Consider the following 94,102-nt stretch of genomic DNA (forward strand, 5'->3'; position numbering starts at 1 on the left):
TTGGAGGTGGTGGCGGAGGGGGTGGAGACGACGGGGCAGCTGTCGTTCCTGAGGCTGCACGGGTGCGAGGGGTTCCAGGGGTATCTGTTTGGAAGGCCGGGGCCGGCGGAGGCTATCGATGCATTGCTGTATCCCGCTGGTTGACGGTACGTCTGCGGTGTGGCTGGCCTGCGTGGCAAGGGCGTAGGCATGTGGTTTGACAAGCTTGTGGACCGTAACGCCCCCGGCATCCGTGGCCTGCTGGTGGTGGTGGCCCTGGCATTGATCGGCGCAGTGCTGGTGGTGCAGGGTGCACAGCACTGGCGAGCGGGCGAGCGGGCGACCGAGCGTTCACGCGTGTTGCACCAGACGGCAGATGCCCTGCAAGCCCAGACCACTGGCGGCTCCATGCTCGGGGCGGTATCGCTGATGGGCCTGAGCGAGCCTTTGCTCAAGGACATGGCGCTGGGCCGTTTGCCCCCTGACCACCCCGAGGCACTGTCCCGCCTGGCCGTGGCGCGCGGGCGCTTTCTGGTGCAAGGCGTGTACGTAATGTCTGCCGATGGCACCGTGGTAGCGCACGAGACGCCTGGCGAACGATCCACGGGCCTGAACCTTGCATTCCGCCCGTACTTCCAGCAGGCCATCCAGGGCGCCAACAGTGTGTATGCCGCCATTGGCAGCAATACCCAGGAGCGTGGGCTGTACTACGCAGCGCCACTCTATGAAAGCGACACGCCATCGAGCAACATCATCGGCGTGGTGATGTTCAAGGTGGGTTTTGAGCCGGTGGACCTGCTGCTCAAGCGCGCGGGCCTGCCCATGGTGCTGCTATCGCCGCAGGGCGTGGCGTTTGCCGCCACGCGCCCCGAATGGCAGTTCGCGGTAGCGCCGCCGCTCACGCAGGCGCGTATCGATGCCATCCGCGCCACACGCCAGTTCGGCCGGCATTTCGACAATGGCGTGGCTTCGGCGTTGCCCTTTGCGGCCGATACCGGAGATGTCCAGATCAACGGCGTGACTTACGCTGTCGAACGCCGGGCCATTGACTGGCACGACCCGGGGGGCGAGTGGCAGCTGGTGGCGCTGGACGATATCAGCGCCTTGATGTCGTCGACGCAGCGCGCGCGCATTGGGGTGGTGGCCTTTGTGCTGCTGTGCCTGCTGGGCCTGCTGCTTCTGGACTTGCTGCGCAGCCGTGCCCGGGTGGCCAGTGCGCTGGAGCGGTTCAGGGTGCTGGGTACGGCGCTGGAGAGCAGCCCGGTGTCCGTGGTCATCACCGATGGCGACGGCCGCATCGACTGGGTCAACCCCCAGTACGAGCGCAACACGGGATATTCGCTGGACGAGGTGCGCGGCAAAAAGCCATCGCTGGTGGCCAGCGGACAAACGCCCGCACAGACCTACCAGCTGATGTGGTCCGCGCTGCTGTCGGGCAAGTCCTGGCAGGGCCAGTTCGTCAACCGGCGCAAGGACGGGAGCATCTACCACGACGAGGCCACGCTATCGCCCGTGTTTGATGGGCGGGGCAAGCGCATCGGCATCGTGGGCCTTCACGAGGACGTGTCCGAACGCATCCAGGCGCAAAAGGAGCTGGAGCGTCGCGAACGCCTGCTCAACGAGCTGCTGGAGCAGCAAACTGCCATCTTCGACAACGCACCGCCCATCGTGATGGTGTGCGACGGACAGTTCCGCCAGTTCAACCCGGCGTTTGTGGATCTCATGGGTGGTACCGCATCACAGCTGCTGGGTCTGGGGGTGTCGGTGCTGTTTGGCGGGACGGGCCATGCCGACCTGTTCACTGCCCGCGTCACGCCGGCACTGGCCTCGGGCCAGGCCTTGCGCGAGACCGCTACCCTGTGCAGGCTGGATGGCAGCCAGTTCGAGGCACGCCTGGCGGGCCGCAGCGTCAAGATGGACGACTTTGGCACCGCCTCGATCTGGGTCATTGAAGATGTCAGCGAGCAGCGGCGTGCCGAGCGCGTGATCCAGCAGGCCCAGGAACGCCTGGAGCTGGCGCAGGAAGCGGGCAAGATCGGGGTGTTCGACCTGAACCTGGTCACCGGCGAGATCCTCTGGTCGGACAAGCTGGCTCAGATGATGGGCCTGCCCCCTGGAACCCAGCCTGATGGGCGCGACTTCTGGCTCAACTGCCTGCACCCGGAAGACCGCGACCAGGCAAGCGCTTATTTCGACAGCTGCCTTGCAGGCACCGAGGACTACCTGCGCGACTCCTGGCGCATCGTGCGCCCCGATGGCGAGGTGCGCTGGTTTCTGGAGGCCGCGCGCATCTTCCGCAACGCCCAGGGCCAGCCGGTGCGGGTGGTGGGCGTCAATGTGGACATCCACGACCAGAAGCTCCTGGAGGAGCAGGTGGCCGGGCAGCTCGATTTCCAGCAGGCGTTGATCGACGCCATCCCGGTGCCCCTTTTCTACAAGGGCGCGGACGGGCGCTACATCGGCGTGAACCGCGCTTATGAGCACGCCTTTGGCGTTTCGCGCGAGGCGCTCATCGGCAAGACGGTGATGGATCTGGACTATCTGCCGCAGGAGACCCGCACGCGCTTCGAGCAGGACGCGATACAGGCCATGGAGGGCGAGCGCAAGGTGCACCGCGAGGTCGATTTGCCTTATGCCGACGGCGAGCTACACCACACGCTGTTCTGGCTGCATGGCTTTGCGCGCCACGATGGCACATCCGGCGGCACCATTGGTACGTTCGTGGACATCACCGACCGCCAGCGTGCTGAACAGGAGCTGCGCCGTGCCAAGGAGTTGGCCGAGGAGTCCACCGCGCTCAAGTCCAACTTCCTGGCCAACATGAGCCACGAGATCCGCACGCCCATGAACGCGATCATCGGCATGTCGCACCTGGCACTCAAGTCGGGCCTGAGTCCACGCCAGCACGACTACGTGAGCAAGATCCAGCAGGCGGGCCAGCACCTGCTGGGGGTCATCAATGACATCCTGGACTTCTCCAAGATCGAGGCGGGCAAGCTGGTGGTGGAGCGTCAGCCGTTTCTGCTCGACCGCATGCTGGAGAGCGTGTCCGATGTGGTGGGCTACAAGGCCGGTGCCAAGGGCCTGGAGCTGGTCTGCGACGTGGCCAGCGATGTGCCCCCTAACCTCGTGGGCGATGCGCTGCGCCTGGGCCAGATCCTCATCAACTACGCCAACAACGCCATCAAGTTCACCGAATCCGGAGAGATCAGCATTGCCGTGCGCTTGCTGGAGGAGATGGGCAACCAGGCCCGGCTGCGTTTCGAGGTGCGCGACACCGGCATCGGGCTCACGGACGAGCAGATGGGGCGCCTGTTCCAGAGCTTCCAGCAAGCCGACACCTCGACCACGCGCCGTTATGGGGGCACGGGCCTGGGGCTGGCGATCTGCAAGAGCCTGGCGGAGCTGATGGGCGGAGAGGTGGGCGTGGAGAGCCGTTTCGGCAAGGGCTCCACCTTCTGGGTGTCGGTGCCGCTGGAGCGTGGGGCAGCGGCGCGTGTGCTGCTACCTCCGCCCGACCTGCGGGGCACCCGGGTGCTGGTGGTGGACGACAACCATACCGCTGCCACGGTGCTGTCCGACATGCTGCAGGCGATGGGCTTTGTGGTGGAGCAGGCGCATTCGGGCCTGGAGGCGCTGGACCGGCTGCGCGAGTCCATGGCACAGCACCAGCCGTTTGGCCTGTTGCTGCTGGACTGGCACATGCCAGGCATGGACGGCGTGGAGCTGGCGGGCCACATTCGCAGCCTTGGCATGCCCAAGGTGCCGCAGATGCTGATGGTCACGGCCTACGGGCGCGAGGACGTGATGCGGGCCGCGCGTGCGCAGGGCATCGAAACCGTGCTCATCAAGCCCGTGAATGCCTCGCTGCTGTTCGACACCCTGATGCAGCCGCTGGAGGCATCGGGCACGGAGGGGCGCCGTGCGGCCACTCCCGCCCCCGCTGCTGACGAGCTGCCGCAGGACATCCGGGGCGCCAGCGTGCTGCTGGTCGAGGACAACGAACTCAACCAGATGGTGGCCATGGAGCTGCTGCTGGACGCGGGCTTCGCCGTCGACGTGGCCGAGAACGGGCAGATCGCCATCGACCATATCGAGCGCAAGCACTACGACGCCGTGCTGATGGACATGCAGATGCCCATCATGGATGGCGAGACCGCCACACGACTGCTGCGCGGCAACCCGCGCTACGCGCCGTTGCCCATCATCGCCATGACGGCCAACGCCATGGAGGCGGACCGCCAGCGCTGCTTTGCGGCGGGCATGAACGACCATGTTGCCAAGCCCATCGAACCTGCGGCCCTGTGGGCCGCGCTGGCACGTTGGATCCGCCCCCGCCAGGGTCTCGGTGCGGCTGTTGTGCCCGCTCGCAGCAGTGCGGCTCCAGTGGCCGCGCCGGTAGTGGCCACCAGTGCAGCGGCCGCAGGGTGGCTGTCGGTGGATGTCCCTGATCTGCCGGGGCTGGACACCCAACTGGGCCTGCAGCGCGCGCTGGGCAAGACAGGGTTGTACGCCGAGATGCTGCGCCGCTTTGTGCAAGGGCAGGCTCCGGTGTTGCCGGAGCTGCAGCGTGCGCTGGCGGTGCACGATGTCGCACTGGCCGAGCGCCTGGCCCACACGCTGCGGTCGGTGGCAGCCAACATTGGCGCACAGGCCGTGTCAGACCGCGCACAGGCGCTGGAGCACGCGCTGCGCTTTCGCCATGGCAACGAGGCCATCGTGCCGCTGCTGGCCGAGCTGCGGGCTGCGCTGCAGCCCTTGCTGCACGGGCTACAGGACTGGGTGCTGCAGGCCGTGCAGGCGGGCACGACACCTGAGTCAGGTTTGGCGCCCCCTGCGAGGGCGCCAGGAGCCAGCATGACGCCCGCCGAGGCAGGGCAGCACTTGCGCCACCTGCTGGAGCAGGACGATCCTGCAGCCACTGAATTTTTCCAACACAATGGTGTGGTGCTCAAGGCGGCGCTGGGCAGCGCCTTCCAGGTCGTTGAAAAGCACACCCTGAATTTCGATTTCGAGCAGGCGCTGGAAGCCCTGGCTGCGGTGCCAGGCTCCGAATCCCCGGCCCTCGAAACCCCCTGAACGGCATTCACGCAGGACATTTGCATGGACAACGCGCCTTTTGCCTCCAGCCCGGCGACCTTGGTTGACAAGCCGATTGCCACCGTGCTCGTGGTGGACGACACGCCCGAGAACCTCACGCTCATGGGCAGCCTGCTGCGCGAGCACTATGTGGTGAAGGTGGCCAACCATGGGGAGAAGGCCCTCAAAATTGCCCAGTCGGCCACGCCGCCTGATCTGATCCTGCTGGACATCATGATGCCCGAGGTGGATGGCTATGAGGTCTGTCGTCGCCTCAAGGAGGCGCCTGCCACCCGCGACATCCCGGTGATCTTCCTCACGGCGCGTTCCGACACCGACGACGAGCGCATGGGACTGGCCCTGGGTGCTGTGGACTACATCACCAAACCCATCAGTCCGCCGATCCTGCTCGCGCGCGTCAACACGCACCTGGCGCTCAAGGCCACGGCCGATTTTCTGCGCGACAAAAGCGCCTACCTGGAACGGGAGGTCGCCATGCGCACGCTGGAGGTGCAGGCCATCCAGGACGTGACCATCATGGCCATGACCTCCCTGGCCGAAACGCGCGACAACGAGACCGGCAACCACATCCGCCGCACCCAGCTGTACGTGAAGACCCTGGCCGAACGCCTGCGCCACCACCCGCGTTTTGAGCATGTGCTGAACGACCGCATGATCGAGTTGCTGTACAAGTCGGCCCCGTTGCACGACATCGGCAAGATCGGCATCCCCGACAGCATTCTGCTCAAGCCCGGCAAGCTCACGGTGGAGGAGTTCGAGGTGATGAAGACCCACACCACGCTGGGCCGCAATGCCATTGACGAGGCCGAGCGGCGCCTGGGCATGCGCGTGGCCTTTTTGAGCGTGTCCAAGGAGATCGCCTACAGCCACCAGGAGAAGTGGGACGGCTCTGGCTACCCGCAGGGCCTGGCGGGCGACGCCATCCCGGTGTCGGCGCGCCTGATGGCGGTGGCCGACGTGTACGACGCGCTCATCAGCAAACGCGTGTACAAGCCTGCGTTTTCGCACGACCAGGCCTGTAACACCATCGTGCGGGGCAAGGGCACGCACTTTGACCCCGACATGGTGGACGCGTTTGTGGACATTGCAGAAGACTTCCGCAGCATCGCGCAGAAGTATCCTGACCCGGCGTAGGGAGGCATCCCCCTGAGTCGCTTCGCGCCTTCCCCCTTCTCTCGAATTGCTGCGCAATTCGGGAAGGGGGACGCAGCCAGTGCGGCGGGGCGGCCCTTGCACGGCTGCGCTGGTAACGAGCGCGCCTACTGCGCGGTCCTGCTACCAGATATTTTCAGCGGTCATCGTGTGCTGGCTTGACGGTGAGGCGCGGTAGTTGAGATGTTCAGAACGGCGCGTCTTCACCCTTGGCTGAGTCGGCCTGGGGCGCCGCCGATTCGGCTGCGTCCGCAGCGCCTTCTGTCTCTGGAATGTTGTTGGCTTCGGGCGTGTCGGGAGTCGCCGCCTGGCGCACGGCCGCCTTGTCGCCAGCACTCGCAAACTTGCTGTACTTGCCCAGGATGGGCACCAGCTGGCCGTAGATGCGGGGGTTGCCTGCCAGGCACTCCCGCTGCTCCAGAAATTCAGCCTCACCCGTGAAGTTGCCCACCAGGCCGCCGGCCTCGGTCACCAGCAGCGAGCCCGCTGCCACGTCCCAGATCGACAGGCCCGTTTCAAAGAAGCCGTCGGTGAAGCCCGCAGCCACGTAGGCCAGGTCCAGTGCAGCGGCGCCGGGGCGGCGCAGGCCGGCGGTGCGCTGCATCACGTCGGCCATCATGTTCAGGTAGCTCTTGAAGTTGTCGCCGGGGCGGAAGGGGAAGCCGGTGGAGATCAGGCAGTCCTTGAGCTGGGTGCGCTTGGAGACGCGGATGCGGCGCTCGTTGAGGTAGGCGCCGCGGCCCTTGGTGGCGGTGAACAGGTCGTTGCGGGTGGGGTCGTACACGACAGCCTGCTCGACCTTGCCCTTGACGGCCAGCGCGATGCTCACGCAATACACGGGGAAGCCGTGGATGAAGTTGGTGGTGCCGTCCAGCGGGTCGATGATCCAGACAAATTCTGAATCCTTGGCGCCGTATTCCTTGCCCGACTCTTCAGCCAGGATGCCGTGGCCGGGGTAGGCCGTCAGCAGCGTCTCGATGATGATCTTTTCGGAGGCGTGATCCACCTCAGTCACAAAGTCGTTGATCTGCTTTTGCGAGATCCGCACCGATTCCACGTCCAGGGCCGCGCGGTTGATGATGGCGCCGGCGGCGCGTGCGGCCTTGATGGCCACGTTGAGCATGGGGTGCAGATTGGACGACATAAATTGTGGTGGTTGGCAGCGCGCGGCCAATGTGGCGCGGGCGTCTGCGTACAGGATGAGCGGGGAGGTCTGACCCGTCCCGGCGATGCGGGCGGCGACAATAGAGGGCGGGATTTTACCCGCAGTGCCCTTTTTTGCCTAACCGGCCGCTTTCCCCCTCTCGCTCCGCCTGTCCATGAAGACCCGTTTTGTCCTGATCAACACCAGCCACGCCGGCAATGTGGGCGCCGCCGCCCGTGCCATGAAAACCATGGGGTTTGACGACCTGGTGCTGGTCGCTCCCCGCTGGGCTAACGTGCTGCGGCGTGAGGAAACCATCCAGCGCGCCAGCGGCGCCCTCGATGTGCTGAACAACGCACGCATCGTCGCCACGCTGGACGAGGCGCTCGACGGTATCAGCCACCTGTGCGCCACGGCCATGACGCCACGCGATTTTGGCCCCCCTACAGCAGCGCCGCGTGCGCACTTTGAAGCGCTATTAAAAAGTGAGCTACTCAGGCATGAAACACTAGCGCAAGAGGCCAAAAGCCCTCAAAACGCAGCCGGCGACACCGCTGCAGACCCGAGTGCTGCCTCGCAGGCCGGTGTGGCCTTTCTCTTTGGCTCCGAGCGGTTTGGCATGACCAACGAGGATGTGTACCGCTGCCACGTGGCGCTGTCGATTCCCACCAACCCCGGCTTCGGCTCACTCAACCTGGGTGCGGCCATCCAGGTGATCGCCTACGAGTGGCGCCAAGCGTTGGGCGGCTTCGCGGTGCAGGACGCCACCCCACCGCGTGCGCTGGCCGACGCTGCCCAGGTGGCGGGCATGCTGGGCCATTGGGAGCAGGCGCTCACATCCATCGGTTTCCTGGACCCGGCCGCGCCCAAGAAGCTCATGCCCCGCCTTAACCAGCTTTTCAACCGCGCGCAGCTCAGTCCCGAGGAAATCCACATCTTGAGAGGTGTCGCCAAAGCCATGATCGAGACGGCGCAGGCGAAACGATAGACTGTGCAGCCCATTTACAAATAACCATAACAACCAATGCTCGCCCGCTTGCGCTCCGATATCCAGTGCATCCTCGACCGCGATCCTGCCGCGCGCAGCACGTGGGAGGTGATCACCTGTTATCCGGGCCTGCACGCGATCTGGCTGCACCGCCCCGCGCACTGGTGCTGGCACCACGGCCTGAAGTGGCTGGGGCGCTTCATCTCGCACTTTGCGCGCTGGTTCACCGGCATCGAGATCCATCCCGGCGCCAAGATCGGGGAGCGTGTGTTCTTCGACCACGCCATGGGCGTGGTGGTGGGCGAAACCGCCGAGATCGGCGATGGCTGCACCATCTACCAGGGCGTGACCCTGGGCGGCACCTCGCTCTACAAGGGCACCAAGCGCCACCCCACGCTGGGCAAAGATGTGGTGGTGAGTGCAGGCGCCAAGGTGCTGGGCGGCTTTGAAGTGGGCGACGGCGCCAAGATCGGCTCCAATGCCGTGGTCATCAAACCCGTGCCCGCTGGCGCCACGGCCGTGGGCATCCCGGCACGCATCATCCCGTCCAAGGAAGGCCAGAGCGCCGACGTGACCGAGCCCCAGCCATCGCGCAAATTCACCGCCTACGGCATCACGCAGGAGGATGATCCGCTCTCGCAGGCCATGCGTGGGTTGATCGACAACGCCTCGTCGCAAGAGCACCAGATCGCGCTCTTGTGGCAGGCGATCGAAAAGCTCTCGGCCGCCAACCTGCAGGCCAAGGACTGTGTGCCCTGTGACGCGGCGATCAAGGAGCAGTTCGAGGCGGGCAAGCTCAACGAGCTGGTGGGCAAGTAGGCTTCCTGCCGTTGCGTGGGGGCACTGCGGGCTCAGTGCTTGCCAGGCTTGCTGCTCTTCTTTTCGTAGAAAGCCACGATGGGCGGATCAAACTTTGCGTGGTCCAGTTGCCACAGCCCCAGCGGTCCGTGCATCAGCGGAATGCGGTGTTCGCTGCCATCGGGCCATTGCTCCCAATAGTCCCGCATGCGCGGAAACTTCAGTGGCGGCAGGCCCTGCGCGGTGTCGATGGGCTCCAGCCGATAGGTGCCCGACAGGCGGTATGCGTGGTCTTCTGACACCGAGCCTGCCAGCATTTGGTCTACCCGCTTGAGCGCGGGCAGGGCAGCCCCGGCCGATACGGCGCCCAGCATCAGGGCCAGCGCCATCGATTCGCGCGAGGGGATGCGCCCTGCAGCGAAGAAGCGGTAGCACAGTGCCACCAACGCTGCGATGCCCACCGACGCCACCAGCCAGGTCAGGGGCGAGCGCAGGATGCTGAAGAGTTGCGCATCCGTCAGCTCGTAGCCGGAGAACACAAAGCTGTCGAGCAGCGCAAACAGCATCAGGCCCAGGAACAGCACCGTCGCGCCCAGGCTGCGAGGGTTCTTCTCCAGTGCGAAATCGTGTGTGTTCTCTTCGTCCAGCGGATAGTCGGGGAACGCCGAGCGGAAGATGTCGCACAAGGCCTCGCGCGACGGCCCGGCGCTCCAGCCGGTATCGGCGGTGAACAGCACCTGGCCTTTGGGGGTGTCCAACCGAGCCCAGTGGATGTTGCCCGTCTTGATGGATTGGTTGCCCAGCCACTCGACCTTCATCCCCGATTTGGGCACCAACGACTCGAACGCCTTGCCCGTCTTGGCCCAATGCCCCCGGATGCGGAATGCTTCTCCATCGTCGATCAGCACGCCCTTGGCTTCGAAAGCCATAAGCCGCATCCAGCGTCCAAAAAATGCGGGGCGGGCCAGGTTGATGCGCCAGTAGTGCCGGCCCTTGAGGTCTTTCACCAGCGCATCCTGGCGCTGTTTCATGGCGCGTATGCGCACATACATCCACAAGGCCAGGGCGACTACCAGCAGATGGGGGAGGGCGAAGGCAAGGTACTTCATCGTCTGTGTGATGGGCGATGGGGGGAGCTTTCGCCCGTGGGCCAGCGCTGGCCTGCAGGCGGTTCAGGCGGTCTTGGCCCGGACAGCGTTCTTGGGCCGGAACGCCTTGCAGACCTCATCCCGCGTTTCCAGGTACGGCCCGCCGATCAGGTCCACACAGTAAGGCACGGCGGCGAAGATGCCCGGCACGATCTGCTGGCCGTTGGCGTCCTTCAGCCCCTCCAGCGTCTCGGCAATCGCCTTCGGCTGACCAGGCAGATTAATGATCAGGCTCTGGTCTCGGATCACAGCGACCTGGCGCGAGAGGATGGCGGTGGGCACGAACTTCAAGCTGATCTGGCGCATCTGCTCGCCAAAGCCTGGCATCTCCTTGTGCGCCACGGCCAGCGTGGCCTCGGGCGTTACGTCACGCAGCGCAGGGCCGGTGCCGCCGGTGGTCAGCACCAACGCGCAACCGGCGTTCACCAGCTCGATCAGCGTGGCGCTGATGCCGGCCTGCTCGTCGGGGATCAGGCGCGACTCGAAGGTGATGGGGTTGTACAGCGCGCGCGTCAGCCAGTCCTGCAAGGCAGGCAGGCCCTTGTCTTCATAGACGCCGCTGCTGGCGCGGTCGCTGATCGATACGATGCCGATCTTGACGGCGTCGTGGACGGCTTCACTCATCGTCGTTGTCCTCGTCGGTGTCGCTGGCATCTGCCGTGCCGGTGCCTCCCAGGTGCTCGCGCACCAGTTGGAACAGCTCGCGGTATGCACGGCCCTTGCGGGGCGCCAGGCCTTGCGAGACCTGGACGTTGGCCTCCTTGCCCGCAGGCTGCGCATCTTTGCGGGCCTGGCGGATCAGCGCGCGCAGCTGCTGGGTGTCGGTGTCGGGGTGCTCGGCCATCCACGCGGCCAGCGTGTCGTCGTCGGCAATCAGGCGGTCGCGCCATTGCTCGGCCAGATGCAGTTGCAGCTTTTCGGTGGCAGAGCCTTTGTGCTGTTCTTCCAGCGCCTGGCGGGCGGCCTGTACCAGCTCTGGTTCGAGCTTGCGCATGAGCTTGCCCACATACTGCATCTGGCGGCGCTTGCCTTCAAAGTTGGTGATGCGCTTGGCCTCGGCCAGCGCCTCCACCAGTTTGTCGGGCAGGCCCACGGCGTCGAACAGGTCGGCGCGCAGGTTCAAAAGCTCCTTGCCCAGGTCCTGCAGTTCGTCGCTCTCGCGCTTGAGATCGGTGCGGCTGGCATCGGGCGTGCCTTTGAGTTCGGCCTTGAGCTGAATGTCCAGTTCGCTGCCTTCGGCAACAAACTGGCCTCGCACAAAGTAGCCTTTTTTGGGTTTGCGTGACATGGGGTGGGGGCAAAGAGAGGCGGGCGCAGGGTGCGCCGCAGTGGCAAGTATCATAGCTGCCGCTATGAACAAACCCTCCAACCGCGCCCCGCGCACCCCCGGCGCGCTGGCTGCTGTGCCCGCAGCTGCCACCTCCCGCACCCCTGACAGCGGCTTCAGCTACAGCCGCCCGTTTTTTGAAGACCTGGTGGACCGCGCCCTGGCCCATGCCAAAAAGCTCGGTGCGACCGACGCGGGCGCCGAGGCGTCCGAGGGCTGTGGCCTGTCGGTCAGCGTGCGCAAGGGTGAGCTGGAGAACGTGGAGCGTAACCGTGACAAGTCGCTGGGCGTGACGGTCTACATCGGCCACCGCCGAGGCAACGCCAGCACGTCGGACTTTTCTACCCAGGCCATCGAGCAGACCGTGCAAGCGGCCTATGACATCGCCCGCTTCACGGCCGAAGACCCTGTGGCTGGCCTGCCCGATGCCGACGATATCGCGCCCCAGGAGACGCACCGCGACCTGCAACTCTTCCACCCCTGGGCCATCACCAGCGAAGAAGCCGCAGAGATGGCCAAGGCCTGTGAGGCCGCGGCTTTCAAGACGCATCGCCGCATCACCAACAGCGAAGGTGCTGGCGTGTCGGCCCAGCAAAGCCATTTCTTCAGCGCTCACACACGCGGCTTTCGCGGTGGCTATGCCAGCTCGCGCCACAGTTTCTCGGTGGCCCCCATCGCCTCGTTGCCCGGCAAGAACGCCGAAATGCAGCGCGACGCCTGGTACAGCTCGATGCGCAACGCAGCCGACCTGGCCTCGCCCGAGGCCGTGGGCCGCTACGCCGCGCAGCGTGCGCTGAGCCGCCTGGGCAGCCGCAAGATCCCTACCACGCAATGCCCCGTGCTGTTTGAATCGACCCTGGCCGCTGGCCTGCTGGGCGGTTTTGTGCAGGCCATCAGTGGCGGCTCGCTGTACCGCAAGAGCAGCTTCTTGCTCGACTCGCTGGGCAAGATGGTTTTTCCCAAGCACATCGACATCCTGGAAGACCCCTTCATCCTGGGTGGCAAAGGCAGCTCGCCGTTTGACGAAGAAGGCGTGCGCGTGGCGCCGCGCAAGGTGGTGCAGGGTGGTCGCGTGCAGGGCTACTTCCTGTCGAGCTACTCGGCCCGCAAGCTGGGCATGAAGACCACGGGCAACGCCGGAGGCTCGCACAACCTGGTGATGACATCGCGCCTCACGCAAGCCAGCGACAGCCTGGACGCCATGCTGCAAAAGCTGGGCACGGGCCTGTTTGTGGTGGAGCTGATGGGCCAGGGCGTGAACTACGTCACGGGCGACTATTCGCGCGGCGCGAGCGGCTTCTGGGTCGAGAACGGCCAGATCGCCTACCCAGTGCACGAGATCACCATTGCAGGCAACCTCAAGGACATGCTCAAGGGCATCGAGGCCGTGGGTGCCGATGCCTACAACTATGGTGCCAAGACGGTGGGTTCGATCCTGGTCAACCGCATGAAGGTGGCGGGCAGCTGATCTTCGTGCCCGCAGCAGGCGGATACCGCCAGTTGCTGTTGTGATGAGGGTTTTCTGCAACTCTCCCGCCCCAGGCCCTCGTGACTGCGAGGGCCTTTTTTCATGGAGGGTTTCGTCAGGTGGCACTGCGGGGCTTGGCCGCCCAGGTGTCTTTCTTCCCGCGCATGCCCACGGGCAGCGCGAGCCCGACGCGGTGCCGGGACATCGCATCCCGGGGCTCGAGATGGGCCAGCATCAGAGAGGCTGCGTCGGCATAGGGAACGATCATCTGCGGCACCTTCGATGCGAACAGCAGCAGCATCAATGGGCTGGGTAGCCTGCCCGCAAAGGCTGGCACGGAGACCGGCAGCTGGTCCGCGGCGATGCGCAGCCGGGCGATCCCCAGCGCGGGTTGGTCGACCATCGGTCCCGGGCACAGCAGGCGCCAATCGAGGGATGAGGTGTTCAGGCGCTCAAAGTTCTTCTTGTGCGGCCAATAGGTGTCGCGCACCTTGGGTAGTTCAACACCCCGGCGGCCTGTCTGGCCGATGTCGAGCACCGCAGCGCCCCCTAGAAACCAGCAGGTTGGCCGCTCTGCGGGGGCCAGGGACTCCACGCTGGAAACAATGCGGTCCACGAGGTCGACAAACGCGCGACCTTCGGTGACCAGCCCCGCACAGTTGATCAACGCCTCGTGGCCCCGGATGATGTCTGCCAAGGCGCTGATTGCCACGGACCCCAGGTCCACCTGGTGCACCGTGATGCGTGATCGAAGGTCCTGGGGCAGCCGGGCAGGGTTGCGCACTAGCACTGACACCTGGTGGCCCGCCGCAACAGCTTGCTGCAGTACGTGGCGGCCGAGGGAGCCCGTGGCTCCCAGGATGAGAAGACGCTTCATGATGATTCGCGAGAGGATTGAGGAAAGGTCTGCCGATGGCCGGGTAGTCATCGACGGGCGATGCCGCGATGATTCCATGCCATCGTCTCTGCAGCACTAACGGCGGGTGAGGCCCATCGCGAAGACGGTGACTTTGTTCACAGTGCTTGTCTTTGCCTGCGGGTTCTCGCGGGTCTTGCCTGCCGCCGTACAGGTGGTGCAGGAATGCCGACGGACAGGCGATATGCTGTGCCCACCATGCCTGTCGTCCCCCCGAAGCCCCCAGCCAACGGCCATACCGCTGACCACAATGCGCCGCAAGACCCGGCCCTGTTGCGCCGTCTGCTGCGCGCCAAGGACCGCATGGACGCCGCGTCGCATGAGGCCTGGCCAGTGCAGCGGCTGGCCGAGGTCAGCGGCGTCTCCGACGCGCATTTCGCACGATCCTTCCGGCAGGCGTTTGGCATCCCGCCACACCGCTACCTGCTGACCCGCCGCATCGAACAGGCCACCACGCTGCTGCGCGACACGGACTTGCCCATCACCGAGATTGCGTTTGCCACCGGCTGGGAGAGCCTGGGCACCTTCGGCCGCACCTTTCGCGACATCACGGGGCAGAGCCCCAGTGCGGTGCGCCTTCAGGCCCAGGCCCGCTTGGAGCCACTGGACAAGGTGCCGGCCTGCGTATTGAAAGCCGCACAACGCCCTGACCTCACCACCGCAGTTTCGGAGAAGCGCCGCCGCCTGGCGGAAGGTACAAACCCGTCATCAACAACCGAGGAGATCTGATGACGAAGAACCAAGGCATTGGCGTGGTGGGCGTGTATGTGGACGACCAGGACGAGGCCCTGACGTTTTACGTGGGCAAGCTCGGGTTTCAGGTGCATACGGACGTGCGCAATGGCCCCCACCGCTGGCTGACGGTGCAGCACCCCGACCAGCCGGGCTTTCAGTTGGGGTTGTTCAGGCCCGGCCCGCCCATCCACGACGAGGCCACGGCGCAAGCCCTGCGCGCCATGGTGGCCAAGGGCGCCATGCCGCCGCTGGTGTTGCATGTGTCGGACTGCCGCGGCGCGTATACCCGGCTGCGCGATCTGGGCGTGGAGTTCACACAGGAGCCCGTGGACCGGTACGGCAACGTGGACGCCGGTTTTCGGGACCCAGCGGGCAACGGCTGGAAGATGATCCAGCTCGCCGCTGGAGATGTGCAATGAGCGCCGGTGCGGGAATTCGGCGGTTCCATCGCTGGGTGTCGATGGCGTTCACGCCAGGGCGTGCCACCCTTCAATTCCCCCACGCGCTGGCCGCGCAATGCGGATGGATGCGCGAAGGGGGGCGCAGCCAATAGCTGGCTATTGGCAAGCCACCTGACAAAGCAGACGCCGCAATGCGCAGCCAGCCCGAAGGGAAAGCCATCCAGGCTGCGCATTGCGTCGTTGTCCTTCGCTTGTGTAGCGAGGCTACACGGCACTCAGGGCGCCTAGCACTGCACGGCCTGGATGGCTTTCGCGTGGGGGAATTGGAGGGTGACACGCCCTAGCCGTCATCGCCAATTGTGTCGCTCGCGCCCAGGGTGCAGGCAACCCGCCGGACTGGGTCACGTACGCGCCCCTGCCGCCTCTGGCACTGCTGCTGTTGACGGGGTTGTACCTGTTCGTGCAACCCTACCTGCAGCGGCTTGCTGTCCGGTCTTCTGTTAGGCCTGCCCCGGGCGGCCAGGGCTTGCCGCACGCGTGACGGCGCGCGGTGTGTCCCGCCATCACTCTGCGAAATCTGCAAAGTCCGCCAGCAACTCCAGCACGCCCTCCACTGCGGGCGAGGGCGGTGGCTGGTGGCGGTGCGCCACGGCCATGGGGCGCATGAGCGGCGGTTGCAGCGGGCGGATTTGGACATCGGGCGTGCCCTGCAGGTCCTCCACCTCCTCCATCGGTAGCAGTGCGGCGCATTGGCTGGCCACGGCCAGGCTTTTGAGGGCGCCAGGGTAGCTCAGCGCCAGAAACGGGCGCGGATGGTGCCCCGCCTGACCAAACCAGTTGGCAATCAGCCCATGCATCTGCGTGGCGGGCGCAAACGATGCCCAGCGTCGGCTGGCCAGCCAGTCGGGGCCGACGCGGTCTGGCGCGTCCCACGCGGCGGGCAGCAGGGCCACCATGGGGTCGTTGCGCCAGGGGGTCTGGCGCACCTCTGCCAGCGGCGGCTGGGGGCTGGCGACGATGGCAATGTCCAGCGTACCGGCCTTGAGCCGCTGCATCGACTCGGCCGAGCCCACGGCCTCCAGGCGGATTTCAACCCCGGGGCTGCGTGCCGCCAGCGCCTCCAGCATGCGTGGCAGCAGCCGGGTGCTGACACCCGCCGACACGCCCACCCGCACCATGCCTTCGCGGCCCGATGCGTGGCGCCGCACGCGTTCCACCAGGTCATCGCTGGCCAGCAACAGCTGGCGGCCTTCGCGCACCAGCACCTCGCCAGCGGGGGTGAGGTCGGCCTGCCGCCGCCCGCGCACCACCAGCTCGGCGCCCAGGCGCGATTCCAGTTCCTTGATGTGCATGCTCACCGTGGGCGGCGCGAGGTGCAACGCCTGCGCGGCGGCCGCAAAGGTGCCCAGGTCGGCGATGGTGATCAGGGTTTGCAACTGGTCGAGATTGAGGTTACGCATCAGCTTTTATGAAGTGAATCGTCATTGAATTCAACTTTACAGATGGTAAGCCCGGCGAGAGCATTGCGGGGCCATGAAACACCCGCATCCCCACACCACTGCCCCCAGAGCCGTCTCTGCTTCAAACCTTGTGGGCCGCCAGCGACCTGTGCGAACCGTTGCCATGGTCGTGTTTCTGCATGCGCTGCGTTGGGCCGTGGCGGGCGCGCGCAACGCCAGGGATCGGTGGGCTGCCGCTGCGGCGCGCGCCGAGCGGCGCGTCACCGAGCAGTTCAGGGTGCCCCCAGGCGGAGGGTGAGATCCATATTTGAGTGAAATTGGCGTGTAGCGCAGGTAATTCATGCGCTGGTAGCTATCATTTCAGGAGTGAAGGCTCGTTGCTGGTCAGCCGGCAGTCGCCTTCGCCTCAGTCCGCCCCCGCAGTGTCATGGGCAAAACGGGGCATCCGATGTGTGTGCGGCCTGAGGGCGCTTACTTGCGCTGGTTGAAATGGCTCTCGACTTCGGCGGTATGGCCGGCATAGCTCTTGGAGATGGGCCAGGTGCTGCACAGGCTGGTGCGCAGCCGTTGGCCTGATTGGAAGGCGAACACCATGTGCTCGGACCCCTTGGCGAACCGCACGCCGCAACTTCCCTGGTCGCCCCGAGTGTGCACCGTGATGGCCGCGGCCTGATTGCCTTTGTAGATGGTCGTGGGCCTGAAAAGGGCTCGGTACTCGTTTTTGTTCGCAGGGTCGACGATCTCTTCTGTCACAACCCCTTTGAACACGACCGTGGCCTGTGGAGCATTTGCTTGCGCAGAGGCGAGCTTGCAGCTGCATGCATAGGTGTTGCTGGAGGCCAGCCAGGCCATGGCGGTAGCGCAAAAGATGGTGGTGAAGGGCTTCATATAGGGCCTTGCTCAGAGGATGGAGTGGGGCAGTTATCGAGTCGGCAGTACCGGTGCTGCAGCCGTGCTGGGGCAGTTCAATGCTGGTGACGGGCGCTCGTTGCCAACAGTGATGCGTTCGTGACGCCGGGCACCGATCAGGCTGCAGCAACGTGCTCCGCGATGGCTTGTCCCACTTGCGTTGTACTGGCGCTTCCTCCCAGGTCCGGCGTGCGCGGCCCGCTCTTGATCACCTCTTCGATGGCCGCCACGATGGCATCGTGTGCCAACCTGCCCGCGCCCTGGCCGTGGGTGAGGAAGTCCAGCATCAGCGCGCCCGACCAGATCATCGCAATCGGGTTGGCGATGTTTTGGCCGTAGATGTCGGGCGCGGAGCCGTGCACGGGCTCGAACAGGCTGGGGAACGTGCGCTCGGGGTTCAGGTTGGCCGAGGGCGCCAGGCCGATGGTGCCGGTGGTGGCAGGGCCCAGGTCGCTGAGGATGTCGCCAAACAGGTTGGTGGCGGCCACCACGTCAAAGCGCCCAGGCTGCAGCACAAAGCGGGCGGTGAGGATGTCGATGTGCTGCTTGTCCAGCGTGACCTCGGGGTAGGCCTGGGCCACGTCGTCGGCACGCTGGTCCCACCAGGGCATGCTGATGGCGATGCCGTTGCTTTTGGTAGCCAGGGTGACGTGCTTTTTGGGGCGGCTTTGCGCCAGGTCGAACGCGAACTTCAGCAGGCGGTGGGCGCCGTGGCGGGAGTAGACGGATTCCTGGATCACGATCTCGCGGTCGGTGCCCTCGTACATGATGCCGCCGAGCGACGTGTACTCCCCCTCGGTGTTCTCGCGCACCACGCAGTAGTCGATGTCGCCGGGCTTGCGGCCCGCCAAGGGGCAGGGCACGCCTTCGAACAAGCGCACGGGGCGCAGGTTGATGTACTGGTCGAACTCGCGGCGGAACTTGAGCAGCGAACCCCACAGCGACACGTGGTCCGGCACGGTGGCAGGCCAGCCGACGGCGCCGAAGAAGATCGCGTCCATGCCCGACAGCTGCGCCTTCCAGTCGTCGGGCATCATTTTTCCGTGGGCGGCGTAGTAGTCGCAGCTGGCCCAGTCGATGGCAGTGGTTTCAAGCGCAATGCCAAAACGCGCTGCGGCGGCTTGCACCACGCGCAGGCCTTCTGGCAGCACCTCCTTGCCAATGCCGTCTCCGGCGATGAGGGCGATGCGGTAGGTTTTGGGGGCAGTGGAGGAGGTCATCAAGCGGTCCTTGCAATGGCTTCGAGGGTGCGGCTGAAGGGCGCAGCCAGCGGCATTGCCTGCATTGTTCCCAACGCTTCCGATAACTACAATCCGCTAACTGTGGCCTTATCCTTCACACATCGTGCATAAAAATCCTGCAGCGGAAGACCTGCGCGTGTTCACGGCCGTGGTGCGCAAGGCCAGCTTTGGCGGCGCCGCCACCGAGCTGGGCACTTCGCCCGCCTACGTCAGCAAACGCATCCGCCTGCTGGAGCAGGACCTGCAGGTCAAGCTGCTGCACCGCACCACCCGCCGCGTGGCGGTGACGGAGGAGGGCGAGCGCGTCTTCCACTGGGCGCAGCGCATCCTGGACGACATGGAGCAGCTGATGCAGGAGGTAGCGGTGACGCGCAGCGAGCCGCGCGGGCTGTTGCGGGTGAGCAGCAGCTTTGGTTTTGGCCGGCAGATCGTGGCGCCCGCGCTGTCGCGGTTGGTGGAGCAGCACCCGGGGCTGCAGGTGCGCCTGGAAGTGTTCGACCGGCTGGTGGATGTGGCGGGCGAAGGGTTTGACCTGGACGTGCGCGTGGGCGACGAAATTGCGCCGCACCTGATCGCCCGCCGCCTGGCCGACAACCACCGCGTGTTGTGTGCAGCGCCTGCCTACCTGCAGAGCAAGGGCTCGCCGCGCACGGTGGCGGATCTGGCCGCGCACGACTGCCTGGTGATCAAGGAGCGTGACCATCCATTTGGCGTGTGGCGCCTGCGCAGCGGTGCGCAGGAAGAGTCGGTGAAGGTGCGTGGCCCGCTGTCGGCCAACAACGGCGAGATGGCCGTGCAGTGGGCGGTGGACGGGCGTGGCGTGGTGCTGCGCTCGTTGTGGGATGTGGGCGCGCACCTGCAGACCGGGCGCCTGGTGCAGGTGCTGCCGCAGTGGCAGCAAGAAGCCAATGTGTGGGCCGTCTACCCCACGCGGCTGGAGCGGTCAGCCAAGGTGCGGGTGTGCGTGGAGTTTTTGCAGGCGCACTTTCGCGACGGGTGGGCGTCGGGCAGTGCAAAGACCGGTGTGGGCGCAAACGCCTCGGTTTGAAGCAAAAACAGCTGCCAGCGCACGTCTCACATGCGCTGACAGCTATCAAAAAGATACCGGTCGTACCGTGGGCACGACCGCAGGGGCGATCAGCCTGCCAGTGCCGCTTTCACGGCGGCCGACACCTGGCCCATATCGGCCTTGCCCGCCAGGCGGGTCTTGACCACGCCCATGACCTTGCCCATGTCGCCGGGGCCCGATGCGCCGATTTCGGCCACGATGGCCTTCACGGCAGCCAGCGTTTCTTCGGCCGACATGCGCTCGGGCAGATAGGCCTGCAGCACGGCCATCTCGGCCTTTTCCTTGTCGGCCAGGTCCTGGCGGCCCGCGCCTTCAAAGGCGGTGATCGAGTCCTTGCGCTGCTTGATGAGCTTGTCCACGATGGCGACCACGGCTGCGTCGTCCAGCACGACGCGCTCGTCCACTTCCTTTTGCTTCATCGCGGCCTGCAGCAGGCGGATGGTGCCCAGGCGCTCGCTGTCCTTGGCGCGCATGGCGGTTTTCATGTCTTCGGTGATCTGGTCCTTGAGGCTCATGGCGGCTTCCTTGGTTGGTTTTAGACAAGAACAGGGGTTTGCCAAAAGGCTTTCTGGCTAGGCGTCAACGCCGCAGACAGTAGTGCTGCTACGGCAAGGCGTTGCAACGACGCCAGAAAGCCTTTTGGCAAACCCCAAAAACAAAAACCCGCGCTTGGCGTCCCTAGCGCGGGTTTGTCGGCACTCCGTATCAGGACGGGGCCAAAGCGGTGCTTAGTACAGCTTCTTGGGCAGTTGCATGCTGCGAACGCGCTTGTAGTGACGCTTCACGGCAGCAGCCTTCTTGCGCTTGCGCTCGGCGGTGGGCTTTTCGTAGAACTCACGGGCGCGCAGGTCGGTCAGCAGGCCGAGCTTTTCAATGGTGCGCTTGAAGCGGCGCAGTGCAACGTCAAAGGGTTCGTTTTCTTTTACGCGGATCGTAGTCATTAGCTAATGTTTTCCAAATGGTGCCTGCAGAGGGGCTTGGGGAGATCGGGCCTCAAGTCCGTACAAAGCGGTTTCCCCGTCTGTAACTAGTATTTGGCCGACGGGGCATTGCCAGCAAAGCCGGAGATTATAGCCTTTATCCACGCCCAGAGCGCAAGGATTGCCGGTCTGTCCCCGAACAGGGCGTCCGGTGGGCTTCTGACAGCCGGGCCGCACCGCAATGGCGCGGAAGTTGCTTCACGTTGTAACACTCCTATTCACCGGTGGAGAGCCCTGGCCATCCGCCCGGGCGGCCCCGCCGCAGACACCATGGCATTCATGCACCGCGTATCGGGTTGGCTGGGCCGGCTCAGTGTGGGCCGCAAGCTCATGCTCATCTATCTGCTGGACCTGACGGCGGTGATCTACGTCTCCAGCATCCTGATCCACGAAAAGTACCTGGCGATTGATTTCACGCGCAAGGAAGTGGTGGGCACAACCTATGCGGCCGTGGTGCGCGATGGGCTGATGGGGCAGTTCCTGGATGCTTCGCAGCAGCCTCCGCTGGTGGCCGATGTGCTGACCCGCCTGGACGCCGTGCGGGCCGCCCACGACGAACAACTGCACACGGCCGAGGTGGGGCAGCGGTTTGGCGTGGCGCTGCAGCAGCTGACGGGCCAGCCCCAAGGGGGCGCTCCAGCTGCTGATCCGCAGACGCTCACCCGGCTGCGCAGCCAGCTGCTGCGCGAGGGGCGTGAGCTGCTCACTACGGTGGGCAACCAGTCCAACCTGATCCTGGACCCGGACCTGGACAGCTACTACGTGATGTCGCTGGTGGTGCTGCGGTTTCCCGAGCTGCTGCAGGCGGTGCATGACACCGTCAGCTTTTTGAACGCGGCGCCATCGCGGCGCGGGCCGCAGTGGTCGTCCGAGCTGCTGACGCTGGTGGGGCGGCTGGATGCGGTGATGCTGGGCATCGAGTCGGACTACAACCAGGCCTTCATTGCAGGCTCGCCCGAGATGCGGGCCGCGCTGGTGCGCCAGCGCGAGGCGCTCAAGGCGGCGCAGGAGGGCTTTCAGGCCTTGCTGCAGGGCATTGCGTCGGGCGAGTCACGTCTGACGGTGGCGCAAGTGGGTGTGCAGGAGGCGCAGGTGCTGGGCGCGCTGCGCGATGCATGGTCGGTGGGCATTGTGGACCTGGAGCGTTTGCTGAACCAGCGCGCCGACAGCCTGTTTGCCCGCATGTGGTTGCACCTGGGCACGGCGCTGGTGCTGCTGGGCTGCATCCTTTCGCTTGTCACCCTGGTCGCGCGCCAGATCGCCAAGCCGCTGCAGCAACTGGCCCGCGTGGCCGACGAGGTGCGCAAGAGCGGCGACCACACGCTGCGCGCGCACTGGGCCAGCCGCGACGAGATCGGCCGCCTGGTTACCGCGTTCAATGAGATGCTGTCCCAGCTCGACCGCGACCGCGTGCTGCAGCAAGAGTTGGCCGCCAGCGCCCGTGCGGCCGAGGCCCAGCGCGAGCTGGTGGAGGCCTTCCCCATCCCCATGGTGGTCACGTCGATTCCCGAGCACGAGGTGCTGCACTCCAACGCACCCGCGGCCCACTGGCTGGGTGGCCGCAAGACCGACCCATGGGCCGTGGGGCTGGATCCCGGCGTGCGCGCGCGCTTCTTCCAGCGCCTGGCGGATCAGGGCTCGGTCGATGAGTTCGAGGTGCGCTGGAAGGGCAGCCCCGAGCCTTCGTGGGCCGTGCTGTCGGCGCGGCGCCTGCAGTTCCAGGGGCGCGACTCGGTGCTCACGGCCTTCACGCCCATCAACGTGCTCAAGGTGATGGAGCAGCGCCTGGAGCTCTGGGCCAAGGTGTTCGAGGCCTCGTCCGAGGGCATCATCATCATGAACGCCGAGCAGCAGATCATCAGCGTGAACAAGGCGTTCTGCCGCAGCACGCACTACGACTTCTACGAGGTCATTGGCGAAGACCTGGGCTTTCTGCTGGAAGAGGCGGGCGCCGAGCCGCTGTCGGTGCAGATCCAGCGCACCATGCTCGACAAGGAGTCGTGGCAGGGCGAGGTGCGGTTTCGCCGCCGCTCGGGCGAGACCTACCCAGCCTGGCTCATGGTGTCGGCCGTGCGTGAGGGCAAGGGCGGTGCGGTGGCCAACCACATCGGCATTGCCATCGACATCACCGACCGCAAGCTCAACGAGGAGCGCATCCAGTTCCTGGCGCACCACGATGTGCTCACTGAGCTGCCCAACCGATCGCTGTGTGTGCAGCGCCTGCAGATGGCGCTGGCACAGGCGCCGATCACGGGTGAGAAGGTGGCGGTGCTGTTCATCGACCTGGACCGCTTCAAGGCCATCAACGACACGCTGGGCCACCACATTGGCGATGGCCTGCTGCGCTCGGTGGCCGCACGCCTTACGCAGGCCGTGCGCAGCCGCGACACCGTGAGCCGCCTGGGCGGCGACGAGTTTGTGGTGGTGATGCGCGACGTGGCCGGGCGCGAGGATGTGCAGCAGCTGGTGGAGCGGCGGCTGATCCCGCTCATCCGCCAGAGCCACCCGGTGGAGGGGCATGAACTCAATGTGTCCTGCAGCGTGGGCATCGCCGTGTACCCCGAGGATGGCAGCGACATTGACGAACTCATGCGCCGCGCCGACGCCGCCATGTACGAGGCCAAAACCACCGGCCGTGACATGGCGCTGTTCTATTCCATGGAGACCGACCAGCGTGCGGTGGCCCGCCAGACCATGGAGCAGCAGCTGCGCCGCGCGCTGGAGCGCCACGAGCTGAGCCTGCACTACCAGCCCCGCTTGAGCGCCCAGGGCACCCAGCTGCTGGGCGTGGAGGCGCTGCTGCGCTGGACCAGCCCGGTGCTGGGCTCCATCCCTCCCAGCGAGTTCATCCCCATCGCCGAAGAGACCGGCATGATCCGCGCCATTGGCAGCTGGGTGTTGCAGCAAGCCTGCGAGCAGTGGGTGCGCTGGCAACAGCTGGCGCTGGAGGCGGGCCCTGGCGATGCCTTGATGCCACACCCGCTGGCCCGGGTGTCGATCTCGGTCAACCTCTCGGCCGCGCAGATGTCCGACCCCGCGCTGGTCACCGACATCGAGGCCCTGCTGCTGCGCACCGGCATGCCGGCGCACCGGCTGGAGCTGGAGATCACCGAGTCCCAGCTCATGGACAACGCCCATGCGGCCGAGCAGCAACTGGCGGCGCTCAAGGCGCTGGGTGTGCAACTGTCCATCGACGACTTTGGCACCGGGTATTCCAGCCTGGCCTACCTCAAGCGCTTTGACATCGACCGCCTCAAGGTGGACAAGTCCTTTGTGCGCGACATGCTGGCCAACCCGGCCGACATGGCCATCACCCGCGCCATCATCGCGCTGGGCCACACGCTGGGGCTGCGCATCGTGGCCGAGGGCGTGGAAGACCTGGCCACAGCCCAGGTGCTGAGTGCACTGGATTGCGAGGAGCTGCAGGGCTACCACTTCAGCCGCCCGCTGCCGGTGCCGGAGCTGGAGGCCTGGGCCCGACAGCATTGCGGATTGTTGACGCGAGAGGCGGCGGCAGCGTAGCGGTCAAACGGGCGCCGCGCACGCGCGGGACGCCGGGCAAGGGCCGCCCTGCAGCGAGGGCGTCGTCCCCCTGCCCGCGCAGCGTAGCGTAGCGAGAGCGGGGAGAAGGCCCGTAGGGCCTCAGGGGGGTGTTGCTGCCAGCGCCTGCGCACAGGCATGCGCGCTGGCCCAAGCCCACTGAAAGTTGTAGCCGCCCAGCCAGCCTGTCACGTCCACCACCTCGCCAATGAAGTACAGGCCGGGCTGCGTCTTGCACTCCATGGTCTGCTGCGACAGCACGCGCGTGTCCACGCCGCCCAGCGTTACCTCGGCTTTTTTGTAGCCCTCGGTGCCCGTGGGCGTCAGCTCCCAGCGCGCCAGCTGCTCGGCCAGGCGCGCCAGGGCCTTGTCGCTGGCCTCGTTGATGGGGCGCTGCCAGTCGGCCTCGCGGCTGGCCCAGGCGTCGGCCAGGCGGCTGGGCACCAAGGTGGCCAGCTCGTTGGCAACCAGCTTGCGCGAGCGGGCCTTGCCCTGCGACAACGCGGCGGGCAGGTCCACCGTGGGCGCCAGGTTGATGGCCAGGGGCGTGCCCTCCTGCCAGTAGCTGGAGATCTGCAGCACCGCCGGGCCCGACAGGCCCCGGTGGGTGAACAGCAGGTCTTCGTCAAACGCCATGCGAGTTTTCTTGGCCCCTGTGCTGATCTGCACCGGCAGCGCCAGCCCCGCCAGCTGCGCATACGGCGCCCAGCCCGCGCCGTCAAAGGTCAGCGGCACCAGGCCCGGCTTGCGCTCGATGAGCGGGATGCTGAACTGCTGCGCGAGCCGGTAGCCAAAGTCGGTGGCGCCGATCTTGGGGATGGACAAGCCGCCGGTGGCAATGACCAGCGCACCCGCCGACACCGGCCCACGATCGGTATCAATTTGATAGCTGCCCGGGCATGATTCACTAGCGCTTGATGCCAAAAAGTCTATTTTTTTGACGCTACAGGGCTGCCAGCGGGTCACGCCACCCGCCTCGCACTCGGCCAGCAGCATGGCAATGATGTCCTCGGCCGAGCGGTCGGCAAACAGCTGGCCCTTGTGCTTTTCATGAAACGGGATGCCGTGCTTTTGCACCAGCGCGATGAAGTCGGCGGGCGTGTAGCGCGACAGCGCCGAGCGGCAGAACTGCGGGTTCTGCCCCACAAAGTGTTTGTGCGGTGCGGCCGGGTCCAGGTCGCGGTTGGTGAAGTTGCAGCGCCCGCCGCCCGAGATGCGGATCTTCTCGGCCACCTTGTCGGCATGGTCGATGAGCAAGACCTTCAGGCCCCGCTGGCCCGCCTGGCCCGCGCAGAACAGGCCGGCAGCGCCGGCGCCGATGATGATGGCGTCAAAAAATGGGAGGGACACGGGAAGGCATCAAAAGGGACAAAGGTGTGATTGTCCCCCGGCTGGTCCGGGGCCTGCTCCGCACGGCGGATGCCGCTGCGGTGCAAGCCCCGGTCGCCCCCTCGCTCCCTCTTGTGTTGCGGGTAGGCCGGTCAGAACGCCGCTCGCAGCGTCACGCTCAGGTTGCGCGGGTCGGCGTAGTTGCCGTAGTCCAGGTTGGCCCAGTATTTCTGGTTGGTCACGTTGTTCACGGCCACCGTCGCGCTCACCTTGGGGTTGAACTGCCAGGACGCGCGCAGGTTGAGGATGGCCTTGGGCGACTGCTTCACCGTCACCGTGCCGCTGGGGTGTGGGATGTTGAAGCCCTCGATGGCGCTTTGCCAGGTCAGGTTGCCGCCCACCGACAGCGGCGCAAGCGCGCCCGAGAGCTGGTAGTCCGTGCCCAGTTGCAGCAGGTAGTCGGGCATGTTGGCGTAGATCAGGTCGGTGGGGGCACGCGTGACCTTGGCGCGGGTGAGGCCGGCACTCACGCGCCATTGCCGGGTGGCCATGCCCGCAAACTCCAGCTCGAAGCCGGTGGACTTCGTGCCGTTCACGGCCACGTAGGGCAGGCTGCCGTCGGGCAGCGGTGTGGTGATGGCGCTGTCGCGCACGCCGAAGTTGTCCTGCTTGGTCTGGAACACCGCAAAGTGCGCCTGGATGCGGCGCTCGAACAGCTCGGCCTTGAGGCCGGCCTCGGCATTGCTGCCGACGACTGGCGACAGCGGATTGTTGTTACGGTCCTTGTAATTCTGCGGGTTGAAGATGCGCGCGTAGCTGGCGTAGGCCGACAGGGTGGGCGTGATGTCGTACACCGCGCCGATGAAGGGCGTGACCTTGCGGTTCTCGTCCTGGATGGCCGAGCGGCCTGCATAGCTGCCGGTGGTGCCATAGGTGTCGGAGTGGCGGTGCCAGTCGGTCAGGCGCAGGCCGGTGAGCACCGACAGCGGGTCGGCCACGCGCCAGCGTGCCGAGGCGAACAAGCCCGTCTGCTGCGTGATCTGTGTGCGCCATGCGCCAGTCTTGGAGTACGTGGGCGCAGGCGCGTTGCCGTCCCAGGTGTAGATGTTGGGGATCACATAGCTCCAGCCCGCCACGGACGTGTAGCCATCGGTGCGCGTGGCAGTGCGGGTGGAGCTCATGCCCACCACCAAGTCGTGCTTGCGGCCGCCCAGCTCGAACTTGCCCGACAGGTAGGCGTCTACCGTGTCCTGCTTTTCGCTGCTGCCGCTCACGGCGGCATACAGCGTGGTGCCCGCGCCGGTGGCCGGGTTGATGAATGGGGCCTGGCTGGTGGTGGCGCCATAGCCGTAGGTGCTCAGGCGGAAGGTGTCGCCCTCGGTGTGGTTCAGCGCGGCCTTCAAGCTCCAGTCGTCGTTGATCTGGTGGTCCAGCGTGGCGTAGAGCGTGCCCGAGGTGCGCTCCCAGCGCGTCCACGATGGCGAGAAGCTGGTGGAGATCGGCAGGTCGATGGGCTCGCCCGTGGTCGCAAAGCGCGGGATGGTGCCCCAGATCGGCGCCTTGGGGTCGTTGGACTGGCGCTGGTAGCCCAATGACACCACGGTGGCGGTGCCGATGTCGGCCTCCACTGCGGCGAGCAGGGCGGTCTTGTCCTCGGAGTAGCGGTCGCGGAAGCTGTCTTTCTTCTGCGGGGCCACGACCAGGCGGCTGCGCACGCTGCCGTCGCTGTTGAGCGGTGCGTTGATGTCCAGCTCGCCCCGGTACAGGTTCCAAGAACCCGCCGTGAGTGCCACAGACGCGGCGAACTCGCGCTGTGGGCGCTTGCGGATCATATTGATGGTGGCCGAAGGCACGCCCACACCGGTCTGGATGCCGTTGGCGCCGCGCACGATGTCGATGCGCTCGTACAGCGCGGTGTCGAACTCCTGGTTGGTGCTGCTGCTGTAGCTGGGCAGTCCGTCGGTCTGGAAGTCGGTGATCTGGAAGCCCCGCGCGTAGTACAGCGGGCGCTGCGTGTCGTAGAAGCTCACGGCAATGCCGTTCACGTTGCGCAGCACGCTGTCGATGCTGGTGAGCGACTGGCGCTCGATCTGCGCGCGGGTCACCGTGCTGACGGACTGCGGCGTTTCACGCGGCGTGAGCTGAAGGCGGGTGGATGCGCTCTCGCGCGCGCCCGACACGGTGACGCTGTCCAGCGCCTTGGGCTCCACGACCTGGTCGGTGTTGGTGGCGCCTGCAGGGGAAGTCTCGGTGGCATCTGCGGGTGACCCGGCGGGGGTCTGGGCACCGGCGGTGCCCATCATGTTGGCTGCGAGGAAGGCGGCCACCGTCAGAGGATGGAGGGCACAGACAAGGTGTCTGCGAGGTGCGTGCATGAGAGGGCTCCTGGGGGAAATGCGTTGGCAGGCTGGCTGGCAACGCTCCTCCGACGGGACGCACGGCTGGCTGGGGTTTGTAAAATTTTAAATACAAATGGGAACTATTCGCAAAAATGCATCCACTGTGGTATCCAAGGTGCGGGTTTTTGTTGTTCTGGCGGCACAACTTACCGGGTGGGACGCAGTCCGCTGCACCTGGTAGCCAGGGTGATGCCTTTGCGTGGCGCTGTGGTGGGCACTGCGGCACGCCTACGCGGTGTGCCATGTCCTGCAGGCCCGCTGGCGCCGAAGCCGCCAGCGAATCGTGGCGCGGCATCTACTGCCGATACACCCCGCCCGAGCCCACCACGGCGATGTCCACGTAGTTGGACCCGTGGTGGTTCTGTGCGCTGAACTGGTAGCTGAAGCCGCCCAGGTCCAGATTGCCCAGGCCCTCCATGGCCGTGACCAGGCTGGCGCGCGTGACGCCAGGCCCCGCAGCGCGCAGGCCTTCAATGAGCACGCGCGCGTCCATGTAGCCGGTATAGCGGTCGTAGTCCACGGGCTTGTCGTAGCGCTTCATGGAGGCCTGAAAGTCGCGCGTGAGCGCAATGGTGGGCTTGGTGGGCGAGGGGCCCGTACGCGCCACCGCCAGGCCACGCGCATCGTCGCCCAGCGCCTTGAGCACAGCGGTGCCTGCACCCAGCGACAGGGTGTAGATGGGCACGCCCAGGTGAGCGCGGTTGGCCCGCACATAGGCCACTACCGACGGGCCTGCCGCCACCAGCAGCACGGCCTGCGGCTTTTGGGTGGCCAGGGCCTTGGCGGCTTCGTTCGCGTCTTCACCCGACGAGGCCAGCGCATGCGACCCCGCCAGCGTCGCGCCTTCAGCGGCAACCGTCTTTTCGACCAGGGGCAGCAGCAGTTTGCCGAAGTCATTGTTTTCGTAGGCCACCGCAATGCGCGAGGTCTGCACGGCCACCAGGTTGCGCACGATCTTCACCAGTTCGTCGGCATAGCTGGCGCGGGTGGTGAAAAGGTAGGGGTGCTGCTGCGCGCGGACGGCGGGGCTGCCGGTGTACACGGAGATCAGCGGCAGCTTGGCCTGCGCCAGGTAGGGCAGCAGCGTCATGACCTGCGAGGTGCCGGCCACGCCAAACAGTGCCAGCACGCCGTCTTTTTCGCTCAGCTGCTTGGCGTTGTCCAGCGCACGGCGGGCGTCAAAACCATCGTCCAGCGACACCAGCCGGATCTTGCGGCCACCGATGCCGCCCTTGGCGTTGGCGTCTTCCACGGCGGCTTCCTGCCCCTCGTGAATGGGCGACAAAAACGGCGCCATGCCGCCTGACAGTGCGGTTGAGCGGCCGATGAGGATGTCTCCCTTGCCGCCGCCGGCGGGCTGTGCGCGGGCGGGCAGGCCAGCCAGGGCCGCGCTACCGGCCAGCGCAAGGACCAGGCTGCGGCGGCGCGCCAGGGGCAGCCCGTGGTCGGCGGGCCATGCATTTGCATTCGGGGTCTTCATCACACAGCATCTCCAGCAAAAAACCGATTCAAAGGGCTGCGAGGCCCCGAAGAGCGGCGATGGTAGGAGGGCGCTGTGCCCGGCACGCACCGGGTTTCTACCGGGGGCGCGTCATCTTAGGGACATGTGTCTATCCACACGCGGCTCTGTCGGCACCCGCGCAAGACGGTGCGATTCGCCCCGCCCCATGCGGCGCGGTAGCATGTGGCATGGACCTGCCGAGGACAACACCATGACTTTGATCCGCTACGCCCTCTGTGCCCTGGCGCTGGGCTGCCTGGCCCCCGCCTGGGCCATCAACAAGTGCACGGACGCCAATGGCAAGGTGTCGTTCCAGGACGCGCCTTGTGCGGGCGAGGGCGAGAAGATCGACGTGCGCCCCACCACCCGTGGCGCCACCCCGGTGCAGCCCCCCGTAGCGCCTTTGGCCGAGGGCGCGTTTGGCCCCACCTGGCAGCGCAAGAACTACCTGCAGACCCAGGGCATCCCCCAGGCGCGCGCCGCTATCGAGCGCAACCAGCGTGAATGCACAGCCCAGCCCAATGCCGTGGCCACGGCAGGGCCGCTGCGGCGCGGCAACCTGCCGTCGGGCAACCAGTTTGTGCAGGAGGGCGCGGAAAAGGCCGCCGATGCCAAAGCCGCGTGTGAAGAACGGACCGAGGCCCTGCGCGAGCAACTGCGGGTGCTGGAGCGAGAGCTGGCGGCGATGCCCTAGCCCTGCAGCTGAGGAGTCCTCATCCCTTCCAGGTGAACGGAAACTTGAACTGCTTCACAAAGCCGTTGGGCACGTAGTCGCCCAGCACGCCATAGTGCTCGGGCCAGAGCTTGGTGCTTTTGACGGCGGTGCCAAACAGGTAGTCCAGAAACGCGAAGTGCGCGGCGTAGTTCTTGTCCAGCGCCTCCTGGTCCTGGCTGTGGTGCCAGTGGTGGAAGTTGGGCGTGACCAGCACGTAGCGCAGCGGCCCAAGTCGCACGCTCACATTGGCGTGGTTGAACACGGCCTGGAAGCCCACCACCACGATGTATGCGTCGATCACTTCCTTGCTGAAGCCCAGCACATAGATGGGGGCCAGCACCAGCGTGCGGGTGATCAGCAGCTCCAGGATGTGCTGGCGCGAGCCCGCCATCCAGTCCATGCTTTTGACGCTGTGGTGCACTGCGTGCAGGCGCCACAGCAGGGGCACCTCGTGGTAGGCGCGGTGCGTCCAGTACTGCACCAGGTCGGCCACCAGGATGATGAGGAACAGTGCCACCCAGAAGTTCAGCCCCTGCACCCAGCCGCGAATGCCGTCGCTCGCCGCCCAGCCAAAGAACTTGTGCACGATGAGGTTGGTGGCCAGCAGCACAAAACCCACCACCATGTGGTTGACGATGAAGTGGTGAAAGTCCGTCTGCCACTCGGCGCGGAAGATGGGCTGGTCCTTGCGCAGTGCAAACAGCTTCTCGATGAAGATGAAGATCAGCGAGCTGCCCAGCAGGTCCAGGATGAACCAGTCGAGGCCGATATAGGGGGTGTTGTCGGGGAAGTTCGGGTCCACCTCCACCTTGTGTCCGCCCAGCAGCGCGGCAATCGCCACGATGGCAAACGCGAAGGTGGCCAGCCAGCGGGCACGGTTGAACAGGATGTTGACCAACGAGATGCCGCCCGCAATTGCCATGGCCACCAGCATGATGTTGCGTATCACCGCCACGTCGTAGCTCTTGCGCAGCTGCGGCGTGGTGAGGTACTCGGGAAAGTGAAAGGCCAGCACGCCCAAAAAGCACAGGATGGCCAGCGTGAGCGCAATCACGCCCGACACCAGCCCTTTGCCGGTGCGCAATGCGCCGTGGCTTTCGGTGAATTCGTTGAGTTTTTCTAGTTCGATCATCGGTTCCTCCTCGCACCCGGTCAGAAGGTGCTGCGCGAGTGTAGCGAAGCCGCCACCCGCTGTGCACGGGGCTCAACTTGCACGCGACGCAGCACACGCAGCTTTCTAAAATCGCTGCATGAACATCCCTTCACACCAACTCAGCATGACCGTGCTCATGTCGCCCGACATGGCCAACTTTTCGGGCAACGTGCACGGCGGCGCCATCCTCAAGCTGCTGGACCAGGTGGCGTACTCGTGCGCCAGCCGCTATTCGGGCTGCTACACCGTGACGCTGAGCGTGGACCAGGTGATGTTTTTGCAGCCCATCCATGTGGGCGAGCTGGTGACCTTTCTGGCCAGCGTGAACTACACGGGCAGCTCGTCGATGGAAGTCGGCATCAAGGTGGTGGCCGAAGAGATCCGTTCGCAGGTGGTGCGGCATGTGAACAGCTGCTTTTTCACCATGGTGGCCGTGGACGAGGCGCGCAAGCCCGTGCAGGTGCCGCCACTGTCGCCTTCCACCCCCGACGAACGCCGCCGCTGGGACGCTGCGGTGATCCGCAAGACGCTGCGCAAGGAACTGGCACAGCGGTTTCAGCAAGTGCGAGAAACCGCCGGGCAGTAACCCGTTGAGTGGGCGCCTTGAATGGACGCCTTCCAAGGCCCTGGGCGCATCGCCCCGGGCCTTTTCTCTGCCCCTCACGCTGTGCTGCTCAGGCCGCGTTGCGGCTGCGTCCGGCCAATGACACCGCCTGCAGGGACAGACCGTCAATTTCGTTGGTGATGCCTGACAGCACATTGGCCACCACAGCAAACTCGCGCCCGTGCTGCCCGGCACGCGCGGCCATCACCTGGGCGTTGAAGCTGACCACCTTGGCCTCGCGCGCCACGGTCTGGATCGAGGCCACGATGCCCGCCAGCTCTTTCATCAGGGTTTCGGACTGCGCCTTGCTCACCTGGTCGAACGCCGTGGTGGCCGTGTTGAGGGCGTCTAGCACACCGTCGGTGGTTTCCACCAAGCGGGCCAGCGCATCTTCCACGCGCGGGCTCTGGCGCTCGGCCAGGTCCAGCGCCGTGCCCACCTGCTGGGCAAACGCGTCGATGGTGGCGCCCACGCCCTGGGGGCCGTGGTAGGCCTTGCGGATGATTTCGCCGCTGGCGGCATCGAGGTGGCGGGGCGTGTCCACCAGCCGGGCCTGGCTGTCGGTGAACAGCGTGAGCGAGCTGCGCGCGGCCTTCAGGTGCAGGTCGCTGCCGCGCGCGGCCAGCACGGTTTGCAGCACCATGCGCTGCGACAGCATGCGCTGGCGCGCTGCAATGTTGACGAGCGACATGCCCCCATCGCGCGATGGAGCCTGTGCAGGGGACGACAGCGTGGGCATGCTGGAAGTGCGTGCGGGGAGGGGGAAGGCTGCCATGGTGTTCCTTGTGCGTGTTGCATTCAGATGCATGTCTTCAAGCAATACCCGGGCCAATGTGTGTACAGCTGCATGACCCAATGCGGTGCTGTGGAGCGGGAGGCCAGGCTTGATGAAACACGCGGCTGCGCAGCGCGTGGGCGTGCCCTGAAGCACATTGGTTTGCGCTCGCGCACGGTGCATCCCCGACCTGCGCAGCGCGCAATCGGGCCTGCGGAATTGTGGGGGTCGTTGTGTGTGCTCAGCCCGCGCGCCGGGCCTGCAACGGCACTGCGCCAGCGTCCTGCACGGCCAGTGCGACACCGCGCACCACATCGCCCACCACAATCACCGAGGGGCTGGCCAGCCCTTCGCGGGTGATGGTGGCGTGCAGCGCGCCCAGGGTGGCGATGGCATGCCGCTGGTGGGGCAGGCTGGCGTGCTGGATGACGGCGACCGGTGTGTCTGCAGGCAGGCCGGTGAGCAGTTCTTGCTCGATGGTGGCGGCGCCGCTCACACCCATGTAGATGACCAGCGTGAGCTTGGCGTCGCGCGCCGTGGCGGCCAGTTGGCGCCAATCGGTGCCAGCGTCACCGGGCTTGGCGTGGCCGGTGACAAACACCACGCCGTGGGCATGCTCACGGTGTGTGAGCGGTGCGCCCAGCGAGGTCAGGCCCGCCAGGCCTGCGGTGATGCCGTTGATGACGGTGACCTGCACGCCGGCGGCACGCAGGTGCTCCACTTCTTCGCCACCCCGGCCGAAGATGAAGGGGTCGCCGCCCTTGAGGCGCACCACGTTCTCGCCTTCGTTCACGGCCATCAGCATCAGCTTTTCGATGAAGGCCTGTGGCGTGCTTTTGCAGCCGCCGCGCTTGCCCACGTAGACGATGCGCGCCGTGGGCGATGCGTGCTCCACGATGGCATCGCTCACCAGGTCATCCACCAGCAGCACGGTGGCCGCCTGGATGGCCTTGAGCGCCTTGAGGGTGAGCAGCTCCGGGTCGCCCGGGCCTGCGCCCACCAACGTGCAGCTGCCGCCGGTGCCCAGGTGGGGTGGGGCTGTAGGCGATGTGGTGGAAGGCGTGGGGCGGCTCATGGGGATGTCTCCGAAACGGTTTGATCGACCAGTCGCAAGATATGTTCCACCTGCCGTTCAATGGCGTGTGGAATGGGCAAATCGCCCGCCAGCACCTGGCGCGTGTAGGTGGCTGTGGTGGCCACATCGATCTCGGCGGGCAGGCCGGGCACCTCGCTGGCCGTGCCCGGTTGTTGTGCCTCCAGCACCGTATGCACGCCGTGCACAAAGCCGTCGTAGCGGGGGGTGCGGCGTGGGTCCGTGGCGACCTCGCCCTCCAGCCCGCGCGAGAGCAAGGCGTTCATCCCCAGGGTGCGGAAGGTGCTCTGCAGCATCTCGAAATATTCGGGGTGTGTGTACGCCGTGACCACCACCGACGGCCCCGCGCACGGGCTCATCAGCTTGACCACACTGTGCCCTGGGTTGCGCAGGCCCACCACCTCGCGCACGGCCAGCAGGCGTGCCAGCCCTGCGTGCAGGTGCTGGGTGTGGATATGGCGGACCGTGCCATTTGCTATCTTTTCAGGAGCTATCAGGGCACGTACTTCTAGCGCATTGAGCACATCCGATGCCAAAACACGCCGCGCCTCGGTGCGCATGCCGTGCAGCAGCACGGGCAACCCTTGACGGGCCAGCAGCAGCGCCAGCAGCGGCGTCAGCACCGGCAGCTTGCGCGCGCCGTTGTAGCTGGGCAGCACGATCAGCGGGCGGTCGGTGGCGGGCAGCAGCGCCAGGCGGCTGTGCGTGGCATCCAGAAAGCCGCACATCTCCTCGGACGTCTCGCCCTTGATGCGCATGGCCAGGCAGAAGGCGCCAATCTCCAGGTCGGTCACGGCGCCATCCAGCACCTGGCCGAACAGGTCCGTGGCCTGCTCGCGCGTCAGCGGCTTGGCGCCGCGCGCGCCGCGGCCGATTTCCTTGATGTACTGGCTAATGCCCATGGCTTTTGTTGGCGGGACTTGTGAAACAGGGCGCCAGCGTCGTTGTTTCGGCTTGCCGTACAGGCGTACTGTCTGCGCCGAAAGCGCCTAGCTGGAGCCCTGTTGCACAAGTCCTGGTGGGGTTTGTTGGTTCGAGGGCTATTTTCCTGCAAGCAAGAGAACTTTTGGTTATATGACGGCCTGCGCGAGCGGTTTGGACGCCAGTGGCCCCGTGCTGCGCACCATGCGCTTGAGTTCGGGCACGCACGAGCCGCAGTTGGTGCCGCAGCGCAGTTGGCCTTGCAGTTGCGCCAGGCGGTCGTCGTCGGTGCCATGGCAGTGCGCCAGTTGGGCGGTGATGGCGGCGTCTGTCACGTTGAAGCAGGTGCACACCGGTTTGCCGCGCGACTGCACGGCCACGGGGGCCTTGGCGCCGGGCACCAGCAGCAGGCGGCCGTAGGTCTGTGCAGGAAGCTCTTCCTGCAGCAGGGTCTTGAGCCAGCCTTCGGCGCTGGTGTCGCCAGCGAGCACGATGCCTTCGAGCGTGGTGTTGTCGCCCTGGCGCGCCAGCCGTGCGGCGCGGCGCTGGCCGCGTTTTTTGTCGGCATAGCGCAGCGTGTCGGCGCCTGACATGCCCAGCAGGGCTTCGATCTGTGCGATCAACGCATCGGGCGGTGCCTCGTGGGCGGCGGCGCGCAGCAGCACGCCAGTGCGCTCGCGGCCGGGCTCATCCAGCGGGGTGTTGTTGCTGAAGGGCACGGAACTGGCGAACGCAAACTGCGCCATCAGCGCAGACAAGGCTTCGCGCGCTGCCAGTGCACCTTCGGCAGGCAGCCAGGCCATGGCCAGCAGCGTCCACGGCAGTTCGGCCTTGAGCACCTTGACGGCCGCGTGTTTCAGCTCGGGCTGTTTGGAGGTGGGGCAGAACGCCGAGGTGGTGAGCGCATTCACACCCGCCAGCCGCTCGCCGGTGGAGGACACGCCGCTCAAAAATTCGCTGCCCCAGTGCATCGCCATGAACACCTGCGACAGGCCCAGCGTGGTGTCGGCCTGCACGGGCACCACGATGGAGCCGCGCTTGCTGGTCACATGCACCAGGTCGCCGCTGGCCAGCTTGCGCCGCTCCATGTCCTGCGGGTGCATCTGCAGGCTGGGTTCGGCCACATGGCCAAACAGGCGGCCCAGCGTGCCGGTGCGGGTCATGCCGTGCCACTGGTCGCGCAGGCGGCCCGTGGTCAGGCTGAAGGGGTAGCGCGATTCGCGGGGCTCGGCGGTGGGTTGCCATGCATGCGCAGCAAAACGCGCACGGCCGTCGGCGGTGGGGAAGACGCCATCTTCGTACAGGCGGGCCTTGCCGGCGGTGGTGCCATCTTCCAGCGGCCACTGCTGCGGGCCTTGGGCTTCGAGCATCTCCCAGGACAGCCCCGTGATGTCCAGGTCACGCCCGCGTGTGCTCTCGCGGTGCTCTTTCCACACGGCTTCTGCGCCCATATCGGCAGCGTCTGTGGCGTAGGGGAACAGCGTGGGTGCACCAGGCCGCAGGCGTGCCTCCAGCTGGTGCGCAAACTGCACCGCAATGGCCCAGTCGTGGCGCGCCAGGCCGGGTGCGGGCACGGCAGTGCGCACGCGCGAGATGCGGCGCTCGCTGTTGGTCACCGTGCCGGTCTTTTCACCCCAGGTGGTGGCGGGCAGCAGCAGGTCGGCGTAGTTGCAGGTGGCGGCAGTGGCAAAGGCTTCTTGCACCACCACAAACTCGGCGCGCTGCAGGGCGCGGCGCACGGTGGCCTGGTCGGGCATGCTTTGCGCGGGGTTGGTGCAGGCAATCCACAGGGCCTTGATCTCGCCGTCGGCAGCGGCCTGGAACATCTCCACCGCCGTCTTGCCGGGCTTGGATGGCACATCGGCCACGCCCCACAGCGCGGCGACTTCGGCGCGGTGCTGCGGGTTGGCCAGGTCGCGGTGGGCGCTGAGCAAATTGGCCAGCCCACCCACTTCGCGCCCACCCATGGCGTTGGGCTGGCCGGTCAGGCTGAAGGGGCCCGCGCCGGGTTTGCCGATCTGCGCGGTGGCCAGGTGCAGGTTGATGAGTGTGGCGTTCTTGGCCGTGCCGCTGCTGCTCTGGTTCAGGCCCTGGCAGTAGAGGCTCAGGGTGGCTTTGGAGGTGGCGAACCATTTGGCGGCGGTGGTCAGGTCGGCCACGCTGATGCCGCAGGTCTGCGCCACACGCTCGGGCGTGGCGTCGCGCACCAGGGCCTTGAGGTCGTCAAAGCCCGTGGTGTGGGCGGCGATGTAGGCGGTGTCGACCCAGCCCTCCCACAGCATGATGTGCAGCATGCCGTTGAACAGCATCACGTCGCTGCCGGGCTGGATGGGCAGGAACAGGTCGGCCATGCCCGCCGTGTCAGTGCGGCGGGGGTCGGCCACGATGACCTTCATGCCCGGGTTGGCGGCGCGTGCGTCTTCGATGCGGCGGAACAGGATGGGGTGGGCCCAGGCCGCATTGCTGCCCACGATGAACAGGCACTGCGCGTGGTTCACGTCGTCGTAGCAGGCGGGCGGCGCGTCGGCACCCAGCGTTTGCTTGTAGCCGGCCACAGCGCTGCTCATGCACAGGCGCGAGTTGGTGTCGATGTTGTTGGTGCCGATCAGGCCCTTGGCGAGCTTGTTGAAGACGTAGTAGTCCTCGGTGAGCAACTGGCCGCTGACGTAGAAGCCCACGGCATCAGGGCCGTGCTGGGCGATGGTGTGGGCGAATCGGTCGGCCGCCAGCGTCAGTGCGGCATCCCAGGTCACGGGCAGGACGGCCTCGCTGCGCTGTGCGCGTTGCAGGGGGTGCAGCAGGCGGGTTTGCAGGGTGACCGGGCTGGTGGCTGTGAGGTGCAGGGTCGAGCCCTTGGTGCACAGGCGGCCAAAGTTGGCGGGGTGTGTGGGGTCGCCGCGCACACCGGTGATCTGGGTGCCTGTGCTTTCGATGATCACGCCGCAGCCTACGCCGCAGTAGGGGCAGGTGGATTTGGTTTCTTGCATGGCGTGGTTGGGGTTGTTTTGGCCTCAGGCGCTAGTGCATGTTGCGCTGTCAGCTATTTTTTTGATAGTGTTGTCGTGTCCTCGCCGGGTACGCATGCGGCGCCTGGGGCGCAACACTCTCCACCGCTCACACGCCCACCGTCCTGCGCGCAGGCCCTGCGATGGGGCGCGTCAAATCCGTGGCCACCGTCGCCAGCTCGCTCGCGTCCAGGTACACCGCGCCGTCTTCCACCTTCACGGCAAACTTCGGCGTGCAGCCCTCATCGGGCGCCGAGGCCTGGCCGTCGCACAGGCCAATGGTCCAGTTGTGCAGGGGGCACGCCACATGGGTGCCAAACACGATGCCCTGGCTCAGCGGGCCGCCCTTGTGTGGGCAGCGGTCCAGCAGCGCGAACACGCCACCGGCGTCGTTGCGGAAGATGGCCACGTCCAGGCCCTGGGGGCGCGCCACGCGGCGTGAGCCCAGCACGGGGATGTCGTCCACCCGGCAGATCAGCTTCCATTCAGGGGTTGGGTTGTTGGTGGTCATGGGAATCGTCCTTGGTGTTGTTCGGTGGGGTGTCGGGGGCGCGCGTGGTGCCGTTGCAGGGCAGGCCTTCAGCTGCTGCCCAGCGCTGCATACAGGCCGGTCACGCGGTCCATGCTGGCGAGCAGGTTCTCGCTGCTCACAAACACTTCAGACACCTGGCGGAAGGTGTTGTTGCTGGTGCCCAGGCGTTGCAACGCGGCGTCAAAAAACACCCACTGGCCATCGGCCAGCAGCAGCTCTTGCCGGATGCGATCGGTGGCCTGTGGGGCATTGCGCAGCAGCTCGGTGGCGCTGATGAACTCGTCACGCGCCTTGGCGATCTCGGTGGTGGCGGTGGAGGTGTCCACCCCCAGCATGGCCGACAGGCAGAACTTGGCCATGCGCTGGCTCAGCATGCGCTGGCGGCCTGCCACGTTGACCAGCTTGCCCACGGGCTTGCCCGAGGCGGCTTCGTACTGCACGGTGCCCTGGTGGGCCAGGGCCAGCACCTTGGCGTCGGCCTGCAGCAAGGCGGCCGCGCCGTCGCGCGACGGGGCGGTGCCCAGCAGCGCGGCCTTGTGGTCGGCCCATGCCGATTCCAGCTTGGCGTAGGTGTCGCGGATGGTGGGCGAGGGCGCGTAGGCCTTGAGTTCGCCCTGCTGGCGTTCGAACAGCGCCAGCGATTGGTCCAGCACGGCGCGTGCGGCAGGCGTGTCGGACTTGTGGGCCAGCGCCAGCCAGGCCTTGCCCATGCGCTGACTCAGCATGCGCTGGCGGCCTGCCTTGTTGATGGCGTCGTTCAGGTCTGTGACCTGGGCCTGGGCGGTGCCCAGCGACATGATGCCCAGGGTGCTCCAGGCCGTCGTGTAGCCGGCGGCGGTCAGCAAGGTGCGGCGTTGCATGGTGTGCGGCTCCGGGCGCTTCAGGCGGCGGTCAGCGGGGCAAACTGGCGCGTGTCCACGGCTGCCTTGTCAAACTCGAACCAGGGGTCGGGCTCGCCGTCCAGCGCAAACTGCAGCTGCTCCCACAGCGCCTTGCGGCCTTCGTGGTCTTCCAGAATGCGCTTTTTCACATAGTCCAGGCCCACGCGGCTCACGTAGTGCACGGTGCGCTCCAGGTACCAGCCTTCCTGGCGGTACAGCTCGCAGAACGCGCCGGTGTACTCCAGCACTTCCTCGGCGGTTTTCAGCTTGGTGAAGAAGTGGGCCACCTCGGTCTTGATGCCGCCGTTGCCGGCCACGTACATCTCCCACCCGCTGTCCACGCCGATGATGCCCACGTCCTTGATGCCGGCTTCTGCGCAGTTGCGCGGGCAGCCCGACACGGCGAACTTGACCTTGTGCGGGGCGTACATGCGCCACATGGCGCGCTCCAGGTCCTTGCCCATCTGGGTGCTGTCCTGGGTGCCCATGCGGCACCACTCGCTGCCCACGCAGGTCTTCACGGTGCGCAGTGCCTTGGCATAGGCATGGCCGCTAGGCATGCCGATGTCCTTCCAGACGTTGACCAGGTCTTCCTTCTTCACGCCCAGCAAATCGATGCGCTGGCCCCCCGTGACCTTGATGGTGGGGATGTTGTACTTGTCGGCCGCATCGGCAATGCGGCGCAGCTCGTCGGCCGTGGTTTCGCCGCCCCACATGCGGGGGATGACGCTGTAGGTGCCATCCTTTTGGATGTTGGCGTGGCTGCGCTCGTTGATGGCGCGGCTTTGCGGGTCGTCCTTCGCGTCCTTGGGCCAGGTGCTGATGAGGTAGTAGTTGACGGCGGGGCGGCAGGTGGCGCAGCCGTTGGGCGTCTTCCACTCCATAAATTGGAATACGTTGCCAATACTCAGCAGCTTGTTGGCGCGGATCGCGTCGCGCACCGCCTGGTGGCCGTGGTCGGTGCAGCCGCACATGGCCTTGGTCTTTGGTGTGGCGCTGTAGTCGCCGCCCGCAGTGAACATGATGATCTGCTCGACCAGGCCCGTGCACGATCCGCACGATGCGCTGGCCTTGGTGTGCTTGCGCACTTCATCCAGCGTGAACAGGCCCTTGTCCTTGATGGCCTTGCAGATGGCACCCTTGGTCACGCCGTTGCAGCCGCACACTTCGTCCGTGTCAGCCATGGCCGATGCCTTGCTCTGGCCCTGGTGGCCCACGTCGCCGATGTTGCTCTCGCCAAACATCAGCTTGTCGCGAATGTCGGTCACGCTGCGGCCATCGCGCAGCAGCTTGAAGTACCAGCTGCCGTCCACCGTATCGCCATAGAGGCAGGCGCCCACCAGCTTGTCGTCCTTGATGACCAGCTTTTTGTACACGCCGCCAAAGGGGTCGCTCATCACGATCTCTTCGGTGTTGTCGCCACCCTGGAAGTCGCCCGCGCTGAACAGGTCGATGCCCGTGACCTTGAGCTTGGTGGAGGTGAGCGAGCCCTGGTAGCGGCCGATGCCGAACTCGGCCAGGTGGTTGGCCAGCACTTTGCCCTGCTCGAACAGCGGGGCCACCAGGCCATAGGCAATGCCCCGGTGTGCCGCGCATTCGCCCACGGCATAGATGCGGGCGTCGGTGGTGGTCTGCAGCGTGTCGCTCACGACAATGCCGCGGTTCACGTGCAGGCGCATCTTTTCGGCGAGCTGCGTGTTGGGGCGGATGCCCACGGCCATCACCACCAGGTCGGCAGGCACTTCGGTGCCGTCCTTGAACTTGACGCTGGCCACCCGGCCTTCGGCATTGCCCACCAGCTCCTGGGTCTGCGCACCCATCAAAAAGCGCATGCCACGGTCTTCCAGCGACTTCTGCAGCATCTTGCCCGCCACGTCATCGAGCTGGCGCTCCATCAGCGAGGGCATCACGTGCACCACGCTCACGGTCATGCCTCGCTTCATGAGGCCATTGGCGGCTTCCAGGCCCAGCAGGCCGCCGCCGATGACCACCGCGTGCTTGTACGTGGCGGCTGCGTCGATCATGGCCTGTGTGTCGGCGATGTCGCGGTAGGCCAGCACGCCTTTCAGGTCCTTGCCGGGCACGGGCAGGATGAAGGGGTTGGAGCCCGTGGCCATGATGAGGCGGTCGTACTCGGCGGTGATCACATCGCCGTCTTTGCTGCTTGCGCTCACGACGCGGCGCACGCGGTCCACATCGGTCACGGTGAAACCGGTGTGCAGCGTGATGTGGTTGTCGGCGTACCACTGCCAGTCGTTGAGGATGATCTCGTCGATGGTCTGCTCGCCAGCAAGCACCGGCGACAGCAGAATGCGGTTGTAGTTGGGGTGTGGCTCGGCCCCGAAGACCGTGATGTCATACAGATCGGGGGCAATCTTGAGCAGCTCTTCCAGCGTGCGCACACCGGCCATGCCGTTCCCCACCATCACCAGTTTGAGCTTTTTCATCGTGACTCCGTCGGTTCCATCGCCTGGGCGATGCAAAAAACAAAAAAGGCGTCCACACGATGCAGCTCCGACATTCCATCGAAACCGCATGTGGGGACGCCTTCGTCCATACAACCCCTTGGTGCGCCGTTGCACCGCTGAATTGCGTGGCCCAGCTGGGCCGTTGCTTCGGGTAAGCAATGCCCGTGCCAGAGTTTGTGCACTGATGTGGGGTGATCCGGTGTTGTCCGCCCTGCAGAGGGCGGAGTTTTGGGTGTTGACGGGTGGCTCGGCTGCGCGGCGCGGTGCGTGCATGCACCACCTTGGGCATGGAACCTGCATGGAGGTGGTGCATGAGTTTTGAACTGGACATCGGCCACACCTCGCAGGCCGGGCGCAACGAAGTCAATGAAGACTTTGCCGCCTTGGTGCAGGGGCAGGGGCGCGACCGCGAACGCGGCGCCATCGCTGCCATTGCCGATGGTGTAAGCACCGGAGGCAAGGGCCGCGAAGCCGCACAGACCACGGTGAACACCCTGGTCAACGACTACTTCGCCACGCCCGACACCTGGGACACCACCGTGGCGCTGGACCGCATCCTGAGCGCGCACAACGGCTGGCTGGCGTCGATGAACCGGCGCCGCCAGCCCGCCGTGGGCCTGACCACGCTCACCGCAGTGGTGCTGCGCGGCCAGTCGTACACGTTGGCCCATGTGGGCGATACGCGTGCCTATCTGCTGCGGGGCGGCCGGCTGCAACTGCTGACGACCGACCATGTGATGGCGCAGCGTGACCTGGCGCACCAGCTCACCCGCGCCATGGGCCTGGACGACCATGTGGTGGTGGATTACAGCCAGGGCGAACTGCACAGCGGCGACCTGCTGGTGCTGCTGTCCGATGGTGTGCACGGCAGCCTGCCCGAGCGTGAACTGCGCCAGTTGCTGCTGCAGCCGCAGGATGCCAACACCCCCAGTGCCGTCGGCGCCCAGGCGCTGAGCGAGGAGATCACGCGCGCAGCCCTGCGCCGGGGCAGCACCGACAACGTGACCGCGCTGGTGGTGCGGGTGCAGGGGGCGCTGGAAGCCACCTTGCAGGATGAGTCCCGCCGGGCGCAGCACTTGCCAGTGTTGCCGTTGCTCAAGGTGGGCGAGCCGGTGGATGGCCTGGTGGTGACCGCGCTGGTGGCCGACAGCGGCGTGCACCGCATCTACCAGGTGCGCGACCCGGCCACACAGCGGCTGTACGCGCTCAAGACGCTGGTGCCCGCCCGCGCGCACGATGCGCAGGAGCGCGCCACTCTGGCGCATGAGGCCTGGGTGGCCCGGCGCATGCAGTCCGGCCATGCGGCGGTGCACCTTGCGCGCCTGAACACCTGGCCGCCAGAGCAGGGCGGTGCAAGCCCCGGCGCCAGTGCGTTTTATCTGCTCTATGACTGGCATGCGGGCCAGACCCTGGGCCAGCGCCTGCGCGGCCGCCAGCACCTGGGCGTGCCGCAGGCCGTGTCGGTGGTGATGCAGGCGGCGCAGGTGCTGGGCTGGCTGCATCGGCAAGGGGTGGTGCACCGCGACATCAAGCCCGACAACCTACACCTGGGCGATGACGGTGTGCTGCGGGTGCTGGACCTGGGCGTGGCCCTGTCGGGGCGCGAGCCCGAGGCCACGCGCCGCCTGCACGCAGGCACCCCCAGCTACATGAACCCCGAGCAGTGGCCGGGCTATGAAAAGAACGGGGACCTGGCCGGCCAGTTGCCCGATGCGGGCAGCGACCTGTTCGCCTTGGGCGTCACGCTGTACCAGCTGCTGAGCCATGGGCGCCTGCCCTATGGCGAGGTGGTGCAATACCAGCTGGGCCGCTACCACCGCGACCCCCTGGCCCCCAGCCGCCACAACCCCAGCGTGCCCATCTGGCTCGACCAGATCGCGTTGAAGGCTGTGGCCCGCCAGCGCACACAACGCTTTGAAACCGCCGAGGAACTGCTGCTGGCCCTGGAGCGGGGGGCTTCGCGCCCCTTGTCCGCCCCTGGCCCGCAGCCGCTGATGCAGCGCGATGCCACGGCACTGTGGAAGATCGCGCTGGCGGTGAGTGTGCTGGTGAACCTGTTGCTGGTGTATTGGCTGCTGTTTTTGCCGCGATGAGATCGATGGATTTGCTATTGAAAATATAGCTATCGACGCATATGAGAAATGCGCTTGGTGGGGATTGGGCTTGAAATGTGGGGTGGTCGGCGCGTTGACTGACTACGGACGTTCACGCGCCCCGGGCGCGGCCACCCTTCTGGCGAAAGTGTGGCAAGCGCTGTCGCGCTTACTTTCTCAACGCCGGTCATGCGCTACGCGCACGGCCACCCTTCTGGCGAAAGGGCGGGCAATGCTGCGCCTTGGCTGGCTACGCCAGCTCAGGCACTCCGTGCCCGACCGCCCTTTTCTGCCCACGTACGGGTCCAGCGGATCTGCATGACCCGCAACAGCACCAGCATGGCAGCGGCGCACACCGCAATGCCCACAAAGCCCCACAGGTAGGTGCCGGTGTACTGGCGCGAAAAGCCCATGCCGTTGGGGATGAGGCCGCCACCCAGCGCGCCGATCTCGCCAATCATCGAGCCGGCGACGGCCGTGGACAGCGGCCAGCGCAGCGGCACCAGCTGGAACAGCGCGCCGTTGCCCGCGCCCAGTGCCGCAAAACACACCAGGAACAGCAGCATCGTCACCGGCAAGGAGTTCTCGGCCAAGCCGCACAGCACCATGCTCACGGCGGTGATGGCCAGCACACCCGTGAGCGTGTTGACGCCGCCCCAATGGTCGGACAGCCAGCCGCCCATCACCCGCAGTGCCGCACCCAGAAAGGCGGCCAGCATGGTCAGTTGCCCTGCCTGCACCTTGCTCACGCCAAACTGGTCGTAGAAGTAGCTGGGCAGGAAGGCCGTCAGACCGATGAAGCCGCCAAAGGTCACGGCGTAGATCAGGCTGAACGCCCAGCCATCTTTTTCAAAGAGACAGGCAATGTGTTCGCGAAACGTGGCGTGGGGCGCGAGGTCTGGCGGTTCCTTCGCATACACCGCCATCACCACGGCGGGCACGGCCACGCTCACGGCGGCAAAGCCATACACCGCCTGCCAGCCAAACTTCTGCGCCAGGGCAGGCGCCAGCAGCGCTGCCACGGCAGTGCCCACATTGCCTGCGCCCACGATACCCATGGCCAGGCCCTTGTAACGCGGTGGAAACGAGCCCGAGCCCAGCGACAGCGCCACGCCGAAGCTCGCCCCCGCCACGCCCAGCAGGATGCCCAGCGCCAGCAGGTCGTTGAAGGTGTGCACGAACAGGTAGCCATAGCCCATGGCCAAAAAGATGCCGGCCATCTCGACCAGGGTGGCGCGCTTGCGGCCGATGTACTGCGCCAGGATGCCGAGCGGAAACCGCATCAGCGCTCCCGCAAAAATGGGGATGGACAGCATCATGCCCATCTGGGTGGGGGAGAGCTGGAAACTCTCGCGGATGAACGGCGCCATCGCACCGTTGATGACCCACACCGCGCACGAAAAGCCGAAGTACAGAAACGACGCCCACAGCGTGGGTGCGTGGCCGGATTTGAGGAACTCTCTGAAGTAATGCATGGGTGTGAGTGCAAAGGGCTGAGGGGGTGACCCCTTCGCCCGGCCAGAAAACAAAAAGGCGTCCACACGGACCGCGCGGGCTGACAAACCCCAACGCACTCCATGAAGACGCCAACGTCCTGTTCGCCCAATCCGCCATTGCACCGGGCTGACACGCGGCCAGCGTTGGCCGCGCCTTATGGCAAGCAATGGCTATGCCAGTGCCGATATGGGGGAGGGATTGTGAGGAAAATGCCAGAAAGCGCTTGTGAGTTAAGCACTGCCAGCTATCAAAAATGAAGCGTATTTTCTGCCGGATGCTCACTTTGGTGCATTGCAGCGGAGTGCGACGCACAGTGTTGGTGTTGCGCACTGAGTTGGTGAGTTGGCGATAGAGGCGCTATTTATCTGTTTCAAATCCATTGCCTTCGTCATAGGATGTGTTCGGCTTTTCCACTGCCGTGTTGCCCGGTCAGGGAGCGACAAGGCGTCTACGAAATGGGGTTCCCATGCGCGTCAATCTGCCGGTCAGCCAGCACGAATATGCGTTTCCCAAGGGCCAGACTCTGGTGTCCACCACGGACCTCAAGGGCCGCATCCTGTACTGCAACCCGATGTTCATCGAGGTCAGCGGCTACGAAAAGGAAGAGTTGCTGGGCCAGCCCCACAACATCGTGCGACACCCCGACATGCCCGAGGAGGCCTACCGCGACATGTGGGAGACCATCGCCAAGGGCATTCCCTGGTCGGCCCCGGTCAAGAACCGGCGCAAGGACGGTACGTTTTACTGGGTGATGGCCAATGTCACCCCGCTCATGCAGGGCGACCAGCCCACGGGTTACATGTCGGTGCGCACCGAAGCCACGCGCGAACAGATCCAGGCGGCCGAGTCGCTGTACAAGCAGATGCAGGCCGAAAAGCAGGCGGGAACGCTGGTGCACCGGCTGTCGGCCGGGCAACTGGTCAAAGACACCCTGTGGGGCCGTGTAGCCCGGTCTCTGGCGCTGGGGCCCATGGGCAAGATGATGATGTGTACCTTGCTGCTGGTGGTGGCCTCGTGGTGCGCTGCCTTGCTGGGCGGGCACACGCTGTCGCTGGCGTCAGGGGCCGCGTGGCTGGGGGTGGTGGTGGTGGCGCTGGGCATGGCGGTCTACCTGCACCAGGTCACGGTGGCGCCGTTGTCGCAGATGCTGCTGTGGGCCAACCGCATGGCCGCGGGCGACCTTACCCAGAAGATATCTGCGTCGCGCAGCGACACGGTGGGCCAGCTGCAAAAGGCGCTGGCGCAGCTCAACGTGAACCTGCTGTCCATCGTGCGCGACGCGCGGCAGGAGAGCGAGCACATGCAGGTCTCAACCCGCGAGATTGCCCAGGGCAACCAGGACCTGTCGTCGCGCACCGAGGCGCAGGCCAGCAACCTGCAGCAGACAGCAGCGTCGATGGAGGAAATCACCGGCACCGTCAAGCAAACCGCTGAATCCGCGCGCCAGGCCACGATGCTGGCGACCCAGGCCACCCAGGTCACCGAGCGCAGCAGTGCCGCTGTGGACGGTGTGGCCAGCACCATGAAGCAGATCCAGGCCGCGTCCGGCCGCATCAGCGAGATCACGCAGCTGATCGACTCCATTGCCTTCCAGACCAACATCCTTGCCCTCAACGCCGCAGTGGAGGCTGCGCGCGCCGGGGACCAGGGGCGGGGCTTTGCGGTGGTGGCCTCCGAGGTGCGCAGCCTGTCGCACCGCACGCTCTCGGCCGCCAAGGAGATCCGTCAGCTCATCGACGACTCGGCCACCAAGGTGACCGAGGGCCATGAAAAAACCGACGCTGCGCAGAAAACCATGACCGAGTCGCTGGAGCTGGTGCGCCGGGTCAACACACTGATTGGCGAGATCCACAGCGCCTCGAATGAGCAGCTCAGCGGCATTTCGCAGGTCAACTCTGCTGTGGCACAGCTGGACACCATCACGCAGCAGAACGCCGCGCTGGTCGAGGAGAACGCGGCCTCGGCCATGCAGCTCAACGGCCAGGCGCAGACCATGACCGAGACTGTGCAGGTGTTCCGCATCGACGCGTCGGCACCCACCCAGTCGCGCGATGCGGTGGCGCTGCGCAAGGAGATGAAGGTCTCATCCAGCAGCAGGGCGCTGGCGGCGGCCTGAGCCCACACAGCCGCACGCGCTACAGCGCGCGATGACGGTGTTGTCTCCCCCTATGTTCCGCCCGCTCGCAGTGCCGAGGGCGTTGGCTCCGTCGCGCGACCGCTTTCGGAGGGTTGTGGATTTCGATCAGCAGCAGATCGCCAATGATTGTGTTGCGCACCGGGTGCTTGAATTCATGCAGTCCGAAGGGCAAGAGACAAAGCCGGTGGTTGGGTTGATCGTGATGGTGTGGTGTGGTGCGGGGTGGATGTTGAAGTGAGACAATATGTTGACTTGATTGCCGCGCGGTTGCAGTCTGCATAACCCACTAAGAACTCACGCATGCACCCCCCTGATTCCAAAGCACAGATTGCCCGTATGGAGCTGGCTAACCGGTTGTTTTTTCGGCTGTACCAATGTGCGAACTTGTTGCATAAAACCGGTTCGCGAGCGGTGGAGAGCGAGGGGCTGACCACGCAGCAATGGGCGGTGCTGGGAGCCCTTTCGCGCGAGGAAGCGCAGCAGGGTATGGGGGTGAACGAGCTGGCGCGCTACCTGTTGGTCAGCCGCCAGAACCTCGCGGGGGTGATTGGACGCCTGGAGCGCGATGGCCACATCTGTATGGAGACCGATGAGAAGGACCGCCGCTCCCGCCTGATCAAGATGACCGAGTCCGGACGCATGACGTGGCTGGTCAAGGCCCGGCCCAAGATCGATGCCTATTACGAGCAGGCGCTGGACGAATTCTCGGTGGGAGACATCACCCACACGCTGCACTACCTGCTCAAGCTGCTGGACAACATGCAGCGGCTGGATACTGGCGCGGAGTCCGAGGGCTGAGCCTGCCAAGGACTTCCCGCTGCCGGTTGGGGGCGATCGGGGCCTTCAGCTCAGCGATGTTCGAACGCTGGGGCGCGTTTGTCCAGGAACGCGTGCATGCCTTCGTGGGCGTCGGCACTGGCAAAGCGCTCGTACAGCGCATGGCGCTCAAACAGAATGCCTTCGGTCAGCGGGCTTTCCCAGGCGCGGTTGATCGATGCCTTGATGGCCATGAGTGCGGGCAGCGAGAAGCTGGCAATCTGCGCCGCGAGGGTGAGCGTGCGGTCCAGCAACTCCGCGTCGGGTACAACGCGCGAGACCAGGCCATAGCGGTCGGCCTCTTGCGCATCAAGCATGCGGGCCGACAGACACATGTCCATTGCCTTGGCCTTGCCGATGGCGCGCGGCAGGCGCTGCGTGCCCCCCGCGCCCGGCAGCATGGCGAGCTTGATTTCAGGTAGCGCGAACCGGGCTGATTCAGCGGCAACGATGATGTCGCAGGCCAGGGCCAGCTCACAGCCGCCGCCCATGGCAAAGCCTGCCACGGCCGCCAGCACCGGTTTGCGCACTTGGCGAATGGTCTCCCAGTTGCGGGTGATGAAGGCGCCCCGGTACACATCCATGAACGACCAGTCGGCCATGGCTGCAATGTCGGCACCGGCCGCAAATGCCTTGGTGCTGCCGGTGAGGACGATGGCGCCGACATCGTCTTCCGCATCGAAGGCCAGCAGGGTGGCGCCCAGCTGGTCCATCAGGGCGTCGTTGAGTGCGTTGAGCTGCTGGGGCCTGTGGAGCGTGATCACGCCCACCCGGCCCCGGGTTTCCGTCAGTACCAAAGCATCATTCATGGTGGGTGTGGCGGGTGGCCGGGTCAGTCGATGTTGATCTTGGCTTCCTGGATCAGGCCAGACAGCAGCTTGGTCTCTTCGGTCAGAAGGGTGCGGAACTCGGCGTTGTCCAGGCCCACGGGCTCGGCGCCCAGCGATTCATATCGGTTCTTGGTGCTGGGCAGGGCCAGCACCTTGGCGATCTCCCGGGCCATGCGGGCCGTGACGTCTGCAGGCGTGCCATTGGGGGCCCACATACCAAACCAGATGTCCAGCTCCGCACCCTTGAAGCCCAGCTCTGCCAGCGTGGGTACATCCGGGAAGAACGACGACCGCTTGGCCCCCGCCACGGCCAGCATGCGTACCTTGCCTGCGCGCACGTGCGGGAAGGCAATGCCTGGGTCAAAGACATAGTCCGCCTGGTTGGCCATCACATCCTGCAATGCAGGGGCTGCGCCCCGGTAAGGGATGTGCGTTGCAAACACGCCGGTGACTTTCTTGAACAGCTCGCCCGCCAGGTGCGGTGGCGTGCCGGGGCCTGCGGAGGAGTACGACAGTTTGCCCGGGTTGGCGCGGGCATAGGCCACAAACTCCCTGGCGTCCTTGAAGGTGGACTGGGGCTTGACCACCAGGTACATCTGGCTGCGGCCCACGCCCGCGATGGGCGTGAGGTCCTTGGCCGGGGCAATGCTCTGCTTGAAGAGGAAAGGGTTGGCCGTTTCGAACGAAGTAGGCGCAATCAGGAAGGTGTGGCCGTCTGCAGGTGCGCGAATCACTTCGGCCGCTGCCACGTTGCCGCTGGCGCCAGGTTTGTTGTCCACCACGACGGGCTGGCCCAGCGCTTCGGTGAGCGACTGGGCCATGACGCGTGCCATCACATCGGTGGTGCCGCCTGGGGCAAAGCCGACCACGATCTTGACCGGCTTGGTGGGCCAGGCCTGCGCATGCGCCGTGCCGATAGCGCCCAAGGCACAGAGTGCCAGGGCGGCAGACTGGATGAGGCGTCTGCGGATGGGGGAAGGTTGGCGTGTAAGCATGTCGTTGTCTCCTGCTGGTTTGTTGTGTAGTGATCGACGGGAAAACGGTGGCAACCTTCAGGCAACCTGTTCGCGCAGCATTTCGCGCAGCTTGAACTTCTGGATCTTTCCGGACGGTGTGGCTGGCATCACGTCTCGCACGATCAGGCGCTCGGGGATGTACTGCACGGCAATCTTCTGGTCCTTGAGGAACTGCACCAGGCCTGGCAGGTCGATGGTCTGCCCGGGCTTGGGCACCACCACGGCGCAGGCCCGCTCGCCCAGGCGCTCGTCGGGGTAGGCCACGATGGCCGCCATGGCGATGGCGGGGTGGCGGTAGAGCAGCGACTCGACTTCGACCACCGGAATGTTCTCGCCGCCGCGGATGATCACGTCCTTGCTGCGGCCGGTGATGCGCAGGTAGCCGCGCTCGTCGATGCCGGCCAGGTCGCCGGTGTCGAACCAGTCGTCGGCGTCGGTGGCGTTCAGGTGTGCGCGGTGCAGGTAGCCGCCAAAGTTGGAGCATGAGCGCAGCAGCAGCTTGCCGGGCTCGCCTGGCGGCAAGGCGTTGCCGTCCACATCCACCACCTTGATCTCCACGCCAGGCAGTGGGCAGCCATCGGTGTTGAAAGAGCGTTCATCGTCGTCCTCCAGACGGGTGAGCGTGACAGCGCCGTTCTCGGTCATGCCCCAGGCCGAGACGATCTTGGCGCCCAGCGCCTTGCGCGCCTGTTCCACCAGCGGACCAGGGATGGGCGCGCCAGCGCACAAAAAGGTGCGCAGGCTGGGCACGGCTACGCCGCTGTCGGCCACCGTACGCGCCAGATCGGTGAGGAACGGCGTGGAGGCCATGGTGAAGCTGGCCTTCTCTGCATTGATCAGTGCAATGGCCTTGGTGGGCTCCCACACGTCCTGTAGCACGGCACTGGCCTGTAGGAGGATGGGCATGATCAGGCCGTACATGAAGCCCGTCTGGTGTGCCATGGGCGAGGCCATCAACACCACGTCGTCGGCACCCAGGTGCAAGCGTTCGGCGTACGGGATGATGTTGGCCATCACGGTGTTGGCCGAGTGCATCACGCCCTTGGGCTCGCCCGTGGTGCCCGACGTGTAGATGAGCTGGGTGACTTCGTCGGGGCCGGGGCGGTGGGCGGTCAGAATGGCTCGCGCATCGGGCTGCTGTTCCCATTCGGGACCGCTGAGCAGGGCGTCAAAGCTGTTGGCACCACTGCCACCGACCACCACCACATGCTTGAGGTGCGGCAGGGTGGGCTGGAGGGCGGTGATCATTTGCTCAAAATCAAAGCCCCGAAAGGTTTGGGGCGCAATCACCACCTTGGCCTCGCCATGTTGCAGCATGAACGAGAGTTCGCGCTCGCGAAAGATGTGCATCAGCGGGTTCATTACGGCACCGATGCGCGAGCAGGCCAGGTAGGTCAGCGTGAACTGCCACCAATTGGGCAACTGGCACGCCACGATGTCGCCCCGGCCCACGCCCAGGCGCGCCAGGCCCACGGCAATGCGATCAGCCATGCGTGCCAACTCGCGGTAGGTAAAGCGGGTGGTGGCTCCCGTTTCCACTTGCAGCGCGGTCAGCGCCAGCTTGTCGGGGCAGGTGGCCACGCAGGCGTCCAGCGCATCGTTGATGGTGCGGTCACGCCAGTGGCCTTCGGCCACCCGCTGCGTGCGGCGCGGGGGGAGCAGTACAGCGTCAAATTCCATGGTCTTGTCTCCTGGTGTTGTTGTGGGTGATCCGTGGCCTGCGGTGAGCTGTGGTGACTTAGGGGGGGGCGCTCAGGCCGGCACAAACTTGCGGCCGGCTCGGGCGCGGGCGATGATGGTTTTCATGATCTGCGCCGTGCCGTCTCCGATCTGGAAGCCCAGCACGTCGCGCAGGCGCTGCTCCATCAGTCCGCGGTCGTAGCCGCCGTGGCCAAAGCACAGCAGGCATTGGTGGATCACGTCGTAGGCCAGCTTGGGGCCCCACCACTTGGCCATGCCGGCTTCTGCGGTGTGCGGCAGGCCCTTGTCCTTGAGCCACAGGCCCTGCAGGCACAGCAGGCGAGCGCCTTCGACCTCGGTGTCGTACTGCGCCAGCGGATGCGTCACGCCCTGGAACGCCGACAGCGGCTGGCCGAAGGCCTGGCGCTGGGTGATGTATTCCCAGGTTTCCTCCAGCGCCACGCGCGCCACGGCCAGGCATTGCAGACCGATGAGCGAGCGCGAGAAGTCAAAGCCGTGCATTACCTGCACGAAGCCCTTGTTCTCGTCGCCCAGGCGGTGGCTGATGGGCACGCGCACGTTCTCGAAGAAGATGGAGCCGCGGCCAATGGCGCGTTGGCCATGGCAGTCAAAGCGGTTGGTGGTGATGCCAGGTGTATCCATGGGCACCAGCACGGCGGTCACCCCATGCGCGGCCTGCTCGGGTGTGCCGGTGCGACCAAACACCACGGTGATGTCGGCCTGGTCGGCGGCCGAGATGGAGGTTTTTTCACCGTTGATGACGTAATGGTCGCCATCGCGGTCGATCTTCAGGCGCAGGTTGGCGGCGTCGGAGCCGCCACGCGGCTCGGTCAGGGCGATGGCGCAGATCGCTTCGCCTTGAATAAGTTTCTGCAGCCAGGGGCCGACCACGTCAGGGTTGCCATACTTGGACAGGATCTGCGCGTTGAGCGATGCCAGCAGATTCAGGTACGAGAAGCTCAGGTCGGCGCGGGCAATCTCCTCGTGGATCACGCCCGCAGCCAGACACCCCATGCCCAGTCCGCCGAACTGCTCGGGCAACTCCGGCACGATGAACCCGAGCGAGCCCATTTCACGCAGCAGGGCGCGGTCCAGCACCCGGGTCTTGTCGCGCTCCAAAAAGCCAGGCGCGACCTTCTCCTGCGCAAAGCGGCGCACCGTTTCAGCCAGTGCCTGCAGGTCTTCGTTGATGTACGGGTTCGGGTTCATCGTTCTTCTCCGGCGGTTGCTTACTTCACGTACTTGCGGAATTCGGGCTTGCGCTTCTCTTTCAAAGCGTTCACGCCTTCTCGCGACTCTTCGGTGTCGTAGTACAGCTTGAGCGCATACATGCCCAGGCCCGCAATGCCGGCCTGGTGGGCGGTGTCTGCGTTGAAGCTGCGCTTTGCAATGGCTAGCGCGGTGGGGCTGCGCTCGCACAGCTCTTCACCAATTTTTTGCACTTCTGCATCCAGCTCTTCGTGCGGGAAGCAGAAGTTGGCAAGGCCCATGGCCACGGCCTCGGCGCCGCTGTAGCGGCGGTTGAGGTACCAGATCTCGCGCGCTTTCTTTTCTCCGACGACCCGGGCCAGGAAAGCCGTGCCGTAGCCGGGGTCCACTGAGCCCATCTTGGGACCGACTTGACCGAACTGCGCCTTGTCGGAGCAGATGGTCAGGTCACAGATGGTGGCCAGCACGTTGCCGCCGCCGATCGCAAAACCTTGCACGCGGGCGATCACGGGCTTGGGCACGTCGCGGATGGCGGTGTGCAGCTCTTCCATAGGCAGCCCAATGGTGCCGCGGCCGTCGTAGTTGCCGCTGTGGGCCGATTGGTCGCCGCCAGTGCAGAAAGCGCGATCGCCAGCGCCGGCCAGCACGATGGCACCCACATCACGGTCATAGCCGGCCTTGTTCAGCGCCTTGATGATTTCGTCGCAGGTCTGACCGCGAAAGGCGTTCATCTTGTCGGGCCGGTTGATGGTGATCCAAGCCACGCCGTTGCGCACTTCGTACAGGATGTCTTCGAAATTCATGGTGTTCTCTCGGTAAAGGTAAGGAGGTATCCGGGGATCAACCGTGCATGGTCAGGCCGCCCGACACGCTGATGACCTGGCCGGTGATGAAGGCCGCGTCATCGCTGCCAAAGAAGGCAATGGCGCTGGCCAGGTCATCGGGCTGACCCAGGCGGCCCAGGGGGATAGCGCTGCGAAACGCTTCCAGCAGCTTGGCGGGGTCGCGGGCACCTTCAGCCACACCGGCCAGCAGTGCGGTGTCGGTGGGGCCGGGGCAGACCACGTTGACGGTGATGTTCTGGCGGGCGTGCTCCCGGGCCAGCGTCTTGGACAAGGCCACCAGCCCTCCCTTGCACGCGGAGTACACCGCCTCGCCGGACGAACCACCGCGCGCCGCATCGGACGCGATGTTGACGATGCGGCCGGTCTTGCGCTCTGCCATGCCGGGCAGCACGGCGTGCAGCATGTGCAGTGCACCCGTCAGGTTGATGGCAATGAGCTTGTCCCACTCGGCAGGCACGGTCTTGGTGAAAGGCTTGAACACATCCCAGCCGGCGTTGTTGACCAGCACATCGATGGGTCCCAGGGCAGCTTCGGCCGCTGCCACGGCGGTGTCTACCTGGGTGCGCTGGGTGATATCGCACTGGAAGGCCTGGGCCACGCCCCCTGCAGCCTGGATGCCTTCGGCCACTTTCTGCGCAGCCTCCAGGTTCATGTCGAACACAGCCACCTTGGCGCCTTCTTCGGCAAAGCGGCGGCTGGTGGCCCCACCAATGCCGCCGCCGCCGCCGGTCACGATCACGGTCTTTCCATTCAGATTGCGCATGGTTCTCTCCTGAGTAGTTCGGGGTACACCCCCTGCTACAACAGCAGAAGGCAATTAAGACAACATATTTGCTTATCGTAGTGATGTAAATTGAATGTGTCAAACAGTTGTCGTTTGTGGTGAGGTAGGTGTTAACCCGAATTTTTCCAGGTAATAGACAGATTTATCGGTGGATAAGAACACCTTTGATAAAAACTTCTTGTTGCCTTTGTGAAAATATATTGTCTTAAATTGGGGTGAGAGCTCTGTGCGCTGACTCCGAGTCGCATGCTGGGTAGGAGGTACCGCCGCGGCGGCGTGCGCTGCGTGACTGTCTGGGTCTCGTCCCGTCTGCAGAGCCGGTCGGAGGCGTGAGCTCAAAGGTGGGCAAAGTGGGGGTGCGCACGCGACGGTTGTGGCGTGCGACGGCCCTCACCCTGGCCTGAGCGATAGTGAGGGGATGGGTTGTCTGCGCGAGACGAGCGACCGCGTTGCCGCCGGGTCCTGGCGTAGGTCTGGGCGGCGCTGTGGCTTCCGGTGGGCGCCGCGGAGAGAGGGGTCAGGTGCTCTCGCGCACCGTCAGCTCAAACCCCAGATTCACCGAGTTGTGCTCTGGCACCTCGCCGCGCATCAGCGCCAGCAGCATGCGTGCGCTGGCCTCGCCCACGGCGGAGCGTGGCGTGTGGACCGTGGTCAGCGGCGGCAGCATCTGGTCGCTGCCTGCCAGGTCGTTAAAGCCCGCAATGGCCACTTGGCCGGGCACCGACAGACCCAGGCGCTGCGCTGCCAGCAGGCCGCCCTGGGCCAAGTCGTCATTGCAGAAGAACACGGCATCCACACCGGGGCGGGTGCGCAGCAGCTCTTCCAGCAGTTCCCCACCCAGCCGCATCGATGAGGGCTGCGGGCTCAGCAGCTCCAGCTTGGGGTCGTACAGGCCGGCTTCGCGCAGACAGCGGCGGTAGCCCTCTGCGCGCTGCATGGTGCGGGGGTCCAGCTGGGCGGCTACAAAAGCGATCTTTCGGTAGCCCCGCGCCAGCAGGTGGTCCGTCATGCTGTGGCCTGCATCCTGCTGCGAAAACCCCACGCAGAACACGCCGGGGGCCGAGGTCATCTCCATCAGGTGCACGCAGGGCACGCCGCTGGCGGCAATCAGGTGGCGCGCGGCCTCGGTGCGGTCAAAGCCGGTGACCAGCAGCCCGGCCGGACGGTGCGCGAGGTAGGTGCGCAGCAGCTGCTCCTCCTCTTGCGGGTCGTAATGCGTGACGCCGATCAGCGCCTGGTAGCCCTGCGGGAACAGCGTGCGGTGCACGGCCTCCAGCACGTCCACAAATAGCGCGTTGGACAGCAGCGGCACCAGCACCGGCACCTGCACGCTGCGCTGTGAAGCGAGTGCGCGCGCTGCGGGGTCGGGCACATAGCCCAATTGCTCAGCGGCGACTTTTACGCGCTGCACCAGTTCTTGCGCCACGCCGCGTTCTCCCCGCAGGGCGCGGGAGGCAGTGATGGGGCTGACCTCGGCGGCCTTGGCCACGTCGCTCAGCGTGATGCGGCCGCTGGAGCGGCGTTTTGTCTCGGGTCTGTTCAAGGGTTAACCCTCATGGGGGTTGGGTTTGATCTGGTTAGGATAGCGCTGTCCAAGCTGATGGGCAACGCAACAGGAGCCATTTTGGATCAAGTTGCAGAAGTTGCCACAGATGGTGCGGCATCCAGAGCGGATGCCTTTTTTATGGATTGTTTGGATAGCGCTACCAACATGAGTTTTCAAGCGTCACCGGCTTTTGTGGTCGTCATGGGCGTGGCGGGCTGCGGCAAGTCGAGCCTGGGTTCCGCCCTGGCCCAGGCCGAGGGCCTGCCCCTGATCGAAGGGGACGACCACCACAGCCCCGCCAGCCGCGAAAAGATGCGCCAGGGTATTGCATTGACCGATACGGACCGTGAAGGCTGGCTGGCCACGTTGGGACAGCTGCTGCAGGACCAGCCGCGCGGGGTGGTGCTGACCTGCTCTGCGCTCAAGAGGGCTTACCGGGACCGCTTGCGCAATGCTTGCCCCGGTCTGCGTTTTGTCTTTCTGGAGATCGATCGCGCCAACGCCGGCCAGCGGGTGGCTGCCCGCGCGGGCACCCATTTTTTCTCCAGCGCCTTGGTGGACAGCCAGTTCGCCACGCTGGAATCCCCCGTGGGCGAAACGGGCGTACTGCGCCTGGATGCATTGCTGGACCTGCCCACGCTGCAACAACAGGCCTCGGCCTGGCTGGCAACGAAGGAGACCGCATGAGTTCCCCTGCACAACATGCCGTGCCACAGAGCCGCTTTGCTCGGATCTCCCAGGTGCTCATGGCCAGCTGCCTGGGTGTGATGGCCGTGGCCGTGTTCATCAACGTGGTGCTGCGTTACGGCTTTGGCAGCGGCGTGGCAGCCAGTGAAGAACTGTCGCGCCTGTTGTTCGTCTGGATGGTGTTCATCGGTGCCGCAGCGGCCTATCCGGCAGGCGAACACATGGCCTTTACCAGCTTGGCTGGCCTGCTGGCCAAGCGCCCGGTGGCCTTTGGCCTGCTGACGGCCGTGATCCGGCTGCTGGTGATCATCGCCAGCGCGATGCTGGCCTGGGGGGCCTGGCAGCAGGTGGTGGTGGGCATGGGCAGCCGCTCGGTCGTCATGGCCTACCCGGCGGCGCTGCTGCCGTTGCCAGCCTTTTTGTGCGCGGTGGCCATTGGTGTGATGGCAACCATCGAATTGATTCAACGCAAGCCGCTGGACCTCCGTCACGGCGCTGAGGTGGAGTGACCATGGGACCCGAAGCGCAGGCTTTTCTTGTTTTTTCGCTGGGCATGCTGGTGCTGATGGGCACGGGCATGAACATGGGCTTGGCCCTGGTGCTCACGGGCGCAGGCATGGCCTGGGTGCTCGACTTCTGGGATGCGCAGTTGCTCGCACAGAACCTGGTGGCCGGGGTGGACAGCTTTCCGCTCCTGGCCGTGCCCTTCTTCATCCTGGCGGGTGAGTTGATGAACTCCGGCGGCATCAGCCGCCGCATCATCGACATGGCGCAGGCCTGGGTGGGGCACATCCGGGGTGGGCTGGGCTATGTGGCCATTGGCGCTGCGGTGCTGATGGCGAGCATGAGCGGGTCGGCCCTGGCCGACACCGCCGCGCTGGCCACCATCCTGCTGCCCATGATGCGCCAGCAGGGCTACCCCATGAACACATCCGCCGGGCTGATTGCCTCGGGCGGCATCATCGCGCCCATCATTCCGCCGTCCATGCCCTTTGTGATCTACGGTGTGACGACCAATACCTCGATCTCGGCGCTTTTCGTGTCGGGCATCGTGCCGGGGCTGATGATGGGCGTGGGTCTCATCTTTGCCTGGCGCTGGGTGTTGCGCGGCATGGACCTGCCCCAGGGCGAGCCCTTGCCCGTCAAGGACCGCCTGCGCGCCACCGTGCGCGCCTTCTGGGCGATGCTGATGCCGCTCATCATCATCGGCGGTATGAAGACCGGCGTGTTCACGCCCACCGAGGCCGCCGTGGTGGCTGCGTTCTATGCCCTGGTGGTGGCCTTGTTCATCCACCGCGAGATGAAGCTGGCCGACATCTACGGCGTGCTGGTGCGGGCGGCCAAGACGACCTCCATCGTGATGTTCCTGTGTGCTGGTGCCCAGGTGGCCAGCTACATGATCACGCTGGCCGACTTGCCCAACGTGCTGACCAGCTGGCTGGGCCCGCTGGTGGAGAACCCGCGCCTCTTGATGGCCGTGATGATGATCGTGCTGGTGCTCATCGGCACGGCGCTGGACCTCACGCCCACCATCCTGATCTTCGCGCCTGTGATGCTGCCCATCGCCGTCAAGGCGGGGATCGACCCGGTGTATTTCGGCCTGATGTTCGTGCTCAACGGCGCCATTGGCCTCATCACGCCGCCCGTGGGCACGGTGCTCAACGTGGTGGCAGGGGTGGGGCGCATCTCGATGCACAGCGTCATCAAGGGCGTGAATCCTTTTCTCATCACCTATGTGCTGATTCTGGCGCTGCTGGTGGTCTTCCCGCAGATCGTGACTGCGCCCGTCGTCTGGCTGCGCTAGCCGTTTGCCTGCTCCTCTTCCCCGTTTTTCTTGCCAATGGAGACAACCATGAAAACTTTCCGTCGCACCCTGCTGGCCGCCCTGTCGGTCGCTGCCATCACCTGCTCGTTCCAGGCCGCAGCCCAAGACTTCAAGCCGCGCATCATCCGTTTTGGCTACGGCCTCAACGAGGACTCCAACCAGGGCCGGGCCACCAAGCTGTTTGCGCAGGAAGTGGAAAAGGCCTCGGGCGGAAAGATGAAGATTCGCGCCATCGGTGCCGCCGCACTGGGTTCGGACGTACAGATGCAGCAGGCCCTGATCGGCGGTGCGCAGGAGATGATGGTGGGCTCCACCGCCACCCTGGTGGGCATTACCAAGGAAATGGCGATCTGGGACACGCCGTTCCTGTTCAACAACGCCAAGGAAGCCGATGTGGTGCTGGACGGCCCTGTGGGCCAAAAGGTGATGGACAAGCTGCAGGAAAAGGGATTGGTGGGCCTGGTGTACTGGGAGAACGGGTTCCGCAACCTCACGAACAGCAAGCGCCCGGTGAACAAGCTGGAAGACATGGACGGCATCAAGCTGCGCGTGATGCAGAACAACGTGTTCCTCGACAGCTTCAAGACCCTGGGCGCCAATGCGGTGCCGCTGCCGTTCTCCGAGCTCTTCACCGCCCTCGAAACCAAGACGGTGGACGGCCAGGAGAACCCCTACAACACCATCCTGTCGAGCAAGTTCTATGAGGTGCAGAAGTACCTCACGGTGACCAACCATGTCTACAGCCCCTGGATCGTGCTGGTGAGCAAGAAGTACTGGGATGGCCTGTCGAAGGCCGAGCAGAAGGTGCTGCTCGACGCCGCCAAGAAGAGCCGCGACTTCGAGCGCCAGGACACCCGTGCCGAGGCCGACAAGGCGCTGGCTGACCTCAAGGGCAAAGGCATGCAGGTCAATGATTTGCCCGCAGCTGAAGCCAACCGCATGCGCGACAAGCTCAGTGCCGTGAACGCCAGCATTGCCGCCAACGTGGGCGAAGCGCTGTGGAAGGACGTACAGGCAGCGGTGGCCCAGGCGCGCGCGGGCAAGTAAATCTTGGCGGAGACCCTCGGCGGCCGCCAAGCTGTCGGGGGCGGGCCTCGAGCTTCTCTTTTTAGCGAAGTACCATCAAAAAAGGCCGAGGCCCCTGCAGGGGCCTCGGCCTTTTTGGCATTTGCAACCTTCTACCTGCACCGTGGTGCAGGCCCAGCGAATTACATGGAGCCGATTTCGCCGGACGAGATCTGGCCGGTGCGCAGTGCTTCAGCGGCCTGGGCACGCACGGCAGCGCGGTCAGCCGTGGACTTGTAGGTCACCACACGCGAACCAGCGGGTTCGATGGAGCGGGTCTGGGCCACGGTAGCAGCTTCGGCAGCCACTTCAGCGCGGGTGCGGTTGGTTTCGAACTTGGTGGCGAACTGCGAAGCATCGGCTTCGTCAGCCTGGGCACCAAAAGAAGCGAAAGCAGCAACAGCAGCGATAGAGAGGAAACGGGCAGTCTTGTTCATGATGAAACTCCTGTGAAATTCGAAAAATGGGGACGAGGTATCTGGAATACGCGGTGGGTGAAGCTGTGGATTCAAGAAATTGAATCAACCGCCTTCAGCAGGGCCCACGCGGCCAGTGCGCATGGCTTGTGCGGCAGCTTCGGCACGCACGGCAGCGCGGTCAGCCGTGGACTTGTAGGTCACCACGCGGGAGCCTGCGGGCTCTTGGCTGCGCATTTGCACAGCCGTAGCGGCTTCGGCGATCACTTCGGCGCGGGTGCGGCTGGTTTCGAATTGGGTAGCGAACTGCGAAGCGTCAGCTTCGTCGGCTTGGGCACCGAAAGAAGCGAAAGCAGCGACAGCGGCGATAGACAGGAAACGTGCGGTGTTGTTCATGATGGAAATCCTTGAAGTTAAAAAAGCGTCTCAAAAAACCGGGTGAAGATCAGAAACGACTCGCTTCGCACCGGGTTCGGTGAGTCGCCTTGCGGGTTCGGCTCATCGATGGGATGAACTGTACGCCGGTGCTGTTCAGAGAAAAACCACTGAGTCGCGAACTAACTGTTCCAGTATTGGAAACAATCTCCCGGGCCGTCTGCCGTGTCTGCCTGCCCTCGGAACCCTGGCGGTTTGCCATGGAATCCGCCGGCGCTGGCAGGCAACATATGCCGCAGAGGTGAACGTGGTCGGTGCGTTGAACATGGGCTCCATCGTGCCGGGGCAGGCCGGGGGCGTCGTCTCGCCGCGGTTTCGCTTCTTTTCAGTTTGTTTCGCGCAAGGCGGTATGCAACGGCGCAGAAACATCCATTGCATTCGCCGTGCAACAGATGATCAAAAAGCGCTGCACATGGGGCTTGCGTGGGTTGCGCGCACGGGCCTTATGGGCTGAAATCTCCCTGTGCCCGTTTCCGTTTTCACGAGGGAGGTTTCCATGACCGCAGTCGCCAAGATTCTTCAGTCCAAACCCGACGCCACCGTCCACACCATCAGCCCTGCTGCCTCCGTGCTGGATGCCCTCCAGCTCATGGCCGACAAGGGCATTGGCGCGCTCATCGTGACCGAGGGCTCGTCCATCGTCGGCATCTTCACCGAGCGGGACTACGCCCGCAAAATTGCCCTCATGGGGCGCACTTCAGCCGTCACCCAGGTCAAGGATGTGATGACCTCGGCCGTGATGTTTGTGCGCCCGGACCAGACCAGCGAGCAGTGCATGCAGCTCATGAGCAACAACCGCCTGCGCCACCTGCCCGTGGTGGATGGCGGCAAGCTGGTGGGCATGATTTCCATTGGCGACCTGGTCAAGGACATCATCTCCGAGCAGAAATTCATCATTGAGCAGTTGGAGAACTACATCACCGGCAGCCACTGAGGGCAACTCCCTGAGGCGCTACGCGCCTTCCCCCCTTCTCTCGAAGGTCTGCGCGATGCGGGAAGGGGGACGCACTCAGCGCGGCGGGGCGGCCCTTGCGCGGGTGCGCTGGTCTGGAGCTGCGCGCGTGCGGCAGCTCTGCCATGGGGACACAGCGAAAAAGGGCTCTGACCGATCTGGTCAGAGCCCTTTTGTTTTGGGCGTCCGGGTGCGCTGCTGACCGGCCGCTCAAGCGGCTTTCTCGACGTGCCCCTGGCGCGTGTACAGAAAGTCGATCACCGCCTTGCGGTAGTGCACATACTGCGGGTCCTCGGCCAGCTCCACGCGCTTGCGGGGGCGGGGCAAGTCCACGGTCAGCACCTCGCCAATCGTGGCGGCCGGGCCGTTGGTCATCATCACGATCTTGTCGGACAGCAGCACGGCTTCGTCCACGTCGTGGGTCACCATCACCACGGTGCTTTGGGTGCGCGCCACGATCTCCAGCAGCTCATCCTGCAGCTTGGCGCGGGTCAGGGCGTCGAGCGCGCCGAAGGGCTCGTCCATCAGCAGCACCTGGGGCTCCATGCTCAGGGCCCGGGCGATGCCCACGCGCTGTTTCATGCCGCCCGAGATTTCGCCCGGACGTTTTTGCCCCGCGTGGGTCAGGCCCACCAGCGCCAATGCGGCGTCGGTGCGGGCCTTGAGCTGGGCCTTGGTTTCCTTGGCGCCAAACACGCGCTCCACAGCCAGGTAGATGTTGTCAAAGCAGGTGAGCCAAGGCAGCAGCGAGTGGTTCTGGAACACCACGGCGCGCTCCGGCCCCGGTCCCTTGATCTCCTTGTTGGCGCACAGCAGCGCGCCGTTGGTGGGGGTCGTCAGGCCGGCAATCAGGTTGAGCAGGGTGGACTTGCCGCAGCCCGAGTGGCCGATGAGCGCCACGAACTCGCCCTTGGCAATCGTCAAGTGAATGTCGCGCAGCGCCGGGAACAGGCCCTTGGCCGTCTTGAAGGTCTGCTCGACGCCGTGGATCTCGATGAACTTGGTGCTCATGGAAGGGTGGGGGGATGGAGCTGTCGTGTTCATGCTTTCACCTCTTCAAACGTAAATGCGGTGGCCAGCTTGATGAGTGCAAACTCCAGCAGCAGCCCGACGATGCCGATCACGAAGATCGCGATGATGATGTTCTTGACGTTGAGGTTGTTCCACTCGTCCCACACCCAGAAGCCGATGCCCACGCCGCCGGTCAGCATCTCGGCCGCCACGATCACCAGCCACGCGGTGCCCACGGCCAGGCGCACGCCGGTCAGCATGTAGGGCAGCACGGCGGGGAACAGGATCTTGGTGGCGATCTTCCATTCGCTCAGGTTGAGCACGCGGGCCACGTTCATGTAGTCCTGCGGTACGCGCTGCACACCCACGGCGGTGTTGATGATCATGGGCCAGATGGAGCAGATGAAGATGGTCCAGATGGCCGCCGGGTTGGCGCCTTTGAAGACCAGCAGACCGATCGGCAGCCACGCCAGAGGCGACACGGGGCGCAGCAGGCTGATGAGCGGATTGAACATGCGCGACAGGAAATTGAAGCGTCCGATCACAAACCCCGCGGGGATGCCCACCAGCGCCGCCATGCCGAAGCCGATGGCCACGCGCTGCAGGCTCATCAGCACGTTCCAGCCCACGCCCTGGTCGTTGGGGCCGTTGCGGTAGAAGGGGTTGCTGAACACTTCCAGCGCCTGCAGCCAGGTGTCCTTGGGGCTGGGGATGCTGCCGCCCGTGGTGGTGGAGACCACCGCCCACAGGCCGACGAGCAGGCCCAGGCCACACAGCGGCGGCAGCACGGCCAGCCAGAAGCTGCGCGAGAGGGCGGACCAGTCGCGGCCAGTGGCCACGCTGGTGGGCGCTGCGGGTGACTTGGGGGCAGATGTCGCAGCCTTTTGGCTTCTTGCGCTAGTGGATGTTGTGCTTGCAGCTACAGTATTCATAGCATTCTGTGCGGCCACGGGGGCTGCATCCAACGGGGAATGAAAGACGGCACTGACCATGGTGTTCTCCTGTGCAGGGCTTGCTTGCGGGGTGGCCGGGCGGGCGCTGGGGCAGGGTTGCCGTCAGGCCTTGATCTTGAAGCCGTCGGCGTACTTGGCAGGGTCCTTGCCGTCCCACACCACGCCGTCGATGAGCTTGCTGGTGCGCAGCACATCCTTGGGCACGCTGATCTTCATGGCGCTGGCCACCGACTTGTACAGCTCGACCTGATTGACCTCCTTGGCCACGGCCAGGTAGTCGGGGTGGCTCTTCAGCAAGCCCCAGCGCTTGTGCTGGGTGAGGAACCACATGCCGTCCGACAGGTAGGGGAAGTTCACCGCGCCGTCGTTGAAGAACTTCATGTGGTTGGGGTCGTCCCAGGTCTTGCCCAGACCGTTCTGGTAGCGGCCCAGAATGCGCTGGTTGATGGCATCCACGCCCGTGTTCACATACGCCTTGCCGGCCACGGTCTCGGCCATCTTCATTTTGTTGGACAGGCTGGCGTCGATCCACTGGCTGGCTTCGAGCACGGCCATCATCACGGCGCGCGTGGTGTTGGGGTACTTCTTGACGAACTCGGCCGTGGTGCCCAGCACCTTCTCGGGGTGGTCCTTCCAGATGTCCTGCGTGGTGTTGGCCGTGATACCGATGCCATCCATGATGGCGCGGTGGTTCCAGGGCTCGCCCACACAAAAGCCGTCCATGTTGCCCACGCGCATGTTGGCAACCATCTGCGGCGGGGGCACGGTGATGAGCTTGGCACCCGACAGCGGGTTGATGCCCGCCGCTGCCAGCCAGTAGTGCATCCACATTGCGTGGGTGCCGGTGGGGAAGGTGCCCGCAAATGTGTATTCACGCTTCTCGCTGGCCATGAGCTTGGCCAGGGACGGGCCATCCACCGCACCCTTGTCGGCCAAGGCCTTGGAGAGGGTGATGGCCTGACCGTTGTTGTTCAGATTCATGAGCACGGCCATGTCCTTCTTGGGACCGGCGGTGCCCAGGTGCACTCCATAGACCAGGCCGTAGAGCACATGGGCAAAGTCCAGTTCGCCGTTCACCAGCTTGTCACGCACGCCCGCCCAGCTGGCTTCCTTGTTGGGGACGATGGTCACGCCGTATTTCTTGTCGAAGCCCAGCACTGAAGCCATGACCACGCTCGCGCAGTCGGTCAGCGGGATGAAGCCGATCTTGACTTCCTTCTTCTCGGGGGCGTCGGAGCCCGCTGCGTGGACGAGCGCGCGCAGCGCGGGGCTCACACCCACAGCGCCCACGGTGGCGGCCTGCAGCACGGTGCGGCGGTTGAGGCTGGTTTTCAACAGATCGGTCATGGGGCATCCCTGGTGGCGTGAAAAACAAAAAAGGCGTCCTCACACCGCGCCTGGCTGCATCAAAGCAACGCCGGGAGCGGGTGGGGACGCCTTTGTCCTGGGTGGAGCCTGGAACGGGTCCGGGGCTCCTTGCCAGCACCGGCCCGCCGTTGGGTCAGTGCTGTCAGTGGTCAGACCTGCATTGGTCTTGCACTGTGCAATGCAAAGCGCGTGCCAGCGTGCGCTGCGCCATGTTGGAGCGTTGGTTGCTATGGAATGAATAGCTGTCTGCGCTTGATCAATAAGCGCTACACGTCTGCGGGGCTTGCAGCAGGGATGTTCTTGTTGTGATCAGTGTGGTCGCACTGCCTTTGTGCGGCGCACCATTTGGGAGGGGCCTTGGAGAATTGGGCGCGGCCCTGGCGAGGGATGCCCAGCAAGGGCCGCCCCGCAGCGAGGGCATCGTCCCCCTTCCCGAATGACGCAGTCATTCGAGAGAAGGGGGAAGCGGCGCAGCCGCTCAGGGGGTTGTTCTTTGGTTTTACCCCAGCAGATCCATCACGTCCAGCATGCGCTGAGCCACGTCCACGAGCTTCAGGCCCTTGTCCATGGCGGTCTTGCGCAGCTTTTCGTAGGCGGCCTGTTCGGTCAGGCCCTGGCGCTGCATCAACAGGCCCTTGGCGCGGTCGATGGTCTTGCGGTCTTTGAGCTCGGTCTTGGCGTCGGCCAGCTCGGCGCGCAAGGCCTGTTCGTGCTGGAAGCGGGCCATAGCCACGTCCAGAATGGGGCGGATGCGCTGCGGTGCCAACCCCGCCACGATGTAGGCAGACACACCGGCCGCCACCGCGTCCTTCACGTGCGAGGTGTCTTCATCGTTGGTGAACATCACGATGGGGCGGCGTTCGTCGCGTGTGGCCATCACCACATGCTCCAGCGCGTCGCGGGCCTCGCTCTCGGCGTCCACGATGATCAGGTCGGGCTGCAGCTGGGCAATGCGCTCGCTCAGAAACACGTCGGCGGGCAGCGTGGCCACCAGGTTGAAGTTGTTCTCCAGCAGGCCGATGCGCAGCGCCCGCGACCGCTCCGCCTGCTCCACGGCGTGTTCGTCGTCAGGGTCGGCGACTGCCAGATCCGGGGCAACCACCACGATGCGCAAAGCCTCATTCATACCCGTAAGCATAAGCAATTTTTACGCCACAAATTGGTGCGCCGGGGTGGTGCACGGCCCCAGAGCGCCGTTGCGATGGGCTTTCACCCAGGGCCCATACCAGCCCCAGGCCCGCCAGGCCTGGGCGCCCTGGCCCCCGTTGTGGGGCCTGAAAGTTGCTAATACTGACACCGTGGGAGGGCATACCCGGTAGCTCACCCAGCAGGGCGTCGCATATACATCTGGTCACACAGACACACTGAAATGGAGTTTTTTGCATGAACAAGCACATGAACCGGCGCCGCTTCTCGGCCAGCCTGGCCTTGACCGCAGTGGCGACTGCTGCACTCCTGACCGGATGCGGCAAGGTGCCGGACACCATCAAAATTGGTGTTGCACAGCCTTTGAGCGGCCCGCTGGGCGCCCTGGGGCAGGATCTGCTCAATGGCGTGAAGCTGGCGGTGGAGGAACTCAACAAGTCCGGCTACACCGTGGACGGCAAGCGCGTGACCTTGGAGGTCGTGTCCGTGGATGACAAGGCCGACGCCACCACCGGCAAGGCGGTCGCCCAGCAGCTGGTGGATGCGGGTGTGGTAGCCGTGGTGGGCCACCTCAACTCGGGCGTGAGCATTGAGACCGCCCCCATCTACGCCGCCAAGGACATTCCACAGATCGCCATCTCCACCAACCCCAAGTTCACGCAGCTCGGGTTCCCCACCACGTTCCGCATGGTGGCCAACGACACTTTGCAGGCGCGCGCCATCGGCTCCTTTGCGGCCACGCAGCTGGGCGCCAACCGCTACGCCGCGCTGGACGACGGCACCCCTTACGGCAAGGGCCTGGCCGATGGCGCTGCCGAACAGCTCAAGGCCGAGAAAAAGGAAGTCGTGGTGCGCAAGTCCTTCGACGACAAGACCGTGGCCTTCGACGAGCTGGCCGGTGAGCTCAAGGCCGCCAACGTGGAGGTGATTGTTTCTACCCTCAACGACTTCCAGGCCCTGGCGCTGCTCGAAGCGCTCAAGAAGGTAGACCACACCAAGGTCAGCCTGCTGGGTGGCGACACCATCAAGACCACCGACATGACCAAGGGCGCAGGCATCGTGCAGGCGCTGTACGCCACCTCGCCAGTGCTGGAAGCCAAGGAGTTCACCACCGGCAAGCCCTTCCTTGAAAAGTACATCGCCGCCTTCAAGAAGCCTCCTGCCTATGGCGGCCACTACAGCTACGACAGCACGTATGTGCTTTCGGCGGCCATCCAGAAAGCCAAGTCCGCCGACCCCAAGGAAATCACCAAGGCCCTGCACAGCATCAACGGCTATGCCCCGGTGATTGGCACCATGACCTGGGATGAGAAGGGCGAGCAACGCTACGGTGCCGTGGGTGTGTACGAGCTGCGCAGCGGCAACTGGGAGTTGCGCATGCGGTCGGACCGCTGGTAAACAGCCCTCCGGGACGGATCGGCCCCGGGTTTTACACTCGGGGCATGAGCTTGCTGATCCTCGGTATTGAATCTTCGTGCGACGAAACGGGCGTGGCATTGGTCCGTTCCACGGGCAATGCCGTGCCCACGTTGCTGTCGCACGCGCTGCACAGCCAGATTGAGATGCACCAGGCCTACGGTGGCGTGGTGCCCGAACTGGCCAGCCGTGACCACATCCGACGTGTGCTGCCGCTGGCAACGCAGGTGCTGACCGAGTCTGGCCAGTCGCTGGCCGATGTGGACGTGGTGGCCTACACGCGCGGCCCGGGCCTGGCCGGTGCGCTGCTGGTGGGGGCGGGCGTGGCGTGCGCGTTGGGTGCTGCACTGGACAAGCCGGTGCTGGGCGTGCACCACCTGGAGGGGCACCTGCTGTCGCCCTTCCTCAGCGCCGACCCGCCTGAATTCCCTTTTGTGGCCCTGCTCGTCTCGGGTGGCCACACGCAGCTGATGCGGGTGGATGGCGTGGGCCGCTACGAGATCCTGGGCGAGACCATTGACGATGCTGCTGGCGAGGCGTTCGACAAGTCCGCCAAGCTCATGGGCCTGGGCTACCCGGGTGGGCCAGCGCTCTCGCGCCTGGCTGAGCAGGGCGATGCCGCAGCCTTCAAGCTGCCGCGCCCGCTGCTGCACAGTGGTAACCTCGATTTCTCTTTTGCCGGGCTCAAGACGGCGGTGCTCACGCAGGCCAAGAAGCTGGGCGATGAGCTGGAGGCACGCAAGGCCGACTTGGCGGCGAGCACCGAGGCTGCGATTGTCGAAGTGCTGGTGAAGAAGACGCTGGCTGCGCTCAAGCAGACCGGTCTGAAGCGCGTGGTGGTCGCCGGTGGCGTAGGGGCCAACCGGCACCTGCGCGCGCAGCTCAACACGTCCTGTGCCGCCGCCAAGGTGCGGGTGCACTACCCTGAGCTGCACCTGTGCACCGACAACGGCGCCATGATTGCCATGGCGGCGGCCATGCGGCTGCAGGCTGGGCAGCAGCAGGCCAACACCGACTACGCCTTTGACGTGAAGCCGCGCTGGCCGCTGGATGCCATCACCGTGTGATTTTGAAGAAAAGTGGCACCTAGCGCAGGTAAATCATGCGCTAGGCGCTATCTTTTTTGATGTTCAGAACGGATAGTGGCGCGGCGTGGTCTGCACCGTGATCCAGCGCAGTTCGGTGAATTCACGCACCCCAGCCATGCCGCCAAAGCGGCCATAGCCCGAACTTTTCACGCCGCCAAAAGGCATCTGGCCTTCGTCATGCACCGTGGGGCCGTTGACGTGGCAGATGCCCGACTCGATGCGTGCGGCCACATTCCACGCCTTGGCCACATCGCGGCTGAACACGGCGGAGGACAGGCCGAACTCGTTGTCGTTGGCGCAGGCAATGGCTTCCTCGACGCCGTTCACGCGCACCACGGGCTTGACGGGGCCGAACGATTCTTCGCGGTAGATGTCCATCTCGGCCGTCACATGGTCGAGCACCGTGGCCTGCATCAGCGTGCTGTCGCTCTTGCCGCCGCAGGCCAGCGTGGCGCCCTTGGCCAGCGCGTCGTCGATCAGGGCGTTGCAGCGCTGCACCGTGGTCATGTCCACCACCGAGCCCAGCACCACCGGGCCCTTGCGTGGGTCGCCCAGGGGCAGGGCCTTGGCGCGCTCGCCCAGCTTGGCCACAAACGCGTCGGCCACGGCGTTGTCCACAATGATGCGTTCGGTGGACATGCAGATCTGGCCCGAGTTGGCGAATGCGCCGAACACGGTGCCTGCGACAGCGGCGTCGATGTCCGCGTCATCCAGCACCAGCAGGGGGGCCTTGCCGCCCAGCTCCAGCACCACGGGCTTGAGGTACTTGGCGCAGGTCTGCGCAATGATGCGGCCCACCTTGGTGGAGCCGGTGAAGTTGATGCGGCGCACTGCCGGGTGGGCCACGATGGCCTCGACGACGGCGCCTGCGTCGGCGGGTGCGTTGGTCACAAAGTTCACCACGCCGGGGGGCAAGCCGGCCTCCTGCAGCGCCTCGATGATGAGGCCGTGTGTGGCGGGGCACAGCTCTGAGCCTTTGAGGATGACCGTGTTGCCACAGGCCAGTGGCGTGGCGATCGCGCGCACGCCCAGGATGACGGGTGCGTTCCACGGTGCAATGCCCAGCACCACACCCGCTGCTTGGCGCACGCCCATGGCCAGGCTGCCTGGCACGTCGGACGGAATCACTTCTCCTGCAATGTGCGTGGTCAGGGCTGCGGCTTCCTGCAGCAGGCCGGCAGCCAGGTGCACGTTAAAGCCCGCCCACATGCCCGAGGCGCCGGTCTCGGCCGCCATGGCCACCGCAAAGTCGGCCGTGCGGGCCTCCAGCGCATGTGCCGCCTTGAGCAGCAGCGCGCGGCGCGCGTTGGGCCCCAGGGCCGACCAGGCCGGGAAGGCGTTGGCGGCCGCGTCGGCAGCGGCCTTGGCGTCGGCCACGCTGGCAGCGGGTGCCGTGGTGGCGACCGAACCATCGAGCGGGTTGCGACGCTCAAACGTGGCGCCGCCGGTGGCTTGCACGCGCTCGCCGTTGATCAACATGGCAATGGCAGTCATGGAATAAATCTCCTGGATGGCAAAAAAGAAAATAGAAGCAATCGAAATGATGGGAGGCGATAGCGCCGCACGGTTTTCGCGATGACCTACGGCTCCCGAAACCGGCGGTGCCGAGGCCAGTGCCCCCGCGCAAGGGCAGCCCCGCCGCGCTGGGGGCGTTCCCCTCCCGAAGGAGAGGGGGAAGGCGCGAAGCGACTCAGGGGGTGCTTCATAGATTTCAGGCCATGCCCAGGTAGGCCTGGCGCACCACGTCGGACTGCAGCAGGGTCGATGCCTCGCCCGAGGCCACGATGCGCCCGCGCTCCAGCACATAGCCGCGCTGCGCGATCTGCAGCGCCTTGCGCACGTTCTGCTCCACCATGAGCACGGTGACGCCTTGTGCGGCAATGCGCTGCACGATGGCCAGCAGCTCATCGACCATGCGGGGTGCCAGGCCCAGCGAGGGCTCGTCCAGCATCAACAGGCGCGGGCCGCTCATCATGGCGCGGGCCACGGCCACCATCTGCTGCTCGCCGCCGCTCATGGTGCCGGCCAGTTGATGGGCGCGTTCCTTGAGGCGGGGAAAGTCTTCAAACGCCTGGTGCAACCGCTCGGCGCGCACGCGTGACGGCACCAGCCAGCCGCCCAGCTCCAGGTTTTCTGTCACCGTCATCTGGGGGAACAGCTGGCGACCTTCGGCGACCAGCGCCAGGCCGCGTTGCACGCAGGCCGTGGCGTTCATCGCAGGCACGGCCTGGCCATCGAGCGTCACCGCGCCCTGGCGCGGCAGCAGGCCCGCCAGGGCCTTGAGCAGCGTGGTCTTGCCCGCGCCGTTGGGGCCCACGATGACGGTGATGCCGGGCGCTGCTTCCAGTGCCAGGTCTTGCAGCACCTGAAAGCCGTGGTAGCCCGTGGTCAGGTTCTGCACGGTGAGGTGTGCGCCGCTCATGCCGTGGCTCCTTCGTTGGTGGCTGTCATTTCGTCACCCAGATAGGCCTCGATCACCTGCGGGTCGCGCACCACCTCGGCGGGTGTGCCATCGGCAATCTTGCGGCCCTGGTGCAGCACCAGCACGCGCTCCACGTACTTGAGCAGCGTGGTCACCGCATGCTCGATCCACACCACCGTCAGGCCCCAGTCATCGCGCAGGCGGCGGATGCGCTGGGCCATGGCATCGACCTCGGCTTCGGTCAGGCCCGCAGCCACCTCGTCAAGCAACAACAGGCGTGGGCGTGTGCCCAGGGCCATGCCGATCTCCAGCAGGCGTTGCTGTGACGGCGTCACGTCGGCGGCGGGGCGGTCGGCCAGGTGCGCCAGGCCCAGCATGGCGAGGATTTCCTCCTCGCTGCGCAGGCCCTCGGGCCCTTGGCGGTGGCGGCCCGCGAACTGCATGCCAAAGCGCACGTTGTCGCGCACCGTCATGTCGGGGAACACGCGCGGCGTCTGGAAGGTGCGAGCAATGCCGTGGGCCGCATAGTGGTGCGGGCCCTTGCCGGTCAGGTTGTCGGCACCACAGTGCAGCGTGCCCGAGGTAGGCGGTTGCACGCCCGAGATGGCGTTGAAGAATGTGGTCTTGCCCGCACCGTTGGGGCCGATGATGCCGATCAGTTCGCCCGTGTGCAGCGTGGCGCTCACGCCATCCACGGCAGTCAGGCCGCCAAAGCGCACGGTCACGGTGTCAATGGTCAAAAGTGCTTCAGCCATGGTGCGCCTCCGCAGCAGGCTTGCGCCGTTGCCACAGCGTGGCCAGGCCATTGGGCAAGTACATCACGCACAGAATCAGCAGCAGGCCCAACACCATCATGTAGCCGTAAGGCAGCTGCAGGCGCAGGGTTTCGGCCAGCAGGCTGAACACGATGGCCGCCAGGATGGGGCCGCCAATGCTGGTCGCGCCGCCAATCAACGCGATCAGCACCGTCTGGAAGCCGATAAAGGGGCTGAACACGGCTGCGGGCTCGATGTAGGTCCAGCGCACGGCCATGGCCGCGCCCACGGCGCCTGCAAAGGCGGCGGTGATGCCAAAGCCTGCGATCTTGGCCAGGCGCGTGTCCACGCCCAGCGTCTGGGCGCGCTGCTCGTCGGCGCCGATGCCCGACAGCGCCAGGCCAAAGCGGCTGCGCTGGATGGCAATGGCGGTGGCAATGGCCGCCGCCGCGATCAGCAGCACCGTGAGGTAAACCGTCTCGTTGCTGGGCACCACCGTGAGCACGCGGCCCACGGTGCCAGAGACCTGCTTTTCGACAAAGGTGACGGCATGGCGGATCAACTCCGTCATGCCGAAGGTGAGCACCGCAAAGTAGGTGCCGCGCAGGTGCAGGACGGCAGCACCCATCACCACGGCCACGATGGTGGCGATCAGTGCGCCGCTCAGAATCACCAGCGGCCAGGGCAGTACGCCCAGTAGCGTGGCGCTGGTGTAAGCACCAATGCCGAAGAAAGCCGACGTGGCGAGTGAGAGGTAGCGGGTGGCACCGCAGAACAGCGACCAGCTGGTGGCCAGCGCGATGTACATCAGGCAGCTGAGCAGCACCGAGGTGGCGAACTCGGACACCAGCCAGGGCAGGGTGGCGACCACGGCCACGCCCACTGCGAGCGCAAGCCAGGGCTTGTTGGAAGGGAGGAGTTTCATTTCTTGCTAAACAAACCGTTGGGGCGCCAGATCAGCACGCCGATGAACACTGCATAGCTCAGCAGCATCTTGAGAGACGGGCTGCTGAAATGCATACCCAGCGCCTCGACCACGCCGAGCAGCAAGCCACCGGCCAGACTGCCTGCCAGGCTGCCAAAGCCGCCCAGCGTGATCACGATCAGCGCCGTCACGGTGTAGGGCTCACCCATCGACGGAGAAATCTCATACGTCATCGACAGCAGCGCACCCGCCACGCCCGACAGGCCTAGGCCAATGCCAAACATCATCGGGTGCAGGCGCCGCGTGTTGATACCTACCAGCTGCGCGCCCGTGGGCGACTGCATCAGCGCCCTCACCGCCTTGCCCAGCAGCGTGAGCTTGAGCAGCGCAATCAGCGCGGCCGACAGCGCCAGTGCCACGCCAAACAGCACCAGCTTGTTTTCAGTGAAGCGCATGCCTGCAATCTGCACCGGGTCGGCCAGGTATTCATAGCCACGCAGGTCACCGCCCCAGATCAGCAGGGCAGTGTTCTGCACCAGGAACATGAGGCCAAAGCCCACCATCAGGCTGCGCGCCTCGAACACGTCCACATTGGGCGCGCGCGCTGCCAGGCGCTTGAAGCACAGCGCGTGCACCACCACCCCCAAAACAAACAATGCGATGAAAGCCAGCGGCATCAGCAGCAATGGCGAGATGCCCCACAGGGTGTGCGCCGACCAGGTGAGGAAGGCGCCCACCATCAGGAACTCGCCGTGCGAGATGTTCATGATGCGCATCAGCCCGTACTGCAGGTTAAGGCCCATGGCCACCAGCGCATAGATGCCGCCGGTGATGAGGCCACTGGCGACCAGTTCGGCCCAGGAAGTCAGAGACACTTTGTTATTTCCAGGCTGGTTTCGCGGTGTTCAACTGCGCCGTGGCACGGTCCTTGGGCCACACGACTTCGAAGTCGCTGCCCTGCCACTGGCTCACGGTGCCGGGGATGGAGGCGTTCTCGCTGCCCTGGAATCGAATACCACCCAGGATGGTTTGGAACTCGTTCTTGGCGATGTGTTCGCGCAGTGCCTTGCGGTCCAGGCCCACCTTTTCCACGGCCTGCTGCAGGATCTGCAGGCCGGCCCACGCGTGGCCGCTGGCCCAGCGGTCGGGCTCCTTGTTGAACTTCTTCACGTGGGCGTCGAAGTACGCCTTGGCCTCGGGGCTCGTCTTCACGCTCCACGAGCCCATGCCAATCACGCCCTCGGTGTTGGCCTGCATCACGTTCTTGTAGAGCTGGAAGGCCGTGCCCACCGATGCGTAGAAGAACTTGGGGTTCAGTCCCACCTCGCGCGCCTGGCGGCTGGCCAGGATGGTGTCGGGAGGGTAGGTGATACCGATGAAGGCGTCAGGGTTCTGGTCCTTGATGCCGCGCAGCACGGGCGCCAGGTCCTTCACGCCCAGCGGGTAGCTTTTGCGCTCCAGCACCTGGATGCTGGTCTTCTTGAGGGCGTTGTTCAGCGCGGCAAAGTTCTCCAGGCCAAACAGGTCGTCCATGTAGACGATGGCAATGGTCTTGACGTTGTTGGCCACCAGCATGTCCACCAGCGCACCCATCATCTTGTCGGGCTGCTGCAGCAGCGAGAAGAAGTAGGGCAGGTTCATGTCGATCAGCTTGCGCGACAGCGCCGTGGGTGCCAGCAGCGGGTAGCCGAAGCGGTTGGCCAGCGGCGCGATGGCGAAGTTGGCGCCCGAGCCCCAGGGCGGCAGGATCAGGTCCACCTTGTCGCTGCCCATGAGCTTTTCGTAGGTGCGGACGCAGGTCTCGGTCTCGCTGCGGTCGTCGTAGCCAATGAGTTCGATGGGGCGCTTGGTGCCCTTCACGCTCAGGCCACCCGCTGCGTTCACCTGCTCGGCCCACAGCAGGTAGTTGGGCTCCTGGCTCACCTGGGCACCGGCCGCCCAGGGGCCGGTGCGGGCGATGGCGTAGCCGATGCGCACGGGTGCCGCGCTGCTGCCCTGGGCCCACAGCTGGGGTGCCACGGCCAGGGTGCCGACCGTTGCGGCGGCGCCCTTGATCCACTGGCGCTTGGAGGGTTGGTGTGCTGTCATTGTGTGTCTCCTCGGATGGGGCCTGCGTGGTGCACGCCGTGCCGGGAATCGTAGGCAGACGCGTTCATGCGCGCTGCGCTCAGCGTGCACAAAACGCTTGCCTCAGCGTGCAGGCGGCAGCGGGTTTACCCGGATTTCCCTCGGTGGCACGGGGTAACGGGGCGTCCGATAATTCAGCCGCATAACCATCAGGCTTGCGCAACCCGCACTGGAGACACCATGGCCCATCCCCTGACCGAGGTATCCACCGACGCCGTGCCTGCGCGCGACCGCCTGCACCTGTGGGGCGATGCGGTGTGGCGCCTGATTGGCGGGCTGGAGTCCGACGCGTTTGGTGACGATGCCTTTGCAGGCCACATCACCTCGGGCCAGGCGGGCTATGTGAACCTGTGCCAGCTGGACGTGAGCCGCCACCGCGTGGTGCGCACCCCCAGCCTCATTCGGGGCAGCGACCGGGCCTACATCAAGGTGGTGGCCCAGCTCGAAGGGCGCGCGTGCTTCGAGCAGAACGGTCGCCAGGTATGGTTGTCGCCGGGTGAGTGGAGCGTGTACGACACCACGCGCGCCTATGCCGTGAGCAACCCCGAGGCCGTGCGCCAGATGGTGCTGATGATCCCGAAGGAACAACTGCCCGAGCGCAAGCTCAAGCTCGATGACCTGATGGTGCAGCGGTTCTCGGGCACCAGCGGCGTGTCGCGGCTGGCATGGGACACCATGCGCGCCGCGTTTGCCGAGCTGCCCACCATGTCCGACGCCGCCGCCGATGGCGTGGCCGATGTGATCACGCACCTGGTGCAGCTGTCGCTGCTGGAGCGCAACGGGCAGCAAAGCCTGCTGTCGCAGCGTGAGGCCCTGCGTGACCGCATCAGCCAATACATCGACCGGCACCTGGGCGACCCCGACCTCACCATCGACCGCATGGCCCAGGCGCTCAACTGCAGCAAGCGGCACCTGTACAACGCGGTGGCCGATGACGAGGAAACCCTGGCCGCCATGATCCAGCGCCGCCGCCTGGAGGCCTGTCTGCGCGACCTGCGCCACCCGGCGCATGCGCAGCGCTCGGTCACTGACATTGCGTTGTCCTGGGGCTTCAGCAACAGCGCGCATTTCAGCCGCGCGTTCCGCTCGCATGTGGGGTGCAGCCCCAGCGAGTACCGGGCTCGCGCGTTGGCGCCGGTGGTGCTGTTGCGGGAAGAATCGCGGCTCGCGCACTGAGCGGCACCCCGGCCACTTGCGTGTGGGGCCGTCTGTGCGGCGCCGCATGCTTGCGTGTTTTAGCCACACGCCACATCGGCACGGTGGCTGCGTGACCTTTGCCTTGCATCAATTCTTTACGCGGGCTTGACCCAGTGGGTACGTTGTTGGCGCAATCGCTGCTCACAATGGAGTTTTCCCCTGCGTAGCCATTGCCCATGCGTTTTCTCCCACTTGCCTCTACCGGCACACCCACTGCCCGCGCAGCGCAACCTTTGCGTGCTGTGCCGTGGAGGCAAACGGCTTTGTTTTTGTGCGTGCTGGCCACCGCCGGGTGTGCCAGCCTGGCACCCACGGATCGCGCATTGCCCGCAGTGGCCGTTCCCCCGGCCTGGTCTGCGGGGGGCAACGGCACAGCGCAAGGGGCTACGGCTACATCCCTGGCCCAGTGGTGGCAGCGTTTTGACGACCCTTCGCTCACCACGCTGGTAGAACAAGCCCTGCGCGCCAACACCAGCGTGCGCACCGCCCAGGCGTCGTTGCAGCAGGCACGCGCCCAGGTGGATGTGCAATCGGCCGGCCTGCTGCCCAGCGTAGGTGCGTCGGCTTCGGCGCAGCGCAGCCGGGCCAGCAACAGCCCGGGCAACACCTTTCAGGCCGGTTTTGATGCGAGCTGGGAGCCCGATGTGTTTGGCCGCCTGCGCAGCGGCGTGAGCGCCAGCGAGGCCGACGCCCGCGCGGCAGAGGCCAGCCTGACCGACGTGCAGGTGTCGCTGGCCGCCGAGGTGGCCGTTAACTACATCGAGCTGCGCGGGCTGCAGCAGCGCCTGGCCATTGCGCGCAGCAACCTGGCCAGCCAGCAAGAGACCCTGCAGCTCACCCAGTGGCGCCTGCAGGCCGGGCTCACCACCTCGCTCGTCACCGAGCAGGCCCGTGCAGCGGCCGAGCAGACCGCCGCGCAGATTCCCAGCCTGGAAGCCAGCCTGGCGCAGTCGCGCTACAGCCTGGCCGTGCTGACAGGCCAGGTGCCAGGTGCCCTGGATGCCACGCTGGCCGCCAGCGCGCCCGTGCCGCAGCCCACCGCAGAACTGGCGCTGGCAATCCCGGCCGAGACGCTGCGCCAACGCCCCGATGTGCGTGCGGCCGAGCAGCGCATTGCTGCCGCCCTGGCGCGCGTGTCGCAGGCCGATGCGGCGCGCTACCCCAGCTTCTCCCTCGGTGGCTCGCTGGGCCTTCGTGCCCTCACGCTGGGCGCGTTGTCGGGGGGCAGTGCGGTAACCAGCGCCTTACTGGGCAGCGTGTCCATCCCGCTGCTGGATGGCGGCGCCGCCCGCGCCCAGGTGCGCGTGCAGTCTGCCGCGCTGGAGCAGGCCCGCGTAGCCTACGAAGCCACCGTGCTCACGGCCCTGCAGGATGTGGAGAACGCGCTGGTGGCCTTGCGTGGCGATCGTGAAAAACTGGAGCGACTGACGGCCGCCGCAGACGCCGCCCGCAACGCCGCGCTGCTGGCGCAGCAGCGCTACAGCAGTGGTCTCATCGACTTTCAGGCGGTGCTGGAGACGCAGCGCACGCTGCTGTCCACGCAAGAGAGCGTGGCCACCACCACCGCTGCCGTCGCGGCAGACCATGTGCGTCTCTACAAGGCGTTGGGCGGCGGCTGGAAGACATGAAGCACCCTCTGAGTCGCTGCGCGCCTTCCCCCCGCTCTCGCATTGCTGCGCAATGCGGGCTGGGGGACGCAGCCCTCACTGCGGGGCGGCCCTTGCTCGGCTGCCTGCACTTTGGCCGCGCCAGTTTCATGCGCTATGAGTAACTGATTTGATCTTATGACTGATAAACCTTCCTCTCCCCCGTCCAGCCTCGAAGCACTCCTGGGTGCCGACCGTCCGCGCCGCTGGTGGCAGCGCACCACCGTGTGGCTGGGGGTGGCCGCGCTCGTGATGGTGGGCGGTGGCTTGTACGCATGGCAATCGCGCCAGAGCGCCAGCACTGCACCCACCTATGTCACCGAAGAGCTGCGCCGGGGCAATCTCACACTCACTGTGTCGGCCAATGGCACGCTGCAGCCCACGCGCTCGGTCACCATTGGCAGCGAGTTGTCAGGCACGGTGCGCAATGTGCTGGTGGATGTGAACGACAAGGTCAAGAAAGGGCAGCTGCTGGTGGAGTTGGACACCGCCAAGCTCGAATCGCAGGTGCTGCGCTCGCGCGCCTCGCTGGCGTCGGCGCAGGCCCGCCTGGCCCAGGCCGTGGCCACCACCAAGGAGGCCATTGCCAACTTTGGCCGGCTCGAAGAAGTGGCCCGCCTGTCCGGAGGCAAGGTGCCCTCGGCCTCCGAGCTGGACGCAGGCCGCGCCACGCTGGACCGCGCCCGCGCCGACGAAACCAGCGCCCGCGCCACGGTGGAAGACGCACGCGCCGCGCTGTCCACCGACGAGACCAACCTGTCCAAGGCCTCCATCCGCTCGCCCATCGACGGCGTGGTGCTGACCCGCACGGTGGAGCCCGGCAACGCGGTGGCCGCATCGCTGCAGGCTGTGACGCTGTTCACCGTGGCCGAAGACCTCACGCGGCTGCGGCTGGATGTGAGCGTGGACGAAGCCGACGTGGGCTCGGTCAAGGTGGGTCAGGACGCGAGCTTCACGGTCAGTGCCTATCCCTCGCGCCGCTACCCGGCCCAGGTCACGCGGGTGTCGTTTGGCTCCACCAAGACGGACAACGTGGTCACCTACATCACCTGGCTGGAGGTGAACAACGGCGACATGAGCCTGCGCCCCGGCATGACGGCCGCTGCCACCATCACTTCCACTGAACGCAAGGACGTGCTGCTGGTGCCCAACACGGCGCTGCGCTTCACGCCTGCGCAGGCCGCAGGGGCCGATGCGAAGCCCGGGGCGGGTGGCGCCAAGCCCGGCGCGTCGGGCAGCGGCAGTGGTGGCGGCATCATGTCGCAGCTCATGCCGCGCATGCCACGGTCTGGATCGGGCCCACGCAAACCGGGTGCGGGGGGCGAGGCGGGCGATGGCGCGGGCAAGACGCGGCAGGTGTGGGTGCTGCAGGACGGTGCCGCCAAGCCCATCGATGTGCAGGTGGGCATCAGCGATGGCCGCCATACCGAGGTCACGGGCGAGGGCCTCACGCCCGGCATGGCCGTGATCACCGATCAGCGCGCGGCAGGGGCCAAGCCATGAGCGTGGCGGGCGACACCCCCATCATCCGCCTGCGTGGCGTGACCAAGGTCTATGGCGAAGGGGCGCTGGCCTTTCAGGCGCTCAAGGGCGTGGACCTGGACATTGCGCAGGGCGACTTTGTGGCCATCATGGGCCCCAGCGGCTCGGGCAAGTCCACGGCCATGAACACGCTGGGCTGCCTGGACCGGCCCACCACGGGCGAATACCTGTTCAAGGGCGTGCATGTGGAGTCGCTCTCGCGCGACGAGCGGGCACGGCTGCGGCGGCGCTACTTTGGCTTTGTGTTCCAGGGCTTCAACCTGCTGGCGCGCACCTCGGCGCAAGAGAATGTGGAGCTGCCCCTGCTGTACCGGGGCGAGTCTGCCACCGCGCGCCATGCGGCAGCGGCGCGGGCGCTGGAAGCGGTGGGCCTCAAGGGCTGGGAACACCACACACCCGCCGAGCTGTCGGGCGGGCAGCAGCAGCGCGTGGCCATTGCGCGCGCCATCGTCACCGAGCCCGATGTGCTGCTGGCCGACGAGCCCACCGGCAACCTCGACACCCAGCGCAGTGTCGAGATCATGGAACTGCTCTGGCGCCTGAACGTGGACCACGGCATCACCGTGCTGATGGTCACGCACGAGCCCGACATGGCGCAGTACGCGCGGCGCATCGTGCGGTTTGTCGATGGCGTGGTGGACAGCGATGCAGCCAACCCACACCCCAAGGGCCTGGACGCTGATGCGGCATCTGCCCTGCCGGCTGTGGCCGGTTCGGATGCGGGAGGCCACTGATGCTGCTCAACACCCTGTTGCTGGCGTTGCGTTCCATCCGGCGCAATCTCATGCGCTCCTTCCTCACCATCCTGGGCATCGTCATCGGCGTGAGCGCGGTGATCACCATGGTCACGCTGGGCAATGGTGCCACGCTGGCCATCCAGAACCAGATCTCGGGCCTGGGCACCAACCTGCTGCAGGTGCGCCCCGGCCAACGCATGGGGCCCGGCGGCGGCACCGGCGCCCCGGCCTTCAAGGACACCGATGCCGACGTGATCGCGCAGCAGATCGGCGGCATCCTGGCCGTGGCGCCCGAGGCGCGCGCCGCCGCCACCGCCGTGGTGGGCGGGCGCAACTGGACGACCAGTGTGATCGGCAGCACGAACGCCTGGCTGGAGACCGGCAACTGGGCCGTGCGCACTGGCCGCGTCTTTACCGATGCCGAATTGCGCGCCGGTGCCGCCGTGTGCCTCATCGGCGAGACCGTGCGGCGCGAGCTGTTTGGCACGGCCGATGCCGTGGGCGGCCAGCTGCGCGTGAAGGCGTTTTCGTGTGAGGTGGTGGGCGTGCTGGCGTCCAAAGGGCAGGGTGCGTTTGGCAACGACCAGGACGACACCGTGCTGGTGCCGCTGCGCACGCTGCAGCGCCGCGTGACGGGCAACACACGGGTGAACACGCTGCTGGTGTCCATGAAGGACGGCAGCGACCCCGAGCGGGTGAAGGCCAGCCTCACGCAACTGCTGCGCGAGCTGCGCAAGCTGTCGGACTCGGACGAAGACAACTTCAACGTGCTCGACACCAAGCAGCTGGCCGACACGCTCTCGGGCACCACCAAGGTGCTGACCACGCTGCTGGGCGCCGTGGCCGCCGTGAGCCTGCTGGTGGGCGGCATCGGCATCATGAACATCATGCTGGTGAGCGTGACCGAGCGCACGCGCGAGATCGGCCTGCGCCTGGCCATCGGCGCGCTGGAGCGCGAGGTGCTGCTGCAGTTCCTGATCGAGGCTGTGGTGCTGGCCGCGCTGGGCGGGCTCATCGGCATCGTGCTGGCCACGGGCGCGTCGCTCGCGCTGTCGGGGCTGATGGGCGTGCCCTACCTGTTCAACCCTGGCGTGAACCTGTTGTCGTTTGTGTTTTCGGCCGGGATCGGTGTGGTGTTTGGCTACTTCCCGGCGCGGCGCGCGGCGCGCATGGACCCCATCGATGCGCTACGGCACGAGTGAGCAGCGCCGTGGGCTGGCTGCCGAAGGGCGTCTGACCGGGGGGGCTGGAAAAAAACAAGCAAAAAAGGCATGAAGCGCTAGTGCATCATGCCTTGATTGCTATTGAAAATGTAGCGATGGCCGTCATGCGCCACCGCCTTGGGAGCGGCCCGCTTCAGTGAATGGTCAGCGTGGTGGCATTGCTCACGGGCTCCAGGCGGACCAGCGTCAGGGTCAGCACGCCGTTTTCCAGCTTGGCGGTGCTGGCGCTGGCATCGATCTCGGTGGGCAGCTCCCACGCACGCTGCACCTTGCGCGGTGCGCCTTCCACGCTTTGCACCTGCACCACCTGGCCTTCAATGCTGATCGAGAGCTGTTCGCGGGCCAGGCCGGGTACGTCCAGCTGCAAGGTGGTGGCCTTTTCGTCCTGCGTCACGGTGCAGCCCGCAGCGGGTGCTGCAGCAGGCTGTGCCAGCGCGCCCATCAGAAAACGTTGCAGCGCCAGGTCGGCGGAACGGGGGGCTTGGGCATAAGCGGCGCGGCGGATCACGGGGGCGAAGATCATGGGTAACTCCTATACACTGCGCGGCTCTCGACGTGGTCGCCGCATGGCAGAGAGGTGTGTGCGGCCACGCCGCATTTCAAGGGAAAAATGCCATGAATAAATTGCAATCTGTGGGCTTGAAATCAGGCGCTGCGGCATTACGTCACACCGTTTGGGCAGCCGCACTGGCCCTTGCAGGCGCCGTGGCGTTGGCGCCTGCCACGCAAGCGCAGACCCCGCCCTCGGCAGCCGTGGCCCAGGCCAGGCCGGTCAAGCTGGCGCTCATCGAAAGCCTGTCGGGCCCGTTTGCCAACACGGGCGAGGCTGTGTACCGCAACATCTACTGGGCCATGGAGCGCGTGAACGCACGCGGCGGCGTGCAGCTGCCTGCCAGCAGCGGCGGCCCCCGCCCGCTGGTGCTGGAGCGCTACGACAGCAAGGGCCAGAACGAAGAAGCCCTGTCTGCCCTGCGCGCCGCGATTGACGATGGTGCGCAGGTCATCCTGCAGGGCAATTCGTCGTCCACGGCCGCCGTGCTGATCGAGGCCATCAACAAGCACAACGAACGCGAGCCGAACAAGCGCGTGCTGTTCCTCAACTACTCGGCGGTGGACCCCATCCTCACGAATGAGAAGTGCAGCTTCTGGCACTTCCGTTTTGATGCCCATGCCGACATGCGCATGGCCGCGCTGATGGAGGTGATGCGCGAGGACAAGGCCTTGAAGAGCGTGTACCTCATCGGCCAGGACTACAGCTTTGGCCAGGCCGTGCTGCGCGAGGCCAAGAAGCAGCTGGCTGCCCAGCGCCCCGATGTGGCCGTGGTGGGCGAAGAGCTGCACCCCATCGGCCGCGTGAAGGACTTTGCGCCCTATGCCGTCAAGATCAAGACCAGCGGCGCGCAGGCCGTGGTCACCGGCAACTGGGGCAATGACCTCACGCTGCTGGTCAAGGCCGCGCGGGATGTGGGCTACGAGGGCAGCTTCTACACCTTCTATGGCAACGCGCTGGGCGCTCCCGCCGCGATTGGCGACGCGGGCATCGGCAAGGTGGTGGCCGTGGCCGACTGGCTGCCCAACGTGCCGGGCGCGCAAAGCGAGGCGTTCTACCAATCCTTCCGCACACGCTTTCCCAAGCCGCAGGACGACTACGTGCACATGCGTATGCAGCTGATGGTGGAGGCCCTCGCCCAGTCCATCGAGCGCGCGGGCAGCACCGATGTGGTGGCCGTTGCGCGCCAGATGGAGTCGGCCAATGTGCAGTTGGCCGGCCAGGGCGGCACCATGCGCGCGGCCGACCACCAGTTCCAGCAGGCCTTGGCGGTGGGCGTGATGGACAAGAAAGGCGCCCCCGGCGTGAAGTTCGACGTGGAAGGCTCGGGCTACGGCTTCCGCGTGGTGCGGCAGATTGCGGCGGCCAAGGCGCAGCAACCGCACAGCTGCCAGATGCAGCGCTATTGATGCAGCGTTACTGATGCGTGGGTCCGCCCCGGGCGGCCGGGGCGGCCGGGGTGATCGCGCTCAGCGCCGGATGCGGTGGCCCGTCTTGAACACCCACCGCACCACGGCGAGGCACATTGCCATGAACACCAAGGTCATGCTGGTGCTCACCGCGATGTGCACGTCGGCATGGCCATAGAACGCCCACCGCAGCCCGCTGATGAGATAGACCACCGGGTTGAACAACGAGACGGTCTGCCAGAACGGTGGCAGCATGCTGATGCTGTAAAACGCCCCACCCAGAAAGGTAAGCGGCGTGATCACCAGCAGCGGGATGACCTGCAGCTTTTGAAAGCTGTCCGCCCACAGGCCAATGAGGAAGCCGAACAGGCAGAACGTGACGGCAGTGAGCACCAAAAAGCCCACCATCCACACGGGGTGCGCCACCTCGTACGGAACGAACACCCGGGCGGTGGACAGGATGAGCACCGACACCAGCAGCGACTTGCTGGCTGCCGCACCCACGTAGCCCAGCAGCACCTCCACCCAGTTGACCGGCGCGCTCAGCAGTTCGTAGATGGTGCCCGACCATTTGGGCATGTAGATGCCAAAGGCCGAGTTGGAGATGCTTTCGGAGAGCAGCGACAGCATGAGCAGGCCGGGGATGATGTAGGCGCCATAGCTCACCCCGCCGATGTCGCCCATGCGCGAGCCAATGGCGGAGCCGAAGACGATGAAGTACAGCGCGGTGGTGAGCACGGGCGCAATGAGGCTCTGCATCCAGGTGCGGAAGGCGCGGTTCATTTCGAAGCGGTAGATGGCGCGCACGCCATGCAGGTTCACACCGGTCATGCTGGGATCGCTTTCTGGGGCGAAGGGGTTGGGACCTTGTCCTGGTGCACCAGGCTGACGAAGATGTCTTCGAGCGAGCTTTCGCTGGAGTGCAGGTCCTTGAAGTCGATGCCGTGCTCGGTCAGGGCGCGCAGCAGGGCGGCGATGCCGGTGTCTTCCTGCTGCGTGTCGAAGGTGTACGTCAGGACGGTGCCGCCCTGGCTCAGGGCCAGAGGCCAGCGGGCGAGCGGTGCGGGCACTTGCGCCATGGGCTGCTGCAGCGTGATGGCCAGCGCTTTCTTGCCCAGCTTGCGCATCAGCACGGCCTTGTCTTCCACCACGATCAACTCGCCCTTGCGGATCACGCCGATGCGGTCGGCCATGTCCTCGGCTTCTTCCAGGTAGTGGGTGGTCAGGATGATGGTGGTGCCCGCGTCACGCAGTTCCCGCACCAGGCGCCACATGTCGTGGCGCAGCTCCACATCCACGCCGGCGCTGGGCTCGTCCAGGAACAGGATTTTGGGCTCGTGCGACAGTGCCTTGGCGATCAGCACGCGGCGTTTCATGCCGCCCGACAGCGCGAGGATCTTGTTGTCCTTCTTGTCCCACAGCGAAAGGTCCTTGAGGATTTTCTCGATGTACGCGGGGTTGGGGGCCTTGCCGAAAAGCCCCCGGCTGAAGTTCACCGTGGCCCACACCGTCTCGAACGAGTCGGTGTGCAGCTCCTGGGGCACCAGGCCAATGGCAGCGCGGGCTGCGCGGTAGTCGCGCACCGTGTCGTGCCCATCGGCCGTGACGGACCCCGCCGTGGCATTGCTCATGCCACAAATCACGCTGATCAGCGTGGTCTTGCCCGCGCCATTGGGCCCCAGCAGGGCAAAGATCTCGCCGCGCCGGATGTCCAGGTCGATGTTCTTGAGTGCCTGAAAGCCGCCGGCGTAGGTTTTGCTCAGGCCGCGTACACGGACGATGGCGTCCGTGTCGGGTGCTGGAGAAGGTGATGCAGGCATTGGGAGGGTTCTCTGGGAGGGCCAGGGCGTTCCGCCGTGGCCGGGCCGCTGTGCAAGCGGTCAAAGCCGGGCATTGTGGACTGACTTGCACAAGTGTGCTGGGCGGGGGCTCCGAGCCCGCAGAAACCCCCGGGTTGCGCCGTTCAGCGAGTGGCTCGCAGCGGTGGGGCAGCGGTCAGCGCGCCGCCGCCACCTCGCGCCCCAGCTCGATGACGGCCATGGCGTAGTAGCTTGACCAGTTGTAGCGCGTGATGGCGTAGAAGTTTTCGGTGCCTGCCACGTAGCTGGGCGCATCGTTGCCGTTTTGCAGTTCCACCAGCGCCAGCGGGCCCGTGTGCTGCACGCCGTGGGCATCCAGCACAGCGCCCTTGGCCAACATGCTGGCGGCACTGAAGGTGGGCAGGATGTCGGGGGCGAGCAGGTCGTCCAGCTTCAGGCGCGCATTGTCGAACTGCACCCCAAAGTGCGTGGGCATGCCGGGCGTCCAGCCGTGGCCGCGGAAGTAGTTGGCCACCGAACCGATGGCGTCGGCCGGGCTCTTGAACAGGTCCACGCGGCCGTCGCCATCAAAGTCCACCGCGTAGCGCACCCAGCTCGATGGCATGAACTGGCCCAGGCCCATGGCGCCGGCATAGCTGCCGCGCGGCTCGAACGGGTCAGTGTTGCTGCGGTTGGTGAGGCTCAGGAACTGCTCCAGCTCGCGGCGGAAGAATTCGGTGCGCTCCTTGGCGCGCGGGTGGGCTGCAGGGAAGTCGAACGCCAGCGTGGCCAGCGCGTCCATCACACGGAAGGTACCCATCTGCTGGCCGTAGATGGTCTCAACCCCGATGATGCCCACGATGATCTCGGCGGGCACGCCAAACTCGCGCTCGGCACGCTCCAGCGTGGCCTGGTTCTCCTGCCAGAACCGCACGCCTGCACGGATGCGGATGGGGTCGATGAAGCGGCTGCGGTACACGCGCCAGTTCTTGGCCGTGCCCTTGGCGGGCGGCAGCATGAGGCGGGGCACCCGCGGCAAGAAATGCGCCTGCCCGATGGCCTGGCGCACCCACTCGCGGTCCAGGTCCCGCCGTGTGGCCAGGTCGTCGGCAAAGTCCATGGCCTCAGGGCGCGATGCGTAGAGCACCGGGGCCTTGGCACTGGCCCGCCCCTGGTGGGCCTGGCCGGCTTTGGCATGTGCCTTCGGGGTCGCCGGTTTGGGTTGATTTTCGGGCTTTGCGCTAGCGGGCAATGCACAGGCAGCTATCAAAAATATAGCTGCCGTGGTCCATGATGCTGTCTTCTTCATGTCAATGGTTCGTCATGTTGTGGCTCCCTGCAGCGCCTGATACCGGCGCGCTCCAAGACCAGGGATGCCAAGCAAGGGCCGCCCCGCAGCGAGGGCATCGTCCCCCTGGGGGAAGCGGCGCAGCCGCTCAGGGGATGATTCACTGTTTCGGCCAGGCGAGGCTGCGGAACTCCCGCCGCAAATCGCCTAGGGCGGCCTCAGGGTGGGGGGCGTAGCGCACGCGCTCCAGCCGCAGCAGCCAGTCGGCCACCGCCGCAGCGGGTGCGCCGAATTGTGCCTGCACCCGCTCGGCCATGGCCCGGGGCGGCAAGGTGTCGGGCAATGCCATGCCTGCGCGGGCCAGACGCTGGCGCGCGCGGGCCAGCAGGCGCAGCCAGGGGTCGTGCTGGCTGCGCTCCCACAGGCTCCAGCCCATGCCCCCAAGGGCCGCCACGACGATCAGGATGCCCAGCACCATGGTCAGGTCCTGCCAGCTGGGCGACTCAAAGCCCAGGGACTTGAGCAGGTCCAGCTGGCGGCTCTGGGTGTAGTTGAGCACCCACTGGTTCCAGCTGTTGTTGACGGCCTCCCACACGGCGCGCAGGTTCTGCGCGAGACCCGGGCTGATGACCGCGCCCATGGCGGTGGCAAACGCCCCTTGGGGCGCGCGCAGCCTCTGAAAGGCCCCGGTGCGGCCGGGCGATACGGCGCCCGTGGGGTCCACCCGCACCCAGCCCCGGCCGGAGAGCCAGACTTCGGCCCAGGCATGGGCGTCGCTCTGGCGCACGGTCCAGAGCTTGTCCACGGGGTTGCGGTCGCCGCCCTGGTAACCGGTGACGATGCGGGCCGGGATGTCGAGCGCACGCATCAGCACCACAAAGGCCGAGGAGATGTGTTCACAAAACCCCTCCTTGCGGTCAAACCAGAACTCGTCGGCCGTGTGCTGGCCGTACACGCCGGGCTCCAGCGTGTACACATATCCGCCGGTGCGCAGGCGGTTCAGGGCGGCATTGACGAGGGCCTCGGCGTTGTCTTGCGCGGGGTTGGGGTTGAGCTGGGGGTCGTTGCGCAGTTGCTGGGCCAGCGCCAGCGTGCGGGGGTTGAAGCCGGTGGGCAGCTCGGTATAGGTGCGCAGGGCGGCGTTGGGGGCGCTGGGGCCATGGGCAAACTGTGGGTAGCTTTCGGCCTTGTAGCGCACCACATCGGTCACTGCGCGGGTGGTCAGCCACTGCAGGTCCTGCGTCATGAAGGTGTCCATGCCCGCGACGGCAGGTTTGTCCACCGCAGCGTCCAGCAGCAGCAGCCAGGGGCGCTGGTGGGGCTCCAGCGTCACTTCGTAGCGCACAGGCTGGCCTTGCACGCGCAGGTTGGCGACGGTGCTGGCGCGTGCCTGCGAATAATCCCCGGGGCGGGGCGACACCGGATGCCATTCGACACCGTCGAAGGTGCCGAACACCGGGCCGCGGAAGTACAGGTCGCTCTGCGGTGGCGCGGCGCCGTCAGGGGTGTCAAACCGCACGCGCATGGCCACCGTGTCATCCAGCGCCAGCTCGGCAATGTTGCCTACCTTCATCACACCCGACAGGCCGCTGCGCCCGCTCATGGTGTCGCTGGGCATGCCCCACAGGGGCGCCATGCGCGGGAACAGCATGAACAGCGCCGCCATGATGGGCGCGCCCAGCAGCGCCATGGTGCCTGCGGTGCGCAGTGCCTGCGACAGCGGTGGCCGCCCCACAGGCATGTGGGCGTTGACCAGGGCCGTGAGCAGCCCCAGCAGCGCCACCAGCATGGCCGCGGCCGTGAACAGCGACTGCGAAAAGAAGAAGTTGCTGAGCATCGTGAAGAAGCCCAGGAAGAACACCACCAGCGCGTCGCGCCGCGCGCGCAGTTCCAGCATCTTGAGCGCCAGCAGCATCACGATCAGCGTCACCCCGGCATCACGGCCCAGGATGATGCGGTGGGTGTACAGCGTGCCCGCCACCGCGATCACCAGCGGAACGGCCAGCACCCAGCGCGTCGGCAGCGGGCGGCCCTTGAAGGCCAGCCAGCCGCGCCACAGCATCAGTCCGGCCGCCAGCAGGCTCGCCCATACGGGCAACACGTTGACCTGCGGGGCGATGACCCACGCAATCACGACGAGCAGGAACAGCGTGTCGCGCGCGTCGCGCGGCAGTGCGTTGAGCGTCTGACGCAGGGTCATGGCTGAGCGGTGGAACGGGGGAGGATGGATTTCATAATGCTATTTATTTGATAGCTATTCGGGCAATGAGAATATGCGCTTGGAGCTGATAGGGGCCAAATTTGGCAGGAATGGGTAGTAGCAGGTCAACACAGGGCCAACGCCTCCAGGCAGCGGCGGCGGTGGGCGGCCCCCGTGTCGGGCGCGATCTCGGTGCCGGGCAGGCGCAGGCCATAGTCCAGGCCCAGGCGGTCGGCTTGCAGCACCCAGGCCGTCAGGCGCGACACGCGTGCCTCATGGTTGGGCAAGGCGGCGTGGGCCAGGTCCAGCCACAGCTCGTGCCGCTGGGCCTGTTGCGCGTCACGGCTCACCAGGTCATCGGTGCCGGTGGCCAGCGACTTCGCCGCTTTCTTCCAGACCACCAGTTTGAGCGGGTCGCCCCGCCGGTAGGCCCGCACGCCGTCGAATTCGCCAATGCCCTGCGACGGCGCATTGCCCGTGCCCCCTGCGCGGGGCTCGCCCGGCGGCAGGGGTTGTGGCGGCACCTCGGGCGCGGGGTACACCAGCACCTCGGCAGCAGGGCGCCAATAGGTCCACACGCGGAAGGTGCCCAGCGGAAACCGCGTTTCGGCCGTCAGGGTGGGCACGCGGTGCAGCCCCCGGCGCCCGGGCTGGAAGGCCACCTGCACGCTGGCCTGGCCCTGGGCGGGCACGTCGGTCCAGGCCCAGTGGTGTTCGGCCTTGCCGGTGCCGTGCACGGCCAGGGCAATGCCATAACGCGGCGACTTGCGATCACTGGACAGCTGGATCTCAAACGCCGTGCTGGTGCCCAGAAAATGTGGCTCGGGTGCCTTCAGGTGCAGCGTCAGCCCGCGCAGGTTGGCGTGGCAGATGTGCATGCCCACCACCGCGCTGCCGGCCAGCAAAAAGGTCAGCAGGTAGCCCAGGTTGAGCTGGTAGTTGATGGAGGCCACCAACAGCACGACGAGCGTGAGCGCCAGCATCCAGCCCGAGCTGGTGGGCAGGATGTAGACATTGCGCTGGGTGAGCTGCAGCGTGTCGGACAGCGGCAGGCGTGCCTGCCACCAGCGCTGGAAGCGCCTGCGAAGGCGCGCCACGGGGCTGAGCCGCGCGGCCAGGCCGCGCCAGCCCGTGGTCGTCGTGAGGGAAGGGTGGGCGGCGGATTCCATCGATCAGGGCAGCGGCACGGCATCGACCATGGCGCGCACCTGCTCGACCGCGCCGCGCCCGGCGTCGCCCACGGGCACCAGGCGGTGGGCAATGGTTTGCGGCAGCACGGCCTGCACATCGTCAGGCGCCACGTAGTCGCGCCCGCTGATGAGCGCCTGGGCCTTGGCGGCGCGCAGCATGGCAATGCCCGCGCGGGGCGACAGGCCCTGCAAGAACCAGCGGCCCGAGCGGGTGGCGGCGATCAGGTCCTGCACGTAGTTGAGCAGGGGATCTGCGGTGTGCACGGCCTGCACCTGGCGCTGCAGCTCGGCCAGTTCGTCGGCAGACAGCAGGGGCAGCAGGCTGCTCACCATGTCGCGCCGGTCGGCGCCCGACAGCAGCAGGCGCTCGGCGGCGCGGTCGGGGTAGCCGATGGAGATGCGCATCAAGAAGCGGTCAAGTTGTGACTCGGGCAGCGCAAAGGTGCCCAGCTGGTCGTGTGGGTTCTGGGTGGCGATCACGAAGAAGGGGTGGGGCAGGGCGCGGGTTTCGCCCTCGACCGACACCTGCTTTTCTTCCATGGCTTCCAGCAGGGCGCTTTGCGTCTTGGGGCTGGCGCGGTTGATTTCGTCGGCCAGCAGCACCTGGGCAAACACCGGGCCGGGGTGGAACACAAAGGCTTCCTTGCCACGTTCGTATACCGACACGCCGGTCAGGTCGCTGGGCATGAGGTCGGCAGTGAACTGGACGCGCGAAAACTGCAGCCCAAAGGTGTGGGACAACGCGTGCGCCAGTGTGGTCTTGCCCACACCCGGCACGTCTTCAATGAGCAGATGCCCCCCCGCCAGCAGGCAGGCCACGCAGTCCTGAACCTGGGCCTTTTTGCCCACGATCACCGTGTTAAGCTGATCCAGAAGCGATTTGATCTTGTGCTGTGCATTCATGGCACGACGTTATCCGAAAAACGGCAAAAAATGCGAGACGCGGGGACAAGACTGTGAGCAAGACGGGCTATTTCACCCATCGGGATTGTTGGAAGCACGAGATGGGCCCGGGCCACCCCGAATGCCCCGAGCGGCTGGATGCGATTGAAGACCGTTTGCTGGTCACTGGCGTGGGAGATGCGCTGGAGCGCTACGAAGCGCCGGAAGCCTCACTGGCCGACATCGAACTGGCCCATGGCCGCATGCACATCGCCGCCTTGCGCGGGATGTCTGACCGGCTCAACGAGGAGCTGATGGCTGGCGGCCCCAGCTATGCGCAGATTGACACCGACACCTCCATCAACGCCCACACCTGGAAGGCGTCGCTGCGTGCTGCGGGTGCTGCGCTGGCCGCCACCGACGCGGTGATGGCAGGCGAGGTCGAAAATGCGTTTTGCTCCGTGCGCCCCCCGGGGCACCATGCCTGCCGCGACAAAGCGATGGGCTTTTGCTTTTTCAACAACGTGGCGGTGGCGGTGAAATATGCGCTGCAGCGCTACAACCTGCAGCGCGTGGCGGTGGTGGACTTTGACGTGCACCACGGCAATGGCACGGAGGACATCCTGGCCAATGACCCGCGGGCGCTGATGGTCAGCATCTTCCAGCATCCGTTCTACCCCTACAGCGGCGACCACGATCCCGCCCCCAACATGGTCAACGTGCCAGTGCCCGCGTACACACGCGGCATGGACATCCGCGAGATCATCGAGATGATGTGGATGCCCCGGCTGGAGGCCTTCAAGCCCGAGATGATTTTTGTGAGCGCCGGTTTTGATGGCCACCGCGAGGACGACATGGGCCAGCTGGGTCTGACCGAGCAGGACTACACCTGGATCACCCAGCGCGTGAAGGACGTGGCCCGGCGCTACTCCAAGGGCCGCATCGTGTCGTGCCTGGAGGGTGGCTACGTGATGGGGCCGCTGGCGCGCAGTGTGGAGGCGCATTTGCGGGTCCTGGCCGATCTTTGACTCCCCCTGAGCCGCCTGCGGCGTCTCCCCCCCCTGAGGGGGGCGCCACCCGTGGCCTGGCGGAGCCAGCTCCACGGTGGCACTGGCCTCATGCGCGCCTGTTTCAAACGCCCCTCGCATTGCTGTGCACAGGAGAAACAACATGACGATTCCAAATTCTGACGAGCTGCTGCTGATCACCCGTGATACGCGCGGTGTGATCACCCTCACTTTGAACGACCCTGCACGCTTCAATGCGTTGGGCTCTGAAATGCTGACAGCCCTGCAACAGGCGCTGGACGAAGCGGGCCGCGACGAATCTGTGCGCGTGGTGGTGCTGGCCGCAGCAGGCAAGGCCTTCTGTGCCGGGCACAACCTCAAGGACATGGCGGCGAACCCGGACCTGGCGTACTACCAAAAGCTGTTTGCGCAATGCAGCCGCATGATGCTGACCATCCACAAGCTGCCAGTACCCGTGATCGCCAGGGTTCAGGGCATGGCGACGGCCGCAGGCTGCCAGCTGGTGGCGCAGTGTGACCTGGCCGTGGCGGCCGACAGCGCGAGTTTTGCCACCAGTGGCATCCACTACGGCCTGTTCTGCGCAACGCCGAGCGTGCCGCTGGTGCGCAATGTGCCCGCCAAGCGGGCGATGGAAATGCTGCTCACCGGCGACTTCATGGATGCGCCCACTGCACTCGCGCAAGGGCTGGTGAACCGGGTGGTGCCCGCCGATGCGCTGGATGCCGAGGTCGAGCAATTGGTGCAATCCATCCTGCAAAAGCCCCGTGTGGCCGTGGCCATGGGCAAGGCGCTGGTGTACCAGCAGCGCGAGCTGGGCATTGATGCCGCCTACCAGTTGGCAGGCCAGACCATGGCCACCAACATGATGGACTCGGCCGCCCAGGAGGGCGCCTGTGCGTTTGCCGAAAAACGCCAGCCCGCCTGGAAGCGTTGAGGCACCGCACGATGGACAAGCCGATGCTCGACGACGTGGGCCTGTGGGTGCAGGCCTTTCTCAGCCCCACGGTGCTGGTGGAGCTGGCTGTTTTGGCAGTCTGCGTGGGCCTGGCCTGGGGGCTGGTGGCGCTGCTGCAGCGCGGCCTGCGCCGGGGCGACCCGCGCTCCATCCTGTTTGGTGTGCGCATCGTGGATGGCGCGCTGTTTCCGCTGGTGCTGCTGAGTCTGGCCTACATCGCGCGCACCCTGCTGCACCATTGGGTGGCGTTGGCGGCTTTCAAGATTGCGATCCCGGTGCTGGTGGCGCTGGTGGTCATTCGCATTGGCGTGAAGGTGCTGCAGGTGGCCTACCCGGACGCTGCCTGGGTGCGGCCCATCGAGCGCTCCATCTCCTGGATGGCGTGGCTGGGCATGGTGCTGTGGGTCACCGGGCTGCTGCCGCTGGTGCTGGACGAGCTGGACCAGATCCACTGGAAAGTGGGCGGGGCGACGCTGTCGGTGCGCACCATCATCGAAGGGGCGGTCACCGCAGCGGCAGTGCTGCTGATTGCCCTGTGGATCTCGGCGGCCATCGAGTCGCGGCTGCTGCGCTCGGCCACGGGTGCCGAGCTGTCGCTGCGCAAGGCGGTGAGCAATGCGGTGCGGGCGCTGCTGGTGTTTGTGGGTTTGCTGGTGGCCTTGTCGTCGGTGGGCATCGACCTGACTGCGCTGTCGGTGCTGGGCGGTGCGGTCGGCGTGGGCATTGGCTTTGGCCTGCAGAAGCTGGCCGCCAACTATGTGAGCGGTTTTGTGATCCTGGCCGAGCGCAGCATGCGCATCGGCGACAACGTCAAGCTCGATACGTTCGAGGGGCGCATCACGCAAATCAATGCCCGCTACACCGTCATACGCTCGCCCTCGGGGCGCGAATCCATCGTGCCCAACGAACTCTTGATCACCCAGCGGGTGGAAAACCTTTCGCTGTCAGACCCGCGCGTGTGGATGTCCACCGTGGTCAGCGTGGCCTATGAGAGCGATGTGGACCAGGTGGCCCAGTTGCTCACCGATGCCGCCCTGGTCAGCCCGCGCGTGCTGCGCGACCCCGCCCCCAGCGCCGCGCTGTCGGCCTTCGGGGCCGATGGGCTGGAGTTCACCGTGGGCTTCTGGATTGCAGACCCTGAAAACGGATCCCTGGGACTGCGCTCGGACATCAACCGGGCCATCCTGAGTGCGCTGCGGGCCCACCAGATCGAAATCCCTTACCCCCAGCGGGTCATGCATGTGCAGGTCGATGGCGCAGTCCCTGCAGCGATGTCGCCGGGCGGGGCGCCCGCGCCAGCACCGGCTTCGGCGGGCTGATCCGGTTGCAGGGTGATACCCCGGCGGGTGCCCGGTAGCGCAGGCGACAGCAAACTCTAGACACTGTCCGGGTTCACTCGCCTATAATTCACAAAAAGCACGATCGTTCTTTTTTGTGATTGTGCAGTCTGTGTGGTGGCTCCGTAGCGCTTTCGCTGCAGTGCGACATAGAATGTTCTAGTTTACGTAAACGTCAATTCAACCAACTCTCTAGGAGCCGCAGCAATGAAGGTCTTGGTCCCTGTCAAGCGCGTGGTGGACTACAACGTGAAGGTCCGCGTGAAGTCGGACAACACGGGTGTGGACATCGCCAACGTGAAGATGAGCATGAACCCCTTTGA

General features: G+C 65.7%; 79 protein-coding genes and 1 pseudogene. 32 read left to right on the plus strand and 48 right to left on the minus strand.

Annotated elements, in window-relative coordinates; all coding sequences use genetic code 11:
- From ASC83_RS23360 to ASC83_RS03510, 3 genes are all read left to right on the plus strand, one after another.
- The coding region (locus ASC83_RS23360) for an EAL domain-containing protein (protein ID WP_156379416.1) at positions 1 to 144 on the plus strand (144 nt) is incomplete at its 5' end.
- A gap of 45 nt (positions 145 to 189) precedes the next feature.
- Entirely contained in the window at positions 190 to 5,058 is a 4,869-nt protein-coding gene (locus ASC83_RS03505) for a PAS domain S-box protein (protein WP_056058176.1), read from the plus strand.
- Positions 5,059 to 5,082: 24 nt separating this feature from the next.
- Positions 5,083 to 6,213 carry a two-component system response regulator gene (locus ASC83_RS03510; protein ID WP_056058179.1) on the plus strand — a complete coding sequence of 377 codons (1,131 nt, stop codon included), beginning with the start codon at positions 5,083 to 5,085 and terminating at the stop codon, positions 6,211 to 6,213.
- A gap of 205 nt (positions 6,214 to 6,418) precedes the next feature.
- Here the strand turns inward: ASC83_RS03510 and ASC83_RS03515 are convergent, their stop codons facing one another.
- On the minus strand, positions 6,419 to 7,375 hold the full coding sequence (locus tag ASC83_RS03515; RefSeq protein ID WP_056058182.1) for an inositol monophosphatase family protein: 957 nt from the start codon (positions 7,373 to 7,375) through the stop codon (positions 6,419 to 6,421).
- Positions 7,376 to 7,550: 175 nt separating this feature from the next.
- Here ASC83_RS03515 and ASC83_RS03520 point away from each other — a divergent pair, with 175 nt between their 5' ends.
- Positions 7,551 to 8,363: an RNA methyltransferase gene (locus tag ASC83_RS03520; protein WP_056058185.1), complete on the plus strand. Its 813-nt coding sequence runs from the start codon at positions 7,551 to 7,553 to the stop codon at positions 8,361 to 8,363.
- Between the two features lie 36 nt (positions 8,364 to 8,399).
- Entirely contained in the window at positions 8,400 to 9,182 is a 783-nt protein-coding gene (gene cysE, locus ASC83_RS03525) for a serine O-acetyltransferase (RefSeq protein ID WP_056058188.1), read from the plus strand.
- A gap of 32 nt (positions 9,183 to 9,214) precedes the next feature.
- Here cysE and ASC83_RS03530 read toward each other — a convergent pair whose 3' ends face one another.
- The 3 genes from ASC83_RS03530 to yjgA all read right to left on the minus strand — a co-directional run bounded on the left by ASC83_RS03530 (position 9,215) and on the right by yjgA (position 11,597).
- A complete protein-coding gene (locus tag ASC83_RS03530; protein ID WP_056058191.1) occupies positions 9,215 to 10,270 on the minus strand; it encodes a hypothetical protein in 1,056 nt (351 codons plus the stop codon).
- 63 nt (positions 10,271 to 10,333) lie between these two features.
- Positions 10,334 to 10,933 (minus strand): molybdopterin adenylyltransferase, encoded by a 600-nt coding sequence (gene mog, locus ASC83_RS03535; protein WP_056058194.1) that lies wholly within the window; start codon positions 10,931 to 10,933, stop codon positions 10,334 to 10,336.
- Entirely contained in the window at positions 10,926 to 11,597 is a 672-nt protein-coding gene (gene yjgA / locus ASC83_RS03540) for a ribosome biogenesis factor YjgA (protein ID WP_056058197.1), read from the minus strand. The genes mog and yjgA overlap by 8 nt, the downstream gene beginning before the upstream one ends.
- Before the next feature lie 64 nt (positions 11,598 to 11,661).
- Between yjgA and pmbA the strand changes: the two genes are divergently transcribed.
- Positions 11,662 to 13,104 carry a metalloprotease PmbA gene (pmbA, locus tag ASC83_RS03545; RefSeq protein WP_056058201.1) on the plus strand — a complete coding sequence of 481 codons (1,443 nt, stop codon included), beginning with the start codon at positions 11,662 to 11,664 and terminating at the stop codon, positions 13,102 to 13,104.
- Positions 13,105 to 13,219: 115 nt separating this feature from the next.
- Here pmbA and ASC83_RS03550 read toward each other — a convergent pair whose 3' ends face one another.
- Entirely contained in the window at positions 13,220 to 13,981 is a 762-nt protein-coding gene (locus ASC83_RS03550; protein WP_056058204.1) for an NAD(P)-dependent oxidoreductase, read from the minus strand.
- 237 nt (positions 13,982 to 14,218) lie between these two features.
- Between ASC83_RS03550 and ASC83_RS03555 the strand changes: the two genes are divergently transcribed.
- Together ASC83_RS03555 and ASC83_RS03560 are read left to right on the plus strand one after the other, a co-directional pair.
- Positions 14,219 to 14,749 carry a helix-turn-helix domain-containing protein gene (locus tag ASC83_RS03555; RefSeq protein ID WP_056058395.1) on the plus strand — a complete coding sequence of 177 codons (531 nt, stop codon included), beginning with the start codon at positions 14,219 to 14,221 and terminating at the stop codon, positions 14,747 to 14,749.
- The gene (locus ASC83_RS03560; RefSeq protein WP_056058207.1) at positions 14,749 to 15,174 is read left to right on the plus strand and encodes a VOC family protein; all 426 of its coding nucleotides are present in this window, start codon (positions 14,749 to 14,751) and stop codon (positions 15,172 to 15,174) included. The genes ASC83_RS03555 and ASC83_RS03560 overlap by 1 nt, the downstream gene beginning before the upstream one ends.
- Before the next feature lie 545 nt (positions 15,175 to 15,719).
- Here ASC83_RS03560 and ASC83_RS03565 read toward each other — a convergent pair.
- The 3 genes from ASC83_RS03565 to ASC83_RS03575 all read right to left on the minus strand — a co-directional run bounded on the left by ASC83_RS03565 (position 15,720) and on the right by ASC83_RS03575 (position 18,745).
- Entirely contained in the window at positions 15,720 to 16,616 is an 897-nt protein-coding gene (locus ASC83_RS03565) for a LysR family transcriptional regulator (protein WP_056058210.1), read from the minus strand.
- Between the two features lie 471 nt (positions 16,617 to 17,087).
- Positions 17,088 to 17,504 carry a hypothetical protein gene (locus ASC83_RS03570; protein ID WP_056058212.1) on the minus strand — a complete coding sequence of 139 codons (417 nt, stop codon included), beginning with the start codon at positions 17,502 to 17,504 and terminating at the stop codon, positions 17,088 to 17,090.
- Between the two features lie 137 nt (positions 17,505 to 17,641).
- Complete coding sequence (locus ASC83_RS03575) at positions 17,642 to 18,745, minus strand: tartrate dehydrogenase (RefSeq protein ID WP_056058215.1); 1,104 nt, start codon at positions 18,743 to 18,745, stop codon at positions 17,642 to 17,644.
- Between the two features lie 124 nt (positions 18,746 to 18,869).
- Between ASC83_RS03575 and ASC83_RS03580 the strand changes: the two genes are divergently transcribed.
- Entirely contained in the window at positions 18,870 to 19,814 is a 945-nt protein-coding gene (locus ASC83_RS03580; protein ID WP_056058218.1) for a LysR substrate-binding domain-containing protein, read from the plus strand.
- Between the two features lie 89 nt (positions 19,815 to 19,903).
- On the opposite strand, the gene ASC83_RS03585 is transcribed toward ASC83_RS03580, so the two are convergent.
- Together ASC83_RS03585 and rpsU are read right to left on the minus strand one after the other, a co-directional pair.
- Positions 19,904 to 20,350, minus strand: coding sequence for a GatB/YqeY domain-containing protein (locus ASC83_RS03585; protein ID WP_056058219.1), 447 nt, complete (start codon positions 20,348 to 20,350; stop codon positions 19,904 to 19,906).
- A gap of 213 nt (positions 20,351 to 20,563) precedes the next feature.
- The gene (gene rpsU / locus ASC83_RS03590; RefSeq protein ID WP_007833691.1) at positions 20,564 to 20,776 is read right to left on the minus strand and encodes a 30S ribosomal protein S21; all 213 of its coding nucleotides are present in this window, start codon (positions 20,774 to 20,776) and stop codon (positions 20,564 to 20,566) included.
- A gap of 309 nt (positions 20,777 to 21,085) precedes the next feature.
- Here rpsU and ASC83_RS03595 point away from each other — a divergent pair, with 309 nt between their 5' ends.
- Positions 21,086 to 24,337 (plus strand): EAL domain-containing protein, encoded by a 3,252-nt coding sequence (locus ASC83_RS03595; protein WP_056058222.1) that lies wholly within the window; start codon positions 21,086 to 21,088, stop codon positions 24,335 to 24,337.
- Positions 24,338 to 24,457: 120 nt separating this feature from the next.
- Here the strand turns inward: ASC83_RS03595 and ASC83_RS03600 are convergent, their stop codons facing one another.
- The 3 genes from ASC83_RS03600 to ASC83_RS03610 all read right to left on the minus strand — a co-directional run bounded on the left by ASC83_RS03600 (position 24,458) and on the right by ASC83_RS03610 (position 29,563).
- Complete coding sequence (locus tag ASC83_RS03600) at positions 24,458 to 25,705, minus strand: NAD(P)/FAD-dependent oxidoreductase (RefSeq protein ID WP_056058225.1); 1,248 nt, start codon at positions 25,703 to 25,705, stop codon at positions 24,458 to 24,460.
- Between the two features lie 131 nt (positions 25,706 to 25,836).
- Positions 25,837 to 28,059, minus strand: coding sequence for a TonB-dependent siderophore receptor (locus ASC83_RS03605; RefSeq protein WP_056058228.1), 2,223 nt, complete (start codon positions 28,057 to 28,059; stop codon positions 25,837 to 25,839).
- Positions 28,060 to 28,378: 319 nt separating this feature from the next.
- Positions 28,379 to 29,563, minus strand: coding sequence for an ABC transporter substrate-binding protein (locus ASC83_RS03610; RefSeq protein ID WP_056058231.1), 1,185 nt, complete (start codon positions 29,561 to 29,563; stop codon positions 28,379 to 28,381).
- A 232-nt stretch (positions 29,564 to 29,795) separates the two neighbouring features.
- On the opposite strand from ASC83_RS03610, the gene ASC83_RS03615 reads away from it, so the two are divergent.
- The gene (locus tag ASC83_RS03615; protein WP_056058397.1) at positions 29,796 to 30,278 is read left to right on the plus strand and encodes a DUF4124 domain-containing protein; all 483 of its coding nucleotides are present in this window, start codon (positions 29,796 to 29,798) and stop codon (positions 30,276 to 30,278) included.
- A gap of 19 nt (positions 30,279 to 30,297) precedes the next feature.
- Here ASC83_RS03615 and ASC83_RS03620 read toward each other — a convergent pair whose 3' ends face one another.
- Positions 30,298 to 31,431: a sterol desaturase family protein gene (locus ASC83_RS03620; protein WP_056058234.1), complete on the minus strand. Its 1,134-nt coding sequence runs from the start codon at positions 31,429 to 31,431 to the stop codon at positions 30,298 to 30,300.
- 118 nt (positions 31,432 to 31,549) lie between these two features.
- Between ASC83_RS03620 and ASC83_RS03625 the strand changes: the two genes are divergently transcribed.
- Positions 31,550 to 32,038, plus strand: coding sequence for an acyl-CoA thioesterase (locus tag ASC83_RS03625; RefSeq protein ID WP_056058237.1), 489 nt, complete (start codon positions 31,550 to 31,552; stop codon positions 32,036 to 32,038).
- A gap of 88 nt (positions 32,039 to 32,126) precedes the next feature.
- On the opposite strand, the gene ASC83_RS03630 is transcribed toward ASC83_RS03625, so the two are convergent.
- The 7 genes from ASC83_RS03630 to nirB form a co-directional block, all read right to left on the minus strand.
- The gene (locus ASC83_RS03630) at positions 32,127 to 32,831 is read right to left on the minus strand and encodes a type IV pili methyl-accepting chemotaxis transducer N-terminal domain-containing protein (RefSeq protein WP_056058240.1); all 705 of its coding nucleotides are present in this window, start codon (positions 32,829 to 32,831) and stop codon (positions 32,127 to 32,129) included.
- Between the two features lie 241 nt (positions 32,832 to 33,072).
- Entirely contained in the window at positions 33,073 to 33,906 is an 834-nt protein-coding gene (cobA, locus tag ASC83_RS03635) for a uroporphyrinogen-III C-methyltransferase (protein WP_056058244.1), read from the minus strand.
- Positions 33,903 to 34,826 carry a DNA-binding protein YbiB gene (gene ybiB, locus ASC83_RS03640; protein WP_056058247.1) on the minus strand — a complete coding sequence of 308 codons (924 nt, stop codon included), beginning with the start codon at positions 34,824 to 34,826 and terminating at the stop codon, positions 33,903 to 33,905. The genes cobA and ybiB overlap by 4 nt, the downstream gene beginning before the upstream one ends.
- A gap of 168 nt (positions 34,827 to 34,994) precedes the next feature.
- Positions 34,995 to 37,832 carry a nitrate reductase gene (locus ASC83_RS03645; RefSeq protein WP_056058251.1) on the minus strand — a complete coding sequence of 946 codons (2,838 nt, stop codon included), beginning with the start codon at positions 37,830 to 37,832 and terminating at the stop codon, positions 34,995 to 34,997.
- Between the two features lie 127 nt (positions 37,833 to 37,959).
- Positions 37,960 to 38,361: a nitrite reductase small subunit NirD gene (gene nirD / locus ASC83_RS03650; RefSeq protein ID WP_005798149.1), complete on the minus strand. Its 402-nt coding sequence runs from the start codon at positions 38,359 to 38,361 to the stop codon at positions 37,960 to 37,962.
- Positions 38,362 to 38,429: 68 nt separating this feature from the next.
- The gene (locus ASC83_RS03655) at positions 38,430 to 39,242 is read right to left on the minus strand and encodes a type IV pili methyl-accepting chemotaxis transducer N-terminal domain-containing protein (RefSeq protein WP_056058255.1); all 813 of its coding nucleotides are present in this window, start codon (positions 39,240 to 39,242) and stop codon (positions 38,430 to 38,432) included.
- A gap of 20 nt (positions 39,243 to 39,262) precedes the next feature.
- Positions 39,263 to 41,710 (minus strand): nitrite reductase large subunit NirB, encoded by a 2,448-nt coding sequence (gene nirB / locus ASC83_RS03660; RefSeq protein WP_056058259.1) that lies wholly within the window; start codon positions 41,708 to 41,710, stop codon positions 39,263 to 39,265.
- 332 nt (positions 41,711 to 42,042) lie between these two features.
- Between nirB and ASC83_RS03665 the strand changes: the two genes are divergently transcribed.
- Positions 42,043 to 43,824 carry a bifunctional protein-serine/threonine kinase/phosphatase gene (locus ASC83_RS03665; RefSeq protein ID WP_056058264.1) on the plus strand — a complete coding sequence of 594 codons (1,782 nt, stop codon included), beginning with the start codon at positions 42,043 to 42,045 and terminating at the stop codon, positions 43,822 to 43,824.
- A 260-nt stretch (positions 43,825 to 44,084) separates the two neighbouring features.
- Here ASC83_RS03665 and ASC83_RS03670 read toward each other — a convergent pair whose 3' ends face one another.
- A complete protein-coding gene (locus ASC83_RS03670; protein ID WP_056058267.1) occupies positions 44,085 to 45,299 on the minus strand; it encodes a nitrate/nitrite transporter in 1,215 nt (404 codons plus the stop codon).
- 488 nt (positions 45,300 to 45,787) lie between these two features.
- On the opposite strand from ASC83_RS03670, the gene ASC83_RS03675 reads away from it, so the two are divergent.
- Both ASC83_RS03675 and ASC83_RS03685 read left to right on the plus strand, forming a co-directional pair.
- Positions 45,788 to 47,437, plus strand: a complete 1,650-nt coding sequence (locus ASC83_RS03675) for a methyl-accepting chemotaxis protein (RefSeq protein WP_056058270.1) — start codon at positions 45,788 to 45,790, stop codon at positions 47,435 to 47,437.
- 321 nt (positions 47,438 to 47,758) lie between these two features.
- A complete protein-coding gene (locus tag ASC83_RS03685; protein ID WP_056058277.1) occupies positions 47,759 to 48,256 on the plus strand; it encodes a MarR family winged helix-turn-helix transcriptional regulator in 498 nt (165 codons plus the stop codon).
- 50 nt (positions 48,257 to 48,306) lie between these two features.
- Here the strand turns inward: ASC83_RS03685 and ASC83_RS03690 are convergent, their stop codons facing one another.
- From ASC83_RS03690 to ASC83_RS03720, 7 genes are all read right to left on the minus strand, one after another.
- Complete coding sequence (locus ASC83_RS03690; protein WP_056058280.1) at positions 48,307 to 49,083, minus strand: enoyl-CoA hydratase-related protein; 777 nt, start codon at positions 49,081 to 49,083, stop codon at positions 48,307 to 48,309.
- A 23-nt stretch (positions 49,084 to 49,106) separates the two neighbouring features.
- Positions 49,107 to 50,099: a tripartite tricarboxylate transporter substrate binding protein gene (locus ASC83_RS03695; protein WP_056058282.1), complete on the minus strand. Its 993-nt coding sequence runs from the start codon at positions 50,097 to 50,099 to the stop codon at positions 49,107 to 49,109.
- Positions 50,100 to 50,156: 57 nt separating this feature from the next.
- The gene (aliA, locus tag ASC83_RS03700) at positions 50,157 to 51,800 is read right to left on the minus strand and encodes a cyclohexanecarboxylate-CoA ligase (protein WP_056058284.1); all 1,644 of its coding nucleotides are present in this window, start codon (positions 51,798 to 51,800) and stop codon (positions 50,157 to 50,159) included.
- Positions 51,801 to 51,872: 72 nt separating this feature from the next.
- Positions 51,873 to 53,030: a cyclohexanecarboxyl-CoA dehydrogenase gene (aliB, locus tag ASC83_RS03705; RefSeq protein WP_056058286.1), complete on the minus strand. Its 1,158-nt coding sequence runs from the start codon at positions 53,028 to 53,030 to the stop codon at positions 51,873 to 51,875.
- A 20-nt stretch (positions 53,031 to 53,050) separates the two neighbouring features.
- Entirely contained in the window at positions 53,051 to 53,833 is a 783-nt protein-coding gene (badI, locus tag ASC83_RS03710; RefSeq protein ID WP_056058289.1) for a 2-ketocyclohexanecarboxyl-CoA hydrolase, read from the minus strand.
- A gap of 37 nt (positions 53,834 to 53,870) precedes the next feature.
- Positions 53,871 to 54,638 carry a 2-hydroxycyclohexanecarboxyl-CoA dehydrogenase gene (badH, locus tag ASC83_RS03715; protein WP_056058292.1) on the minus strand — a complete coding sequence of 256 codons (768 nt, stop codon included), beginning with the start codon at positions 54,636 to 54,638 and terminating at the stop codon, positions 53,871 to 53,873.
- A gap of 538 nt (positions 54,639 to 55,176) precedes the next feature.
- The gene (locus tag ASC83_RS03720; RefSeq protein ID WP_056058294.1) at positions 55,177 to 56,202 is read right to left on the minus strand and encodes a LacI family DNA-binding transcriptional regulator; all 1,026 of its coding nucleotides are present in this window, start codon (positions 56,200 to 56,202) and stop codon (positions 55,177 to 55,179) included.
- A gap of 168 nt (positions 56,203 to 56,370) precedes the next feature.
- Between ASC83_RS03720 and ASC83_RS03725 the strand changes: the two genes are divergently transcribed.
- From ASC83_RS03725 to ASC83_RS03740, 4 genes are read left to right on the plus strand one after another with little or no spacing between them, the layout of a single operon-like run.
- A complete protein-coding gene (locus ASC83_RS03725) occupies positions 56,371 to 56,892 on the plus strand; it encodes a gluconokinase (RefSeq protein ID WP_235509312.1) in 522 nt (173 codons plus the stop codon).
- A complete protein-coding gene (locus ASC83_RS03730) occupies positions 56,889 to 57,401 on the plus strand; it encodes a TRAP transporter small permease (RefSeq protein ID WP_056058300.1) in 513 nt (170 codons plus the stop codon). The genes ASC83_RS03725 and ASC83_RS03730 overlap by 4 nt, the downstream gene beginning before the upstream one ends.
- 2 nt (positions 57,402 to 57,403) lie before the next feature.
- On the plus strand, positions 57,404 to 58,696 hold the full coding sequence (locus ASC83_RS03735) for a TRAP transporter large permease (RefSeq protein ID WP_056058302.1): 1,293 nt from the start codon (positions 57,404 to 57,406) through the stop codon (positions 58,694 to 58,696).
- Between the two features lie 48 nt (positions 58,697 to 58,744).
- Positions 58,745 to 59,764: a TRAP transporter substrate-binding protein gene (locus ASC83_RS03740; protein WP_056058306.1), complete on the plus strand. Its 1,020-nt coding sequence runs from the start codon at positions 58,745 to 58,747 to the stop codon at positions 59,762 to 59,764.
- A 161-nt stretch (positions 59,765 to 59,925) separates the two neighbouring features.
- Here ASC83_RS03740 and ASC83_RS03745 read toward each other — a convergent pair whose 3' ends face one another.
- Together ASC83_RS03745 and ASC83_RS03750 are read right to left on the minus strand one after the other, a co-directional pair.
- A complete protein-coding gene (locus tag ASC83_RS03745) occupies positions 59,926 to 60,219 on the minus strand; it encodes a hypothetical protein (RefSeq protein WP_056058309.1) in 294 nt (97 codons plus the stop codon).
- 84 nt (positions 60,220 to 60,303) lie between these two features.
- Entirely contained in the window at positions 60,304 to 60,594 is a 291-nt protein-coding gene (locus tag ASC83_RS03750) for a DUF4148 domain-containing protein (RefSeq protein ID WP_056058312.1), read from the minus strand.
- 535 nt (positions 60,595 to 61,129) lie between these two features.
- Here ASC83_RS03750 and ASC83_RS03755 point away from each other — a divergent pair.
- Positions 61,130 to 61,567 (plus strand): CBS domain-containing protein, encoded by a 438-nt coding sequence (locus ASC83_RS03755; RefSeq protein WP_056058315.1) that lies wholly within the window; start codon positions 61,130 to 61,132, stop codon positions 61,565 to 61,567.
- A 228-nt stretch (positions 61,568 to 61,795) separates the two neighbouring features.
- Here ASC83_RS03755 and ASC83_RS03760 read toward each other — a convergent pair whose 3' ends face one another.
- The 4 genes from ASC83_RS03760 to ASC83_RS03775 form a co-directional block, all read right to left on the minus strand.
- The gene (locus tag ASC83_RS03760; RefSeq protein WP_056058319.1) at positions 61,796 to 62,629 is read right to left on the minus strand and encodes an ABC transporter ATP-binding protein; all 834 of its coding nucleotides are present in this window, start codon (positions 62,627 to 62,629) and stop codon (positions 61,796 to 61,798) included.
- A complete protein-coding gene (gene ntrB, locus ASC83_RS03765; protein ID WP_056058321.1) occupies positions 62,626 to 63,588 on the minus strand; it encodes a nitrate ABC transporter permease in 963 nt (320 codons plus the stop codon). Before ntrB ends, ASC83_RS03760 begins: the two co-directional genes overlap by 4 nt.
- A gap of 63 nt (positions 63,589 to 63,651) precedes the next feature.
- Positions 63,652 to 64,896: a CmpA/NrtA family ABC transporter substrate-binding protein gene (locus ASC83_RS03770; RefSeq protein ID WP_015015145.1), complete on the minus strand. Its 1,245-nt coding sequence runs from the start codon at positions 64,894 to 64,896 to the stop codon at positions 63,652 to 63,654.
- Between the two features lie 520 nt (positions 64,897 to 65,416).
- A complete protein-coding gene (locus ASC83_RS03775) occupies positions 65,417 to 66,043 on the minus strand; it encodes an ANTAR domain-containing response regulator (protein WP_056058325.1) in 627 nt (208 codons plus the stop codon).
- 257 nt (positions 66,044 to 66,300) lie between these two features.
- Here ASC83_RS03775 and ASC83_RS03780 point away from each other — a divergent pair, with 257 nt between their 5' ends.
- The gene (locus ASC83_RS03780; protein ID WP_056058327.1) at positions 66,301 to 67,461 is read left to right on the plus strand and encodes a branched-chain amino acid ABC transporter substrate-binding protein; all 1,161 of its coding nucleotides are present in this window, start codon (positions 66,301 to 66,303) and stop codon (positions 67,459 to 67,461) included.
- Between the two features lie 44 nt (positions 67,462 to 67,505).
- Positions 67,506 to 68,546, plus strand: a complete 1,041-nt coding sequence (gene tsaD, locus ASC83_RS03785; protein WP_056058330.1) for a tRNA (adenosine(37)-N6)-threonylcarbamoyltransferase complex transferase subunit TsaD — start codon at positions 67,506 to 67,508, stop codon at positions 68,544 to 68,546.
- A gap of 63 nt (positions 68,547 to 68,609) precedes the next feature.
- Here the strand turns inward: tsaD and ASC83_RS03790 are convergent, their stop codons facing one another.
- The 6 genes from ASC83_RS03790 to ASC83_RS03815 all read right to left on the minus strand — a co-directional run bounded on the left by ASC83_RS03790 (position 68,610) and on the right by ASC83_RS03815 (position 74,757).
- On the minus strand, positions 68,610 to 70,061 hold the full coding sequence (locus ASC83_RS03790; protein ID WP_056058333.1) for an aldehyde dehydrogenase: 1,452 nt from the start codon (positions 70,059 to 70,061) through the stop codon (positions 68,610 to 68,612).
- A gap of 217 nt (positions 70,062 to 70,278) precedes the next feature.
- Positions 70,279 to 70,989 (minus strand): ABC transporter ATP-binding protein, encoded by a 711-nt coding sequence (locus tag ASC83_RS03795; RefSeq protein WP_056058336.1) that lies wholly within the window; start codon positions 70,987 to 70,989, stop codon positions 70,279 to 70,281.
- Positions 70,986 to 71,744 (minus strand): ABC transporter ATP-binding protein, encoded by a 759-nt coding sequence (locus ASC83_RS03800; protein WP_056058339.1) that lies wholly within the window; start codon positions 71,742 to 71,744, stop codon positions 70,986 to 70,988. The genes ASC83_RS03795 and ASC83_RS03800 overlap by 4 nt, the downstream gene beginning before the upstream one ends.
- Positions 71,737 to 72,669, minus strand: coding sequence for a branched-chain amino acid ABC transporter permease (locus ASC83_RS03805; RefSeq protein WP_056058342.1), 933 nt, complete (start codon positions 72,667 to 72,669; stop codon positions 71,737 to 71,739). Before ASC83_RS03805 ends, ASC83_RS03800 begins: the two co-directional genes overlap by 8 nt.
- A complete protein-coding gene (locus ASC83_RS03810; protein ID WP_056058345.1) occupies positions 72,666 to 73,544 on the minus strand; it encodes a branched-chain amino acid ABC transporter permease in 879 nt (292 codons plus the stop codon). The genes ASC83_RS03805 and ASC83_RS03810 overlap by 4 nt, the downstream gene beginning before the upstream one ends.
- 4 nt (positions 73,545 to 73,548) lie before the next feature.
- A complete protein-coding gene (locus tag ASC83_RS03815; protein ID WP_056058349.1) occupies positions 73,549 to 74,757 on the minus strand; it encodes an amino acid ABC transporter substrate-binding protein in 1,209 nt (402 codons plus the stop codon).
- 219 nt (positions 74,758 to 74,976) lie between these two features.
- Here ASC83_RS03815 and ASC83_RS03820 point away from each other — a divergent pair, with 219 nt between their 5' ends.
- The 5 genes from ASC83_RS03820 to ASC83_RS03840 all read left to right on the plus strand — a co-directional run bounded on the left by ASC83_RS03820 (position 74,977) and on the right by ASC83_RS03840 (position 81,120).
- Positions 74,977 to 75,972 (plus strand): helix-turn-helix domain-containing protein, encoded by a 996-nt coding sequence (locus tag ASC83_RS03820; RefSeq protein WP_056058352.1) that lies wholly within the window; start codon positions 74,977 to 74,979, stop codon positions 75,970 to 75,972.
- Positions 75,973 to 76,268: 296 nt separating this feature from the next.
- On the plus strand, positions 76,269 to 77,621 hold the full coding sequence (locus ASC83_RS03825) for an efflux transporter outer membrane subunit (protein WP_082522339.1): 1,353 nt from the start codon (positions 76,269 to 76,271) through the stop codon (positions 77,619 to 77,621).
- 156 nt (positions 77,622 to 77,777) lie between these two features.
- Positions 77,778 to 79,142: an efflux RND transporter periplasmic adaptor subunit gene (locus tag ASC83_RS03830; protein WP_056058358.1), complete on the plus strand. Its 1,365-nt coding sequence runs from the start codon at positions 77,778 to 77,780 to the stop codon at positions 79,140 to 79,142.
- Positions 79,139 to 79,915 (plus strand): ABC transporter ATP-binding protein, encoded by a 777-nt coding sequence (locus ASC83_RS03835; RefSeq protein WP_056058361.1) that lies wholly within the window; start codon positions 79,139 to 79,141, stop codon positions 79,913 to 79,915. Before ASC83_RS03830 ends, ASC83_RS03835 begins: the two co-directional genes overlap by 4 nt.
- Entirely contained in the window at positions 79,915 to 81,120 is a 1,206-nt protein-coding gene (locus tag ASC83_RS03840) for an ABC transporter permease (RefSeq protein WP_056058365.1), read from the plus strand. Before ASC83_RS03835 ends, ASC83_RS03840 begins: the two co-directional genes overlap by 1 nt.
- Before the next feature lie 154 nt (positions 81,121 to 81,274).
- On the opposite strand, the gene ASC83_RS03845 is transcribed toward ASC83_RS03840, so the two are convergent.
- Positions 81,275 to 81,664: an Hsp20/alpha crystallin family protein gene (locus ASC83_RS03845; protein ID WP_056058367.1), complete on the minus strand. Its 390-nt coding sequence runs from the start codon at positions 81,662 to 81,664 to the stop codon at positions 81,275 to 81,277.
- Positions 81,665 to 81,756: 92 nt separating this feature from the next.
- On the opposite strand from ASC83_RS03845, the gene ASC83_RS03850 reads away from it, so the two are divergent.
- Positions 81,757 to 83,100, plus strand: coding sequence for a branched-chain amino acid ABC transporter substrate-binding protein (locus tag ASC83_RS03850; RefSeq protein ID WP_082522338.1), 1,344 nt, complete (start codon positions 81,757 to 81,759; stop codon positions 83,098 to 83,100).
- A 60-nt stretch (positions 83,101 to 83,160) separates the two neighbouring features.
- On the opposite strand, the gene ASC83_RS03855 is transcribed toward ASC83_RS03850, so the two are convergent.
- The 6 genes from ASC83_RS03855 to ASC83_RS03880 all read right to left on the minus strand — a co-directional run bounded on the left by ASC83_RS03855 (position 83,161) and on the right by ASC83_RS03880 (position 90,480).
- The gene (locus tag ASC83_RS03855; RefSeq protein WP_056058402.1) at positions 83,161 to 83,922 is read right to left on the minus strand and encodes an ABC transporter permease; all 762 of its coding nucleotides are present in this window, start codon (positions 83,920 to 83,922) and stop codon (positions 83,161 to 83,163) included.
- Between the two features lie 5 nt (positions 83,923 to 83,927).
- Entirely contained in the window at positions 83,928 to 84,920 is a 993-nt protein-coding gene (locus ASC83_RS03860) for an ABC transporter ATP-binding protein (RefSeq protein ID WP_056058370.1), read from the minus strand.
- 175 nt (positions 84,921 to 85,095) lie between these two features.
- Positions 85,096 to 86,208: a lytic murein transglycosylase B gene (gene mltB, locus ASC83_RS03865; protein WP_056058373.1), complete on the minus strand. Its 1,113-nt coding sequence runs from the start codon at positions 86,206 to 86,208 to the stop codon at positions 85,096 to 85,098.
- Positions 86,209 to 86,347: 139 nt separating this feature from the next.
- Positions 86,348 to 88,387, minus strand: coding sequence for a DUF3488 and transglutaminase-like domain-containing protein (locus ASC83_RS03870; protein ID WP_056058376.1), 2,040 nt, complete (start codon positions 88,385 to 88,387; stop codon positions 86,348 to 86,350).
- Positions 88,388 to 88,512: 125 nt separating this feature from the next.
- The gene (locus ASC83_RS03875) at positions 88,513 to 89,556 is read right to left on the minus strand and encodes a DUF58 domain-containing protein (protein ID WP_056058379.1); all 1,044 of its coding nucleotides are present in this window, start codon (positions 89,554 to 89,556) and stop codon (positions 88,513 to 88,515) included.
- 3 nt (positions 89,557 to 89,559) lie between these two features.
- Positions 89,560 to 90,480 carry a MoxR family ATPase gene (locus ASC83_RS03880; protein ID WP_056058381.1) on the minus strand — a complete coding sequence of 307 codons (921 nt, stop codon included), beginning with the start codon at positions 90,478 to 90,480 and terminating at the stop codon, positions 89,560 to 89,562.
- Between the two features lie 101 nt (positions 90,481 to 90,581).
- Here ASC83_RS03880 and ASC83_RS03885 point away from each other — a divergent pair, with 101 nt between their 5' ends.
- The 4 genes and pseudogenes from ASC83_RS03885 to ASC83_RS23815 form a co-directional block, all read left to right on the plus strand.
- Positions 90,582 to 91,487 (plus strand): histone deacetylase family protein, encoded by a 906-nt coding sequence (locus tag ASC83_RS03885; RefSeq protein ID WP_056058384.1) that lies wholly within the window; start codon positions 90,582 to 90,584, stop codon positions 91,485 to 91,487.
- 142 nt (positions 91,488 to 91,629) lie between these two features.
- Positions 91,630 to 92,421, plus strand: coding sequence for an enoyl-CoA hydratase (locus ASC83_RS03890; RefSeq protein ID WP_056058387.1), 792 nt, complete (start codon positions 91,630 to 91,632; stop codon positions 92,419 to 92,421).
- Positions 92,422 to 92,432: 11 nt separating this feature from the next.
- Positions 92,433 to 93,761 carry a mechanosensitive ion channel family protein gene (locus ASC83_RS03895; protein ID WP_056058390.1) on the plus strand — a complete coding sequence of 443 codons (1,329 nt, stop codon included), beginning with the start codon at positions 92,433 to 92,435 and terminating at the stop codon, positions 93,759 to 93,761.
- A gap of 225 nt (positions 93,762 to 93,986) precedes the next feature.
- Positions 93,987 to 94,102, plus strand: a pseudogene (locus tag ASC83_RS23815) (electron transfer flavoprotein subunit beta/FixA family protein); the annotation flags it as partial.

Origin of the sequence: Acidovorax sp. Root402, assembly GCF_001425125.1 — a bacterium.
GTDB lineage: Bacteria > Pseudomonadota > Gammaproteobacteria > Burkholderiales > Burkholderiaceae_C > Acidovorax > Acidovorax delafieldii.

Coding starts and splice junctions, on each gene's coding strand:
- ASC83_RS03745 (WP_056058309.1), bottom strand. CDS start 60,219: ATGAACAAGACTGCCCGTTTCCTCTCTATCGCTGCTGTTGCTGCTTTC.
- ASC83_RS03760 (WP_056058319.1), bottom strand. CDS start 62,629: ATGAACACGACAGCTCCATCCCCCCACCCTTCCATGAGCACCAAGTTC.
- ASC83_RS03620 (WP_056058234.1), bottom strand. CDS start 31,431: ATGATCGAACTAGAAAAACTCAACGAATTCACCGAAAGCCACGGCGCA.
- ASC83_RS03875 (WP_056058379.1), bottom strand. CDS start 89,556: ATGGAATCCGCCGCCCACCCTTCCCTCACGACGACCACGGGCTGGCGC.
- ASC83_RS03775 (WP_056058325.1), bottom strand. CDS start 66,043: ATGAATGAGGCTTTGCGCATCGTGGTGGTTGCCCCGGATCTGGCAGTC.
- ASC83_RS03770 (WP_015015145.1), bottom strand. CDS start 64,896: ATGACCGATCTGTTGAAAACCAGCCTCAACCGCCGCACCGTGCTGCAG.
- ASC83_RS03815 (WP_056058349.1), bottom strand. CDS start 74,757: ATGACAGCACACCAACCCTCCAAGCGCCAGTGGATCAAGGGCGCCGCC.
- ASC83_RS03730 (WP_056058300.1), top strand. CDS start 56,889: ATGAGTTCCCCTGCACAACATGCCGTGCCACAGAGCCGCTTTGCTCGG.
- mog (WP_056058194.1), bottom strand. CDS start 10,933: ATGAGTGAAGCCGTCCACGACGCCGTCAAGATCGGCATCGTATCGATC.
- ASC83_RS03645 (WP_056058251.1), bottom strand. CDS start 37,832: ATGCAAGAAACCAAATCCACCTGCCCCTACTGCGGCGTAGGCTGCGGC.
- aliA (WP_056058284.1), bottom strand. CDS start 51,800: ATGGAATTTGACGCTGTACTGCTCCCCCCGCGCCGCACGCAGCGGGTG.
- ASC83_RS03750 (WP_056058312.1), bottom strand. CDS start 60,594: ATGAACAACACCGCACGTTTCCTGTCTATCGCCGCTGTCGCTGCTTTC.
- ASC83_RS03565 (WP_056058210.1), bottom strand. CDS start 16,616: ATGCGTAACCTCAATCTCGACCAGTTGCAAACCCTGATCACCATCGCC.
- ASC83_RS03845 (WP_056058367.1), bottom strand. CDS start 81,664: ATGATCTTCGCCCCCGTGATCCGCCGCGCCGCTTATGCCCAAGCCCCC.
- ASC83_RS03530 (WP_056058191.1), bottom strand. CDS start 10,270: ATGAAGTACCTTGCCTTCGCCCTCCCCCATCTGCTGGTAGTCGCCCTG.
- pmbA (WP_056058201.1), top strand. CDS start 11,662: ATGAACAAACCCTCCAACCGCGCCCCGCGCACCCCCGGCGCGCTGGCT.
- ASC83_RS03780 (WP_056058327.1), top strand. CDS start 66,301: ATGAACAAGCACATGAACCGGCGCCGCTTCTCGGCCAGCCTGGCCTTG.
- ASC83_RS03555 (WP_056058395.1), top strand. CDS start 14,219: ATGCCTGTCGTCCCCCCGAAGCCCCCAGCCAACGGCCATACCGCTGAC.
- ASC83_RS03585 (WP_056058219.1), bottom strand. CDS start 20,350: ATGAGCCTCAAGGACCAGATCACCGAAGACATGAAAACCGCCATGCGC.
- ASC83_RS03820 (WP_056058352.1), top strand. CDS start 74,977: ATGGCCCATCCCCTGACCGAGGTATCCACCGACGCCGTGCCTGCGCGC.
- ASC83_RS03615 (WP_056058397.1), top strand. CDS start 29,796: ATGACTTTGATCCGCTACGCCCTCTGTGCCCTGGCGCTGGGCTGCCTG.
- ASC83_RS03840 (WP_056058365.1), top strand. CDS start 79,915: ATGCTGCTCAACACCCTGTTGCTGGCGTTGCGTTCCATCCGGCGCAAT.
- ASC83_RS03885 (WP_056058384.1), top strand. CDS start 90,582: ATGGGCCCGGGCCACCCCGAATGCCCCGAGCGGCTGGATGCGATTGAA.
- ASC83_RS03510 (WP_056058179.1), top strand. CDS start 5,083: ATGGACAACGCGCCTTTTGCCTCCAGCCCGGCGACCTTGGTTGACAAG.
- ntrB (WP_056058321.1), bottom strand. CDS start 63,588: ATGGTCAGTGCCGTCTTTCATTCCCCGTTGGATGCAGCCCCCGTGGCC.
- ASC83_RS03570 (WP_056058212.1), bottom strand. CDS start 17,504: ATGAAGCCCTTCACCACCATCTTTTGCGCTACCGCCATGGCCTGGCTG.
- ASC83_RS03655 (WP_056058255.1), bottom strand. CDS start 39,242: ATGCAACGCCGCACCTTGCTGACCGCCGCCGGCTACACGACGGCCTGG.
- ASC83_RS03695 (WP_056058282.1), bottom strand. CDS start 50,099: ATGCTTACACGCCAACCTTCCCCCATCCGCAGACGCCTCATCCAGTCT.
- ASC83_RS03835 (WP_056058361.1), top strand. CDS start 79,139: ATGAGCGTGGCGGGCGACACCCCCATCATCCGCCTGCGTGGCGTGACC.
- ASC83_RS03610 (WP_056058231.1), bottom strand. CDS start 29,563: ATGAAGACCCCGAATGCAAATGCATGGCCCGCCGACCACGGGCTGCCC.
- ASC83_RS03605 (WP_056058228.1), bottom strand. CDS start 28,059: ATGCACGCACCTCGCAGACACCTTGTCTGTGCCCTCCATCCTCTGACG.
- cysE (WP_056058188.1), top strand. CDS start 8,400: ATGCTCGCCCGCTTGCGCTCCGATATCCAGTGCATCCTCGACCGCGAT.
- ASC83_RS03740 (WP_056058306.1), top strand. CDS start 58,745: ATGAAAACTTTCCGTCGCACCCTGCTGGCCGCCCTGTCGGTCGCTGCC.
- ASC83_RS03675 (WP_056058270.1), top strand. CDS start 45,788: ATGCGCGTCAATCTGCCGGTCAGCCAGCACGAATATGCGTTTCCCAAG.
- ASC83_RS03515 (WP_056058182.1), bottom strand. CDS start 7,375: ATGTCGTCCAATCTGCACCCCATGCTCAACGTGGCCATCAAGGCCGCA.
- ASC83_RS03895 (WP_056058390.1), top strand. CDS start 92,433: ATGGACAAGCCGATGCTCGACGACGTGGGCCTGTGGGTGCAGGCCTTT.
- tsaD (WP_056058330.1), top strand. CDS start 67,506: ATGAGCTTGCTGATCCTCGGTATTGAATCTTCGTGCGACGAAACGGGC.
- ASC83_RS03755 (WP_056058315.1), top strand. CDS start 61,130: ATGACCGCAGTCGCCAAGATTCTTCAGTCCAAACCCGACGCCACCGTC.
- ASC83_RS03670 (WP_056058267.1), bottom strand. CDS start 45,299: ATGCATTACTTCAGAGAGTTCCTCAAATCCGGCCACGCACCCACGCTG.
- cobA (WP_056058244.1), bottom strand. CDS start 33,906: ATGAGCCGCCCCACGCCTTCCACCACATCGCCTACAGCCCCACCCCAC.
- ASC83_RS03880 (WP_056058381.1), bottom strand. CDS start 90,480: ATGAATGCACAGCACAAGATCAAATCGCTTCTGGATCAGCTTAACACG.
- ybiB (WP_056058247.1), bottom strand. CDS start 34,826: ATGGGCATTAGCCAGTACATCAAGGAAATCGGCCGCGGCGCGCGCGGC.
- ASC83_RS03795 (WP_056058336.1), bottom strand. CDS start 70,989: ATGAGCGGCGCACACCTCACCGTGCAGAACCTGACCACGGGCTACCAC.
- ASC83_RS03575 (WP_056058215.1), bottom strand. CDS start 18,745: ATGACCTCCTCCACTGCCCCCAAAACCTACCGCATCGCCCTCATCGCC.
- ASC83_RS03860 (WP_056058370.1), bottom strand. CDS start 84,920: ATGCCTGCATCACCTTCTCCAGCACCCGACACGGACGCCATCGTCCGT.
- yjgA (WP_056058197.1), bottom strand. CDS start 11,597: ATGTCACGCAAACCCAAAAAAGGCTACTTTGTGCGAGGCCAGTTTGTT.
- ASC83_RS03805 (WP_056058342.1), bottom strand. CDS start 72,669: ATGAAACTCCTCCCTTCCAACAAGCCCTGGCTTGCGCTCGCAGTGGGC.
- ASC83_RS03560 (WP_056058207.1), top strand. CDS start 14,749: ATGACGAAGAACCAAGGCATTGGCGTGGTGGGCGTGTATGTGGACGAC.
- ASC83_RS03690 (WP_056058280.1), bottom strand. CDS start 49,083: ATGAATGATGCTTTGGTACTGACGGAAACCCGGGGCCGGGTGGGCGTG.
- ASC83_RS03850 (WP_082522338.1), top strand. CDS start 81,757: ATGAATAAATTGCAATCTGTGGGCTTGAAATCAGGCGCTGCGGCATTA.
- ASC83_RS03630 (WP_056058240.1), bottom strand. CDS start 32,831: ATGGCAGCCTTCCCCCTCCCCGCACGCACTTCCAGCATGCCCACGCTG.
- ASC83_RS03685 (WP_056058277.1), top strand. CDS start 47,759: ATGCACCCCCCTGATTCCAAAGCACAGATTGCCCGTATGGAGCTGGCT.
- ASC83_RS03830 (WP_056058358.1), top strand. CDS start 77,778: ATGACTGATAAACCTTCCTCTCCCCCGTCCAGCCTCGAAGCACTCCTG.
- ASC83_RS03550 (WP_056058204.1), bottom strand. CDS start 13,981: ATGAAGCGTCTTCTCATCCTGGGAGCCACGGGCTCCCTCGGCCGCCAC.
- ASC83_RS03800 (WP_056058339.1), bottom strand. CDS start 71,744: ATGGCTGAAGCACTTTTGACCATTGACACCGTGACCGTGCGCTTTGGC.
- ASC83_RS03595 (WP_056058222.1), top strand. CDS start 21,086: ATGGCATTCATGCACCGCGTATCGGGTTGGCTGGGCCGGCTCAGTGTG.
- nirD (WP_005798149.1), bottom strand. CDS start 38,361: ATGACCACCAACAACCCAACCCCTGAATGGAAGCTGATCTGCCGGGTG.
- ASC83_RS03735 (WP_056058302.1), top strand. CDS start 57,404: ATGGGACCCGAAGCGCAGGCTTTTCTTGTTTTTTCGCTGGGCATGCTG.
- badH (WP_056058292.1), bottom strand. CDS start 54,638: ATGCGCAATCTGAATGGAAAGACCGTGATCGTGACCGGCGGCGGCGGC.
- rpsU (WP_007833691.1), bottom strand. CDS start 20,776: ATGACTACGATCCGCGTAAAAGAAAACGAACCCTTTGACGTTGCACTG.
- aliB (WP_056058286.1), bottom strand. CDS start 53,030: ATGAACCCGAACCCGTACATCAACGAAGACCTGCAGGCACTGGCTGAA.
- ASC83_RS03790 (WP_056058333.1), bottom strand. CDS start 70,061: ATGACTGCCATTGCCATGTTGATCAACGGCGAGCGCGTGCAAGCCACC.
- badI (WP_056058289.1), bottom strand. CDS start 53,833: ATGAATTTCGAAGACATCCTGTACGAAGTGCGCAACGGCGTGGCTTGG.
- nirB (WP_056058259.1), bottom strand. CDS start 41,710: ATGAAAAAGCTCAAACTGGTGATGGTGGGGAACGGCATGGCCGGTGTG.
- mltB (WP_056058373.1), bottom strand. CDS start 86,208: ATGAAGAAGACAGCATCATGGACCACGGCAGCTATATTTTTGATAGCT.
- ASC83_RS03870 (WP_056058376.1), bottom strand. CDS start 88,387: ATGACCCTGCGTCAGACGCTCAACGCACTGCCGCGCGACGCGCGCGAC.
- ASC83_RS03505 (WP_056058176.1), top strand. CDS start 190: ATGTGGTTTGACAAGCTTGTGGACCGTAACGCCCCCGGCATCCGTGGC.
- ASC83_RS03625 (WP_056058237.1), top strand. CDS start 31,550: ATGAACATCCCTTCACACCAACTCAGCATGACCGTGCTCATGTCGCCC.
- ASC83_RS03890 (WP_056058387.1), top strand. CDS start 91,630: ATGACGATTCCAAATTCTGACGAGCTGCTGCTGATCACCCGTGATACG.
- ASC83_RS03725 (WP_235509312.1), top strand. CDS start 56,371: ATGAGTTTTCAAGCGTCACCGGCTTTTGTGGTCGTCATGGGCGTGGCG.
- ASC83_RS03665 (WP_056058264.1), top strand. CDS start 42,043: ATGAGTTTTGAACTGGACATCGGCCACACCTCGCAGGCCGGGCGCAAC.
- ASC83_RS03520 (WP_056058185.1), top strand. CDS start 7,551: ATGAAGACCCGTTTTGTCCTGATCAACACCAGCCACGCCGGCAATGTG.